The sequence below is a fragment of the Blautia faecis genome (genome assembly GCF_020554845.1).
GTDB classification, from domain to species: Bacteria; Bacillota; Clostridia; order Lachnospirales; family Lachnospiraceae; genus Blautia_A; species Blautia_A faecis.
In genome coordinates this window covers 57,525-164,931 of the sequence record NZ_JAJCIA010000004.1, presented here as the reverse complement: position 1 = coordinate 164,931, position 107,407 = coordinate 57,525, and the positions used below count along the sequence as shown (strand labels likewise).

The following is a 107,407-nucleotide window of genomic DNA, read 5'->3' as shown; positions in this document are numbered from 1 at the left end:
ACACCGCGGGTATGAACCGCGTGCTCTAGCCAACTGAGCTATCTCGCCATATTCATTTCATAAGTATGGGGCCTACAGGGCTCGAACCTGTGACCCTCTGCTTGTAAGGCAGATGCTCTCCCAGCTGAGCTAAGACCCCATATACAAACTGTGAAGTATCTTCTCTTCCGCAGCTCGCTTTGCTATTATACTATTAACTGTCGCAAATTGTCAACAACTTTTTTTAATTTTTTCAAAAAAATTTAGAATTATATTTTTTTACTATTTTATTGGAAAAAAAGAAAACTAGAGCCTTTCTTAAACATGCTCTGGAAACAGAAATTTTTATTTTGGGTCCTTATTTGCAAAAAGCGGAAAACAATTTGGCAAGTAAGGTTCTTTCCAAAATGAGAATTGATGTTATACTGAGTCTGTAAACAAGAAGAGCAAACAAAAGCATACCGGATACCTGCAAGAAGAAAAAGAACGGACGCAGTGTATTCGTATGGTCTCATAAAAAAGAGCTCACAAACATGCCCTGAGATCATAATTGCGATCAGCTGACAATTGTTTTTCCTATTAGGAAACGTCAGTTGGCGATACGAAAAATAGAAGAGGAGAAGATGGTATGAAGATTTTAGATTCCAAATTTATGAAGGGCTTTATCAAAATGGCAGACGATGGTTTCCAGCAGGGCTGGCATGAGAGAAACGGCGGAAACTTAAGCTATCGTCTGAAAGCAGAAGAAGTAGAAATGATCCGTCCACGTCTGAATGCACCAGGCGAGTGGCAGCCTATCGGCACAGAGGTGCCGGGACTTGCAGGAGAGTTTTTCCTGGTAACCGGAAGCGGCAAATATTTCAGAAACATAGCAGTTGACCCGGAAGCATGTCTTGCAATCATTGAACTGGATGATAAAGGTGTTAATTACAGAATCCGCTGGGGACTGGTAGAAGGCGGCCGCCCGACCAGCGAGCTTCCAACCCACCTTATGAATCATGAGGTAAAAAAGAAGCTTACAAACGGCAGACATCGTGTTATTTATCATGCACATACAACCAACACCATCGCATTAACCTTTGTCCTTCCATTGGATGACAAGGTATTTACAAGAGAGCTTTGGGAGTCTGCAACAGAATGCCCGGTTGTTTTTCCAGACGGTGTAGGTGTTGTAGGCTGGATGGTACCAGGCGGAAGAGAAATTGCAGTAAAAACAGCTGAGTTGATGAAGAAATATGATGTTGTTATCTGGGCACATCACGGAATGTTCTGCTCTGGTGAAGACTTCGACCTGACCTTTGGTCTTCTTCACACTGTAGAGAAATCTGCAGAAATCCTTGTAAAAGTCATGTCCATGGCTCCACGCAAGCTGCAGACCATTACACCAGATGATTTCCGCGCAGTAGCAAAGGACTTCCACGTTACCCTGCCGGAAGAATTCCTTTATGAAAAAGAACAGTGATTAATAGGAAAAAGAAAGACCTGTCAGTTAAGAAAAAGTTTCTGACAGGTCTTTCTGGCAGAAAAATACAGGATTGGAATTTTGCCAATTAAGAAATTTAGAATTCATTCTGCTGTTTTATGTTTTTGTCGGTAAGTTTTTGGATTGTCGCCCATATAGCGTTTGAAAATTTTGGTAAAATAAGAATAATTGCCATAACCTACACTGTCTGCGACGGTAACAATGGGAAAATTGGTTTCCACCAGAAGCTCTGCTGCCATAGTGACACGTTCATTTGTAATATATTCCAGAATTGTCATGCCGGTCTCTTTTTTGAACAGCCGCATCAGGTATTGCTCATTGAGGTGGACTTGGTTGGCAATTGCTTCCACATAGATCGTTTCCTGAATATGCTCCAGGATAAACTGTTTTGCATCACGGATCATCTGATCCTGCTCCGTATGTACATTCTGGGAAATTAGCTTCTGCATGATCTCATCTGGGATTTTTTCTATCTTTTCGGTATTTTCGGTTGCCTTGTCCAGACGTTTCACAAGCTCACACAAAACCTCATCCAGTTCCTCATAGTCAATAGGCTTCAGTATATAATCTGCACTTCCAAGCTTCAGTGCCTTCCGTATATATTTATATTCCGGGTGGCAGGTAACGTAAACACATTCCGTAAGGGGATAATAGATTTTTACCCACTCGAATAATTCCAGACCGCTGCCGTTTGGCATTTCGATGTCACAGAGCATGAAATCAATCTTTTGCTGCCGGAATATTTCCTGGGCTTCCTGCATGGATTGTGCGGTAAAAACCTGATCCACATGATATCTGGACCAGTCTACCCTTCGTTTTAATGCGTTCACAGCAACGATTTCATCATCTATAAGTAATGCCTGCATGTCTTATTCTCCCATTTTTGTAATATTTTTTAAATCCTTCAGTGAAAGGCTCAATCCTCGTCCTCGTCCTCAGCATGATGAATCGGAAGGATGATCGAAATTCGGGTTCCGTGTGGCTCATCCCTGCCAATTTCAAAACTGGTATTCAGCCCATAAAGAACCTTCAATCTCTCAATTGCATTCTGGATTCCGATGCCAAGCCCCGGCTGATGTTCGCCTGTTTCCTGGAAAAGTTTTATCTTTTTCAGTGTTGTTTCATTAATCCCTTCACCGGTATCCAGCATCCGGATTCGAAGGTGCTCTTCATCATATTTTTGAGCGATTACGAAAATATCAATGTGATTGCCGATCCGGATGGAATGCTTAATAGAATTTTCTGCAAAATTCTGGATCAGAAGAGGTGGTACCAGGCAATCCTCGATTTCCTCAGCATATTCTACCATGGCAAAAAAAGTTTCCGGATAGCGTACCTGCTGAATATCAAAATAATTCCGGATATGATCCATTTCTTCCTTCAACGTTACAAAATCTGAATTGGCGTTGACAATATAACGGAAATACCGGGAGAGTAGAAGAATCATTTTCTGGATCAGCGGATATTCCTCCTGCTCATAGCTGTACAGGATATTCAGGGTGTTCAGGATAAAATGAGGCTGGATCTGCTGACTGAGAAATTTCATTTTGATTTGCTGCTTTTCCAGCTGAACCTCATATACATGAATTTTTAAGTCTGAAACCTGATCCATCATGCGGTTAAAGCTTTTGTTGATCTGGGTAAACTCCATGCTTTTGCAGTTTTCCTCGATACGGTAATCAAGATCGCCTTTTTCAATGATTTCGATGGCACCAGTAAGTCGTTTAAGAGGGTGAATGAGCCATCTCCTTTCAAAAAACAAAAGAATTGGCATGGATAAAAATACCAGGATCAGGGAAATGACTTCAAGAACCCGGATAGGAACAGGAAGACTGCCAAAGGTACTTTCCCGTTTGTTTATTTCTACCATTGTAACACCAAAGTCATCTATTGGTGACAGATAAACCTGGTAATCCCGGGAATTTTTCAGCTGCTCAAGGCTAAGACCTGTATCGGAAAAAAAGTCTGTTCCTTCCTGGGAAAAAATGGTTTCTTCGGTATTGGTGAAAAAGACAATTTTACCGCCTTTATTTTCGGACTGCCCAAGCTTTGGCAAGGTACGTTCCAGATTCAGAAGAATGCCACAGTGGATTTTGTTCCAGGTTGCAGAACCGTACAATACCATTGTGTCATCAAGGGTATCAACAGACCATTGCATACCTTTTCCTTTGCCGGGATCGTAGACACTGTCAATCAGTTCCCGATAGGCATCGCTTTGGATACCAGGTGCTCCACTGGTGACAACATAACCGTTTTGGGGAAAAGAAAACCATACCAGGTCAGCTATGGAATGCTCCTGGCGGAGGTCATCCGCATCCTGCACCACTTTCCGGATAAGGTTTCCCTTTTTTACATTATTGAGGGAATCAAGTGCTGTGGATAATTCCTGAAATTCTGAATTTTCGGAATTTATGCACAAATATATTTCACGTCGGCTGACGTTCTGAAGCTGCTGGGTAAAATTAAATACGTTCATATCCAGTGCATTTTGAATTTCTTTTTCTACCTGTCTCTGTGCATTGCTGACTGTCATGCGCATCAGAACGATTGTGATGACATTAAATGGCATCAGCAATGCGATGATAAGCAGGATGATTCGGACAGCAGTGGATTGAAGAAAAAGCTGCTTTTTAAATGAAAATTTTTTCATGGCCTGGTTCCCCTTTGATAAACATTCGTAATTATAATCATAATATAATTTTTTTGACTATGCAATGCCAGATTGCTAGTAGAAAATCTGAAGTCCTTATGCTAAACTTAAATGGTTGACCGAATTAATCAATGCATATCAGGAGTTATATACTATGAAAAAAGAAATACATAAGACAATTCTGAAAATAGGGCTGCTTGCTGTACTTACCGCTGGTACAGGATTAAAGGAAGCTAATGCAGCTATCCAGACAGATAAGGCTAAAGAGCCATATGAAGTGGCGGTCCAGATGGTTGTTCTGCCTGGAACAGAGATTCAGAATGAAGCAGATATTGAGGAAGCGATTGATGCAATCACACTGCCTGCCATAAACTGTACTGTAGATCTGCAGTTCATCTGGATCAGCGAGCTTCCAAATACAACCAATCTAGCAATTGCAGGAAATGAAAAAATCGACCTGATTCATGTGGGAACAGTGCAGCCTTTATCCTCACTGGTCGGAGCAGATATTTTGTATGACATGAATACAGATGATCTGTTACAAAAGCATGGTCAGGAATTGGTATCGCTGTATGGAAAGCTGCTTGAAAGTGGGAATGTAAATGGAAGACAGCTGGCAATTCCGGCAAAGCAGTTTAATTCTGAGAAAAAAGGCTTTTATTATAATAAAACCATTGCAGATAAGCTTGGAATCACAGTCCCGGATAAAGGGACACTGGATGATTTTGAAAAGGTGCTCTATCAGGTAAAGGCGTCTGGAGAAGACATCATGTGCTATTTTGTTGGTGGAGGAGATATAAATCTCATGGCATGGATGGTGCCATATGAAGCATATGGAAATGAAGCTGCATATGGGGCGGTCATGGATTCTTCGAAAGATACGGTGGTTGAGAATCTGTATGCTACAGAAGAATACCGGGATTATGTTTTGCGAATGTATAAATGGCGTCAGGACGGAATCATAGAAAAAGATCCGGCAGATACTACCAGTGGCAATGAATATCAGTATACACAGCGCTTGTTTTGCGGCGTTGGTAACTACAGCCCCATCCAGATGAATGAAAACCAGCACATTGCGGCTGAAAACGGTTTTGAATATGGCTACATGACAATGGTGGAGGCACAGGTTACCAATTCTTCAGTGGCGGAAAGTATGTGGGGAATTGCGCGAAATAGTGAAAGACCAGACAAAGCCATGGAATTTTTGAATCTTCTGTACAGTAATGCAGAGGTTGCCAATATTATGAAATATGGTCTGGAGGGAGAAAATTATAATTTTGTAGAGGGCTCTGATGATATTATTGAACGAAATAATTCCTATTTTCCCATGTTTTATGTAGGTGGGAACCAGAGAGAAATGTATTTACAGACTCCGGCCGGGGAAGATTTTATAGAACAGTGCGAGGCACAGGAAAAGGAGGCGAAGGTATCTCCACTTTTAGGGTATACCTTTGACGATACCAATTATCAGACAGAGGCTGCTGTTATTGGCAGCGTGATCTCAGAGTATACTCCTATTTTGCAGAACGGGCTTTGTGGGAGCGAGGAAGAAACCAAGGAATATCTGGATGAATTTCTGGCTGCCCTGGATGCTGCCGGAATGAACGAAGTAATTGAGGCAAATCAGGCTCAGCTGGATGCTTGGCTGACAGACAATTCCATTCCATCTGTCCATAAGTGAGGTGCTAGAGCGAAAGCCTTTTTTAAACATGCTCCAGAAATAAGAGAATAAAACAACAGCATAAATTTAACAACAGGTCATAATAGTACAATTTTAAGGTTAGAATTGTACTATTTTTTTTATGCCCAGATAACTAAAATTGTACTTGTAATTAAACAGACCGAAAAATAAAAAAGGAGGAAAGAGCAATGAAAAAATGGTTATGTATGTTGCTTTGTATGGCAATGACAACATCAGCATCACCAGTCTGGGCAGCCGGGAATACGGAGGAGGACAAAGCAACCGAAGCAGCTGCAGGAGATGAAACGGCATTTGTAAAATCCATAACTGCAGATTGTGAATTAGCCCCTTATGGTTACCGTGTTACATCTTTTGTTCTGACTGTTGATTCAACAGCAGATCTGATGAATTTAAAGGCAGATGATTTCCAGATGAACAACTGTGTAATGGATCAGATGGCCCACGAGGTGAGAAACATTCCTGCGAAACAGGTTTCATTCACAGAAAATCAGGTTTTGATTGAGGTGGAACCTTTTTACCTGAAAATCAGTGGTGGTGGTTACGGTGATCCATTTACCATGACCTGTACCAATGAGAATCTGGACTTCGGATATGATGAGGCAATGGCCGGAATTAAATGTGATACAGTTGATGCATTTGACCTGCTGGAATCTACATCCGGCTCCACAACTGTTCCATATTGGCTGTATTCCCCGGAAACACAGGATGAAGCCCTTCCACTGGTAATTTTCAACCATGGTGGAATGAATGATGCCGGAGAAGTAGCTGCAATTGATGCGGCACCGTTTATTGTTTCATTTGCAGAAGAGGAAAGCCAGAAAAAACTTCCGTGTTATGTAATGGCTTCTGTTCGTGACAATGATGTAGATACCCAGGAAACCTGTGCAGCGATCAAAGGTGCTATAGACGGTTTGGTAGAGAGCGGAAAAGTAGATCCGAATCGTGTTTATATGACAGGAGAGTCAGCTGGTGCTATGGCTACTATGACATTTGCAAATCAGTATCCGGGTTACTTAGCAGCAATCGTACTTCTTAACGGTGGTCCTTTCGATGTATCTCTTGACAATACACTGGAAGAGGCAACTGCAATGGATCTTAACGCACCATATTCCGATGCTGAACTGGAAACATTTGCAAATTCAGGAACTTCTGTAATGTTTGTACAGAGCCTTGGCGATATTCTTTCCGTGCCGATCCGTTTCGCTACAGTTTATAACAAACTGCTGAATCTGGGAATGAAGCCTGGAGATAATCTTGTATGGCACAGCTATACAGCAGAGCAATATAATTACCTGCTTGGAGATGGAACTGTGGTTCTTCCAGATAATGAATCCTACACAGCTGTGGACAATATTACCGGAAAAACAACTTATTCAAGCTCTACCGGAAAATTACATTCTTCTTCCTGCGGAGCATCCAATGACAGCTTTATTAAGATGTGGCTTGTAGATCAGACTCTTGCAGATCCTGTTGAATATGTGCCATATGAAGTTGAGGGTGAAGATTACACACAGATTCCGGAAGGCTACACAAAATACCAGAACTATAAGGCAACAGTAGTTGGCAGTGCAGTGGATGTTCTTTGTGCAATGAACGATGACGAGACAGAGTTTTACCTGTACTTCTTTACATTTAATGATGACCAGGTATTAAAAGGAAAAATTAATGAAGACGGTACGGTACAGGTATTGTACGACCTGACCGGATTTATGGCAGGAGAAGCAGAAAATGCATTGGCTGGTATCGATGAATCAGCATGGCAGCCAGTAGAATAAAATATCAGGAGGAATATTTAAATGAAGAAAAAAATAATCAGTACAGTATTAACAGCCTGCATGATGGCAGGTATGCTGACAGGCACAGGCGCGTATTCTGTTGCAGCAGATTCATCCGTGATCAACATGGATGAGGATCCTTATCAGGTGGCAATTCAGATGGTAGTGCTTCCTGGTACAGAGGTTGCCGACGAAGCGGCTATGGAAGATGCAATCAATGCGATCACACTTCCGGCAATCAACTGCACCGTAGATCTTCAGTATGTATGGATCAGTGAATTGCAGAACACAACAAGCCTGGCAATCGCCGGAAATGAAAAGATCGATCTGGTACATGTAGGAACTGTCCAGTCATTATCCTCTCTGGTTGGCTCTGATATCCTGTATGACATGAATACAGATGATCTTCTGCAGACACATGGACCGGAACTTGTTTCCTTATTTGGTGATCTTCTGAATAGTGGAAATGTGGGCGGTAAACAGCTGGCAGTTCCGGCAAGACAGTATTGTGCAGTAAAGAAAGGCTTCTACTATAACAAAACGATCGCTGATAAGCTTGGTATTACCGTTCCGGAAAAAGGAACTCTTGATGATCTGGAAAAGGTTCTTTATGAGGTAAAAGATTCCGGAGAAGACATCATGTGCCATTTCGTAGGCGGCGGTGATATGAACCTGATGGCATGGATGGTTCCATATGAAGCATTTGGAAGTGAAGCTGCTTATGGTGCAGTTATGGATTCCTCCAAAGATCTTACCGTCGAAAACCTGTATGCAACAGATACTTATAAAGATTACATCCTGAGAATGTATAAATGGAGACAGGACGGAATTATTGCAAAGGATGCTACAGATACCTCCAGCAGCACTGATTATCAGTATTCCCAGCAGCTGTTCTGCGGACAGGGCGATTACACACCACAGCAGATGAACGATAACCAGGTTGTTGCAGCACAGAACGGATTTGAATATGGTTATATGACACTGGTTGATTCCAGCATCACAAACTCCACAGCAACGGAATACATGTGGGGAATTGCAACAAACAGTGAAAGACCTGACAAGGCAATGGATTTCCTGAACTTCCTGTACAGCAATGCAGATGTTGCCAACATCATGAAATATGGTCTGGAAGGCACCAACTATAATTTTGCAGAAGGCTCCACCGATATCATCGAAAGCAACGGTTCTTATCTGCCACTGTTTTATCAGGGTGGAAATCAGAAGGATATGTATATAAAAGCTCCTGCCGGCGAAGATTATATCGCGCAGTGCGAGGCACAGGAAGCAGAAGCAACCGTATCTCCATTGTTAGGCTACATGTTTGATGACACTGATTTCCAGACAGAAGCATCTGTAATCAGCAGTGTAATTTCAGAATACACACCTACCTTACAGAATGGACTTTGCGGAAGTGAAGAAGAAACCCTGGCATATCTGGATGAATTTGTGAATGCTCTGGATGCAGCAGGAATGAATGATGCAATTGCAGCAAACCAGGAACAGCTTGATGCGTGGCTTGCAGCGAAATAAAGATGAGTAAGAAACGGCGGGGAAAAGATAACAGATTCCCCACCGTTTTTTAGAAAGTGTGAGTGAATATGAAGAAAAAGAAAATCAACTGGAAACACTGGCTGCCCTTTTACATTATGTTTATACCTGGGCTGATCTATATGATCGTAAACAATTATATGCCACTTTACGGAATGCAGCTGGCATTTAAATCCTTCAGCTATTCGAAAGGAATTGCAGGCAGCAAATGGATTGGATTTAAGAATTTTAAATTCCTGTTCGCAACAAAGGACGCATTCATTATGGTCCGGAATACTCTTTTGTATAACATTCTGTGGATCTTTGTAGGAGCCGTTTTTGGAATTACGGTGGCAATTCTGTTCAATGAGATCCAGAACAAAATTGCAAAGAAATTTTATCAGACAGCAATCCTTCTTCCTTATCTGATTTCTATTGTTGTAGTTGCATATCTTGTATATGCATTTCTTGCAACAGATACAGGCCTTGTCAACAATGCTATTGTGAAGGGACTTCTTGGGAAAAAAGAAGGAGTTGCCTGGTATATGGAATCGAAATTCTGGCCGTTTATCCTGACCTTTGTACAGCAGTGGAAACAGATTGGATTTGGAATGCTTTTGTATCTGGCAAGTATTCTGGGAATCGACAAAACCTATTATGAAGCAGCAATGCTGGATGGTGCAACAAAATGGCAGCAGATAAAAAGTATTACCCTGCCCCTGTTAAAGCCAACGATCATTATGCTGGTAATCCTGAATCTTGGACAGATCTTCCGCTCTGATTTCGGACTTTTCTATCAGGTTCCAATGAATCAGGGTGCACTTTATTCCACCACACAGACCATTGATACATATGTGTATCGTGCCTTGATGGTGAACAACAATGTGGGAATGTCAGCAGCTGCAAGCTTTTTGCAATCTGTAGTAGGATTTATTTTTATTGTAACTGCCAATGCAATCGTAAATCATTTTGATAAAGACAGTTCATTATTTTAGGAGGCGGGAATATGGTATCAAAAGACGAAAAAAGATGGAGGGCAGCGGCACATATTGTGATGATTGTGTTGTCCGCACTGGCAATTCTGCCATTTATTCTGCTGATCATTGCATCTTTTACAGATGAAGATGTGGCATTGAAGTATGGTTACAGTTATTTTCCGCAAAAATTATCCCTAGATGCGTATCGGTATATTGCTGAAAATGGTGCTACATTTTTCAGGGCTTATGGAATGACCATTTTGGTTACGGCGATTGGAACGGCGTCCTGTATTGTGCTGACAGCCCTGACAGCCTATGTACTTTCCAAAAGCAACCTTCCAGGTGTAAAAATTATGAACCTGATCATTGTTATCACCATGCTTTTTAATGGAGGTCTGGTAGCAACTTATATCAGCTATGTAACGATTTTCCATGTGAAAAATACGATCTTTGGATTAATCGTGCCGAATCTGTTGATGAACGTATTTAATATTATGCTGGTAAGAAATTACTTTTCACACAGTATACCAGAGGAAATCTATGAGTCTGCCAGAATTGATGGTGCAAGCGAATTCGTGATTTTCTTCAAACTGGTTCTTCCATTGTCTGTGCCGATTCTGGCCACAGTTGGACTGATGAGTGGCATCGCATACTGGAATGACTGGCAGAATGCCCTGTATTATATTGACGATAAATCCTTATATACAGTTCAGGCAGTGCTGAACGCGATCAATGAAAGTGTGGCTATGCTGGCATCTTTGGGAGGCACCGCCGGTGCATCTGCAGCTGACCTGCCATCAACCACGATCCGTATGGCAGTGGCAGTGGTTGGAATTTTCCCGGTGCTGGTGGCATATCCTTTCTTCCAGAAATATTTCGCAGCAGGTCTTATGGCTGGTTCTGTAAAAGGATGATTTGTGAAACGCAGGTAACTGCTCAGATAAAAAGGATGATAACAGGAGGAAACTATGAGCTTTTTTGGAGATATCCCACATGGAAAAACTAATCTCCCGCAGCTGCTTGCAATGAAAGCACCGGAATTTAATATTGAAGATGTAGACGGCGCAGAATATATGCTGGATCACAGAATGGAAGGATGCTTCTGTTTCGTCTGCACAAAAAAGATCGGCAGTATGGAAAATGCCAGAGCCCTGTTGAGAGAGGGTGACAAAAATATAAGAATTATCAGTGAAATCTGTAATGTAGGCCCATTTAGGGAAACAATCGTAGGTCTTTGCCTGCAGCCAGTGCTGACAGAGTATGATAAAGATTATCACATCCTGATTCAGGGAATCGTAGATGAGGATGGAAATGAAATGCAGCCAATGGAGTATTGCCTCCACACCCGTCCAAAGGCTGGAGAAGAACCGCGATATGAGAAAAGAGATCAGGTGACACTTAAGGTTGCCAGAGAGGGAATCGTGCTTTTAAAAAATGAGAAGCATGTGCTCCCCTTTGCACAAGAGGCAAAAATCAATGTTTTTGGAAGTGGTTTTGCAAAATTCCGTATCGGGGCATCCGGTGCAGGAAGAATTAATCCAAGATATCAGATCCGGTTGTTTGAGGGCATTGAAAATTATACATCTTTGAAGATAAATCCGGAGCTACGTAAATTTTATGCAGAAGCAACAGACACTCTTCCAGAGGAAGACGTGCTGAAAAGAGCAGTAGATTATGCGGATACCGCAATACTTGCACTGACCCGCGGTACAAGTGAGAATTTCGATAATCTTGCATTTAAAGGTGAATTTTATCTGACGGACGAAGAAGAAAGGCTGATCGAAAAGGTCAGCAGAACTTTTTCCCATACAGTTCTGTTGTTAAATACAGGATACCCTGTGGATGGCCGTTGTGTGGAAAAATATGGAATTGATGCAGTACTCTGGACCGGGCTTTGCGGAATGAACGGCGGCAGGGCAGTGGCAGAGATTCTTGCAGGAACAGTAAATCCATCTGGAAAGCTTCCGGATACCTGGAGCCTGACATGGGAAGAAATCCCGTCTTCCCGGAATTTCTATCAGCCGGAAACCCCACAGGAGCGGATAAGTGGCGGTTGTGAAAAGTATATTGACTCGTTATATGAAGAAGGCTTGTATATAGGCTACCGTTATTTTGACACATTCAAAAAGAAAACAGCGTACAGCTTTGGACATGGACTTAGCTATACCACATTTGAACTTTCTGCCAGGGACGTGAAGTGGAGCAAGCCTGCTACGCTGGATGAGGCTGCCGTACAGATTTGCGTGTCTGTTACCAATACAGGGGACAGAGCCGGAAAAGAAGTGGTACAGCTGTATGCACAGCTTCCGGAGAAAAAACTGGAGCAGCCTTTCCGCAGACTGGCTGGTTTTGCAAAAACAAAATTGCTTCAGCCAGGTGAATGTCAGGAACTGAAGCTTACCATAAATGGACGGGAACTGGCATCCTTTGATGTGGAAAATGCGTCCTGGATCTGCGAAGAAGGGGAATACAGACTTTTTGCAGGAGATTCACTGGAAAACAGCGTGGAGGTTTCCTGCTGGCAGCTGGATGAAGAGGTGACTTTATACCAGAGCAGGAATTATATGGCACTTCCGGAAGAATATGAGCTACGTATTCTTTCCAAAAAACAGGAAGAGCAGACCTATCCGAGTGGAAAAAATACCAGAATGACAGGTCTGGAAGGATTTTCATTCCAGGGGAAGCAGGTCTGGAAGGAAAACGAAAGCGATGTAGAAGTGATTGCAAATCAAAATAAAGAGCGAACAGATAGAAAAATGATTACCTGGGACATGGTAAAAGCAGATGAAAGCTTACTTGGAGCCTTTATTGGCCAGCTTTCCACCTATGACCTGGCGCGCATGGCAGTATGTGCCAAAAACGGCTGGGGAATGGATCAGAAGGGAGAAGCCGGAAGAATTTTCGTTATGGAGAAATACGGCACACCGGAATTTGTATTTGCAGATGGAAATAACGGAGTAAACCTGAATGAGAAAAACATTGGTTTCCCTTGTTCAGTGACTGTATGTGCAACTTTTAATGAAGAACTGGCTTATGAGACCGGAGCTGCAATTGCAGATGAAGCGAAGGAAAAAGAAGTAAATGTGATTCTTGCGCCGGCGGCGAATCTTCACAGGAATCCGCTGGGAGGAAGAAATGCAGAATATTTCAGTGAGGATCCTTTCCTTGCAGGAAAAATGGCAGGAAATCACGGAAAAGGACTGGAAGATCATGGGGTAGCAAGTTGTATGAAACATATTGTGGCGAACAACTGCGAATCCTCAAGACTTAGAAATGACAGTATTATTGACGAAAGAACACTTCGGGAATTGTATTTAAAAGTATTTGAAGAAGCATTTACCGTTTACAAGCCAGCTTCTTTGATGACCGCCTATAACGGTGTAAACGGAGTTTTCTGTGCAGAAAACGGAGATATGTTACAGGGAATTTTTGAAAAAGAATTTGGATTTGATGGTTTCGTGATGACAGACTGGACCTCTTCTGATACCTGCGACATTGTAAAGGCAGTGGATGCAGGAAACGGCTGGATCACACCAGGCGGTATGGAAGATACACAGCCTATGCAGATTGTAAAAGGAGTGGAGGACGGCAAGATTGACCGGAAACGTCTTGAAAAAAGTGTATACAGAATGTTCCGGACAGTTTTGAAATTTTCCTGAAAAATGAAATTGAAGCAACATAAAGATAGCTAAAATAACGAAAAAGGTGATATTTATGTACGACGCATTTTATCCGGGGCAGGTGTGGCTGGACACGGAAGGAAAAAGAATCCAGGCACATGGAGGCTCGGTTATCTATATAGACGATACTTATTACTGGTATGGGGAAAACAAAGAAAAAACAGATGGAAAGAACGGAATCTGGCATTGGGGAGTACGCTGCTACAGCTCGAAAGACCTTTACAACTGGAAGGATGAGGGGCTGATCATTCCTCCGGAACCGGATGATCCTGATTCCAGTCTGCACCCTTCTGCGTGCATGGACAGACCTCATATTCTCTACAACCAGCAGACGCAAAAATATGTCTGCTGGCTGAAAATCATGAATAAAGATGGTACGCAGTCAGAAACAATTCTGACTGCAGACCACATACTGGGACCATATAAGAAAATCCGGGAAGGTCTTCGGCCACTTGGAATGAATGCAGGGGATTTTGATCTGGCAACAGCGCCAGATGGCAAGGCATATTATTACTTTGAAAGGGTTCATACGGAAACCATCTGTGCGGATCTCACGGAAGATTACACAGATGTGACCGGCTACTACAGCACCCATTTTCCAAGAATCAGTCCACCCTATGTAAGAGAAGGAATCGCACATTTTATGCGAAAAGGAAAACATTATCTGCTAAGTTCCGGAACTACCGGATATCTGCCTAATCCCTCTGAAATCGCAGTAGGAGATTCCTGGCATGGACCATACCAGGTTCTTGGTGATCCGCACATGGAAGATCCAAGCCACACCTCTTTTCACAGTCAGATTTCCTGTGTACTGAAGGTTCCAGGGAAAAAAGATTTGTATATTGCCTGTGCTGACCGCTGGCTTCCAAAAAGAACTTATCTGAATTATCTGGATTATGCAGATAATTTTGAGGCAATCTTTAATCCGGAATCTGGAAAAGTACCAGACTGGTCTGTAGTGGAGCGAAAGGATAAAGAACATGGAATCCAGGCAGGTGCGGAAAATACCGACATTGCTGATTATGTATGGCTTCCCATCATATTCGAGAATGACAGGCCCGTAATCCGCTGGAGAGATTCCTGGAAACTGGAAGAGTTTGAATAACAAGGGGAGAAGAAGAATGAAGAAAACAAAATTTAACGAAGGATGGAAATATTGGACCGGAAGCGATGCCTTTGCCCTTGTATGGGGAATTGCAGGGGATGCCCGGGAAGTGACACTTCCCCATGATATTATGCAGGAAAAACCTGCCTATGCAGAAAGTAAAAATGGAGGGAATACCGGATTTAGGGACGGCGATATCTATAATTATGTGAAATTCTTTTTTGCAGATCCGTCTATGGAGCAGGAGACTGTAATGCTGAAATTTGATGGTATTTATATGAATTCTATGATTTACATAAATGGAGCACTAGCTGCAAAATGCCCTTATGGTTACAGTGGATTTTATGTACCTTTGAATTCCTATCTGAAATATGGGCAGGAAAATGAAATCCGTGTGATCGTACGCAATGGTGCCATGCCAAACAGCAGATGGTACAGCGGCGGTGGTATTTACCAGGATGTGTGGCTGCTTCGGGGGCCAATGACCTATCTGGCTCCGGAAGGTGTGCAGGCAGTAACAGAGAGCTTGGATGAGATTGCTGTGGTAAAAGTTCAGACAACCATTTGGAACCGCAGCACAGGTACACACAGACTGCGCCTTATAACGGAAATTCTGGAAAAAGATGGACAACTGGCAGCCGTACAGGAGGTTCCTCTGACAGTATTTGAAGGCGAAAAACGGAAAATGACAGACCGCATTGTAGTGAAAAATCCAATGCCCTGGTCGGTGGATACTCCTTATCTCTATCAGATGAGAAGTCGTCTGTATGAAGGAGAAGAACTTCTGGACGAAAATGTGGAGACTTTTGGCATTCGTACCCTTGCACTGGACGCCGTTCACGGTCTGCGTGTAAATGGAAAAAGTGTGAAATTAAAAGGTGCTTGTATTCACCATGACAGTGGAATTCTTGGCGCTGCCACATTTTTGGATGCAGAGTACCGCCGGATTGACAGGATGAAAAAAGCAGGTTTTAATGCCATCCGTATGGCACATCATCCGGCTGCACCTGCACTTCTTAAGGCATGCGATGAGCTTGGCATGTATGTAATGGATGAAGTCAGCGATATGTGGACCCGCAGCAAAACTGATTATGATTATGGAATGTTCTTTTTGGAATGGTGGGAAAAGGATGTGGAAGCCATGGTGCGAAAAGACTTTAATCATCCCAGTGTGATCATGTATTCCGTGGGAAATGAGATTCCGGAAATTGGGACAGATCATGGGGCAAAGTTATGCCATGAGATATGTGAAAAGATCAAAGAACTGGATCCCATACGTTATACCCTGGCCTCCATTAATGGTGTATTTGCATCAGGAGATAAGATTCCGCAGATATTGGATGATCTGAAAACATCGGGAAAATTAGATGGAAATGTAAATGACTTTATGACATTTATGGCAACCCAGGAAGGAAAGCTTGATAAAATCGTTACCAACAAAATCGTGGGAGAACGAATCAATATGGCATGTGCCAATACGGATATTGCCGGATACAATTATATGACTGCCCGTTATGAAATGGATGGGAAAGAACATCCGGACAGAGTGATCGTAGGCAGTGAAACCAACCCGCCGGATATTGCAGATAACTGGGAATATGTAAAACGCCTCAGCTATGTGATCGGTGATTTTACCTGGACAGGATGGGATTATATTGGAGAAGCAGGAATAGGAATCCCGGCTTACCCACAGGAGGAAGGCGGCTTCAAAGCAGGATTTCCATGCCAGCTGGCATATTGCGGAGACATAGATATTACAGGCTTCAGACGACCGCTTTCTTATTTCCGTGAGATTGTATTTGGTGAAAGAAAAGTGCCTTATATTGCTGTTCAGAATCCAGAAAAATACGGTCAGCCATTATTCAAAACGCCATGGGTAATGAGTGATACACTTTCTTCCTGGACCTATCCGGGAATGGAGAAAAAGCCTGTGATCGTGGAGGTTTATGCACCTGGCGACCAGGTGGAGCTGTTTCTGAATGGAACAAGCCTTGGGAAAAAAGCCAGTGGAAGCAAGGCGGGATTTAGAACCCTGTTTGAAACTGTTTATGAGCCGGGAACCCTGGAAGCTGTTGCTTATGAAGGGGAAAAAGAGCTTGGGAGAATGGTATTACAGACCGCTGGAAATGAGGAGATTTTAGAGGCTGATATTCAGAATGGAAAAGCTGGGGAACTTGTATTTGTGGAAATTTCAAATCGTGATAAGAATGGAATCGCGATTGAAAATCATGAGTGCAACCTGACATGTGAGACCTCTGATGATGTGAAATTCTGGTTCGGAAGCGGAAATCCTAAGACGAAATATCCATACATTACAAACGAAACCAGCACCTGGCATGGAAGAGCCTTACTTGTTGTAAGAAAAACGAAAAAGGACGATCCTGTCAATCTGAAGGTGCGCTCAGAAAACAAAACATTGGAGATTACCGTCTGAGAGTTCTGAAATAGCTACACCAATCACTTGTCTGGGAATCCGACTGTACAGGTGAAAAATGGGAAATCCCCAAAAAAGGAAAATACAGGAAGAAAGAGGACATCAGAATATGAAAGTTTCAGGCTTAAAAATAAATGGTATTACAGATCCAGTAGGATTTTCTTTTGACCGTATCTTATGCTCCTGGAAGGTAACCGACACCAGTGCAAAGCGTCAGCAAAGGGTACGCATCCAGATCAGTGCAACGGAAGATTTTTCCGGAATCCTGTATGAGAAAGAGGGCAGTGAGCTCTGCTCAAACGAAACAAAGCTGGACTTTTTCCCAGAGCCATGCACCAGATATTACTGGCGTGTGACTGTGACAGCTGATAATGGGGAAACTGCTTCCAGTAAACCTGCATTTTTTGAAACTGGAAAAATGAATCAGCCCTGGACTGCCAGGTGGATTGGTGCTTCCAGGGAAGACACCTTTCATCCGGTTCTGACAAAGCAGTTTTCCATTGGAAAAAGAATAAAAAAAGCCCGTCTGTATATTTGCGGGCTTGGTCTGTATGAAGCCTATGTGAATGGAAAAAAGGCTGGAAATGAATATCTGGCTCCGTTTTTAAATGATTATGAAGCATGCTACCAGTATCAGACTTACGATGTCACCAGGCTTTTGAAGGATTTTGCCGCAGGGGAAAAGAAGTGTGAAAACCAGGAACTGGAAGAGGAAAATACAATTGAGATTTTACTTGGAAAAGGATGGTACATGGGAACTTTCGGACTGAAAAACCAGTCCTGCCTTTTCGGGGATGAGATGAAAGCGATTGCAGAGCTTCATGTGGATTATGAGGACGGAAGCCAGGAAGTGATCGGTACAGATGAAAGCTGGAAGTATCGTGGAAGTGACATTGAAGACAGTGGAATCTACATGGGTGAGATCTATAACCACAGTCTCTGGGAAAAACGTGAGAACCCTTGGAAAAAGGTGGAAATAAAGACCGCACCAGGCAGACTGACAGAACGTTACAGTCTTCCGGTTGTGGCGAAAGAAGAGCTTCATCCAAAGGAAATCATCCATACACCTGCAGGAGAAACTGTGGTGGATTTCGGCCAGAATCATGCCGGATTCATGGAATTTGAGGCAGATTTTCCAAAGGGAACCAGAATCGTCATTGAATGCGGTGAGGTCCTGCAAAATGGCAATTTCTATCACGACAATTACAGAGATGCCAAAGCAGAATTTGTCTACGTTTCGGATGGCAGAAAAGAAAAGGTAAGACCACATTTCACTTATTTTGGCTATCGGTATCTGAAAATAAGTGGCTGGCCATTTGAAGTTACGAGGACCTCTATCGTATCGAAGGTGATTTATTCCGATATGGAACGTACCGGTTATTTTGTAACTTCAAATCCAAAGATCAACAGGCTTTATGAAAACTGTCTGTGGGGAATGAAATCGAATTTCATTGATCTTCCCACAGACTGTCCACAGCGAAGCGAACGCCTGGGCTGGACTGGTGATGCACAGGTCTTTGCGCCTACCGCATCCTACCATATGGATACCAGGGCTTTTTACAGGAAATTTCTGAAAGACCTGCACAGTGAACAGCAAAGGGCTGATGGGGCGATTCCCAATTATATTCCGTCTAAAGGGGATTTTGGAACTGCCAGTGTGTGGGGCGATGCAGGTACCTTTATTCCGGCACTTTTGTATCGGGATTTCGGCAGTCTGGAAGAGTTGCGGGAATTTTACCCCATGATGCGTGAATGGGTGGATTATATGCACCGGGTAGACATAAGAAACGGCGAGACCGGCTTTTTCAGAAATGGTTTTCAGTTTGGCGACTGGCTTGCATTAGACGGTCCTACGGAGCAGAGCTTTAAAGGCAGTACAGATGACGATTATATTGGCACCGTCTACTATTACCAGTCAGTTTCTCTGACTGCACAGGCTGCGAGAGAACTGGGATATGAAGAAGAGGCAGAAAAGTATGAGAAACTGGCAGGGAAGATTAGAAACGCGGTTCTGGATGAGTATTTTACAGCTACAGGAAGATTTGCACTGGATACCCAGGCCTCTTACATTATTGCCCTGAAATTTGGACTGTATAGAGATAAGGAAAGGCTGATCCGTCAGTTCCAGGAACGTCTGAAAAAGGATGCCTACAAAATACGGTGTGGATTCGTTGGTGCTCCACTTTTGTGCATGACACTTGGAGAAAATAAAATGGAAAAGCTGGCTTATGATTTCATTTTCCAGGAGGAGTTCCCAAGCTGGCTCTATTGTGTAAATCTGGGGGCTACCACCATATGGGAAAGATGGAATTCTCTTTTGCCGGATGGAAGCATCAGCGGTACAGGGATGAATTCCCTGAACCATTATGCATATGGCTCTGTGGTAGAATTTTTCTATGCATATATTGCAGGAATCCGCCCGGCAGAACCAGGATACAAAAAAGCCATAATCGCACCTGTACCGGACATGCGTCTCCATTTTTGCAAATGTTGTTATCATTCTGCCTGTGGAAACTATGTTTCAGAGTGGAAAATTGATAATAATGGAATATTTCATCTTCATGTGGAAATTCCATTTGGTTGTGAAGCCCAGGTACAGCTTCCGAGAAGCGGAGGACGAAAAGAGCAGCTTTTTGCAGGAAGCTATGACTTTTCCTACCAGTCTGACCAGGATTTCCGCAAGATCTATGATGAAAATACAAGACTGAGCCAGATTGCAAAGGATTCTGAAGTGCTGGATATTCTAAAAGAAGACCTGCCAGCAGCCTATCAGATGGTAATGAGCCGAAATCCGGAGCATATGGAACGGAGCCTGAATGAACTAAAAGATTTATTTTTTATGGGAATCACACCAGAAGCAGCAGATAAGGCAATTAAAAAAATAAGTTCTTTGGAGAGATGGGAGATATAGTCTTAGAATAGGTGATTTTACATGAAAACGGGGGATTTAGCATGAAATCAGAAGTGATTTATTTATATAAAGACAGAACAGATGTTACTTTGACAACTTATGTACTGGATGATTCCAGAGAGATGCTGAATGGTGGAAAAAGACCGGCAGTTCTGATCTGTCCTGGCGGTGCTTACCTGTCCTGCTCAGACAGGGAAGGAGAGCCGGTAGCAATGGCATTTGCCGCAATGGGCTATCATGCTTTCGTACTGCGGTATTCCACCTATGGGGAAGAAGCATTTAAAACCGGATTCCGTGACATGGTCCGGAAACCGGAATGCGAGCATCCCATGCAAATGAGAGAAATCGGCCTGGCAATTTTGAAAATCAGAGAAAAAGCACAGGAATGGCTGGTGGATACAGATAAGATTGTTTTGTGCGGCTTTTCAGCAGGTGCACACAACTGTGCCATGTATATCACAAACTGGCACCGTCCGGTGATCACGGAATATTTTGGTAAACCAGCCAGCTTTTTCCGTCCGGCAGCATGCATTCTTGGATACTGTCTCAGTGATTATCTGTACATGAAAGAAAATACAACAGATAAGGCATTTTTTGATGGTTCCAACCAGGCATTTCTTGGAACTGCCAATGCATCGGATGAGATTCTGCGCGAAGTCAGCCCGGCCCTTAATGTGACAGAAAACACACCGCCAGTGTATCTGTGGGCAACGGCTGCAGATCCTATGGTTCCGGTGCAGCACAGCCTGAGAATGGCACATGCCCTGGCAGACCACAAAATTCCATTTGAGCTTCATATCTTTGAAGAAGGACCACATGGCTTAAGTCTTTCCACCCAGGCCAGTGCACAGGCACGCTCCCAGATTTATCCCGATGCTGCGAAATGGGTGCCGCTTGCTTCTGCCTGGATGCAAAAGCATTTTGCATTGGAGTTGGAAGAAATAACGCCATTTGAGGCAATGATGATGGCAGGAGGAATGCCGGTATGAAGCTGAATGAAAAGCCATTTTATCTTTCTGAAAAAGATATTGAATGGGTAAAAGAAACCTTAGCATCCATGTCCGTGGAGGAAAAAATCGGCCAGCTGTTCTGCCTTACAGACATGATTACAGATGAGGAACAATTAAAGGAAATGATCAGGAAATATAAGCCGGGCGGATTTATGTACCGCTCCGGAAATGCCCTGGAAATCCAGAATGCCCAGCGTGTTATGCAGGAAACAAGCAGGATTCCCCTTTTGTTATCCTGCAATCTGGAAAGCGGTGGAAACGGCGTGGCTGATTCCGGAACCTTCTTTGGCAGACAGCTTCAGGTGGCTGCAACAGATGAAAAAGAGCAGGCGAAAAGACTGGGCATGATCTGTGGATGGGAAGGTGGAGCCACTGGGTGTAACTGGGCTTTTGCTCCTATCGTGGATATTGATTTTAACTGGAGAAATCCCATCACAAACGTGAGAACCTACGGTTCAGATCCAGAGCGGGTGCTGACTATGGCAGATGCCTATATTGACGGTATCCGGGAAGCAGATCCCGGTATGGCTGCATGTATCAAGCATTTTCCAGGAGACGGAGTGGATGAAAGAGACCAGCATCTGCTTCCTACAGTAAATTCTTTATCTGTGGAAAAATGGGAATCCACATATGGAAGGGTATATGGAAAGCTGATTGAAAAAGGGGTAAAAACTGTAATGGTGGGACATATTCTCCAACCGGAAATGACAAGGAAAATGTGTCCGGGAATAAAGGATGAAGAAATCCTTCCGGCATCTGTGAACCGCTATCTGATGACAGACCTGTTAAGAGGTCAGCTTGGCTTTGAAGGGCTGATTACTACGGATGCAACTCCGATGGTAGGTTTCACTGGTATGATGTCCCGAAAAGAAGCACTTGCTAAGGCTTTGATGGGTGGTGCCGATGTACTTTTGTTCTGCAAAAACATAGATGAGGATTATGCCGGAATCAGGGAATATCTGGAAAAAGGAAGGATCACCATGGAGCGTATTGACGAAGCAGTTATGCGGCAGCTGGCACTAAAAGCCAGCTTAAAGCTCCATGAAAAACAGAAAAACAACACACTTGTACCCGAAAAGGAAGCTCTTTTGGTAATTGGCTGTAAGGAGCACGCTGACTGGGCAAAAGAATGTGCGGATAAAGCAATTACTTTGGTAAAAGACAACCAGAAGCTTCTTCCCATTTCCCCAGCCAGAACAAAAAGAATCCGTCTTACCATTCTGGGAGAGGAAAAAAGTGGTGCATTTGGAGATGGTGGAACGGTAGGGGAGTTATTAAAAAATGCGCTGTCCAAGGCTGGTTTTACCGTATCCATGTATGACTATGCAACTATGGAACGAGGCGAAATTTTTACCGCTGGAATCGAAGAGATGAAGGAAAAATTTGATCTTTCCATCGTAGCTGCAAACGTTGCAACCGGCTCCAACCACACCACAAGAAGGGTTGAATGGATTGATCTGATGGCGGCAAATGAGCCCTGGTATACAAAAGAAATCCCCACCATGTTTATCAGCTTCTGTAATCCCTATCATATGATAGACGTTCCGTTTATCAGTACATTTATTAACTGCTATTCTTCCAGCTCTTACTGTGTTGATGCGGTTGTAGAGAAAATAATCGGAAAGAGCAGCTTCAATGGAAAAAGCCCTGTGGATCCCTGGTGCCAGGAGGTGTGGGGAGCACGGTTTATGTGACGAGAGGTGAAAAAAATATGCACAAAGGACTGTTATTTGATCTGGATGGGGTAATCGTAGATACTGCCAGATATCATTATCTTGCTTGGAAAGAACTGGCGCAGGAGCTGGGAATCCCTTTTACCAGAGAAGACAATGAACGGTTGAAGGGAGTCAGCCGGAACCGTTCATTTGAGATCATTCTGGAAATTGGAAACAGGCAGATGGAGGAAGCCCAGAAAGAGTATTACTGTACCCGCAAAAACGGAATATATCTGGAATATCTTCAGACATTAAGTGAAAAGGATATTCTTCCAGGTGTCCAGGAATTTCTGGAAGCTGCCAGAGCAAAAGGGTATCGTACAGCACTTGGCTCAGCAAGTAAAAATGCGGTTTTCATATTGGAAAAACTGAAACTGTCTGAGAGCTTTGATGCAGTCATAGATGGAAACAAGGTATCCAAGGCAAAGCCGGATCCAGAGGTATTTCTGAATGGAGCTGCTGCTTTGGGGCTTGCAGGCTGTGACTGTATTGTATTTGAGGATGCAGCAGCAGGTATAAAGGCAGCCCATGCCGGTGGGATGAGAGCAGTTGGTATCGGGAAACCAGAGATCCTTTCAGAAGCTGACTATGTGATCAGGGGATTTGAGAAAATCACAATTGAAGAGATTGAGCAGGAAATAATATGAGAAATCGTAAAAAAAATAATTTCCTAAAAAGGAAAGTTTTACGAAAAATGCTTGACAATTTAATTCTGATATGCTATTTATATAAAAAATCAATTTAACAAACTAAACCGTTGAAGCGGAAATAAAAACAATCGTGCACCCACAGAGAGTCCGGGAGGCTGAGAACCGGATGGTAATGCAGTTTGTAAGAGCTATTTGGAAGAGGCTGTAGAGAAGAAGCAGTGGTTCCCATAGCTCGATAAATGGGCCGCTGAGGGCGCATGGAACGGCTGATAAGCCAAGTATGATGCGACGTAAGACATACGTCAGTTGTCAGGAATATGATGGTATTCCGTTAAGAGCACGATTTTTGTATCGTGAATCAAGGTGGCACCGCGGGTGGATTATCCAGACCCGTCCTTGACAGACATAGAAGTTCTGTCATGGACGGGTCTTTTTACGTAATAAGAAATTTCGTTAGAGCCTTCTATTACATAAAAGACACTTCGTGCCAAGGCATATTCTTTGGGACAAAGTTACGGCAGGACATATAAAGGAAGTTTGTATGACAATTCTTGCTTTTAACCATCATGTTTTTGCATGCATGGCAAAGTGAGTCGCTGTGAACTTGGTGAATCGTAAAAGTTCAGAAAAAACGGGAGGTGCTCTATGTATCCAGCATTTGATAAGATCAGGGAAATGGCAGCAGCGGGAGATTACAAAAGAATTCCCATCTGCAAAGAGTTATATGCAGACAGTTACACACCGGTAGAGATGATGAGAATCTTGCAAAAGGCAAGTCACCACTGCTATCTGCTGGAAAGTGCCAGTCAGAACGAGGTGTGGGGCAGATATTCTTTTCTTGGATATGACCCTTCTATGGAAATTACCTGTACAGATGGGACACTGCGAATCCGACGGACGGATGAATTGTTTGAAAAGAAAACGGATGCTTTGGAAACTGGAAAAGCGGAAACGAACAAAGCGGAAACGAACAAAGCGGATGCCCTTCATATTGGAAAAAAACAGTCAGAAGCGGTCATGCAGGTTACTCATCCAGGTGACGCTATCCGGAAAATCATCCAGCAGTATAAAAGCCCTGTGATGGACAACATGCCTACCTTCACCGGTGGTCTGGTGGGCTATTTCTCCTATGATTACATCAAATACAGCGAACCAAAGCTGGATCTGACCGATGAAGAACTGCAGGATTTCCGGGATCTGGACCTGATGCTGTTTAACGAAGTAATCGCATTTGACCATTACCGCCAGAAGGTACTTCTGATCACAGGAGTAATGACAGACAATCTGGATAAGTCCTATAAACAGGCCTGTGAAAAACTGGAAGAAATGACAAAGCTTATAAAAAAAGGTGAGAAAAAAGAGTTCCCACCAATCCGTCTCCAGTCAGAAATCAAACCACAGTTTCCAAAAGAGAAATATTGTGAAATGGTGGAAAAAGCCAAGCATTATATTCATGAGGGGGATATCTTCCAGGTTGTTTTATCAAATCCCATGCGTGCAAAAGCCACAGGCAGCCTGTTTGACACCTACAGAGTGCTTAGAGCTACGAACCCATCCCCATATATGTTTTATTTTTCCAGCGATGACATCGAAATCGCCGGAGCATCACCGGAAACCCTGGCGAAGCTGGAGCATGGTAAGCTGAGTACTTTTCCCCTTGCAGGAACAAGGCCACGTGGAAAAACTCCACAGGAGGACAAGGCTCTGGAAGCAGATCTTCTCCAGGATGAAAAAGAGCTTGCCGAGCACAACATGCTGGTGGATCTTGGAAGGAATGACATTGGAAAAATCAGCAGGCTTGGAAGCGTAAAAGTGGAAAAATACCTGACCGTGGAGCGTTATTCCTGCGTTATGCATCTTGGCTCCACCGTTACCGGAACCATTGCAGATGGCAAGGATGCCCTTGATGCTGTGGATGCAATCTTACCGGCAGGAACCCTGTCAGGAGCACCGAAATTCAGAGCCTGCCAGATCATTCAGGAACTGGAGCAGAGTAAACGAGGCATTTACGGAGGAGCCATCGGATATGTGGACTTCACTGGAAACCTGGATGTGTGCATTGCAATCCGGCTTGTGTATAAGAAAAAAGACGAAATCTGCATCCGGTCGGGAGCCGGAATCGTGGCAGACAGCGTACCGGAAAAAGAATTTGAAGAGTGCCAGAACAAGGCAAGAGCGGTGGTAAGGGCCATCAGCCAGGCAGAGGAGGGATTAGAATGATTTTACTGATTGATAATTACGACAGCTTTTCCTATAACCTGTATCAGCTGATCGGGTCCGTTAATCCGGATATTCAGGTGGTTCGAAATGACGAAATTTCCCTGGGAGAAATAGAGAAGCTGGCACCAGAAGCAATTGTTCTTTCCCCGGGTCCTGGAAGACCGGAGGAGGCAGGCATCTGTATTCCGGTGATCAAAGAGTTCGCTGGAAAAATCCCAATTCTGGGTGTGTGTCTGGGACATCAGAGCATCTGCGAAGCCTTTGGCGGAGTGGTTTCCTATGCAAAAGAACTGAAGCATGGGAAAAGAGATGAGATGATCCAGTGCGGTTCCAATGTCCTGTTTAAAGGACTTCCGGAAAAGTTCCCGGCAGCAAGATATCATTCCCTGGCAGCAATAGAAGAGACTCTTCCGGAGGAGCTGGTTGTGACAGCCAGAGCAGAAGATGGAGAAATCATGGCAGTGGAGCATAAGGAATATCCGGTTTACGGTGTGCAGTTTCATCCGGAGTCTGTTATGACTCCCGATGGAAGGAAGATGATTGAGAATTTTCTAGAGCGTGTTTGAAAAAGGCTTTCTGCAAGATGTGCGTCACAATTTGTGGGAGATTTTGTCCGGATGAGGGCGCCGTAGCGGGCTACGGCAACCGAATTCGGGCAAAATATACCGCAAAGTGGGGCGTGCAGATTGCGGGAATGATTTTTCAAACACGCTCTGGAAGCGCAAGTCAGATTTGACAATTTATAAAGGACAACATCAGAGAGGAGCAGAAAAAATGATCAGAGAAAGTATTATCAAATTATCGAAGAAACAGAACTTAACCTATCTGGAAGCAGAAGAGGTAATGGACGAGATTATGAGCGGAAAAGCTACTCCGGTACAAATGTCAGCCTATCTGACTGCTCTGGCGTTGAAAGGGGAAACTATTGATGAGATTACCGCTTCCGCGGCAGGCATGAGAGCACACTGCATCAAGCTGCTTCATGACATGGATGTACTGGAAATCGTAGGTACTGGTGGAGACGGCTCCAATTCCTTTAACATTTCCACCACTGCCTCCCTTGTGATCGCAGCAGGAGGTGTACCGGTAGCAAAGCATGGAAACAGAGCTGCTTCTTCAAAATCCGGAGCCGCAGATGTGCTGGAAGCTCTGGGCGTTAAGATCACAATTCCACCGGAAAAAAGCCAGGAACTTCTGGAAAAAATCGGAATCTGCTTCCTGTTTGCACAGAACTATCACATTGCAATGAAGTATGTGGCTCCAATCCGTAAAGAGCTGGGAATCCGTACTGTATTTAATATTCTTGGACCGTTAAGCAACCCGGCTGGCGCCAATATGGAGCTGATGGGTGTTTATGATGAAGCCCTTGTTGAGCCTCTTGCGCAGGTCATGGCAAATCTTGGAGTAACAAGAGGAATGGTTGTCTTCGGACAGGACAGTCTGGATGAAATTTCCATGAGTGCACCGACTTCTGTATGCGAGATCAAAGATGGCAAATTTACATCCTATGTACTCACTCCGGAGCAGTTTGGTTATGAGCGCTGCACAAAAGAGGAGCTTCAGGGAGGAACCCCGCAGGAGAACGCCGAAATCACAAAAGCAATTCTGGAAGGCAAAGAGACAGGTGCGAAACGTCATGCAGTTTGCTTGAATGCTGGTGCCGCACTTTATATTGCAGGCAAAGCAGCTTCCATTGAAGCAGGTGTGAAGATGGCAGAGCAGCTGATTGACAGCGGGGCTGCCCTGAAGAAACTGGAAGAATTTATACAAAAGAGTAATCAGGAGTGAAAAATAAACACAAATAATAACAAAAATAACAATAATCACATCACAAAACAAAATAGCACTGAAAAAAATAACAATATAACTCATTTGGATAAAGATGACGACAAGAGAGAATGACATCACAGAGAGTTTTACAGGAGATAGAATGAGTATTTTAAACGAGATAGCAGCGCGCACAAAAGAGCGTATTGCGGAGGAAAAATTTAAATTCCCATTAAGGGAACTTATCTCACAGCAGAATTCCGATCTGGCGAAACATGCCGAGGAAAAAATCTCTTTTCTGGAGGCATTAAAAAAGCCGGGAATGTCTTACATCTGTGAAGTAAAAAAAGCATCTCCTTCAAAAGGATTGATCGCACCAGATTTTCCTTATCTGGACATTGCAAAGGAATATGAGCAGGCCGGTGCTTCTGCAATCTCCTGCCTCACAGAGCCCTTTTATTTCCAGGGCGCAGACAGGTATTTGCAGGAAATTTCCCAGGCAGTGAATATTCCGGTGCTTCGAAAGGATTTTACAGTAGATGAGTACATGCTCTACCAGGCAAAAGCATTTGGGGCTTCCGCTGTACTTCTGATTTGTGCGATTCTTGATAACAGCCAGTTAAAAGCCTTTGGGGAACTGGCACAGGAGCTGGGACTGGATGCTCTGGTAGAAGCTCATGATCAGTGGGAAGTGGACCGTGCTTTGAATCTTGGAGCAAAAATCGTGGGAGTGAACAACCGGAATCTCCATGATTTTACCGTTGATATGGGAAACAGTATCAGACTGCGGAACATGGCACCGGCTGATACGGTGTTTGTTTCCGAAAGTGGTATTAAGACAGCGGAGGATATCCGTATATTATATGAAAACAAAGTAGATGCAGTCCTGATCGGGGAGACCTTAATGCGCAGCCCTGACAAGAAAGCGGCACTTGGGGCATTAAATGCAGGGATTGTCTGAGCTGACTCATGGTGATAAGTGATATTCCATGCACGCTCTGGCAATCTAAGATGTACAATGTGCTGATAAAATAGTTGGAAAATAAAAAATTAAAGAAAAGGAACGAAACAGTATGGCAAAATTAAAAATTTGCGGCCTGACCTGCAAAGAGGATATTGAAGCTGTAAATGGAGCAAAACCGGATTTTGCGGGATTCATAATTGAAGTTCCAGGAAGAAGACGAAGCCTTACGGCAGAACAGGTCAAAGTCCTGGTTAAGGGACTGGACAAGGAAATCCTTCCCGTAGGTGTATTCGTAAACGCTGCCCCGGAACTCCCCATTTCCTTATTAAGAGATGGCACCCTATGGGCAGCCCAGCTTCACGGGGATGAAGACGAAGACTATATCGAAAAAATCCAGAATATGACCGGAAAGCCTGTAATCAAGGCCTTTTCCATAAAAACACCCGAAGATGTACAGCGGGCCCTTCGAAGCCCTGCCGACTACATCCTCTTAGACCATGGCGCAGGAGGAACCGGCGAACCTTTCGACTGGACCCTGGTTCCCCCAGTCCGCCGCCCATTCTTCCTTGCCGGAGGAATCGGTCCCGAAAACCTCCGCAGCGCCATCGGAACCTTACACCCATGGGCTGTAGACCTGAGCAGCAGCCTGGAAACCGATGGAAGAAAAGACCGGTCGAAAATACAGCAGATTGCCCGTATGCTGAAGCAGATTAATACACTGGAAGCATATAGAAAAGAGCGAGAAGCAGATTTAGAGTGAAAAAAGTAATTCATATACAAAACAGCGAAACGAAAGGAACCAACACTATGTCAAACGGAAGATTTGGAATCCACGGCGGCCAGTATATTCCCGAAACCCTGATGAACGCGGTGATCGAACTGGAAGAAGCCTACAACCACTATAAAGACGATCCGGAATTCAACCGGGAGCTTACAGAACTTTTAAATGAATACGCAGGAAGACCATCCCGTCTCTACTACGCAGCTCACATGACCGAAGACCTTGGCGGCGCAAAGGTTTATTTAAAAAGAGAAGACTTAAACCACACCGGCGCCCACAAGATCAACAACGTCTTAGGTCAGGTGCTTCTTGCAAAAAAAATGGGCAAAACCCGTGTTATCGCGGAAACCGGAGCCGGACAGCACGGTGTAGCCACAGCCACAGCAGCAGCCCTTATGGGAATGGAATGCGAGGTATTCATGGGAAAAGAAGATACCGAGCGCCAGGCATTAAATGTATATAAGATGCGTCTCCTTGGAGCAAAAGTTCATCCTGTAACCTCCGGAACTGCCACCCTGAAAGATGCCGTATCCGAGACCATGCGTGAATGGACCAACCGTATAGCAGATACCCATTATGTACTGGGCTCCGTTATGGGTCCTCACCCTTTCCCAACCATTGTCCGCGATTTCCAGGCAGTTATCTCCAAAGAAATCAAAGAACAGATGCTGGAAAAAGAAGGCAGGCTTCCAGATGCAGTCCTTGCCTGTGTAGGCGGCGGCTCCAATGCCATCGGAACCTTTTACCACTTTATTGAAGACAAAGATGTACAGCTGATCGGCTGCGAGGCAGCAGGCCGCGGCGTAAACACTGCAGAGACCGCAGCCACCATTGCCACTGGCAGACTTGGAATCTTCCATGGAATGAAATCCTATTTCTGCCAGGACGAGTACGGACAGATCGCGCCGGTTTACTCTATTTCCGCAGGACTGGATTATCCGGGAATCGGACCGGAGCATGCCCACCTTTACGACACTGGCCGTGCCCAGTATGTACCTGTAACAGATGAAGAAGCAGTAGAAGCCTTTGAATATCTTTCCAAAACAGAAGGAATCATTCCTGCCATTGAAAGCGCCCACGCTGTTGCCTATGCAAGAAAAATCGTGCCGCAGATGGGCAAGGATCAGTGCGTAGTCATTACCATTTCCGGCAGGGGTGACAAAGACTGTGCAGCAATTGCAAGATACAGAGGGGAGGATATCCATGAGTAACCGAGTTTCAGAAGCATTTGCAAAAGGAAAAGCATTTATCCCATTTATTACCTGCGGAGATCCATCTCTGGAGATCACTGAGCAGCTTGTCTATGCAATGGAGGAAGCAGGCGCAGACCTTATCGAGCTTGGAATCCCGTTTTCCGACCCGACAGCAGAAGGTCCTGTGATCCAGGAAGCCAATGTGCGTGCACTGAGCGGCGGAGTAACCACAGACAAGATCTTTGACATGGTGGTAAAAATCCGTAAAAAAACCAGTATCCCAATGGTATTTATGACTTACGCAAACGTTGTTTTTTCCTATGGAACAGAGCGTTTCATCAGGAAAGCAGCAGAAATTGGAATGGATGGACTGATTCTTCCTGATGTACCTTTTGAGGAAAAAGAGGAGTTCGATGTGGTCTGCAAACAGTATGGTCTGGAGCTGATTTCCCTGATCGCACCCACATCCCACGACCGGATCACCCGGATTGCAAAAGAGGCAAATGGCTTCGTATACTGCGTTTCCTCCCTTGGCGTAACCGGAACCAGAACCCAGATCACCACCGATATCGGAGCGATGGTGAAGCTGGTAAAAGCTGCAAAGGACATTCCCTGTGCAGTAGGCTTCGGCATCTCCACCCCGGAGCAGGCAAAGAAAATGGCTGCCCAGTCCGACGGTGCGATTGTAGGCTCCGCCATTGTGAAAATTTGTGCCGCACATGGAGAAAACTGCGTCCCATATGTAAAGGATTATGTAAAGTCTATGAAAGACGCTGTGCGTGAGGCTTAAGCAGGAAGAATATAAAAAATGGAAAAGAAATGCTTCAGTTTTTCCAAAAATAAGCAGAACAGACCAAAAAAATTTAGCTTGTTTTAATTCTAAAAAGACTATAAAAGAGGGCAAAAGCGTTGACATTTTGCCCTCTTTTTTTTATAGTATCATATGTGAATTGATTTTATGTGTAAAATAAATGGTAATGAAAAAGAGGAATGAAGTTGGAGAAAAAACTGGTATTTATTTTTAATCCCAAAGCAGGGAAGGGCAAGATCAAGACATCTCTGATGGATATAGTAGATATCTTTAATAAAGGCGGTTATGAGGTGATCATCCGCGCAACTCAGGCCCCGAAGGATGCCTATGAACAGGTGAAGAAATATGCGGACAAGGTGGATCTGATCGTCTGCAGCGGCGGTGACGGCACGCTGGATGAAGTGGTTACAGGAATTACCGAGGTGGGAAGCAAGGTTCCGGTCGGATACATACCGGCAGGAAGCACCAATGACTTTGCCAACAGCCTTTTCATGCCGAAGAATATGCTGGATGCGGCATCTATGATCATGAAGGAAGAGATTTACAGATGCGATGTAGGCAGATTCAACAGCCAGACCTTTGCTTATGTAGCTGCTTTTGGTCTTTTTACAGATGTGTCTTATGAGACAAGTCAGGATCTGAAGAACATTCTGGGTCATCTCGCTTATGTCCTGGAAGGTGCCAAGAGACTTCTGGATATCAAGGCTTACCATATGAAAGTGACAACAGAGAATGGTGTGATTGAAGATAATTTTATCTACGGAATGATCACCAATTCCAGGTCTGTGGGCGGATTTAAGAATCTGACCAAGGATGTGGATATGAACGACGGCCTTTTTGAGGTCACTTTGATCGTACAGCCTAAGAACCCGCTGGAAATGCAGGAGATTGTCCGGAATCTTCTCAACATGGAGGACAATTCTGACCTGATCTATTCTTTCAAGGCACGAAAGCTTACAGTTGAAGCAGAGGAAGAAGTAGCATGGACGCTGGACGGAGAATACGGCGGAAGCCCAAGGCTGGTAGAGATTGAGAACCTGCAGCAGGCACTGAACCTTTGCCTGAAGAGCGACAAGTAAACAGGGTGAGACCGGCTGGTATCACCAGAGAGAATTTTTGCGCGTTTTTTGCCTTGCACCTGTGAAAGCATAGAGTGCTTACATGTGAAAAAATAAGAACCAGTAATGTGTGATGAATCGTTGTTTATGGAGAGAAGGTACCGCAGATAAATGGCAGCCTGGGGAAATAAGCAGCGAGATGAACGAGAGGAGAGGAACAATGGGAGATTATGTTAATGTGAAGGAATTATTCGGATGTGATGTATTCAATGATTCCGTCATGCAGGACCGTCTGCCGAAGAAGGTTTACAAAGAGCTGAAGAAAACCATTGAAGAGGGCAAGGAGCTTTCCATGGAGGTTGCAGATGTGGTTGCCCACGAGATGAAGGAATGGGCCATCGAGAAGGGTGCCACTCATTACAGTCACTGGTTTCAGCCCCTTACAGGCGTAACTGCAGAGAAGCACGATGCATTTATCACCGCACCTATGGAGAATGGAAAAGTCCTTCAGAGCTTTTCCGGTAAAGAGCTGATCAAGGGAGAGCCGGATGCATCTTCTTTTCCATCTGGCGGACTTCGTGCCACCTTTGAGGCAAGAGGCTATACAACATGGGATTGTACCTCACCGGCTTTTGTAAGACATGATGCAGCAGGTGGAACCTTATGCATTCCTACCGCTTTCTGTTCCTATACAGGAGAAGCGCTGGATCAGAAGACACCGCTTCTTCGTTCTATGGAAGCCATCAATACACAGGCATTAAGACTTCTCAGACTTTTCGGAAATACGACCTCCAAACGGGTGACACCATCTGTTGGTGCAGAGCAGGAGTATTTCCTTGTTGATAAAGAGAAATATATGCAGAGAAAGGATCTGGTTTACACCGGACGCACTCTTTTTGGAGCCATGCCTCCGAAAGGACAGGAGATGGATGACCATTATTTCGGAACCATCCGTCAGAGAGTTTCCGCATATATGAAAGAAGTAAATGAAGAGTGCTGGAAGCTGGGAGTTACAGCCAAGACCCAGCACAATGAGGTTGCACCGGCACAGCATGAGCTTGCGCCGATCTATGCACCTGTTAATATTGCAGCAGATCACAACCAGATCATGATGCGTATCCTGAAAAAGGTGGCAAGCCGTCACGGCATGCGCTGTCTGCTTCACGAGAAACCTTTTGCAGGCTTGAATGGTTCCGGTAAGCACAATAACTGGTCCCTGACTACTGATGACGGAATTAATCTTCTGGAGCCGGGGAAGACACCACATGAGAACATTCAGTTCCTTCTGGTTCTGACCTGTATCCTGAAAGCAGTTGACAAGCATGCAGATCTTCTTCGTGAGTCCGCTGCAGATGTTGGAAATGACCAGCGCCTTGGCGGTCATGAGGCTCCGCCAGCTGTTATTTCGGTTTTCCTTGGAGAGCAGCTTGAGGATGTGCTGGAGCAGCTGATCAGCACTGGTACTGCTACAAGAAGTAAGACCGGGGAGAAAATGGATACAGGCGTTAAGACGCTTCCGGATTTCATGAAGGATGCGACAGACCGTAACCGTACTTCACCCTTTGCCTTTACCGGCAATAAATTCGAGTTCCGTATGGTTGGTTCCAAGGATTCCATTTCCGCATGCAATGTGGTGCTGAATACCATTACTGCTGAGGCGTTTAAGGAAGCCTGCAATGTTCTGGAGAGCGCAGAAGACTTTGATCTGGCAGTCCATGATCTGATCAAGGAATATGCTACCCAGCATCAGAGAATCGTATTTAACGGCAATGGCTACGCTCCTGAATGGGAAAAAGAGGCACGCCGCCGTGGACTTCCTGTTCTGACATCTATGGTAGATGCCATTCCGGCACTTACTACAGATAAGGCTGTAGAACTGTTTGGAGAATTTGGAGTATTTACAAAGACTGAACTGGAGTCCAGAGCGGAGATCCAGTATGAGATTTATGCGAAAGCAATTAACATCGAAGCGAAAACCATGGTGGACATGGCAACCAAGCAGATCATTCCGGCAGTCATCAAGTATACAACTGTACTGGCAGAGTCCATCAATCAAGTGAAGGCAGTTGGACCAATTGACGTGAGTGTTCAGATGGATCTTCTGAAGAAAGCAAGCAAGCTTCTGAAAGAAGTGAACAGTACCATGAATAAGCTGAGCAAGCTGATAGATCAGATCGAGACGCATCCGGAAGGACGTGACAGAGCAGTGTTCTGCAGAGAGAAACTGGTTCCGGCAATGGAGAAATTAAGAGAGCCGGTTGACGAACTGGAAATGTTAGTGGATAAAGATATGTGGCCGATGCCATCTTATGGAGATCTGGTGTTTGAGCCGTAAAGTGATCAGGAGGACTGCAGCCGCAGTCCTCTTTTCTATTAAAGAGGTAAAGTGAAAGCAGGAAAAATAAAGAGGTAAAGTGAAAGCAGGAATAAGATGAGTGAATTTGATTTTTTAGAGGAACAGGGTGTCAGTGCGGCGCTTATTAAGGCGGCGGAAGAGTTTCGACAGGAATATGGCGTTTCAGAGGAAGCGAAGCATAGACGGATAAAGCCGGCGCTGCCATTTTATGGGAAGGAAACATTGGAGATGGCCATGGCAGCGGTGCTGGAGCAGGAGAATCTGCTTCTGGCAGGACCGAAGGCTACGGGAAAGAATGTGCTGGCAGAGAATCTGGCATATATTTTCGGGAGACCGGTGTATAACGTGTCCTTCCATGTGAATACAAACAGCGGTGACCTGATTGGAACAGATACTTTCGTGGATAATCAGGTGAAGCTGCGTAAGGGAAGTATTTACCAGTGCGCAGAGGAAGGCGGATTCGGTATTCTGGATGAGATCAATATGGCGAAGAATGATGCGGTTTCTGTACTTCACGCCACATTGGATTACCGCCGGTCCATTGATGTGCCAGGATATGACAAAATAGACCTTCACCCGGCGGCAAGATTTATTGGAACCATGAATTACGGGTATGCCGGAACAAAGGAGCTGAATGAGGCTCTGGTTTCCCGTTTCCTGGTGATCGACATGCCGGCGCAGAATGAGGAAACGCTTGGTTTTATTTTCAACAGGATGTTCCCGGATGCAAAGAAAGAGGCTGTGGAGCAGTTTATGGGAGTATTTCTGGATCTGCAGCAGAAATCCATGAACAGTGAGATTTCCACAAAGCCACTGGATCTTCGCGGCCTGCTTGCTGCCATGAAGATCGTGCGTACCGGGCTTTCCCCATGGCAGGCGGTACGCATGGGCATTGTTAATAAAACATTTGATGTGTTTGAGAAGGAAATCGTGGAGGATGTGGTGCGAACCAGAATTCCACAGGGCTGGACACGGGAAGATGTTTATGGAGAATAAAGAAAACGAATCTTTAAAAATTTCTGCCAAATTGGTTGATCTTGAAGATGCAGAGGAATTTTTGAAGAAATCAGCTATTGGGAAAGAAAAAATTAAAATTGCAGCTGGGGATAAGAAATCAGAAAAAGTTTCAATGGAAGTACCTGTAGCGGAGAAAAGCGAAAATTTTCAGGCAAGAGAGGATAACTGTGAAGAACTGAATCTCCAGGATTATCAATTAGAGCAGGAAAACCGTATCCGAAATCTGCTCTGGACCATCAGTGGGGACTACACCCAGCAGATGAAGCCGGATGTTTCCCTGTTCCTCAGGTCAAAGGATATTGCATTGTATGATGGAATTAAGCAGGGCGCATTGGCGAAATTCTTCGATAAAGATTTTCTGGGAATGTATCTGGTGAAAAAAATCTTCATGGGCGCGGATGAAGCTGTGCTTACCTTTGTTTCGCAGCTCTGTATTGAAGAAGCCATCGGAGAACGGATCTGTGAACAGCGCCCTGGGATCTGGGAGATGCAGAGGAAAGCCTGCGAGGACATACTGGATCAGGAATATGAGACTATGCCGTCGGCAGCAGATAAGCTGGGCTATCTGAGAGTGAATCTGCTGAGAAGGCGGATTGACAGAGGTGAAAATACTTCTTTGAAAAAGAAGAATCCGCCGGATGATTCCGGAAATGAGGAAAAATCGGCGGATAGTGTGGAAAATGCGGGCATATTAAATGGAATAATAACAGGAAATGCGGATGCATCGAATGGAAGAATAGCAGGAAATGCGTATGTATCAAATAAAACTATAACAAATATAACAGAAAACAAACAAAAAGATAGAAAACACAAAGGAATCTATCACTATATTGACTTAATTTCTGGCGCAGCAGAGACTACGGATACAATGTCTTTAATCCGCATCATAGACACAGTATACAATGAAGTCGCTGACCCCGACTTTTCCCAAAAGGCAACCCTTGAGCAGGTGCTTGCTGTCACTATGGAAGATCTGACGGAGTTTGACTGGCACGACTATCTTTCCGAAGAAATGTATGAGGATGCATTGGAAAGCTATATGGAGCAGCTTACCTCCAATGTGGCGGGTATGGAGAATGCGGATGTCACCCGGGAGATGGAAGAGGAACGGCAATCGAAACAGAAAATTACAGTTCTGCCTCCGGAGGCTTTGGAAAAAGCCCACACCTATGTGGAACTGAATTTTGGAAAAACTTATCTGAGCGAGCTGGAAGAGAAGCGGATGAACCAGCTGATGTGCCGTGACATTCACAGCGACTGCAGCCTGTATTTTACTGAGGGAATTCTGAAAAGTCCGGTAAAACGAAATTACCAGTATGAATATGCAAAAAGGTTGAAAAATAAGAATATCTGGCTTTATCATGACAAACACCGCATTGTGAAGCGGAATATCGCCCTTCTCACAGAAATGCTGAAAAAGTCACTGGTCATCAAAAGTGAAAATCAGGAGATTCTTTCAGACAGAGGAATGATTGTTCCATCAAGGCTGTGGCGGCTTGGAAGAAGCAGTGATGCACAGGTTTTTAGGCGGGAATTGAAGGGGGATTCTTCTGATTTTGTGGTGGATGTGCTGATCGATGCCAGTGGTTCCCAGATGAGCCGCCAGGGCGAGGTAGCGCTGCAGGCCTACATTATCAGCGAGGCACTTAGCAATGCAGAGCTGCCCCACAGAGTGATGAGCTACTGCACCTTCTGGGACTATACCATTCTCCACCGCTTCAGAGAATATGACGACCAAAGAAGTGCAAATGAAAATATATTTAACTATGTAACATCATCCAACAACCGTGACGGACTTGCCATCCGGGCAGCAGGATACGGCCTTCTGAACCGGGAGGAAGAGAAAAAGATTCTGATCATTCTCAGTGATGGACGTCCTTACGATGTTATTGTCAATCGTCCCAATGCGAAGAATCCGGCACCGTATCATGGGAAGTATGCAATTACCGACACTGCAGCCCAGATCCGTAAGCTGCGCAGCCAGGGAGTGAGCGTGCTGGGTGTTTTCGCCGGGGAAGAGAAAGATCTGGCGACGGAGAAGAAGATTTTTGGAAAGGATTTTGCATATATCCGGAATATTACCGGATTTTCCAAAATCGTTGGAAGATATCTTACAAAGCAATTGGAGGATGATGAATAAGAAAGCAGAATACGGAGGTAACGCCATGTTTCAAAATAACAAAAAAGCTGCCTTCCTGGATTATCTGATGATCATTGTTGGTACAGCCCTTATGGCAACTGCCATAAACAGTGTTTTCGATATGTCCGGTATGGTAACCGGAGGCTTTTCCGGTATTGCGATCCTGGTAAAAGAGTGGACAGAGGGAGTCGTGCCGGGAGGCATCCCACTGTGGATCACGAACTTAAGTCTGAATATCCCGCTGTTTCTGATTGGAATGAAGCTTAGTGGATTCCAGTTTGTGAAAAGGGCACTGGTGGGAGAAATCTGCCTGTCATTCTGGCTGGCGGTTCTTCCGGCATTTGACATTGCAGGAAATGATCTTTTGCTGGCAGCCGTTTATGGTGGTGTGATCCAGGGAATTGGAATCGGACTTGTGTTTCTTGGAAGAGGAACTACCGGGGGCACAGACATGATGGCGGCACTGCTTCAGCGGAAGCTCCGCCATTACTCCATTGCCCAGATTATGCAGTTTATTGACGGAGCCATTGTACTTGTAGGTATGTATGTGTTCGGTGTGCAGAAAGCACTTTATGCCATCATCGCCGTTTACCTTGTGACAAAGGTATCTGACAGCATGATCGAAGGTTTGAAATTTTCCAAACAGGCGTATATCATTACCAGCAAGCCTGACGAGATTTCCAGAGAAATTATGGACAAACTGGATCGCGGCGTGACCGGAATCCACGGAAAGGGAATGTACTCCGGCCAGGACAAGCTGCTTCTTTACTGCGTTGTGGGACGCAAGGAGATCGTGGCATTGAAAGAGCTGGTGGACCATATTGACCCAGATGCTTTTGTGATCGTGTCTGACGTGCGTGAAGTCCATGGTGAGGGATTTATTGAACGTAAGTAAAAAGGAAAACTTTACCAAAGCCTTTTGCGCACCGCAAAAAAAGGGGAAAATAGGGCTTGAAATTGGAGTGATATAGAAAAAGTTAAAAAAATATGCTGGAAATTTGTAAATTTTTTCTACTTTCCTCTTCCTTTTTTGGTGATTTTGTATTAAAATAGGTTCATGAATTTTTGGAATCAGTAGATTTTCCTAAGACTGTCTGAGGTTTTGTGCAATATTACAGATTTGAGACCGCGAATTTTGGCACTAATGGACAGCGATTCATGCCGGGTATACCGGCGAACATATAATGTTACTGCTCTCTTTGACAATGTTTTCACTATCCTGGAATACATTGACAGCTGTGAGACCAGTAGCCCTATAATTTACAAGAAGGGACGGAAGGGTAATGATATCAAATCAGGTACTGCAGAATACACTTGAGGGGCTCAGGGAGATATCCAGGACGGAGTTTTGCATTATTGACACAGATGGCAAGACACTGGCGTCCACCTACAGTGAATTTGAGATTCAGCCACAGGATATTCAGGCATTTGTGGAATCCCAGGCTGCCAGCCAGCTTGTGAAAGGTTATCAGTATTTCAAGGTCTGTGATGATTACCAGCTGGAATACATTCTGGTCGCCCACGGAGAAGATGAAGATACTTATATGGTAGGAAAGCTTGCCGCTTTCCAGATCCAGAGCCTGATCGTTGCATATAAGGAGCGTTTTGACAAGGACAGCTTCATTAAGAACCTGCTTCTTGATAACCTGCTTCTGGTAGATATTTATAATCGTGCGAAGAAGCTTCATATTGATGCTGATGTTCGACGGGTGGTTATGATCCTGGAGCTTGAGCAGGAGAGAGAGCACAGCTCCATGGAGAGCGTGAAGAGTCTGTTCGGCGGCAAGAGCAAGGACTTTATCACAGCTGTTGATGAGAAGAGCATTATCATTGTCAAGGAACTTGAGGAGAACGAAGGATACGAGGAGATGGACAAGCTTGCCCAGACCATCCTTGATACCTTAGGACTTGAGAAAGAGAATACTACACATATTGCATACGGAACTATCGTAAGCGAGCTGAAGGAAGTTTCCCGTTCCTACAAGGAAGCCAGAATGGCTCTTGATGTAGGCAAGATTTTCTCACCTGAGAAGGACGTTATTGCTTACAGCTCTCTTGGAATAGGCCGTCTGATCTATCAGCTTCCGATCCCGCTGTGCAAGATGTTCATTAAGGAGATCTTCGGCGGCAAGTCCCCGGATGATTTCGACGAGGAGACTCTGGTTACCATCGACAAGTTCTTTGAGAACAGCCTGAATGTATCCGAGACCTCCAGACAGCTTTACATTCACCGTAATACTCTGGTTTATCGTCTGGACAAGCTCCAGAAGAGCACCGGACTTGACCTTCGTGTATTCGAGGATGCGATCACATTCAAGATCGCGCTGATGGTTGTAAGATACATGAAGTATATGGAGACTCTGGAGTATTAAGTTTCATATTTGTAATTTCTGTGCCTGCTGCATTTGTTTGTGGCAGGCATTTTTCATCTTTGTGCTGGACTAGAGCCTGTTTGAAAAATCATTCCTGGACCTGCTTTGTGTTTCCTTTGTGAAATCTATTGCGTTCTTGGTTTTCTCTGGTATAATAAGGTACTGCAAAAAATAAGGTTGCATTTTTACCAGACATATATTACAATAATGTTACATAAAAATTAAGCAAACTGCTGAATTGAATTTTTACATGAAAAATTTAGGAGGATATCATGATTGATCTGATAGATGTGAGCAAGTCCTATGGACCGGGACTGCCGGCAGTGAATCACGCCAATCTCCATGTAGATAAAGGTGAATTCGTATTTATAGTAGGAAATAGCGGTTCCGGTAAATCCACGCTGATCAAACTGCTTTTGAAGGAACTGGATTCCACATCCGGTACGATTATCGTAAGCGGAGAGAAGCTTGAGGGAATGAAGCACCGCCGTGTGGCCAAATACCGCCGTAAGCTTGGCGTCGTATTCCAGGACTTCCGTCTTCTGAAGGACAGGGATGTGTATGAGAATGTAGCTTTTGCACAGCGTGTTGTGAACCGTCCCACCAGAGTTATCCGCAAGAGAGTTCCGGAGGTACTTCAGGAGGTTGGACTTGCAGGGAAATACAAGGCGTACCCGGACGAGCTGTCAGGTGGAGAGCAGCAGAGAGTTGCCCTTGCCAGGGCGATTGTAAACCGCCCGGACATCCTTCTTGCAGACGAGCCTACTGGTAATCTTGATCCGAAGACATCCGAGGAGATCATGAAGCTCCTTGAGGAGATCAACCAGCGTGGAACCACCGTTCTGGTAGTAACCCACAATAAAGAGATTGTCAATTCCATGAAGAAGCGTGTACTGACCATGCATAATGGAGTGATCATCAGCGACGAGAAAGAGGGAGAATATTATGAGGCCTAGTACCATCTGGTATACTCTGAAGCAGGGTATCAAGAACATCAAGAGAAATTTCATGTTTTCCATTGCTTCTATTATTACGATGGCAGCATGTATTTTTCTTTTCGGAATTTTCTTTTCCATTGTAAATAATGTGAATACGCTGGCGCATAAGGTTGAGGAAGATGTGCCGATCACAGTGCTTTTTAATGAAGGAACCACACAGGAGCAGATGGATGCAGTTGGAGAACTGATCAGGCAGCGCCCGGAGGTTTCCAAGATTGAGTTTGAGTCCGGTGATGAAGCCTGGGAGAAGATGAAGCAGGAATACTTCGGTGATGACTCTGAGGCAGCAGACGGTTTCAAGGATGATAACCCGCTGGCAAATTCATCCAACTACCGTGTGTATATGAACAACATTGAGAAACAGTCTGAATTGGTTGCCTATATCAAGACACTGGATAATGTACGAGAGGTTAATCAGTCTGAGCAGGCTGCCAAGACTCTTGGTTCCATTAACCGTATTGTTTCCTATGTATCTGTGGCAGTGATCGTGATCCTGCTGTTGATTGCCATTTTCCTGATCAGCAATACCATTTCCGTTGGTATTACAGTTCGTAAGGATGAGATCGGAATTATGAAATATATTGGTGCTACCGATAGTTTTGTACGTGCTCCGTTCCTTCTGGAGGGTATGATCCTGGGACTGATCGGTGCGGGAATTCCACTGATCATTTTGTATTTCTGTTACAATAATGTGGTAACCTATGTATATACCAAGTTCAGCGTACTTCTGGGTGTTGTAGATTTCATTCCGGTTGGACAGATCTACCAGACACTGGTTCCGGTGGCGCTGGCACTGGGAATTGGAATTGGTCTTGTGGGAAGCTTTATTACTACAAGAAAACACTTGAAGGTGTGAGAGTTCTGTTTTACAATAAGGGCGGTTATTCGCATTCCGCCAGAATATGAGAAGAGGATATGGGGGCTGCTGGAGAGATCTGGCAGTCCTTTTGTATAAAGAGATAGAGAGGGTATTCAGGGCGGACGCATTTGGGCAAATGATATTCCACGCAAGTCGGTGCAACGCTCCGGCGAGCTAGCTGGTAACTGCGACTAAGACGCTCGGGAGAGCCCTCGCGTCTAAGTCTTCGTAACCATCGGATCTCACCTGCGCTAAGGGCGCACCTGAAATGACTTGCTTAGGAATATCAGTTGCCCAAATGCTGCTGGTTGGATAGAACTTGTATAGCGAAAATAAGGAGAAATATAGATGGCAGATAAACAATTTTTAAAGGGAGCCATAACTGGTGTACTTTGCGCATCCCTGGTGCTGGGCGGGGGATATGTGGGGCTTCAGAAAGCGGGACGTGCGGGAAGTAATGTACTGTCGGATGTGGCAGTTACCCAGAAGATTAAGTATCTGGAAGATATTATAGATCAGAATTATCTGGAAGATGTGGATGAGGATTCGCTGAAGGAGGGGATTTATACCGGGCTTCTTTATGGGCTGGGGGATCCGTATTCCAGATATTATACGGAGGAAGAATACGAGGAGGAGATGAGAGACACCGAGGGCTCTTACTCTGGAATCGGCGTGAGCATTACCCAAAATACGGAGGGTGGTATTCTGGTGGTGGATTGTTATGAGGGCAGTCCGGCAGATGAGGCCGGGCTGAAGGCGAATGATGTGATCACGGCTGTGAACGGAACGGATGTAACGGAAATGACGCCTGCTGAGGTCTCAAAGATGATACGGGAAAAGGAGGACGGTACTTCTATTCTGACCGTTTATCATCAGGAGGCAGATGAACCGGAAGAAATTACAGTGACTTTGAGCGATGTGGAGCTGCCCACTGTTTCTTATGAAATGCTGGAGGATTCTATAGGGTATTTGCGAATTACAGAGTTTACCATGGTGACACCCCAGCAGTTTGAGGATGCTTACAAAGATCTTCAGGCAAAAGGCATGGAGAAGCTGATCGTGGATCTTCGTGACAATCCAGGTGGGGTGCTTTCTTCTGTGTGCGATGTGTTGCGCCAGATTCTGCCCGAAGGACTGATCGTGTATACAGAGGACAAATATGGGGAAAAACAGGAGATGAAGTGTGACGGAGACACCCCGATCGACATTCCTCTGGCAGTGCTGGTAAATGAGAACAGCGCCAGTGCATCGGAGATTTTTGCCGGAGCTGTGAAGGATTATGAGATTGGAACGATTGTGGGAACCACCACTTATGGAAAGGGAATCGTTCAGAGCATCCGCCAGCTCTCTGATGGAAGTGCGGTGAAGCTGACTACAGCGAAATATTTTACCCCCAAGGGCAATGATATCCACAAGGTGGGAATCACACCGGATGTGGAGGTAAAACTGGATGCCAGCCTTTTAAACCGGACGGATTATACCCATGACGAGGATAATCAGCTTCAGGCCGCAATAGAGGCGGTTTCTCGTTGACAAAACCACTATGTTGGATTAGAATGGTAAAAGGATTTTTGCAAAATAACGTGCCTGATCTGCGCGATAAACAGGCAGATCAGCCGACGGTTATTTTGTTGACAGGCAATAGCTGTGAAGGTATTAAACAGTTATGATAGGCAATAACTGTGAAGGCATTGAACAGTTATGACAGGCACAATAAATGTGGAGGAACCATCAATGAAACACAATTTTAAGAAAATTGAGCCGAAATGGCAGAAAAAGTGGGAAGAGCAGCAGGCATTTAAAGCTGTTGACGGAAGTGATAAACCGAAATTCTACGGCCTTGTAGAGTTCCCATACCCAAGTGGTGCGGGAATGCACGTTGGACATATTAAGGCATATTCCAGTATCGAGGTACTTTCCAGAAAGAGAAGAATGCAGGGATACAATGTACTGTTCCCCATCGGATTCGATGCATTCGGACTTCCTACTGAGAATTATGCGATTAAGACGAATACACATCCTCGTGAGATCACAGACCAGAACATTGCGAAATTCACTAATCAGCTGAAGAGTGTTGGATTCTCCTTTGACTGGAGCCGTGTGATCGATACCACACAGGAAGATTTCTATAAATGGACCCAGTGGATTTTCCTGAAAATGTTTGAGAACGGACTTGTTTTCCGTGATAAGACATTAGTTAACTATTGCCCATCCTGTAAGGTTGTTCTTTCCAATGAGGACAGTCAGGGCGGCAAATGCGATATCTGCCACAGCGACGTTATCCAGAAGTCCAAGGATGTCTGGTATTTAAGAATCACCCAGTATGCAGACAAGCTTCTTGAGGGACTGGAGGATGTGGATTATCCGGCGAACATCAAGCAGCAGCAGGTAAACTGGATCGGTAAATCCACAGGTGCTTTCGTAAACTTTGCAGTTGACGGAATTGATGAGACACTGCAGATTTACACCACCAGACCAGATACCCTGTTTGGTGTAACCTTCATGGTTATCGCACCGGAGCATCCGCTGATCGACAAATATGCTGACCGCATTACCAACATGGATGAGATCAAGGCTTACCGTGAAGAGTGTGCGAAGAAGACTGAGTTCGAGAGAACCCAGCTTGTAAAAGAGAAAACAGGTGTATGCATCCAGGGACTTGAGGGCGTAAATCCTGTAAATGGCAAGAAGATCCCAATCTACATTGCAGACTATGTAATGATGGGATATGGTACCGGCGCGATCATGGCGGTACCAGCACATGACCAGAGAGACTATGATTTCGCCAAGAAATTTGGTATTGACATTATCCAGGTTATCAAGGGCGGCGACATTGAGAAAGAAGCCTACACAGGTGACGGTGAGATGATCAACTCCGATTTCCTGAATGGCTATACAAATAAGAAGGATTCCATCAAGCGCATGCTGGAAGAGCTTGAGAAGAAGGGCATTGGTAAAGCTGGCGTTCAGTATAAGATGAAAGACTGGGCATTTAACCGTCAGAGATACTGGGGCGAGCCAATCCCGATCGTTCATTGTCCGAAATGTGGTGATGTAGCAGTTCCATATGAGGAGCTTCCGCTTCGTCTGCCGAAGATCAAAGACTTCCAGCCAGGTGAGGACGGACAGTCTCCACTTGCAAAGATCGATTCCTTCGTAAACTGCAAATGCCCGAAATGCGGCGGCGATGCCAAGAGAGAGACTGATACCATGCCACAGTGGGCTGGATCTTCCTGGTATTTCCTTCGTTATGTGGATCCACACAATACAGAAGCTCTTGCAGACCGCAAGAAGATGGAATACTGGATGCCGGTTGACTGGTACAACGGCGGTATGGAGCATGTAACCAGACATATGATCTACTCCAGATTCTGGCATCATTTCCTGTATGACATGGGAATTGTCAATACTCCGGAGCCATATGCGAAACGTTCTGCACAGGGTATGATCCTTGGTTCAGACGGCGACAAGATGAGTAAATCCAAGGGCAACGTTGTTGATCCGCTTGATATTGTAAATGAGTATGGTGCAGATGCACTTCGTACCTACGTTCTCTTCATGGGTGACTACGGCGCAGCTGCTCCGTGGAACGACAGCTCCGTAAGAGGCTGCAAGCGTTTCCTTGAGAGAGTTGCAGGACTGACCGATATCATGACAGAGGAGCCGGCAGCCAAGGATATGGAGGTTAAGATCCATAAGGCAATCAAGAAGGTATCCTCCGATATCGAGGCTATGAAGTTCAACACTGCAATTGCCTGCCTGATGACTCTTATCAACGAGATTTATGCAGTTGGCAAGATCAGCAAGGATGACCTTGTGATCTTCATCAAGCTCCTTTGCCCGTTTGCACCTCATCTTTGCGAGGAAATCTGGGAGACCATCGGCGGAGAAGGCTTACTTTCCCTTTCCCAGTGGCCGGAATATGAAGAGAGCAAGACTGTAGAGGACTCCATAGAAATCGGTGTCCAGGTCAATGGTAAGGTTCGTGGAACCATCGTAATCCCGAACGGCTGTGCGAAAGAGGAAGCTCTTGAGCTGGCGAAGAAGGACGAGAGAGTAGCTTCCTTCTTGGAAGGCAAGACTCTTGTAAAAGAGATTTATGTACCGAATAAGATCGTAAACTTTGTTGCGAAATAAAGATTACTGGAATAGAGAAACTCTCCACTGAATGATCGGTGGGGAGTTTTTTGAGATAGTCCACTGCTGGCTATAGAAGTATATAGAAAATGCATAAAACGATTATGACTGTTTTAAGAAATTAAACGCTTGCTCATAATGGAGAATGCGGTTTTTTTGATTTTCCAATAAGGTGGTTCGCTTTAATTCAATGGCAATTGTGTAATCTACAAGTTCTTTTCCAGTGCAGTCAAGAAGACGATATTTCTCGATAAGCTGCTGTTCGGAGAGGGATTGAACATCGACAGCTGTAGTCGCTCTTTCTTCCGTTAATCCTAACAGGTAATCGGTAGAGACGTGAAAAAACTGCGATATCTTTATAAGAAATGGAAAGCCAGGTTCCCGAATGTCCATTTCGTAATTGCGCAAAGTGTTGGCGGGAATGCCAAGCTCAGCCGCGAAAGTGTCGCGATTGCGATAACCATGTTCTTTACGCAGCTGCATAAGTCTTTTTCCAAAAGTCATGATAAAAATCCCTCCATTTTCTATTATTGATTGACAAAATCATATAGAATAGATATAATATACTCACCAGAACAGCTGGAAGGTAGATGCTCTCTACCCATCCCTGGTACTTATTTTGAAGATGGAATAGCCGTTCGTAACTTTCTCAGGGTCAGGACGGCTATTTCTTATGTATGGCAAATTCCAGAATAGAAACAAGTAAAATACCTGCGGTTAAAATAACCATAAATTCTTCGTATGTTGACATAATAATCACCCCCTTCCGTAAAAACTCGGACGGGTGAGAGCACGTCCCCCAGCTGCTCGGGAAAATATATTAAATTTAAAAACTTAATTGACAATATAGTATAGAATAGATATAATATACTCACCAGAACAGTTGGAAGGTAGATGCTCTCTACCTGATCCTGTTATATTGGGTGTTGACTATTGAGATAGCCGTTCCGCAACTTTTCCAGGGTTAGGACGGCTATTTCTTATGTATGGCGAATTCCAGAACCTGTTTGAAAAAACATTCCTGCAATCTGCACGCAAATTGTGACGCACATCTTGCAGAAAGCCTTTTTCAAACATGCTCTGGAATCGAAACAAGTAAAATACCTGCGGTTAAAATAACCATAAATTCCTCATAGGTTGACATAAGTATCACCTCCTCCATAAAAACTCGGATGGGTGAGAGCACGTCCCCCAACTGCTCGGGAAAATATATTAAATTTGAAATACATATATTTATTATATAGAATAATTCGAATTACGTCAATAAAAAATATCCAAAAAAGGAATAGAATATATAAATACACTCAAAATGAGTAAAGAATAAGGAGCTGAAAAACGATGAACGGTCTCAGCCGAAAAATATATCTCGAACTCCCCCTCCCAACCGAAGACGATCCCCGCTCAGACCAGCAACGGATCCTGGATAGCCTGGCGGCAGCAGGTGTGGAAGAGCGAGTTCATATACCTGTCCACATTTTGCGGAAGTTATACCCCTTGCTGGACAACGCAAAGTGGAAAATAACGGTTTCCCTTGCCTGGAATGGGGAAAACTGGGAAATGTTGGAGATTGAGGAAGGAGATACCACCGCGCAGCATTATGGTCTGGCGGTGGATTTGGGAAGCACCACTGTGGTGGCGAGACTTCTGGACTGCAACAGTGGAGAGATTTTGAAAGAGGTCAGCTGCTTCAATAAGCAGATCCAGTGGGGGACTGATATTCTGTCCAGGATTTTTTACTGTAAAGATAATAGGGAAAAGCTGGAAGAAGTGCGGCGGGCTACGGTGGAATCCATTTGTGAATGCATGGATAAGCTGGATGCAAGTCTGGAAATGCAAGGTACACCTTCTGAACAAAAGACAGAAAATAACGGTGTGAGCGAATCGTGTGACGACAGAGGGGCGAAAAATGCTGCCCAAAAAGCAAGAAGTATTTCACGCAGCGCGCTCTCCATGGTAATCGCAGGCAACACCACCATGATTCACTTCCTTCTGGGAATGGATGCATTCTGCGTTTTCTACACACCGCACGCAGTCCATGCCGACTGCCCCGGCTTCCAGCTGGCACGCGATCTGGACATTCCGCTGAAAGGCTACGTTTATTGTTATCCTGCCAAGTCAAACTACCTTGGCGGCGATATTATCAGCGGCATGATCGACACTGAATTATACAAGAAAAACGAGATCAGTGTTTTCTTCGATATCGGAACCAACGGCGAGCTGGTGATCGGAAATAAAGAATTTCTTCTCTGCGGCGCAGGCGCAGCAGGACCGGCACTGGAGGGAGGCGTGGTGCGCACTGGAATGCGGGCAGACGTAGGGGCAGTAGATGAAGTGAAGATAAGGGATGGAAACATCTTTGTGCATGTAATTGGAAAACAGGCAGAATGCTTTGAAGTTATGCATGGAGAGAGAAAAAAACAGAAAAATATCACAGATTCAGTACAATCTAACACTGAAAAAATGACAAATTTATTGTCAGAAGATGTATCAGATGAGAAATGCAAAGACAGTAATGGAAAGAGAGAAACTCCGCCTCAGGGAATCTGCGGTTCCGGCATCATTGATCTGATTGCAGAGCTTTTCCTGGAAGGCTGGATTGACATCCGTGGCAAGCTTTCCCCGGAAAAAAGCCCTCTTATCCAGGAGAGAGACAACCAGCTCTGTGTGGAATATGCCTCCGGTCTGTACTTCTACCAGAAGGACATCGACGAATTTATCCGCACCAAATCCGCCGCTCACACCATGGTAGAAATCATGCTCCGTGAATCCGGTCTTGACTTAAACCAGGCAGACCGCTTCTACGTGGCAGGAGCCTTTGGCAAATACGTATCCAAAGAATCCGCCATCACCATCGGCATGTATCCCGATATGGATCGCGACCACATTATCAACGCTGGAAACTCCTCACTGGAAGGAGCTCAGAAGCTTCTTTTAAACCGAAGTCTCCTCACTGACATCGACCAGATCCTGGAAGAAATGGTTTATATTCAGTTCGCCGAAGTGGAGGATTTCCTGGAATTAATGGTAGCAGCCCAGGCTTTGCCCCATACAGATTATAAGCGGTATCCTACAGTTATGGAGAAGCTGAAGGAACGACAAAAAGATATAAAATTATGAGATGATTGTAAAAAATATCTAAATTTATAGTAATTTAGCACAAAATATGCTATACTATCCCCAAACCAACAGACAGGAAGTGTACGAAATGACAGCACCCAAGAAACCACCAATTACGAAAAGTTTCGGATACGCATTTGAAGGAATTTTCACCTGTATCCGCAAGGAACGGAACATGAAGATCCACTGTGCCATGGCAGTCCTGGTAGTGATCGCAGGCATCATCCTGAAGCTTTCCCCAGTGGAATGGTGCATCTGTCTTGGCCTTTTCGGACTGGTGATGGCACTGGAGCTGGTGAACACCGCCGTAGAATCCGTGGTGGATCTGGTGACCAGCGAGTACAAGCCCCTGGCGAAGATCGCCAAGGACACCGCAGCAGGCGCCGTCCTGATCGCTGCCATCATGGCCGCCATCGCCGGACTGATCATTTTCGTACCTAAAGGGCTGGTATTTCTTGGACTTTTATGAGAAGTCCGATCTGCTGAAAACGAAAATCCCACAGGGAGTTGGCAGATACAGCTGTAAATAAGAAAGGAGCACACACTATGGAACTTGGAGAAGGCATCAAAAAATTATTACTTGCAGGAATCGGCACTGCAGCAGTGACCGCAGAGAAATCCAAAGAAGTTCTGGAGGAACTGGTAAAGAAAGGTGAGCTCACTGTAGAACAGGGCAAGGTTCTCAATCAGGAACTGAAGCACAATATCAAAGAGAGCGTGAAGAAGAACGTAAACGTAACCCTGAAGCCGTCCAACCCGGATGAACTGAAGGAAGTCCTTGGCAAAATGACCCCGGATCAGCTGGCCGCCCTGAAAGAGCAGATCAGCAAGATGCAGGCGAAAGACGTAGACGCAGAGGAGACTGCCGAAGAAGAGGAAGAGGCAGAAGAAGTGGAGGAAGCCAAGGAAGAATACGAGGACGATCCTCAGGAATAAGCAATAACATTTTCCGAAAAAGAAATAGTATTGCCTTGTTTAAGAAGTGCAGCAGGAAATCCTGAACGGCATTGCGGAACAAAATAAAGAAATTTATGAAGGCAGGATGAGGAGAAAAAGTACCCGAATCCTGCCTTTTCAGTAAGGGGAACAGACATGGGTGTGACAAAGAAGGACAGTACGATGAAGTCAGAAGCAGACCAGGCACAAAGAAAGAATCTGGAAGTGGAAAACCAACAGGATAAAAATGAGAAAAACAGCACAGCTGGTAAGAAGTCAAATGGCAAAGACACCGGCACGTATAAAGAAAGGCTAAAAGAAATCACAGCCGTCCTCTACAAGCATGCTATCACCCGAGGCGTCTCCCCGGAGAAGCTCCGCCTTATTCTCACAGATCTCGGTCCCACCTTCATCAAGCTGGGACAGATCATGTCCATGCGCTCTGATATTTTGCCCAAGCGCTACTGCGACGAGCTGATGAAGCTTTGCTCTGATGTAGACCCCATGCCATTTGCGGAAGTAGAAGAAGTCCTCCGGGAAGCCTTCGGCTGTCCCTGGCAGGAAGAATTTCAGGAAATCCAGGAGAAGCCCCTTGGCTCAGCCTCTATCGCCCAGGTACACCGCGCCGTCCTGAAAACCGGCGAAGAAGTTGTGATAAAGGTTCAGCGAAAGGGCATCTACGAGATCATGGCCCGCGATATCGGCCTGATGAAAAAGGCGGTGAAGCTCCTTCCCCCTGTAAGCATCAAGGAAGCGGTAGATCTGAATCTTGTGCTGGAAGAGCTGTGGCGCGTCACCCAGGAAGAGATGAATTTCCTGACAGAAGCAGCCAACATGGAAGAATTTTCCAGGAAAAATAAGAATGTGGCATTTGTAAAAACGCCTATTCTTTACAGAGAATATACCACAGCCAGCGTCCTTGTTATGGAATACATCGACGGTATTCCCATTGACCATAAGGAAGAACTTCTTGCAGGCGGCTACGACCTTGATGAGATTGGCAGCAAATTTGTGGATAATTTTATCAAGCAGGTTATGGACGACGGCTTTTTCCACGCAGACCCCCATCCGGGAAATGTAATGATCCAGGGCGGCAAGATCGTGTGGATCGACATGGGAATGATGGGACGTCTGAATGATCGTGACCGCGAGCTGATCGGGCAGGCTATCGAAGGGGTGGCACTGAATGACATTGGAAAAATCCAGGATGCAGTGCTGGCACTTGGGGAATTCAAGGGGAAACCCAATCAGAGCCGCCTTTACACAGACATCCGTGACCTTATGGCGAAATACGGTACCGCAGATTTTGGCGAAATCGATATCGTAGAAATCCTTACAGATTTGATGGATGTAATGAAGGAGAACAAGATCGTCATGCCCCATGGCCTTACCATGCTTGCAAGAGGACTGACGCATATGGAAGGGGTACTGGCAGATATCAGCCCGGAGATCAATATGGTACAGATTGCAGCAGCCCGTCTGAAGGGAAACCTTCTGGAGGAAGGAAACTGGAAGAAGCAGATGAAGGGCACTGGGAAAAAGCTGTATCGCTCCATGCTCCGCGCCGTGGATATCCCTGCGCTGGCAGCAGATTTCCTGCAGGGCTGTATGAAAGGCCAGACCAAGATCAACCTGGACCTTCACGCCTCCGATGACCTGGCGTGGCTGATGCGCCGCCTGATCCGGAACATCGTGCTTGGTCTTTGGGTCATGGCACTTCTGATCAGCTCCAGTATTATCTGCACCACAGACATGACACCGAAGATAATGGGAATTCCGGCCTTTGGAGTGCTGGGATACTTTGGGGCACTGGTCATTCTCATGTACCTGTTTATCAAACACTTTATGAAAAAGTAGTGGAAAAAACCAGTGGGAAAATCTGGTTAAGTGGATAAAATTACCAAACTTTGCCGGAAAGGCCAGAAAGAAACCTGGGGGGGGGGTTGACACTAATAGGGCAGGGTGGTATTTTATTAAGAAGACTGGAATGGTGAAATTTGTCGAAATTGGAAATAAATAATACCGCTGACGCATGAACGGTGGTTACAGATCAAGAGAGATGTGACCTAAATATGCCTGAGAAAAAGCATAACCGGGAAGCGTTGGCGGGAAAATATAAATTTAGATAAGTTATAAATATAAGACGAAAAATAGATTTTGCCATTGCATTTTAGAGAATGGAAGGATTCTGTCAGCTGTATTTACCTAAGCTGAACGGAAGAAAAGTACTTGGGAGGGGAAAAGGAAAATATGTATCGGAAGGACTCAGAGGGCTGGTTAAAACATGCGGATTTTATTGTTCTGGATATGATCTGTCTGCAGCTGGCATTTATTTTGGCATATGCATTCCGCGGGTACGGATTCAATGTGTATGGAGATATTTTGTATCGAAATATGGCAATATTCCTTGGATTTGCCGACCTGGTGGTGATCTTCACCTCCGGCACCATGAAAAGCGTTCTGAAAAGAGGTCACTATAGGGAATTTGTCACCACCTTGAAAAATGCTGTGGCAGTAGGTGCTCTTGCAATCGCTTACCTGTTCATAATCCAGGAAGGCCAGAGCTTTTCCAGAATGATCCTGATCACCACAATTGTGATCTACCTGGTTCTCACCTATGCCATAAGAGAAATCTGGAAAAATTCCCTACATAAAAAAATGGAAAACGGCGGCGACAAGAAGCTGCTGATCATCACCTCCAAAGCGGTAGCAGAGAACGTAGTGCACAGCATGCAGGAAAACAATTATGCCAGATATTCCCTTGCCGGGGTGGTTGTGATCGATGAGGACTGTACCGGTGAGAAAATCTGCGGCGTCCCTGTTGTTGCTTGCGAAAGTGACGTGCCTATGTACGTTTGCCAGGAGTGGATCGACGAGGTGCTGATCGTCATCTCCGAAGATCTGCCATACCCGGATGGGTTTATCGACAAGCTTACCGAAACCGGCGTAACCGTTCATCTGAACCTTGCAAAAATCACCAACCAGACTGGCAAAAGACAGTTTGTGGAAAAAGTTGGAAGCTATACAGTTCTGACCACAAGTCTGAACTATGCATCCTTCGGACAGCTTTTCCTGAAGCGCCTGATGGACATCTGCGGCGGACTGGTTGGCTGTATTTTTACAGGAATCATTACCATCTTCGTTGGCCCCGCCATCTATCTGGCATCCCCGGGCCCGATTTTCTTCTCCCAGGAACGTGTGGGAAAGAACGGAAAGAAATTCAAAATGTACAAATTCCGCAGCATGTACATGGATGCGGAAGCGCGGAAAGCCGAGCTTATGAAAGAGAACAAACTGGGCGATGGAAAAATGTTCAAGATGGACTTTGACCCCAGAGTAATCGGAAATAAGGTGCTGCCGGATGGGACACATAAGACTGGGGTGGGCGACTTTATTAGAAGGACGAGTCTGGATGAGTTCCCGCAGTTCTTTAATGTGCTGAAAGGGGATATGTCTATTGTGGGGACGAGACCGCCGTTGATTTCCGAGACAAATTTGTATGAACCACATCACAAAGTACGGCTTGCAATTAAACCTGGGATAACGGGGATGTGGCAGGTTAGTGGTAGGAGCGATATTACGGATTTTGAGGAAGTTGTGAGGTTGGATAAGGAATATATTGAGAATTGGGATATTGGGTTGGATATTAAGATTCTTTTGAAGACCGTGATGGTGGTTGCGAAGAAAGATGGATCGATGTGATTGTTTTTTTGACCACAAATAGATAAGTTATATTATAAAGCAACGATAAAAGAAAAAGGTAACAGAAAAAGTATTTGTGAAAAAATTGTTGCGATAAAAACGCAAAAAATGAGGATGGAATAGAGTAATGGATTCAAAAAAGAAGTACAGAATGTGTATCTGGTTGGCACTGCAGTAATAATAGGCACAAAACTTCTTAATAACCAATTGTAGTATTGCAACACCAATAAATGTCTACTCAACAAACCGTATTGACGTAGCATTGCCAAAAAGAACCTGTTTTGTACACTAATTGAGTTGCTGAAATTGGCTATATTTTACAACTATATGAGCTGTAAATGCTAGATGCTTATACAAAACGCTGAACTTTTGGCCCATGCGGCACAAAATTGGCACATCTTTTTCAGAAGAATCATAGAAATGGCGGAAAACAGGAGAAAACAACAAAAATCCATGAGTTTATCATTAACGTCTGAAACTGCTGTTGAGTACACTATCTGACCCGCTAATGACACCTACATCATAACGGTTTGTTGAGTCATGAAAAATAGAGAAAAACAGATGATTCCTACTTCATAAAACAGCTGTTGAGTAGAGCATGTATGGTGATGATAATTACATGTTTTGAGTGGTTGAAGTGAATGATTTGTTCATAACGAACAATGAATGGTGAGAATTGGACTGGATGATATATACAGTTTTAACAAAACTCATGCGCCGACAGGGTTCGATTCAACAATCCAACACTTAGAAAAACGTCATTGCAGGGTATACGGGGTTCGACCGTACAAATCAACACTTCGGCTATAGAGAAATAGAAACGAGTGTACTCAACGGATGTTTTATGGAGTAGAAAACAAGGGAAATATGATTGCTGGGGTAATTGGATACGACAGTATAAGAAAACACTTAGCCGAGTGTGGTTATCACACAGTGGAAATTAGAGAGAAATACTATCTGTGAAGAGCAGATGTGTACATAGATTAGGAAGTTAACAAAAATGGAGGAATACATATGAGCACAGTTACTTTAGATAATAAAACAATTTTAGTCACAGGTGCGGCCGGTTTCATAGGCTCCAACCTTGTGAAACGAATTTATCAGGAGGCTCCTTCTGCTACGGTCATCGGCATCGACAACATGAATGCTTACTACGACGTGGCACTCAAAGAGTTCCGCCTGAACGAGCTGGCTAAGTATCCCACATTTACTTTTGTCAAAGGCAACATCGCCGACAAGGAGCTGATCACGGAGCTGTTCGAGAAGTACAAGCCGTCTGTGGTCGTCAACCTTGCAGCACAGGCTGGTGTGCGCTACTCCATCACCAACCCGGATGCTTATGTGGAATCTAACTTGGTCGGCTTCTTTAATATCCTCGAAGCCTGCCGTCATTGCGAGAGTCTAGAGCACCTGGTGTATGCTTCTTCTTCCTCCGTCTACGGTTCCAACAAGAAGGTTCCGTACAGCACGGATGACAAGGTAGATAATCCTGTTTCACTGTACGCAGCAACCAAGAAGTCTAATGAGTTGATGGCACACGCCTACTCTAAGCTCTATAACATCCCGTCCACTGGTCTGCGCTTCTTCACCGTGTATGGTCCTGCAGGTCGTCCGGACATGGCCTACTTCGGATTCACCAACAAGCTGGTGAAGGGCGAAACTATCAAAATCTTCAACTATGGCAACTGCAAGCGTGATTTTACTTATGTGGATGACATCGTTGAGGGTGTTGTCCGTGTGATGAAGAAAGCACCTGACAAGAAGAATGGCGAGGATGGTTTGCCGATTCCGCCGTATGCAGTTTACAACATTGGCAATCAGAACCCGGAGAATCTGCTGGACTTCGTGCAGATTCTGAGTGAGGAGCTGGTTCGTGCAAAGGTGCTGCCGGAAGATTATGACTTTGAAGCACACAAGGAACTTGTTCCGATGCAGCCGGGTGATGTGCCTGTGACCTATGCAGATACCAGTGCGTTGGAGCGGGACTTTGGATATAAGCCGAGCACAAGTTTGAGAACTGGTCTGCGTAACTTCGCTGAGTGGTACGCTGAGTTTTATAAATAAGGAAAAATAGAGGGTTAGAATTTATGGAAAATATCTTGGAACTTGATAAGCAGAGATATTCTGGGGGGGGGGTACCACGTTTTTTGCAGTTTTATCGTAAAGCACAAATGAGTAAAAATCCCTTTCTTCATAAAATATACAAGAAATTGTTTGAGATTTCTACCAAGAAAAAGGGAATTGAGTTTTCTGTTGATAATGAAATTGGCTATGGGTTTTATGTTGGACATCCATATGGGATCACAATTAATGCGAAAGCAATAATTGGTAACAATGTTAATATTCACAAGGGAGTTACGATTGGTCAGGAAAATCGTGGAAAAAGAAAAGGAACACCTTGTATTGGAAATAATGTTTGGATTGGAGTAAATGCAACAATTGTTGGTAATGTTGTAATTGGCAATGATGTACTTATAGCTCCAAATACCTATATTAACTGCGATATTCCGGACCATTCTATTGTTTTTGGGAATCCATGCATTGTAAAACATGCGGATGATGCAACGAAGGATTATATAAATCATGCAGTGTAAATTCTATGATAAAGAAAATTAGAGGGTTAAAAAATGAGAGAGTTTAAGGATTTAAAGATTGCTGTGGCTGGCACTGGGGCTGGAGATATAATAGGGTCAACCAAGAAAAACTACGATAACTAAATGGTTTTGACGGCTCGACTCGTTCAACAAAAGTATTTATTTGCTGACAGGCTGCGGAGAAGCTGAAATCCAGAGGTTATAAGTGGGAGGCTTTGGTGCAGCTCTGTTTTGACCCACAAAATGAGCAGCAAGTAAAAAATTAAGGAGAACGAATCGAGCCTACGGTGGATTGCCATTGAGTGATCCGCCGTGGGCTTGTTTGCTGTTTTATCAAATGAAAAATTAGTGAGGGAGAACAGAACTATGAAAAATTATAAAATCGCTGTGGCCGGCACGGGATACGTCGGACTTTCGCTGGGAGTGCTTCTGAGCCAGCATCATCAGGTAGTTGCAGTCGATATTGTGCAGGCTAAGGTCGATATGATCAACAACAAGAAATCTCCGATTCAGGACGAATATATTGAAAAGTATCTGGCAGAAAAAGAGTTGGATTTGACCGCAACTCTGGATGCAAAGGAAGCATACAGTGATGCAGATTTTGTCGTAATTGCTGCACCTACCAACTACGATAGCAAGAAGAACTTTTTTGACACCAGTGCAGTCGAAGCTGTAATCAAGCTGGTTATCGAGTACAATCCGGAAGCTATCATGGTTATCAAGAGCACCATTCCAGTTGGATATACTGCAAATGTTCGTGAAAAGTTCCACTGTGACAATATCATCTTTAGCCCGGAATTCTTAAGAGAAAGCAAAGCTCTGTATGACAACCTTTATCCTTCTCGTATCATCGTCGGTACTGATGTTGACAATGCCCGTCTGGTGAAGGCTGCACACACTTTTGCAGAACTCCTGCAGGAAGGTGCAATTAAGGAGAACATTGACACTCTGTTCATGGGCTTTACTGAGGCAGAGGCAGTTAAGCTGTTCGCCAACACCTACCTGGCACTGCGTGTCAGCTACTTCAACGAACTGGATACCTATGCTGAGATGAAAGGGCTGAACACTCAGCAGATCATCAACGGTGTTTGCCTGGATCCTCGTATTGGTACTCATTATAACAACCCGTCCTTTGGCTACGGTGGATACTGTCTGCCGAAAGACACCAAGCAGCTGCTAGCGAACTACGCCGATGTACCGGAAAACCTGATCGAGGCTATTGTTGAGAGCAACAGAACTCGTAAAGACTTCATTGCCGACCGTGTTTTGGAGATTGCTGGTGCTTATGAAGCAAATGACAGCTGGGATGAGAGCAAGGAGAAAGAAGTTGTTGTAGGCGTTTATCGTCTGACTATGAAGAGTAACAGCGACAACTTCCGTCAGAGTTCCATTCAAGGTGTCATGAAGCGTATCAAGGCAAAAGGCGCAACTGTCATCATCTATGAGCCGACCCTGAAAGACGGGGATACTTTCTTTGGTAGTAAAGTAGTTAATGACCTGGATGAGTTCAAGAAGCAGAGTCAGGCCATCATTGCGAACCGCTATGACAAGTGCTTGGATGATGTGAAAGAGAAAGTCTATACCAGAGATATTTTCCAGAGAGATTAAGCAAGATCAAGGAAAATTAGAGGAGAGAGTCAGATGAAAAATAAAGAAAATATAAAGGTATGCTTGGTGGGTTCATCTGGCGGTCATTTAACCCACCTTTATATGTTAAAGCCATTTTGGAAAAACAAGGATCATTTTTGGGTTACGTTTGATAAGGAGGATGCAAGAAGCCTGCTCGAAGGTGAAAAAATGTATCCTTGTTATTATCCGACAAACCGGAGTCTAAAGGCTCTTATTAAGAATACCAAGATTGCATGGAATGTGTTACATAAGGAAAAGCCAGACTTGATTATTTCCTGCGGTGCAGCAGTTGCGGTCCCGTTTTTTTATATTGGTAAAATGATGGGCGCAAAGTTGGTCTACATCGAGGTTTTTGATCGAATTGATAAACCGACAATGACAGGAAAGATGGTTTACCCCATTGTGGACAAGTTTGTTGTGCAGTGGGAAGAGCAGAAAAAGGTTTATCCAAAGGCGGTTAACCTTGGAAGCATATTCTAAGTAGGGGACGAGAAAATGATTTTTGTGACGGTAGGAACACATGAGCAGCCATTTAATCGGCTGATTCAGAAAATAGATGAATTAAAGAAAGACGGCATTATAAACGAAGATGTAATTATCCAGACTGGTTTTAGTACATACGAGCCGAAATACTGTCAGTGGAGTAAGCTGATTCCATATCAGCAGATGGTGAAAAATGTGGCCGACGCCCGTATTGTAATCACTCACGGTGGCCCGGCAAGTTTTATCATGCCACTACAGATAGGTAAGACTCCTATTGTTGTGCCGCGTCAGCATCAGTTCAATGAGCATGTGAACGACCATCAAGTTGAGTTCGCAAGGAATGTGGCGCAGAGAATGGGAACGATTATTCCGGTGGAGGACATTAATACACTGGGAGATATCATAACGAACTATGATCAGATTGTTGCCGGCATGGGACATGGTATGAGTAGTAATAATGCCAAGTTTAATGAAGGACTTGAGAAACTGGTAAACGAATTGTATTGAGGATGAATGGATGAGAAAAGTTGGAATCATGTCGATGCAGCGTATTGCAAACTACGGATCGTTTTTGCAGGCATATGCATTAAAGCAGCTGATTGAAGAATTGAGCTGCAAAGTAGAGTTTGTAGACTACCATGTAGGCGCACCCGTAATTACGGAAAATGCTGACAGCAAAAACAAGTTTGTCCGTAAGGTCGAAAAAGGTCTGGAAACTTTTCAATATCAGGCTCCATTTGCGCATAAGTTGTCGTTCATTCGTTATAAGCAGACTTTTTCAAAAAAGTATATGCCACTTTTAGGAATTACGGATGAAATGAACTATAACCCGACATTGGATTGCCTTGTGATTGGCAGCGATGAGGTTTTCAACTGCATTCAGAAAAATTCCAATGTGGGTTATTCGCTGGAATTGTTTGGAAAAGATAATCATGCGAAGAGACTTCTCACTTATGCGGCATCTTTTGGTAATACAACATTAGAAAAGCTGGAAAAGTATAAAAAGGCTGATGAAGTTGGAGTATTGTTGAAGAAATTTGATGCGATTTCTGTACGAGATGCGAATTCTGGAGCCATTGTGGAGCAGCTTACAGAAAAAAAGCCGGTTTATAACTTGGACCCGGTTCTGACCTATGATTACATGAACTGCTGCGATAAAATTCCACAGCTGCGGGTTGACGAGAAGTATCTGATTCTGTATGCGTATGCAGGCCGTATTTCCAATGAAGAAGCAGACTGGATTGCTGCTTATGCAAAGAAGAAGAATTTGAAGGTATATGCAATTGGTGGTATCCAAAAATGTGCAGACCGATTCGTAGACTGCTCACCCTTTGAGGTTCTGGCCTATTTCAGAAATGCAGAAGAAGTTATTACCGATACCTTCCACGGCAGCATCTTCTCGGTGATCACACATCGGCCGTTTACAACATTAATTCGCAAGAGTGTAGGTAACAGCTATGGTAATGAAGAAAAGTTGAGTGATTTGCTGGAACGGTTGGATTTGGCAGACAGAATGACAGCGAAAGTTGAAGATGCAGAAAATATCAATGAAGAAACGATTGATTACGCAAAAGTTGATGAGCTGTTGAAAGCACATCGAGAAGTGGCGAAGGAGTATCTGCGAAGTAATTTAGAGGGATAAGATGGAGAACGTAGCAAGGATAAAAGAGAAATGTGTGGGATGCAAAAGCTGTGCGCAAAGCTGCCCGAAACACTGCATCTCTATGGTGGAAAGTAACGAGGGCTTTTGGTATCCGTCCGTTGATGAAAAAAGCTGTATCGAGTGCAAATTGTGCCTAAAAAAATGTCCGGTGGAGAATACAGAATTTCATCGGAACAACCCCCAAAAAGTCTGGGCGTGGCGCAACAAAAATGATACGGACATTATGCGTTCCGCATCCGGTGGCGCGGCAGACAGCGCGGCAAAGACTGTTTTGCAAACGGGTGGTGTGGTCTATGGTGCTGCTTATGATGAACAGCTGGCAGTAAGTCACATTGAAGTAACGACCGATGCTGAAAGAGAAAAACTCCAATCTTCTAAGTATGTTCAGTCCGATCCGAAAGACAGCTATGCAAAGGCCAAACAGCGACTCGTTGAGGGAAAAACGGTGCTTTTTACAGGAACACCCTGCCAAATTGCTGGCTTGTATGCTTTCTTGGGTGGCAATCCTGAAAATTTATATACGGTTGACCTGATTTGTCACGGCGTTCCGTCTCCGAAGTTTTTTAAAAAGTATTTGGAATACCAGAACAAGCAAACGGCAGGTAAAGTGATTTACTTCAATTTCCGCTCCAAAGATAAACGGGGCTGGGGAACACAATATCTGCTAAAGACAAAGACAAAGACAAAGACAAAGACAAAGACAAAGACACTCTCTCTTGATCGCTATGGAAAACATTTTATGGATGGCGACTGTTACAGAGAGAGCTGTTATCAGTGTGCCTATGCAAATGCGAGCCGAGTGGGAGATTTGACCGTAGGTGATTTCTGGGGAATTGCCAAGAGCCACCCTGATTTTAATTCTCCAAAAGGCGTATCCAGTGTATTTGTCAATACCGAGAAAGGCCAAAAACTCTTTGAAATGATGCGCCCTCTTGCAGAAGTGGAAGAAGCGACACTGGAAGAGGGAATGGTGAAGCAGCATAATTTGGTACAGCCGAGCAACAGGCCTGTGACTAGAGATACTTTCTATAAGAGCATCGATGAACCAGGCTTTATAGGGAATATAAAGGTTGGCTTTCAGCCAAAAGCACGGTTGAAATCTGTGCTGCCGAATAAACTGATTCAAAAAATTAAATCTCTTTGAGATTTTGTGGAGGAAGAATACATGGGAGAGCCTATAAGAGTTTTGCATATCTTGCAGCGAATGGAAGCTGGCGGTACGCAGGCTTTGTTGATGAATATATACCGGAAAATTGACAGAACGAAAGTACAGTTTGATTTTTTGGTCGTTTATAAGGAAAAACAGTTTTACGATGATGAAATTGAAAAAATGGGTGGACATGTTTACAAACTGTCTTTCCGGGAGGATTTGAACCTTCCTAAATTTCAAAAAGATTTGGCAGTTTTCTTTGCTCAGCATCACGAATATAAAATTGTTCATTGTCACGCCTACACGATTGGATATTTCTGCCTGAAAGCTGCAAAGAAAGCAGGTATCCCCGTCAGAATTGCTCATTCACATAATAATGAGACAGTACACGATATAAAATATTTACCGAAGCTGTTCATGCAACGAATGTTTACCAAAAACGCAACAGATCTTTTCGCCTGCTCTGAGGAAGCTGGAAAATATCTGTTCAAAGACAAGCCGTTTCAAGTGCTGAAAAATGCGATTGATTCGCAGAACTTTATTGCGGATGTGGATACCAGAAATGCAATCAGGAAAGAACTGGGGTTAAAGGATAAATTTGTTGTCGGCCATGTTGGTCGCCTGCATCCTCAGAAAAACCATGATTTCCTGATTGATGTTTTTGCAGAAATCAAGAAGAAAAAGCCTAACGCTGAATTGATTCTTGTTGGCACCGGGCCATTAGAAGAGAAAGTAAAAAGCAAAGTGGCAGAAAAAGGACTTTCGGATTGTGTGCATTTTCTTGGAAATAGAAAGGATATGAACAGAATTTATCAAGCGATGGATGTGTTTGTTTTTCCATCTTTGTTTGAAGGTCTGGGTATTGTTGCAATCGAAGCGCAGGCGGCGGGTGTTCCTATTGTCTGCTCTGAAGGATTGCCGCCGGAAACGGATATTACACCAATCTACCGGAAACTGCTGTTGAGTGATGGGGAAGAAAAGTGGGCGAATACAGCACTTGAAATGGCACAGAATCTGAAAGCACATACCAATATGCAGCAGTATGTGATTGATGCAGGATTTGATATGGACGCAACTGCAAAATATATGGAAAGTTATTATTTGAACCGATGGAGAACTGCCTGAGATGAATAAAAAAGTAGGTTTCTTAATAATGAATTTTGAAAGCGGCGGAGGTACTGAGAGAGTTACATCTGTCATTGCAAATGAGTTAGTAAAAAAAAATTTTGATGTGAGGATTATCAGTTGTCAGCATGGAAACTCTTGCAAATTTGAAATAGATAAAAACATTAAACTTTACTCACTAAATGGAGAAAAATGCGAGAATTCAGCTTTGAGAAAAATCTATGTCGAAAAGCAATTGATTAAATATGTAAAGGAAGAACAGATTGACGTCATGATAGCAGTCGATGTAGCGTTATATCTTTATTTGATTCCTTTGCAGATAAAGAAAATATGTAAATGTATCGCATGGGAACATTTTAACTATTATATAAGCCCTAATAAACTGGTCAAATATGCCAGAAAACTGGCGGCAGAACATGCTGATTGCGTTGTGGTATTAGGCAAGAATGATTTAAATAACTACTTGACACAATACAAACATTGCAAAAATGTGACATATATTTATAACCCAATTGCAGTTGATACAAGCGAAAGTACGCCGTTGACACAAAAACGTGCGATTGCAGTTGGACGTTTAAGTAGACAAAAGGGCTTTGATATGCTGGTTGAGGCTTGGGCCTTGATAGAAAAGGAAGTCCCGGACTGGAAATTAGATATTTATGGACAAGGACCGCTTCAAAAAGAACTTCAGGGGCAGATTGACGGACTGGGGCTCAGGAATATAGAACTAAAAGGATTTTCTGATGATATTCATAAAGAATATATGGAATCGTCCTTGTTTTTTTTATCTTCGCGTTATGAGGGGTTTGTGCTAGTTCTGATGGAAGCAATGGCAACAGGACTCCCGGCTGTTAGCTTTCGCTGTAAGGAAGGACCTGAAGAAACGATTGATAATGGTATCAATGGATACCTAGTAGAAGAAGGAAATGTTCAGCAGTTCGCAGATTGTGCGATAAAACTGATGAAAAATGAAACGTTGCTAAAGCAATTTGCGTCAAAAACAAAAAAGGATTTGGATCGTTTCAATACAGCCGCAATTATAAACCAGTGGGTTGAACTCTTAAGAAATATGTAAAGCGAATCAAAAAAGCGGAACAGGAGATAGAATGAAAATATTATTTACAATTAGGAGCCTTACAGGAGGTGGAGCCGAAAGAGTTGTTTCGGTTTTATCTGGCTTATTGGCTGATGTTGGCGAAGACGTTCATATTATTACATATAAAACGTCAGAGAGAGACTATTCTATTTCAGAAAAGGTACAGATACATGAAATGCCACAACGAAAGGATAGTACAATAACAAAAGGAATGAGAATCTTTGATATGAGAAAAATTATCAAAGAAATTCATCCTGATGTAATTATTCCGTTTGTTGGAACCGTTCTGTATGTGTCTTGGCTTGCAATCACAGGAATGAAAATTCCGTTTGTTTTGACCATCAGAAATAATCCGTGGACAATGCCAGAAAAAAGATTGTTAAGAAATTTTCGCGATTACCTGGCTAAGAAATCTTGTGCCATTCTGATTCAAAATGAAGAGCAATCGGAATATTTCTCAGCCGATTTAAGAAAAAAGTGCTTTGTTGTTCCCAATCCTCTTTCATCAAAGTTTATTGATAATCATAAAGAAATTTATAGTAGGAAAATTTCTAAAATAATTGCAGTAGGCAGACTTCACGAACAAAAAAATTATCCACTTCTTCTGAAAGCTATGGTTGATATTACAAAGATAAAATCTGAAATTACACTGGATATTTTCGGTGAGGGAAATCAAAAGAAATACCTTGAAGGTTTAGTCGATGAATATGGACTTGCTAATCATGTTTTTCTACGGGGGAGAAGCCAGAGCATCGAGAAACAGCTACAAGTAGCGGATATGTTTGTGATGACATCTGATTACGAGGGAATGCCAAATGCACTAATGGAAGCAATGGCTTTCGGTGTTCCATGTATATCCAGCGATTGTAAAACAGGTCCTAGAAGCTTGATCAAATCGTTTGAAACTGGTCTTCTGTTTCAGACGAACAATGTTGAAGATTTAAAGGATAAAATGGAATGGGCCATTGCAAATCCTGGACAGATGGCAGAATGCGGAAAACAAGCAAGGCGATGTTTATTGGAGGAATATTCGTCTGAAAAAGCCTTGAAAAAAATGCAGATACTTTTGGATTATGTGAAGGAGTGTGAGTAAGATGGGTGAAAAAAAACATGGTTTGCGGCGTGTGGCTGGCTATTTTGTGAACCACAGACTGCTTAATTGGATGCCGGACAAGCCATATCTGCAAATTTTTTATTATGCAGAGTTTGGAAAGTTTATTGATTTTAAGAATCCGAAGACATTCAACGAAAAATTGAACTGGCTCAAACTGTATTATAGAAGGCCGGATCTTATTACATTGGTTGACAAATACGAAGTGAAAAAATATATTGCAGATAAAATTGGTGAACAGTATGTTATCCCGACGCTTGGTGTATGGGATAAATTTGAGGATATCAACTTCAATGAGCTTCCAAATCAGTTTGTGCTGAAATGCACACATGATTCAGGTGGATTGGTTGTCTGCAAGGATAAATCCAAACTTGATTTGAAAAAGGCTAAGGAAAAAATCGAAAAGTCTCTGGCAAACAATTATTATCTTTGGACGAGGGAATGGTCATATAAAGGAGTCAAGCCGAGAATTATTGCTGAAAAATATATGGAAGATCAGGAAACCGGAGAACTCCGTGATTATAAATTCTTCTGTTTCAATGGAGAGCCGAAACTGATGTTTGTGGCAACGGAAAGAGGCGTCAAAAACACAAAGTTTGACTTTTATGATATGCAGTTTAACCACATGAACATTGCACAGCACTATCCGAACTCTGTATCCGCCATCAAAAAACCAGAACATTTTGAAAAAATGATTGAGCTTGCCAAAAAACTCAGTGAAGGATTCCCACATGTTCGAGTGGATTTTTATGAAGCAAATGGTCGAGTTTACTTTGGAGAAATGACATTTTATCATTTCGGCGCGATTGTGCCGTTTGAAACAAAAGAGTGGGATAAAAAAATTGGAGATTGGCTGGTACTTCCAGAAAAAATTAGCTAATATGAAAATAATTCAAAGAAAGGATTTTGTGGGGTGCAGGGTCAATCAGCACTTGACGATGGATTGGATGAATGATTACTACAAAAGGCGCAAAGATTAAAGTTAAAGATATTACAAATATTTGTTATGGAATCTGTATTTTCCTGTTTGTCATTGGGCAGTCATATCTTCTTTCGTCATCTGCAATTCTTGCAACGCTGTGTCAAGGATTAAAGATTGTTGCGGCAACTGTTCCGGTATTGGTACTTTTACGCCACTCAAAGTTCAGCATTCGTAATTTGCTTTTATGGGGACTAATCGCTCTCCTGATAATAGGAAATATATTCTTCAATCAGGCAGACAGTGACTTGATCTATATTGTTATATTCATATTGTATTGTTCAAAGGCAGAGCCGGAATCTGTTCTGAAGACTTATTGTATTAGTGCTGGCATTGCAATTGCGATAGTGATTTTTGCATGGCTTATAGGAATTCTCCCGTCTCAAACTAGTGCAGGACGAGAGTACTTGGGATTTTATTTTGCCACATTTGGTCCGAATCTCTTCTTGCACACAGTTTTGGCGTATATTGCCAGTAGAAAAAACAAAATAAAGTTTAGAAGTTGGATTTTGATTGAAGTCATAAATGTTTGGTTTTATAAGATGACGGATACATTAGCTGTATTTGTTGTTATTAATGCAAGCATTATCCTATATTACTTGTTGAATATTGAAAAGATAAAACAGTTTCTGTTTGACAGAGATTTTCCAAGGAGAATATTAGAAATATTTCCATTCTTTTCAGCAATTGCAACGATAGTAGCACAGTACTTTTATATTGCTCACTATAATGAGCCTGCATTCGTGGCTATAAATGCAGCTTTTTCAAATAGGCCGTATTTTGGAAAAATTGCTTTAGAAACGTATGGTGTTTCATTGTTTGGTCAACCCATTACATGGCTGACAGGAACCGATGGCACAAAAGTATCCGGTATGGATTATTTTTATGTTGATTCTTCATATTTGCAGGTGTTAGTAAGATACGGTGTGATAATGCTTGTGGTTTTATGTTTGGCAATGATGGCGGTACAATGCTATAGTGTTGTGACAAAGAATATTTATCTATGCATGGGATGTTCTTTGTTCCTTATTCATTGCATAACAGACCCGCAATTATTATCTTTTAGATATAATCCTTTTATTATAATTTCTGTTGCCTGCGTTGGAATGATAAAGAGCAAAAAAGAATTTTTTGAAAGGAACCGAAATGAGAAAGAATATGAATAAGTATGCAGAAGTAATAGTAACGTATAATCGAAAGAAATTATTAAAAGAAAACATAGAAGCACTCTTGAATCAGACATTTAAGGACCATGATATCCTGATTGTTGACAACAACAGCAATGATGGCACAAAGGAAATGGTTGCAGAGATTCAGGACAAGAGAATCAAATATTATAATACCGGAAAGAACCTTGGTGGTGCAGGTGGATTTGCTTTTGGCTTGAGAAAAGCCATAGAGCTCGGCTATTTATATGCGTGGATCATGGATGATGACTCTATCCCGGAAAAAGAGGCATTGCAAAGCCTTGTGGATAAGGGACAGGCATTAGATGGTGAGTTTTCCTATCTGGCCTCATTAGTGTATTGGACGGATGGGAAACTGTTTGATATGAATGTTCCGGATTTCCAGTACAACTCCAGATTAGGGCTGGATTTGGACAGAATTAGAAAAAACAAGCTGTTGTTGATTGATACTTGTTCTTTTGTTGGCTGCTTTATCAATTTAAAATATGCTGAGACAGCAGGATTGCCGATTTCTGAGTTCTTTATTTATGGAGATGATCAGGAGTATACGGCAAGATTGAGAAAATTGGCTCCAGCTTATTTGGATTTCGATAGTGTTATTGTACATAAAGCACCATCCAATAAAGGCGCAGATGTGGTTTCGGCAGATGAGACAAGAATAGAACGCTTCTTTTATCAAGCAAGAAACGGAATGTACATCGCGCGAAAAAATGGAAAAGTAGGCCGTCGGCTGCGTGTGATTGGTGGGCGAATCAAGAATATTCTCAGAAAAGCACCGGATCACAAAGCAAAAAGAGTTTGGGTGACGTGCAAAGGAACGATCTCTGGATTTTTCTTTAATCCGAAGATTGAATATGCACATAGAAAAGGAGAATAACAGAAAGGAAATGGGAAAACAAAAGTCTCTTAAATTAAATTTTGTAATGAACGCGATTCTTACGATGTCGCAGTTCGTTTTTCCACTGATTACATTTCCGTATGTTTCACGCATTCTATTGCCCATTGGTACCGGAAAAGTATCATTTGCAACTTCGATCGTATCTTACTTTACACTCTTTGCACAGTTGGGAATTCCAACATACGGCATTCGGGCATGTGCAAAGGTGCGTGATAATCGGGAAGAACTCTCGAAAATGGTTCAAGAGCTGTTCATTATCAACCTTATGATGAGCGCACTGGCATATGTGGTTTATTTTGCAGCAATATACTATGTCCCAAGATTTCGGCAGGATAAAGACCTGTTCTTGATTGTTGGCCTGACAATCTTTTTTAATGCCATAGGAATGGAATGGCTGTATAAAGCACTTGAACAATATACTTATATTACGGTTCGCTCGATTATTTTTAAGTTTATTGCAATTGTTGCGATGTTTCTCATGGTGCATGAACAAAGCGATTATGTCATTTATGGTGGAATTTCCATTTTGGCATCATCTGCCTCAAATATTTTTAACTTCTTTCATATACACCGTTATATCAACATTAAGCCTGTTGGTCACTATAATTTTAAGAAACACTTAAAAGCGATTGTGATTTTCTTTGCAATGTCCTGTGCCACAACAATATATACGCATCTGGATACTGTAATGCTTGGATTTATTCGTACAGACGCAGATGTTGGATATTATAATGCGGCAGTAAAGATAAAAACGATTCTCGTGAGTATCGTTACATCTTTAGGTGTGGTTTTGCTGCCGAGAGCATCATACTATGTCGAACATAGTATGATGGATGAATTTTACCGTATTACAAAAAAGGCAATCAATTTCGTGTTTTTGATTGCAACACCGATGATGATTTATTTTATGCTTTTTGCAAAGGAGGGCGTTTTCTTCTTATCGGGCGATGCTTATGCCGGTGCAATTATTCCGATGCAAGTTATAATGCCAACTTTACTTTTTATTGGTCTGACAAACATAATGGGAATACAAATGTTAGTGCCGCTTGGAAAAGAAAAAGTAGTTCTTTATTCGGAAATTGCTGGAATGATTGTGGATATTATCTTAAATGCGCTTCTGATTCCTAAAATGGCATCTACAGGTGCAGCGATTGGAACCTTGGCAGCAGAAATCGCTGTTTTTATTGTTCAGTACGTTGCGCTTAGAGGAATTATTAAGGAAGCATATAGACAGGTTCATTATGTTGCAATTGGCAGTTCTGTTTTAGCTGGAGGGGTTCTCGCGGTTTTAATAAAGAGAATGCAGTGGGGAAGTTTTATGACTTTATGTGCTTCTGCAATTGTATTTTTTGGAGTATATTTTTTGATTTTAACAATTGCAAAGGAATCTCTTGTCATAGAAATAGAAAATCAGTTGCTTGGACGAATTATCAAGAAAAAATAATAACTGACTGAATGGGAGGAAAGAGTATGAAATATGATTATTTAGTAGTAGGTTCTGGTCTGTATGGGGCGATTTTTGCACATGAAGCTAAAGCACATGGCAAGTCTGTTTTGGTAGTAGACAAGCGCCCGAATATTGCAGGAAATATTTATACCAAGAATATTGAGGGTATCAATGTTCATAAATATGGTGCTCACATTTTCCATACTAATAACAAAAAGGTTTGGAATTACATCACGCAGTTTGCAGAGTTTAATCGTTTCACCAACTCACCGGTGGCTAATTATAAAGGAGAATTATTCTCCCTTCCGTTCAACATGTACACCTTTAACAAGATGTGGGGAGTTGTAACGCCGGAGGAGGCTGCCGCAAAGATTGAAGAACAGCGCAAAGAGATTACTAGTGAGCCACAGAATCTTGAAGAGCAGGCCATCTCTCTTGTCGGTCGCGATATCTACGAGAAACTCATCAAGGGCTATACAGAGAAGCAGTGGGGACGTGACTGCAAGGAGTTGCCGTCCTTTATTATCAAGCGTCTTCCGGTTCGGCTGACTTTTGATAACAACTACTTCAATGCACTTTATCAGGGCATTCCTGTTGGCGGCTATACCAAGATGATTGCCAATCTGCTGGATGAAATTGAAGTTCGTTTGAGCACAGACTATCTGGAAAACAAAGCGGAGCTGGATGCATTGGCTGATAAGGTTGTATACACTGGACCGATTGATGCATACTTTGATTATAAGCTGGGTACGCTGGAATACCGTTCTGTTAGATTTGAGACGGAAACTTTGGATAAGCCAAATTTCCAGGGCAATGCCGCAGTGAACTATACCGACCGAGAAACTCCGTGGACCCGTATCATTGAGCACAAATGGTTTGAGTTCGGTAAGGATGAGAACGGCAATGATCTGCCGAAGACTATCATTAGCCGTGAGTACAGCAGTGAGTGGAAGCCGGGAGATGAGCCATATTATCCGGTTAATGATGCTAAGAATGGTTTACTTTATTCTGAATACAAGAAGTTGGCAGATGCAGAAAATAATGTGATTTTCGGCGGTCGCCTAGGAGAGTATAAGTATTATGACATGGATCAGGTAATTGCAGCTGTATTGGATAGATGCGAAAAAGAATTTTAACAGAGAGAAAAGAGAATATGAACACAACATTACTTATCATGGCAGCCGGTATCGGCAGCCGTTTCGGAACAGGAATTAAGCAGTTGGAGCCAGTGGATGATGCTGGACATATCATTATGGACTACTCAATCCATGATGCGATTGAGGCAGGTTTCAACCATGTAGTATTTATCATCCGCAAAGATATTGAGAAAGAATTCAAAGAGGTCATCGGTGATCGTATTGCCTTCATTTGTTCCTCTCACAATGTAACTGTAGACTATGCTTTCCAGGATATCAACGATATTCCGGGAACTTTACCGGAAGGTCGCACGAAACCCTGGGGAACCGGTCAGGCCGTGCTTGCAGCGAAGGACGTAATTAAAACTCCGTTCATCGTCATTAACGCAGACGATTACTATGGCAAGGAAGGCTTTAAAGCTGTTCATGAGTATCTGGTGAATGGCGGCAAGTCCTGTATGGCAGGCTTTGTGCTGAAGAACACCCTGTCTGATAATGGTGGTGTGACTCGTGGTATCTGCAAGATGGATGAGAATGGAAACTTGACTGAGGTTGTGGAAACCAAGAACATCGTAAAGACTGCAGATGGAGCAGAGGCAGACGGTGTGGTTGTTGATGTGAATTCTCTGGTATCCATGAATATGTGGGGCTTGACTCCTGATTTTTTGGATGTGCTGGAAAATGGTTTCAAGGAGTTTTTCGAGAAAGAAGTACCGAGCAATCCTCAGAAAGCCGAGTATCTGATCCCAATCTTCATCGGTGAGCTGCTGGAGCAGGGAAAGATGTCTGTAAAGGTTTTGAAAACCAATGATACCTGGTACGGCATGACCTATCATGAGGATGTCGCAGCAGTAAAGGATAGCTTCAAGAAAATGTTAGAAAAAGGCGTGTACAAGGCTGATCTGTTCAGTGATCTGTAATGGAAGCAATAAAGGTATTAGCCAAAATCCTCACAAACATCCTGACTGCTCTGTATGAGCCGTTTGGATTTTCACTTCTGCTTTCCTTCCTCGCCATGTTCTTCTATCTATATGCGTATGAATCTGAAGAGGCTGGCAAAGGATGGAAGAGTGCCATAGTGACTTGGTATCAAAAATTCAAGGGGAGTGTGTTCTTTCGGAAGTTGTTCTTACTGGCCTTTGTGACATCAATGATTTTGTTTAGGACGTTACTAAACCGTAATCTATGGCTAAATCCTTTGTCCGATGTCATGGGTGGTTGGGGCATCTGGGAGACTGTGAATGGCGAACAGAAGCTGACCACCGAGTGCATCGAGAACGTAATTATGATGGTGCCGTTTTCAGCAGTAGTGATGTGGACGTTCGGAGAGAAGATAGGAAACAGTTGGAAGAAGATACTGTGGTATAGCGGGAAGATAGCATTTATCTTTTCGATAAGCATTGAGATGTTGCAGTTATTGATGCGGCTAGGAACGTTCCAACTATCAGACATCTTCTATAACACAGTCGGCGGAGTGCTAGGCGGATTGATGTACTGTGCGGTGATGAAGGTAAGAAAGCGTCTGTAAAACTGGCTGAAATTGTGATATACTGGGAGCGGATGCTCCCTACGCTGCTCTAATAATATCACATACCTCTCCGTGGTGAGCAGCAGGCAACGATCTTATGATTGGCGAAGATGTGAGAAAAAATTAAAAATGTAAGGCTGTGTGATGTATGACTCGAAAAGAATTCTTACAACATTATTGGCGTTACTATCTTGTGTTAGAAGAAAAGTTTAAAAACACATTGAATTACATTGAGTTGGATTGGCAAAACGCAGGAACCTTTTCTAATGAGTATGCTCTTTTGTTGCAATCAATTGGAGCAGAATTAGATAATTTTTTTAAGGTGTATTGTGGGTTTGCAGCTGAAGATCGAAAAAACATGAATGATTATTGTACCTTTGTGTTAAGTGATTATTCTGATATTGTGAATCAGAAAATTCTGATTCCAGAGCGAGATATGGAATTTCTGCCATATCAGGGTTGGAGTGCGGCAAATCCAGCACAGTCACTTACATTTTGGAATGGATTTTGTAAGATTAAACATAGTCGTTATGCGAATATACAGATGGCTAATCAAAAGAATGTTCTTTATGCATTAGGCGCTTTATATTTGCTTGAGATGAAATACTTAAGCAAGATTGCAACCTCTAATGAGCCAGATGTGCCGAACAAAAAATCGGAATTGTTTGAGCTTGACAACTGGACATATCACTATACTCCAATGGGAGAAATGTTTGCTTGCATAGAAGGAGAAGTATGTCAACTTGATGACGAAAACTAAATTGACTATCCCACACAGTGCTATACTTGAACAACTATAAAAGGAAAGAGGTTATCACGATGCCCAGAACCAAAGGTAGCAAGAATAAACCGAAAGTTATCAAAGACTACGCAACTCAGATTGCGGAGAAGCAGGAAACTATTGCATCTCTGAATACTGAGATCGCATCCATCACCGCCAACATTGACACTTTGAAGGCTGACCTGAAAGAGAAGAAGACTGCTCTGAAGAAAGCCGAAAAAGAAGTGGCATCCTTGGAAGCGAAGAAGGCAAAGGCAGATGCTAAGGCCGCTGAAGAAGCTAAAAAGACCGAAGCAGAGGCTGTGCTGAAGAAGTTGCTGGCAAGCGGGATAAGTGCGGATGAGATTCTGGAAAAGCTGAAATAACAAGAACCCAAGAAAAATAAGTGCCGTGTGGACAAACTGAACTCCAGGAGTTCACACGGTATTGTTTGAAGGCTGCCGTATAGTTTATAATGAAAATAAAAGAAAAACATAATTAAAAGAAATGGAGCGTGAGAAAAAATGAATTTATCAAAAATACATCATATTGCAATCATCGTATCCGACTACGAAGCCGCAAAAGATTTCTATGTGAACAAGTTAGGATTCTCTGTCATCAGAGAAAACTACCGTCCGGAGCGAAAGGACTGGAAGCTGGATCTTCGTGTGAATGAATACACAGAGCTGGAGATTTTCGCTGAGGAAAACCCACCGAAGCGTGTGAACCGCCCGGAAGCCTGTGGTTTGCGTCACCTTGCTTTCTATGTAGACAGCGTAGAGCAGACGGTGAGGGAGCTGGCGGAGGTAGGAATTGAATGCGAGCCAATCCGCGTGGATGATTACACCGGCAAGAAGATGACTTTCTTCCACGACCCGGATGGACTGCCGCTGGAGCTGCATGAGTAAAATGAAGAAAACCAGAAAGCCCGGTGGTGGTCGGAAGAAGCTGAAGCCGGAGTACGATGCCGGGAAGAATCTGAAAGAGCAGATGGATGCTGCTGTGGCACTTTATAATTCTGAGATGTCCTTGCAGGCCATCGGCGAAGAACTGGGATTAAATCCCATCAAGGTACGGAAGCTGCTCATCACGGCTGGTGTGTATGAATCGGAAGTGGCGGAAAAAGTAAAAAATACTTTTGAAGAATACCGTGAAACACAGAACTATAAAGAAGCAATCCTATCAACCGCAAATATCTTGAATCTTTCCAAAGCCTCAGTCACCTCGTACCTGCCTTATAAAAAAGGTGTGTACTTTCCAAGTACAGAGAAAGAAAAGATCAGTGTTGGAGCAGAGCGGCAGCGTAGATACAGAGTGATGAAGCGGTGGAGGGTTGATCCGACAGAAGAAAACTTCTGGGGCGTGGTTCTGGCCTATGCCGGGATAAAATTCAAAACCTACTCCGGGTTGCCATTCTCTTATGAAATAAAAAAAGGCAAGAACGGTGAGTACACGAAAGAACTGTGGATTGACAGGCGGGAGAAGAGCAAGAGTTTGGCATGGAGTTCTATAGTTTTGGCACTGGGGAATATAAAAGAAGAAGTGGTTGATCGTCCCAAAGCGCTGGGGGATATCCGAGGTGTGACTTATATTTATGGGATGTTCTATCAGTTCGGGCTAATCGACGTGCCTGACAAGGTAAAGGAGAAGATGGGCCGTCCGATAAACCGCAAAAAATAGGTTGCTATGTACAGAAGTGTGCGGTAATATGTGCCGTAACTGAGGATACGAATCTCAGTTGGGAAGGATGGTAGCATTATAGAAAAATTGAAGGAAATGCTGGAGGAGTATTTGAAGAAAACAGAGCCGGAGTATTACCCGCCAGTGGAGAACCTGCTGGATCTGATCTACGAGCATTATACAGAGAACAACCCAGTAGAGAAAAACACAGTTGCTGGGAAAGCAGCAAAGGCCAAGGAAAAGGAACTGGAAGAGTGGCTGCGAGGGTTAGATGGTATGGATAGGCTCGTAGAGGACTATGTCGGAGATAAGATTCCGCTCTGGGAGAAGATCATGGACCGGCAGGGAACGGTGTGCTGTGCATGGGAAAAGATCGCTTTTGAGGAAGGTCTGAAAGTCGGAATTCGGCTCATGATGGAAGCGTATAGTTTATGACGGAAATAAAATGAACTCCTGAAGTTCAAAAAAGCCCTCGCTTGTTACGGCGAGGGCGTGTGTTCTTACTTTTCAGGCTTTTCAGCTTTTTTCTTCTTCGGTGCGATCATTTTGTGACCGGAGTAGATTGCCATACCCATGCAGCCTAATGCTCCGTAGGCAAAATACTTGTGAGCCTGCATCAGTTTCTTGCAGCCTGTGTAGAAGCATCCTGCCATGCAGGCAAGTGCGCCGAGTGAGCAATATTTATGTGCTTTCATTTTGTGTGTCCTCCTTATCTTCTTTCTGCATTTTGAGCAATTCCTCGATTTCCGTTTTACTCGCCGGCCGTACTGCCTTTTTATTATCGTGTGCTACCGCTCCACAGTCAGGACAACGGTCAGGTAGCTTCTCTGCAGAGAAGCAGTAGCGGCAGGCATCGCAAAAGTAGTAATTCAAGTCATATTCACCCCAATCTCTAATATATCTTCAAATGCAATAATGGTCGGCAGCTCTTTGCCGGTATCATTTATAAAGCCTGTGTAAATTCGCAGTTCTTTGTTTATCGTATCCACAGCATCCAGTATTCCGACTATATCTTCATAGTAGCCGTCCATGAAATATTTTATTGTGATCTCTTGTCCTTTCCGAAGCTGGCTGATCTTTTGGTTCAGAGCTTGCTTGCCTTCTTCAGACAGCTCGATTCTATTTCCTTTGAGATGATCTCTGCCTTCAGAAGCAATCTCATCCTCATAGCCTCGCAAGGCGGCAAACGGAGAGAAGATTTTAGCACGATTGGACATCGGCATACGGGGATGATTATGTGGCGGTTCCGGGCGGGAAGCATGGAGTATTTTGCCATACTTACTTTGGACGGTCCTGACTTCCGGTGTGTTCTTATAGTCCATGTTCTCCCTCCTTACTTGGCCTTATGGCCGCCTATCTGTTGATTTCTCTCCCTCATCGTTGCACCATTCAGATAGTTGGTTCCTTTTAGTACGGCGTTCTTGCCGAACTTCTTCTTGAGACCCAGCATCGCATTTTGCAGCTTTTTCTCTTTTTCCAACTTGGTTGTGTCCGTGAATAGGTCAACTTGGAAGAATCCCTCGTCTTTGACCACACGGTTAGCGGCTATTGTGATCCGTCTTACCGTCAGTGTTTTATCAGCTATTTTCTCGAATAGCTCAGTTGTGGCAGAGATCAGGATACTGCCGAGATTGGTCGGGTTATCCAGTTTTGTGCTGCCATGAGCGCCCTTCGGAACGGTGCGGCCGTAGTGGTCGATGTGTACCGGACCTCTGTACTTTCCGCTGTCACAGTTTTCCCGGTCATAGCCCACATCCAGTGTCAAACTATCCGTTACCAGTCCTTTATCTGTCAGCTGGAGTACCAGGCTGTCTGCCATCTCCATGACAATGATTCTGGCTTTGTCATATGGGTAAGGGCAGGAGAGCACCTGTCCCTCGGAGATGCTGTTGCTGCTGGGTTTGTATGCCTTGATTTCTTTCATGCCGCAGGGTTCCAGCCCCCAAGCATGGTCGATTAGCAGTTCTGCATCAACACCGAATTCCTTATATAAGATATCCTGATTGACGGTGCTGAAATAGGCCAGCTCGCCCATCGTATGGATGCCGTGCTTTTCTAGCCGCTTGACGGTGCCGGGACCAGTCATCCAAAAGTCTGTGAGCGGCTTGTGGTCCCAGAGGAGATAACGGAAGTTCTCTTCATCTAGCTCAGCGATGCGGACTCCATCCTTGTCTGGTGCAGCGTGCTTAGCAGTGATATCCATTGCCAGCTTCGCCAGATACAGATTCGTACCAATCCCGGCGGTGGCAGTGATGCCGGTCGTATAAAGCACTTCCCGGATCATTGTCATGGCAAGGTCGTGTGCGGTCATATTATAGTGGGATAGGTACGAGGTGGCATCGATGAACACTTCGTCAATGGAATATACCACGATGTCCTCTGGCGCGATGTATTTCAGATAGATGCCATAAATCTGCCGCGACACCTTTTCATAATATGCCATCCGAGGTGGCGCGACGAGGTAAGAGAGTTCGAGTGATGGGTCGGCGGCAAGCGATAAGGAATCATAGGAAGCAGAGGAGAAGGATGGCTTACCGTCCTTATACATAGCTTTTCTTAATCGTACCGCTTCCCTTAACCGATTCGCATTGACCTCTTTGACCTTCTGCACGACCTCGAACAGTCTGGCGCGACCCGGAATACCATAGGCTTTTAGGGAAGGAGACACAGCGAGACAGATAGTTTTCTCGGTGCGGGAGGAATCTGCCACGACCAGATTTGTGGTAAGCGGGTCGAGGTGTCGAGAGGCGCATTCCGCACTCGCGTAATAGCTTTTGAGATCTATCGCAAGATATGTGCGTTGCATTGTACAATTCCCTCCTCTCTATGTGCTCGTGTTATTTTCCAGTCCTTTCCACAAACCACCGGCCTAACCGACCGTTGAAGCGTGGATCGAGATGCTCAAAGAACAGGTGCTTTTCCTGCCCCTGGATGAGCACGGTAAAGCAGTCACCGGAATAACCGTTGTCAGCAGTCCCGGCGGGGCGGAAGTCGCGCACTGTTTCGATTGGGAAGGTACGTCCATCCGACCAGGTGATCGATGTCGGCTGCATAAAACCGGTTGGGTCGAAGGTGGAATTGACTTTTACATAGACTTTTTCTTTATTCATGTTGGTCACCTCCAGCATCGAAACCGGCCGCTTTCAGAATCTGTTTGACGCTCTGAGCATCCAGATCACAAATCCGGCATTTTTCCAAGATAGATTCCTTGGTCAGCGTGGCGCGGTATGACTTGTTGCTGTATCGGATCTGGGCGGTAATTGCGGCATCACAGTGCATGTGGGCTATTTCATGGAAGAACGTTTTATTTTCTTCCAGGGTCATCCGCTCGTCCAAACCGTTTTCCTTAAGACGCAACATGTCTTTCTTTATGTAAGTGGCGGCATGAGGCGATACCGCATTCTTTAATAATGGATAGATTTCGGCAATCACAGCATCGGCATGGCACCTGTAGTTTTTGATATCAGATTCTGTAAATGGCATAAGTGGTCACCTCTCATAAGCGAAATGATTGACTTGAACAACAGGTTCCGGTTGTTGTGGATGTTCCGAAGAAACATATTATCCCCGACATTGTGTGCCTCAGTTTCACAATGTGAGGTTCTCTCAGGTGATAAAAATTATTCATCCATCTCTTTCACACCAAAATAGATGATCGTGTTGACCGGTTTGCTCTTGTCCACAACGATCCCCTGCATTTCATAATCAAAAGATTCATTGGTAAGAACTTCCAGACCGTACATCTCGTCGGAAGGCACATAGGTCATTACCTGACATTTGGGGTACGCTTCGGAAAGTTCATCATTCACATCGTGGATGAGTTCGTCTGTCACTTCGCCAATACTGGAGCCAAACTCAACACCAACGACTTGACCTTTGACAGGAAATTTGAAAATACCGTAGAGTTCGGGATTGGAATTTTCGGGGTGACGGACAGCATTGGGAAAGCGATAAAGCACGTATTTCATTTGTGAGTCCTTTCTGCTGGCATCGCCAGTTTTTTATATTTACTGCTTTTCAATGGGAGAAGCAATGGCTTCATTAATTATTATAAATGTCCTGCATCATCAGAAATCGTACCCAGAAAGTTCCGACTGGGCATATCAGGAAGGTGCAGGTGATTATCGTTGTTCATCTGCTGAAGTTTAAGGAGCAGCAGGTTGACATTGGTTCCAAGACTACGGGCAATCTGAACGACATCAAAACCATCCTGAATAAGAGAATCTATGGATTGGTCATCCAGAAGCAAATTGGCGGCGAACAGATTTGCCTCGTATTCTGTGGAGTTTGTGATATTAAAGAGTTCAAATTCCATAAGGCATTCCTGCGTTTTACCGAGAGAGCGGTGGAGCAGGGCATGGCCTAACTCATGAGCGCATACGATGCGCTTCATTTCATTAGACATCGTTGCATTGATAAAAATGAAACTGTTGTGCAGGACGACTTTAAATGCGCCTTTCTGCCTTTGGAAATCGCTGCGTTCCATAACAGTAATGTCGAGAGCAGCAGCGATTTCAAATGGATCATTGGTGTGATAGCGCCGAATCAGGCGGCGTGGTAGGATAGAGGCTTGTTTACTGATCATTGTTAAAATCACTCCCTTTTCTATAAGAACGCTTAAGAATTGGAGCTGTCACCGGAGATGCCTCTGTATTTTTTCGGTACATATTTCCGGTTCTTTTCTTTTGCTATCCAGTAAGCCTCTTGAATGGCTTTCATCATCGCATCCATATCCTCTTCCGCAAGTTCACCACCAGCATAAAGACCAGACACCTCTTTAACCAGACGTTCTGCCTGGGCATTGCCGCGCGCACCGTATTTCTCGGTCGCCTTGATTACAAAGTCTGCATCATCATCTTTGAGTGCGTCGACATCTACATTAAGTGCTGTAGCGAGGAGCTGGTAGTTTTCCTTCTGCTTGGGAAGACGTTCTCCGCTTTCGTAATTTTGAATCGTGCGCAGCGCAATACCAGTCATGTCGGCGAGTTGACGCTGTGAATACTTGGCAGCGAGGCGGGCTGCCCTGACTTTTTCTCCGAATTTCATAATATAACCTCCGTTGGTTGTGCATGTCACTTCACTATGTTGCGCTTGACATGACGCAAGTTGGACTGTATAATGTGCTTGTAAACGCAACTTGCATGATTATAATAACGTAAGAAACGCAACTTGTCAAGACGGAAATAATATGAACACACAAAAGAAAGTTGTAGATGGGAGGATGGTTATGGATTATGGGATTTACACGACCCAGGGGAAAAAGACTCTCTTGGGAAACCGGGCAACAGTGAATGGCCGTGATGCGATCGCGTATGTAAAGAATGGACAGTTACAGTCCTATGCTTATATGGATGACTTTGCATCACAGTTTTATTCCGGTCCTCGTCTGGCATTTGAAGACCCGGAAGAAGATAAGCGTACTTGATTTTGGAACGGGCTTGACTCACCGCAGGACGTGTGAGTTAGCAAAAACTTTTGACACTACTTGCAGGTGCTGCTCGAATAACGTAGTAAGCCGAGGTAGACATTCAGATAACCCTAATTATGGGTATCTGGAGTCTGCCTCGGCTTTTTTTTACTCAGTAGCGGCTGCTTGTGCTTTCAGTTGACGGACTTCATTGATCCTGTCGGTAAATTCATGGAACGCAAACGAATCTTCGGTGTATCCGTTTTCCTTCATCAGCCACAGGACGTGGGAGTAGTTGGTAATGGATTCATCATACTCATTCAGAGCGAGAAGAAGGTTCGCCAGAGTGGAATATGGCTGCAACAGTTGTCTTGCGTTTTCGGGAAGCATCTTATCGTAGATGGAAAATGCTTCATTCAAATGTTCCATGACTTTGTCGGCATCTCCTTCCCTAAGGTACGCATCGGCTAAATCGGAATGTGTTTGAGCAAGGTCAAGGTTCATGTGATTTGGATAAGCTGCCTCATAGATTCGCAGAGCACGTTCGTGCTCAGGGATTGCCAGTTCAGGATGATCGGATTCTGAGTAGACACCGCCGATGTTGTTTAAGATGTACGCGGTTGACTCGTGATTCTCACCGTAGGTCAAGGAATCGATCTGAAGGGCCTTCTTGTAGTTTTCGATGGCTTCATCGGGGCGCTGCATGTAGTAATAGCACAGTCCGATGTTGTTATAAATCGTGCCGGTATTTGGGTCATTTGGACCGTAGGCTTTGATGAACAATTCGAGAAGCTTCTGGAGTCCAGCCAGAATATCATCGTAATCGTCCTCCAGTGTGAGACGAAGGGAGCAAACGGAGTTGAGCACATCCAAAGTATCCGGATGAGTAGGCGACAGCAGCTTCCAAAAAATATCTCGTGCTTCTTCTAAATAAGGCATTGCCTGTGACGGATCGATATCAGAGTAAATATTTCCAATATGGTGTGCCACGCCTGCACGAAGCAGAAGCATCTCACGATCCTTGCTCTTCGCATCGGTCTGATTGTAAATGTCTACAAAAATCTTCTCGGCTTCTTCAAGCTGGCCGGAATGTGCTAAGAGCATTGCCTTATGTGCAAGAGCGTTCAATTTCAGATGCTGTTCTGCTTCTGCTTCCCCGGAAAGAGTCTGGTAGGCCCGATCAAAATACGTCCCGGCTTTCGTGTAGTCAATTTTCAGATAGGTCTTTCCAATGTTCAAATCGAGTTTTACAAGGTCGATTCTCTCAGAAGGGGAATAAGAACCAGCCGGATGGTTTTTCTCATAAATATCCCGGCTTGTCTGGTATGCATCCAATGCAGCCGGAAAATGGGATAACTCATACTGAATCATGCCGCGGCTGTTCCAGACGGAAGCCAGCTTGATGTTTCCCTCACCATAAAGCTGGCAATAGAGGGTGTCCAGGGAATCTAGCAAAGGCAATGCACGTTCATAGTAGCCGATATCGCGGTATATTTCGGCAAGCGCCCACAAAAAGTCGCTGTCTTCCTCTGACTGGAATTGACCGTGGAAGATATCATTCAAGGACCAGCTGAACTGGATGAGCTCTTTTTTAGTGGCATCATTTTGCGACAGGCAGGAGGTCATTTCAATTGTGATCTCATGGATGAAACCCTGACACAGGTCATAAAGATCATCGATAAACTGAGCACGAATAGCAGCCGCGATGACCGAGTGCATGTAATAGCGATAGCGATTCCGGCCGTTGTCATAGAGAGCTTCTTTCTTGATCCAGCCTAGATGCTCAAGGTGATTCAGGGGTGTCCTGTTCCTCAGCAGGAACCACCTCTTTGCCTGAGAAAAAAGAAAGCGGATATTCGGGATCGTGGATATCTGTACAAGCAAGGTCTGTTCTTCAGGACAACGGCCGTATACCCGGAAAACCTTGGACAGCTGTTGAACTGCAGTCCCCTCCGAATGTAGCTTTTCATGAGCTGCTGTGATTTCTTCTGAACTCATATCAAAGCCACAACGCAGAAGGGTTTCGTAAAATTCGTAAAGTAGAAGTTCTTCAGCATCTGCGATCTTTGCAAGCAGCTCAACGGCCAAAGGAAGGCAGTCGCAGAGTTCTACAATCTTACGCAGTGTGATGTCATCCCTGTCACCGTGATAATACGCATAAAAAAGTTTTATACAGTCATTCAGGGAAAGAGGAGGAACAGGAACTTCCGTAAGCGACCCAAATCCTGCACATCGGCTGGTGATCAATACGCGGCAGTGCAGATATTCGCTGATTGAGGATTCCCTTGTATGTTCCAGGCTGTCAACATTATCGATTACGATCAGGAGGCGATTTTTATAGTTGTTGATTATTTTAATGGCCGCCTGAAATGCCTGCTCGATGTTATGAAACTTCTGATCCAGATGCAAGGCCTGAACCAGAGAAAGGGTGAAATTGTCTTCAATGCAGTCGACCCAGAGAACATGAGTGATGCCGGAATCGGAAGTAGGAGTGTCAAGAATTTCCTTCAAGACAGATTTGGCAATCTCTGTTTTACCAATACCGCCGATGCCGTGCAGATAGCAGGACTCTCCGTCTATCAGTCTATTGGAAACCGCAGCAGTTAGTTCTTCACGGCCAATATAATGCTCGGTCTGAGGATAAGGAACTGCAGATAAAAGCTCAGGATATGAGGGCCTTGGAACTTCTGGATTTAAATCGACTTGTTCCAGATAGGCGGTCAATGCTTTAGATATTTCAGAAACTGGGAGAGTTTCCTTTCCTTCTGACAAAGCAAAAATCAGCTCAAGGCAGTAGAGGAGGTGAGAACGATGAGCCAGATTATTTACAGTATATCTGTTTATCCAGATGGATAAATCAACATGAAAATAGTTTTGAATCAGATCGATCAGTGCATTAGCTGCTTCTACGGCCTGGGGTTCCTGAAAACGTCCCTCTCTGTTTTCAGGATTAAATACGCACTCGAAAAGTCGGATGAGCCGTTTATGTGTAAGTTCGTTGATCGGCATGGCTTGCTTCAGTCGGCTGTTAAAGTATCCACGGTCAAAACTGGGAGACGGAAAGTTCCATTGTTCCCATTCGATCATGACCGTTCCGATACAGTTTTCAAGCAATGTACGGAGAAAGTCCGTACAGGTATACGAAAATGGCATGGCGCAGGTACTCCTTTCGTTAAAATTTAAATTCCAACCGGAGTCCAACTGGAAACCAACTGAAATGTAATGTTACAGTTTTTTAGGGAGCTGATAAGAAAACTTCTGAAGATAGAACCATTATACCACCTGTGTTCACAGAAGAACATGGGGAGTTAGCACTTATTTGAAGTGCGTACAGCTGATATGGCTGTGAACATATAAAAAATAGAATACAGAGCCCAGTGCGCAATAGGCAAAGGATTCTCATACAGTCGATGAATTTTACGGTTTACCTAACCGCAGAATTCGCTGTGACTGTAACGAGTGCCCTCTGACTTGTTGCGCATTTTTCTTTTTGCAGCCGATCTCCGGGTTCTTATGAGACCAGACACGACTTTCTTCCAGAAGGCCCTCCTTGTCAGAGTTTCCTTTGCCTGTCCGCACGAGCGGAAAGGACACAAAAATGAAGGAAACAAAGAAAAACGGAGCAGCTCAGAGCAAGGCAGGAAAGCGTGATTACAGCGCATTTAAAAACATGTACCGTAAAATTCCACAGGATCTTCGGGATGTCATCGTCTATTACATCGGTGACAGGCCTCTTGTCATCCATGAGGGCGTGAATGAGGTTACGGGAGAAGTCGTGACGGCAGAGTTTATCCGTCAGTGGCATATGGACCGTGATAGGGAAGTCTACAACAACAATAAACATTTGAAACCGCCTGCGGATGAAAACAAGAAGAAGCAGATCCGGGAGTGGGAGGAAGCCCATCCCGGCGAAAAGTGCCCGGATTCCTACAACCTGTCCTTGGATGCTTCTTTTGCAGATGATGAAGGCAGTGAAGATAAGTCCAGCCTTTTATATGAATGTGCTATCACGATGGGCGCAGAGGATGAAGAACCGGATTATATTGTCCGACTGCATGAGCTTAGGGATGAACTTCCAGAATCCCAGCTCCATACATATCGGCAGGTCGTAGAGCAGGAAAAATCCAATGTTGAAGCGGCTGCAGAGGATGAGGTATCGGAAGCGGCTGTACGGAAACGCCGTAAGAAGATCGAAGAAAAAATCGCATCAGATAAAATTTTGAAAAAACTTTGGAGAGGGGGTTCGATTTAAGGCTTCCTCCATCGCCTGTGACTTAGAAGGGCAGAAGGCCACCGGGAAAACAGAACGGTGTGACCAAAAAGCCGGGATCGGCTTTCCGCACTTCAATATCTATTTAAGGAGGCGAGGAGCATGAAGCACCGCATTGAAGTTCGTGTCAAAAACAAAGAAAAAGTGCTGGACGGACGGGTAATGAAGCTGCCTGCAAGACTGGTCCATTGGCTTTTGGGTGACGGAATGAAAGTTCTGGTCATCACACCGGGGGACACTGTGGGTCATGTTGACATTTACCCGGAAGCAGCAGGAAAGGCGGCCGCAAAGTGAAGAAGATTTTTGTTTGTTCGCCATACCGACCGACAGCAAACGACCCGCCGTGCAGGAAGGCACAGCTGGAGGCAAACATCCAGAGGGCAAAGACAGCCTGCAGGATTCTTGCCACGATGGGAGTCCTGCCGCTGGCTCCGCATCTGTATTTTACCCAGTTCTTAAAGGATGAGGATGCACAGGAGCGAGCAACAGGAATCCGATTTGGAATGGAGTGGCTGGAAGCCGCGGATGAAGTGTGGGTGTTCGGCGAATCCATATCCGAGGGGATGGCAGCGGAGATCAAGAGAGCATATGAGCTGAAGAAACCTGTTCGTAATCTCCCGGAGCCGGGACGCATGGTCGAGCTGCTTCTGAAGAGGCTTTCCGAGCAGTATCACATACCAATGGAGGGTAAAACCGAAGAGCAGCAGGAAGCTGCAGAAAGTGAGAAAGACAATGGAGAATAAGAATGAGAAGAGCATGACTCTGGAGGAAATGATTGGCGAGATGCTGAAGGATGCCAAGGTGGTAAAGGTTCCGCTTCCTGTCAGGGCAGAGGAAAAAACGGAAGTGCAGAAGCAGGACAAGCCGATGCCGGCACGCCCGTCCAGTGTTCCGGTCCTTTCACTCAACATCGAGAACCTGCATGTCCACATGGATGAACGCATGACCTCTTACAACTACGGTTTCGGTCAGGAGCCGGATGCTGAGGCAGACGACCCGGTAGAGGATATCGACTTCGATGAGATGCTGGAGCGTATCCACAAGGAAACTGGTCTGTGCGAGAAGGTCATTCTGGCAGTTCTGAAGGCACAGGCCGATTATCTGGATGACCTGTGGGGTGATGAGGAAGAAACCGGAGAGGAGGCAAACGCATGATGGACGAACTGAATGCTTTGAATGCTCCGAAGAAGGTCGTGGATGGGCTGACCGAGGTTTTTGAAGGACTCGCCCAGATGTTTGAGGGCGTGTCTGACCAGCTTGAACTTCTGGGCGCAGATGCTGTCCCGGAGGGAAAGCGTATCTTTCCGGTCGTGGATCAGAAAGCTCCTGCTGTGTCTGAGAAGAAAGGTTCAGCAGCACCGCATCCCCGTAGGAAGCCGATCAAGAAGACCCGAAAGGTAGAGGAAGCTGTGGACAAGCCGGAAGATCCTGTCAATGACAGCGACAGTGATGCCGGTGCAGACACACAGCTGGAGGCCGAGAACAGTGTCGGGGAAGCAGAGGATACCACAGAAGAAAACTTCCCGGCGGATGATGCAGACGCCTTGCCGTGGAGCGAGGATACTGGTCAGGAGAAGAAGAATGTTCAGAAGGACGAGCCGACTGATAAGACCGAGCAGGAATCATCTGCTGCCGCTAAGACACCATCTGCGGTGACAATCACCAAGGATGATATCACGGCGGTCATTGTGGCGAAGATCAAAAAGAAGCGCGACAACAACGAGAAGATCGGTCGGCTTCTGAAGACTTATGGTGTAGCCCAGCTGTCTGATCTGCCTGCGGAGAAGTACGAAGCGTTTCTGGCCGATGTTTCCCAGATTTAAGGGAGGTCGCTATGCCAGAAGTACACGCAATCCTGTCTGCTTCCAGCTCGAAACGTTGGCTGAACTGTACGCCTTCGGCAAGGCTGGAGCAGAACTTTCCAAATGAATCCTCGGTGTATGCCGAGGAAGGAACAGCTGCCCATGCTCTGGGTGAGTATAAGCTCCGCAAGTACCTGCATGAGAGGGTGCAGCGTCCGACCTCCGAGTACGAGAACGAGGAGATGGAAGCGAACACTGACATTTACGCAGAGTTCATCATTTCCACGGTGGAGCGCATCAAGGAGACCTGCCCGCATCCACTGGTCATGGTGGAGGAGCGGCTCGATTACAGCTATCTGGTTCCATCTGGCTTCGGTACCGGCGACTGCGTGATCATCGCAGACGGGACACTGTATGTCATGGATTACAAGAACGGCAAAGGCGTATTCGTCAGCTGTGACCACAATCCGCAGATGATGCTGTACGCCTTGGGCGCTTATCACGCCTACGGATACCTGTACAACATCAAGCAGGTGTCCATGACCATTATCCAGCCGCGACTGGAAAATATCTCAACGTATGAATGCAGTGTGGAGGAACTGCTGGACTGGGCAGAGACCTATGTTAGGCCGAGGGCAAAGCTGGCCTTTGAAGGAAAAGGCGAGCAGGTTCCCGGAGACTGGTGCCGGTTCTGCCGTGCCAGAACTTCCTGCAAAGCCTGTGCTGAGGAAGCTCTGGCACTGGTGAAGGAAGAATTTCTGGATTTGGATGAAGGTGTTCTTACCGATGAGGAAGAGGAAACCGATGCCACAGCAACTTTCAATCTGGATACCTCCGCACCGACCTTCAAGTCCCCGGCGCTCCTTTCCAAGACGGACATCGAAAAGATGCTCCCGACCCTGAACCGCATTGAGTCCTGGATCGAGGCCATCTTTGCCTATGTCAGTTCCGAAGCCATCAACCACGGAGTTGCGTGGGATGGCTATAAGGTGGTCGAGGGCAGGAGCAAGCGGCAGTTCCTTGACACAAAGTCGGTGGTAGCTGCAGCAGAAAAAGCCGGATACACCGATATTTACAAGACTGAGCTGATCTCCCTTACTGAGTTTGAAAAGCTCATGGGAAAGAAAAAGTTCAAGGAGATTCTGGGAGAGTATGTGGTCAAGCCACCCGGTAAGCTGGCTCTTGTACCAAACTCTGATCCCAGAGAGGCAGTCAATCTGGAGACTGCCGAGGATGAGTTCACGCCCCTTGACTGAGGCTGGACATAGAAAAAACGCATTACACAACAGGATGCCGCAGTCAGATGAGAGGCGCGGCATCACAAAAGAATTTGGAGGATTTTTATTATGGCTAAGAAAATTACCAGTGCAACGAAGCTCGTTATCCCGTGCCGCATCTCTTTTGCCAACATCTTCGAGCCGAAGAGCATCAATGGCAGCGAGGCGAAGTATTCCGTTTCCTGTCTGATCCCGAAGGACGATAAGAAGACCCTGCTGGCGATCCATAAGGCGGTCGAAGCCGCGAAGGAAGATGGCAAGGTCCGCAAGTGGGGCGGCAAGATTCCGCCGAACCTGAAACTTCCACTGCGTGATGGTGACATCGACCGTCCGGATGATGAAACCTATCAGAACCACTTCTTCCTGAATGCCACCAGTAAGGATGCACCGCAGGTTGTTGACCGTCATGTTCAGCCGATCATGGACCCGATGATGGTCTACTCTGGCTGCTTCTGCAATGTCAGCGTCAACCTCTATCCGTTCAATGCCAACGGCAACCGTGGCGTTGCGGCAGGTCTGGGCAATATCCAGTTCGTTAAGGACGGCGACCGTCTGTCCGGCCGTGCATCTGCGGACTCCGACTTTGATGCTCTGGAAGATGATGAGGATGTTCTGGGCGGCGATGCCGGTGAGGAACTGCCGGATTATCTGAAGTAAGACCCGGTGTTTCAAGGACACAAGTAAATGAGCACGCCGGGAGATGCAGAGGTGTCTCCCGGTTTTTTCTTAGATATGGGGTGATTTTTTGAAAGAGATATTGGTCGATATTGAGACCTACAGCGAGGTGGATATCGGAAAATGCGGTCTGTACCGCTATGCCGCAGATACCAGCTTTGAAATCCTGCTGGTAGCCTGGGCAACCGATGAAGGGGATGGCTTTGGCGAGACAAGATGTGCAGACCTTGCATCGGGAGAAGTCATACCGGATGAACTGCTGGAGGCATTCCAAACCGGCAATGTGCGGCTGATCGCACACAATGCCGCCTTTGAGCGTGTCTGCTTCTCCGTGCATCTGAACCGGCACTATCCCGGACAGTATCTGAAACCGGGAGAGTTCCTTTCGCCGGATAGCTGGATCTGCACGATGGTCATGGCAGCATCGCTGACTTTGCCGCTGGCACTGAAAGGTGTCGGTACGGTGTTGAAGACCAGCCAGCAGAAAGACAAAGAAGGTGAGCGGCTCATCAAGCTGTTTTCTGTGCCATGCAAGCCGACCAAGTCAAATGGGATGCGGACCCGGAATCTTCCGGAGCATTACCCGGCGGACTGGGCAAAGTTCAAGTATTACTGCATTCAGGATGTCAATACCGAGGTGGACATCTACAAGAGACTGAAGAAGTTCCCAATGACGGAACTGGAATGGCAGCATTATCGCACGAATGAGCGCATCAATGACCGCGGCGTGAGAATCGATACGGAGTTGGTGCAGGAAGCAATCACCTGCGACCTGATGCTCTCCGATGCCATGAGCAGGAAAGCCTACGAGCTGACGGGACTTGAAAACCCGAATTCCGTATCTCAGTTGAAGACATGGCTGGAGGAGCGCGGCATCCCGATGGACACGCTCGGAAAAAAGGATGTAGCCCAGATGATCGAAGAGCTGGACAAGAACGGAGTAGATGCTGAGGCAATGGATATGCTGAAGCTCCGGTTCCAGATGGCAAAAAGCTCTGTGAAGAAATATCAGGCGGCGGAACGCTGTGTGTGTCCTGACGGCAGAGCCAGAGGACTGTTCCAGTTCTATGGAGCCAGCCGTACCGGTCGATATTCCGGCCGGAATATCCAGCTGCAAAACCTCCCACAGAACCACATCTCAACGCTGGATGAAGCGAGAACACTCGTGAAGTTGGGGTGCTTCGATATGGTCGAGAGTATCTACGGCAATACACCGGATGTCCTGTCCCAGCTGATCCGCACCATGCTGATCCCGAAAGATGGATGCGAGTTCATCGTGGCAGACTTTTCTGCTATTGAAGCCCGTGTGCTTGCGTGGGAGGCGGAGGAACAGTGGGTGCTGGATGCGTTCCAGAACGGCGAGGATCTCTACTGTGCTACCGCTTCCCAGATGTTTCATGTGCCTGTTGTCAAGCACGGCATCAACGGTGACCTGCGTCAGAAAGGGAAAATTGCGACTCTGGCTTGTGGCTATGGCGGCTCCTCCGGCGCACTCATCAGTATGGGCGCATTGCAAATGGGACTGCACGAAGAAGAACTGCCGGAGATCATTGATTCCTGGCGGGAAGCCAACCCGAAGATCGTGCAGTATTGGTGGGATACCGAAAAGGCTGCGATGACCGCCTATAAGACCGGGGAGCGGCAGGAGGTCGGAAAGATCGCCTTTGAGTTCTATTCCGGCACCCTCTGGATGGTGCTTCCGTCAGGCAGACGGCTTGCGTATCTGAAACCGAAACAGCAACCGAACCGCTTCGGCCGTATGAGCCTGACCTATGAAGGTGTGGGGCAGAATCACAAGTGGAGCAGACAGGAAACCTACTCCGGTCGGCTGGTCGAGAATGCAACGCAGGCCATTGCCCGTGACATTCTGGCTGAAGCGATGGACCGCATCTCAGCAGAGGGGTTGAACATTGTGGCTCATGTTCACGATGAAGTCATCATCGAGGCACCCAAGGGTCAGTACACAGTGGATGAGGTCTGTAAGCTGATGTCGGTCAACCCGGCATGGTGTAAGGGCTTGCCGTTGGCGGCAGCTGGTTACAAGGGTGACTACTATTTCAAAGACTAAGGGGTGAACAAGATGCCGCATGTATTGAAAATGAAGGACGGAAAACTCCTGACACCCTTTGGTATTCGAGACTTGCTGGATGCAGTCGAGGACTATGCCGGTGAGGAACTCCGCCGGGAGATCGAGGAGTATATCGAAACCAATGTGGAGGATATCGATGATTACGAAAAAGAGTATGACCGCATGGAACGGGATGGTGAACGCCTTGCTGACCATCAGCGGTCGGTTCTCTGTAACATCCGGGACGAGGTGGACGCACTGGACGCACTCCTGCAGGATACGCGGCTGAACCGCAGGCGGATGCAGGGAGCAGTACGGATCATCCAGCAGATGATCAACCGAGAACTGTAAACACGGTGCCCTTGCCGCAAGGACACGGACGAATAAAAGGGCGTATAAATATGCGCCGTATAGATAGGGAGGAAAATCGCTATGAAAACAGGAAGAAATTTGCAGGAAGTCCTGGTCGAACTGAACCGTCAGAATCAGGCAAAGCAGGACTTTATCAGTCCGGCACAGGGGATGCACCTCCGGGAAGATGGACACACCTTTGAGATCAACCATCTGACCACGAATCAGCAGGAGGTGTTCGGGACAACTTCGCTGTTCCACCGCCAGGTGGCATCGGCACTGGGCATCCCGGCAAAATATTATGATCTCATGCAGAAAGAAAAGCCGGAACTGCTGGCAGAGAATGTGAACAGCTGGTTTGCGGACAAGCCCAGCTCTTATATGGTTCGCTCTATGGATTACGGTGCCGGACAGGTAGCCCGTGCGCTGCTGTCGGAACGCTATCGCCGTATCGACAATATGGAGATTGCCACAGCTGTCCTGCCGCTGTTCGCAGGTAATGATCAGTACGAGGTGATGTCCTGCGAGGTAACGGAAAACCGTCTGTACCTCAAGGTGGTCAATCACCGTCTGGAGATGGAAGTCCGCAAGGGTGATATCGTCCAGGCTGGCGTGATGATCTCCAACTCCGAGGTCGGTCTGGGAGCTGTGTCGATTCAGCCGCTGGTATACCGTCTGGTCTGCACCAACGGTATGGTGGTCAATGACATGGGCGAACGCCGTCATCATGTGGGCCGTCAGGCAAAGGCGGTGGAGGACAGCTTCACGCTGTATTCGGACGAGACGATGGAAGCGGAGGACAAGGCATTTCTTTTGAAGCTGCGTGATACCACGATGGCTGCCATTGATGAGGCTCGCTTTTCCCAGGTGGTCGGCCGCCTGCAGGAATCTATGGCAGTGCCGATCACCGGCAGGGTACAGGATGTGGTGCAGCTGACTGCCCAGAGCTATGGCATCAATGCCGAGGAGCAGGAAGGTATCCTCAAGTACCTCATTGAAGGCGGCGACCTGTCTCTGTACGGCCTGTCCAACGCAGTCACCCGCACATCGCAGGATGTCGTTTCCTACGACCGTGCCACTACACTGGAGGGCATCGGCTGGCAGGTCGCCACGATGGAGCCGCAGCAGTGGAAGCAGATCAATCAGTAATGGGGAGGGAATCATCATGCAGAAAGAAACACAGGTTATCCGTTGGGTCGATCATAAAGAAGAAAAGGTGCCGGAATGTCGCAATAACCGAAGTCATTCTGATCCGACTGCAAATGAGGCTATCGGGAATGTGATGAGAGAAGAACGGCGAAAAGAGAAAGAGAAGATGTTGAAAGAACTGCTTCCACCAAAGCAGCTAGAATTTGACCGTCTCTTTAAAGCCGGAAACCGTCCGGAACTGAAAGATATTCTCAGCTGGTTTGGTAATGATACGGTCCTTCATATCGGGTCGAAATCGGCTTTCTATTTTATCGGCACGGCTAAGGAACTCAAGAAGGATATGGCTTTTGTCGAGAGCAATATGCAGCCGAAGAAGAACGCAGACGAACCTCCTAAGCGAAAAGCTGTTCCTGTACTTAAGCGTAAAGTCATTGAGGTATACTCCAAGCTTGACCCTTCTGAGGGTGTGATTATCAAAACGGAAGGTTCTGAGAGTGGTAACTTCTGGTTTGGAGCGGAGTATTACGCGGCAAAGAAAAAATACCTCCGGGATTGTAGAAAGAGAAAGGCATCCGTATGAGAGAAAGTGAAGTAGAAAAACAGTTCGTGGCTGCGGTAAAGGCTGCTGGAGGACAGGCACTTAAATTTACCAGTCAGACCATGAATGGCGTGCCAGATCGTCTGGTTCTACTGATTGGCGGCAAGTGTGCATTCGTGGAGCTGAAAGCGCCCGGCAAACAGATGCGTATCCTCCAGCGAAAGCGCAGACAGCAGCTCGAAGCCCTGGGCTTCCCGGTGTTCTGCGTTGACCGCTTGGAGCAGATCCAGCCTGCTGTGGATGCGCTCCTGTGCTGGACACCCGGTGAGCCTATCCCACAGGGGATCGGGGCAAAGATACCGGAGATGCCGGAAGTGAATCTTCCGGAGAAAGGAGGCGGTGTATGAGATTTGTCCCATATGAGTACCAAAGATACTGCACAGAGTATATCAAGACGCACCCAATTGCAGCTCTTTTTCTGGATATGGGCTTAGGCAAAACTGTAATCACCCTTTCCGCAATCAAAGACCTTATGCTTGAGACCTTCGAGGTCAGCAAGGTTCTCATCATTGCTCCACTGCGTGTTGCTCGTGACACATGGCCGGCAGAAATCGAAAAGTGGGACCACCTGAAAGGGCTGGATATTTCCGTCATCGTTGGAGATGTTAAGACCCGGATCGCAGCAGTCCACCACCCGGCAATGATTTACATCGTCAACCGGGAGAATATCAGGTGGCTGGTGGAGTATTACGAGAAAAATGGAATGCGATGGGATTTTAGCATGATCGTGATTGATGAGCTGTCATCATTCAAGAACTATCAGTCCCAGCGTTTCAAGTTCTTACGAAAAGTCCGCCCGTTCGTGAAGCGGTGGGTCGGATTGACCGGCACACCTTCTTCCAACGGTCTCATGGACCTGTGGGCAGAGATTGGAATTTTGGATGGCGGGGAACGGCTCGGCAAGTTTATCGGCCGGTACCGGGAAGCCTACTTCAAGGCGGGTGCGTTGAATCCGGCAACCGGCATCGTGTTCCAGTATGTTCCTAGACAGGGGGCAGAGGAGATGATCTATCAGCGGATCTCGGACATTACGATTTCCATGAAGGCTCTGGATTATCTCAATATGCCGGATTGTGTACCTACAAGGTGCGAAGTCGAGATGAACACGCAGGAAAGGGAACTCTACGATATGCTCCGGCAGGATCTTCTGATTCCGCTGAAAGACGGTGACATAGACGCTGCCAATGCTGCATCACTGACAGGGAAGCTGTTGCAGATGAGCAATGGCGCGGTCTATGACGAGAACGGCAAAGCACGAGTCATCCATGACCACAAGCTGGAAGCTCTCGAAGACCTGATCGAAGCGGCCAACGGACAGCCGGTGCTGGTGGCCTACTGGTTCAAGCATGACCGGGAGCGTATTATCAACCATCTGTCGAAACTGAAAATCAAAGTCCGGGACATCAAAAGCAGTACCGACATTAAGGACTGGAATGCCGGGAACATCCCAGTTGCACTAATCCACCCTGCATCGGCCGGACATGGTCTGAACATCCAGCAGGGCGGACACATCCTGATCTGGTTCGGGCTGACCTGGTCTTTGGAACTGTATCAGCAGACTAATGCTCGTCTTTGGCGGCAGGGCCAGACGCAGGTGGTCACCATCCACCACATCATCACCAAGGACACTGTGGATGAGGATGTCATGGCGGCTTTGGAGCAGAAGGACATGACACAGGAGAAGCTGATCTCAGCGGTCAAAGCGCAGTTGGGAGTTTGATTTCCATGCGGTGTAGGGCGGTAATGTCCTGCACCGCTTTTCTTTAAAAAATTCTCCATTTATTTTTTGGAAGAGGTTCGATTTCTCCACTTTTTCATCGCCTGTGATTTAGAAGCAGACGAAGGGAGAAAGTGGAAGATGAATACACAGGATATCCGAAAAGAACAGGAACAGGTGCTTGCTCACGCTGCCGAAAGGCCGTCTGAGCTGTTTGGGTTGCTGGATTACATATTTGATCATGCAAATGGAGACGTTGACGAAGCAGAAACCAGGATTCTGGACGAAATAAAACGCTGGGTTCGAGATATGTGTAAGATGATTGCAGGGAAAAAAGTGCAACTTAAGAAGCTGAAAGAGCAGCTGCTGTCTGCACCGACACTGACACCTGTAGAAGCCTACTACGCCATGAATTCTGGGTGCTCTGGGGAAGGAGAACGAGTCCAGAGCAGTCATATCTCAGACCCGACTGCAAAAGCAGCAATCGGCGCACTGGATTACATTATCCGAACCTGGCGGGATGATTACAAGAAATCATTGAAAAAATATGGGACACTGGCAGGTGATATTTATCTTCTGGAAATGGCTGCAGATTATGTGGGCGGAGAACAGGGGACGGTTGTTCGGCAGATTTATGTGGATGGAGTTTTCTGGAAAGATGCAGTGGGGTTAGAGGGAAAGTCGCTGTCGTGGCAAGTCATCCGAAAGATGGAACGACAGGCGCAGGAAGAAATGGCTGAATTTATTTTGAAGTACTGGAAAACACAGCGGGAAGAAAATGAGGAGGACATGAAGGATGGCACGGAGAAAGTTGTTTGATAGACCGGTAGATAAGGAAATGGTAGAACGAGCAAAACAGGTCTGTAAGGAATACACAGTGGCGAAGCGGGAACTGCCGGTACTGGAACAGGATCTTGCGCGGTTGGCAACTAAGCGGACTGAGGAAAAAAACAAAGTAATGCGGCAGTTGTATCTGGAAAAAGAGCAGGAACTTCAGAAAATGGTTGACCAGGATAAAGAAATCATCACACTTTTCACAGCTGGAGAGGAGTTTTTAGAAGGAACACCCAGAGAAGTTATTATCCAGAAATTTCTCAACGGAAAAGGATGGAACGAAATTGAAACCCCAGAAAGTAGTGTGGTAAAAATGTCGAATGGCTGTGTAGACCACTATCTCAAAATCGGATATCAGATGATGGGGTATGGAATCCAGCGGTATCTTTCAATACGGGATAAGATGTTGGGGAAGTGAACTTCAGGAGTTCACTTCCCTTTTTTGAATTTTTACCAGTCACGATAAAACATCGAGAGCTATAACTTTTCAGAGCTTTTCATCATAAATGGAGAGAATTGCTTTTAATTGGAGAAAAATGGCTTATATTGGAGAAAAAACGCATTGCATCGTATGTAGACCCGTGCTATAATATAAACTGTCAAAAGCTAAAGAGAAGCAAACAAACAGCCGATAGGTCAAAATCCTGTCGGCTTTTTTCATGCCCTCTTTGGCTTTTTTTATTATGCGTCAAGGAGGTGGAACCCGTATGGGGCGCAAGAAGAAAAATGCAAGACATAGTGTGCATGGTCGCAAGATTCATGTCAACAAGTACATCAATCAATGCGGAAAAACCAAGAAGTGCCGCAAGTCAGCAGTATCCTGGCGGCCGGCATCGAAAGAAACACCGTTTAATGATATGCCGACCTACCAGTGGCCGACTGTGAGAACTCCAAAACAGTATGAAGTCTGGTTCGCAGAGCTAGGCGATCACTCTGGCACTTCGGTGCAGAGCGGTACACGTCCAGTTCTGGTCATCAGCAATGACGTGGCGAATCGTAATTCCCCGGTCATTACAGTGATTCCGCTGAGTTCCAAGTTGAAGAAGCTGGAACTTCCGGTACACATCGTACTTACAGAAAAAGAGTGTGAGATGCTCAGGGATGAGCATTTGGAGGATTCCATCCTGCTGGTGGAGCAGATCACAACCATCGACAAGTTGGTTCTGTTTAATCGGTTTTGCTGTGTGGTCTCCGTTCAGAAGAAGTACGAGATCGAAGCCGCTGTTACAAAGCAGTTTGCGATGCGGGCTTCAACACATGGCACGAATTCTACGAGAAAGGAGGTCTGACCGCTATGGTGGATATCAAAAACATCCCGGCGGAGCTGAAGTCCTCCTGCCGGTTTTGTGTCTGGAAATTTGAAAAGCGGAACGGTCAGAAGACTAAGATGCCGTATAACCCGGAGAACGGTGACAGAGCCAGGATCAATGACCTTCGCACCTTTGCGGATTTCAAGACTACGCTTGTCACTTACGCGATGGGCGGCTATGACGGAATCGGCATTGCGGTTGGCAGTGGCATCGGAGCTTTCGATATCGACCACTGTATCCGTGAAGACGGCACACTGAACGATACGGCGGACACCGTACTTTCAATCTTCCCTACAGCGTATGTGGAAAAGTCACCGTCCGGCAAAGGACTGCGTGGATTCTTCCATGTGCCAGAGGACTATGTTTACGACAAGACAGTCTACTACATCAACAATCGCAGCAAGGGTCTGGAAGTGTATATGCCCAGTGCGACAAACCGCTTCGTCACCGTAACGGGAGATGTTTACCGCACAGGTGAGATCCCGAACGATGAAACGGCGATGACCACTCTGCTGGATACGCTGATGAAGCGAAACAAGCAGGTGCAGCAGACACATTTCCAGCACCATTCGTATCTGGATGATGAGGCTGTCATCGCACACGCCAACGAGGCCAGCAACTCCGAAAAGTTCAAAAAGCTCTTTGCCGGTGAGTGGGAAGACCTCTACGGCAGCCAGTCGGATGCAGATATGGCGTTCCTGTCTATTCTGGCATTCTGGTGCGGCTGTGATGAGGAGCAGATGGACCGCATCTTCCGCACATCTGGTCTGATGCGCCCGAAGTGGGATCGCAAACAGGCTGGTTCAACCTACGGTGCCATCTCTATCCGCAACACAGTCAATACCTGCGCTTCCGTTTACATTCCTGTCAACGCGCAGGACATTGTGGATGAGGAGTTTGCAAATCTTGACTCTGATGATAAAGAGGCGGAGCGGCCACCGGACATCAGCAAGCTCACGCTGTCGCTGGAAGAAATGGCTCCGCACACGAATCCGCGCTACGGCAGGGATGAGATCGGTTTGGGCAACATGTTCGCCGATTTTTTCAAGCCTATCGCACGGTACAACAGTGAACGCGGCATCTGGTTTGTCTATGATGGAGTTGTCTGGCAGCCGGATATGGAGAACCTTAAGGTGGCAGAGCTTGCGAAATATCTGGCAGATAAGCTGTATCTGTTTGCATTGAAGATTACAGAAGAGGATGTCAGAAAGCGGTTCATCGACCGCGTCCGGAAACTCCAGCAACGCAAGCACCGTGACACGATGCTGAAAGACGCGAAGTCCGTATTCCCACTGTCCATGAAGCAGTACGATCAGGATATCTATCTGTTCAACTGCAAAAATGGAACACTGGATCTGCGGACGATGGAATTCCGGGAACACCGCCCGGAGGATTTTCTCACAAAAGTGTCCCCTGTGATATATGCCCCGGATGCCGACTGCCCTCGCTGGCGGACGTTCATCACGGAGATCATGCAGGGGGATAAGGCCAGAGCAGACTATCTTCAGAAGGCTATCGGATACTCGTTGACTGGTGACACCCGCATGGAGTGCTTGTTTATTCTGTACGGTCCGACATCCAGAAACGGTAAGGGTACCACAATGGAGAGTATTCTGCGTATTATGGGCGAGTACGGTAAAAATGCAGATCCGACCATGCTGCAGGCGAAGTTTAACAGCCAGAGCGGAGGACCGTCTGAGGAAATCGCCCGGCTTGCCGGCTCTCGTTTTGTAAACATCTCCGAGCCGGAGAAAAAGATCACTCTGGATGCAGCTCTTACCAAACGACTGACCGGTAACGATACGATCACAGCCCGGTATCTGCATGAGAACAGTTTTGAGTTCCGACCGAACTTCAAAATTTTCATCAACACGAACCATCGTCCGAATATCACAGACCTTACGCTGTTTGAGTCTGGCCGAATCAAAATCATTCCGTTTGACCGGCATTTTGAAGAAAATGAACAGGATAAGGATCTAAAGTCCACTTTTGCTAAACCGGAAAATATGTCCGGCATTCTGAACTGGATGCTCGAAGGCTATAAGCTGTTCCGCAGTCAGGGACTTGCCATGCCGGATTCTGTCGTTCAGGCAACAACGGACTATCAGATATTCTCAGATAAGATGGGTCAGTTTTTTGATGAATGCATTGAAGAAAAGGAAGGGTGTGAGCTTCGGCGCGGTGCAGTTTACACACGCTACAAAGAGTGGTGTGGAGAGAATGGCTACCGGGCAGAGGCAGCCAAGAATCTAAACCAGGAGATTGAAAAGCGGTACAAGACTGCAAGAAAGCGTCCGAATGACGGTGCCTCCAGCAGTACGACTCCGATGGTCCTGGATGTGGCGTTCACGGCAAGTGAAGAGTCAAAAGAGGACTTTGCACCATTGACATCATGAGCTTGAAATTCAAGGTACGGACGGATTTGTTGCGGCTGTTGCTGGAAGAACACAGTGAAATCTATTGTTTTTGATTTTCATAAGTTCCCATCAAAATACCAGCAACACACGACTTCGGAGTCACGTTACCAGCAACAGCAGCAACGCCCCAGCAACAGAAAAACGTAGGAAAATCAAAGGTTTTCGGTGCTGTTGCGAGTGTTGCGAGTGAAAACCCTATTTTATTTATATTATTTTCTTTTATATACTATTTACTTTTTACTAGCAACAATAGCAACAAAAGAAAAAATATAGATCTTAACACCCCTGAAAAGTGCGTAAAATCAATATTTTTGGGGACTGGACACCTCGCTTTGTGAGGAAAGCGCCAGCAACACACCAGCAACAGATTCAGAGGACACATTGGAACTACACAATGGAACATCGCAGGCCGCTTTTGTGGGAGCCTATTTGTGGGCATGGGCAAAGGCGGCCTGCTTTGTGATACATGAAAGAGAGGACAGAACATGAGTAAGATTATTACCTGTGAACAGGTCAGCAATGGTCATCCCGATAAGATCTGTGACCAGATCGCAGATGCCATCGTGACCGACATTCTCCAGCATGACAGGAACGCCCGTGTGGCAATCGAGTGTCTGCTGAAAAAGAGCCAGCTTTTTATTGCCGGCGAAGTCACTACCGATTATCGGCCAAACTACAACCAGATCGTTCACGATGTGTTCAACCGCATCGGTGCTGAAAAGCTGGGCTGGAACCTGACCGAGCTTCTCCGCATCGGCATTCTGGTGGACAAGCAGTCGCCGGATATTGCAATGGGTGTGGACAAGGGCGGTGCCGGTGATCAGGGCATCATGTACGGCTACGCCACCAACGAGACGGCAGAGCAGATGCCGATTCCGTACATGGTCGCCACCAAGTTCCTGCAGTTGCTGAAGAACCATCCGTCCAAGATGTTTCGAGCAGATGCCAAGGCGCAGGTCAGCTACGATTACGACACCGGCCGAATCACCACCTTCCTCTGCTCCGTGCAGCACAGCCCGGATGTGGAGGTCAGCGACTTCCGGCATATCATCGAATCCATGATGGTGCTGGCCGCCTGCGAGTACGGTCTGGATGGTGACTTCACGAAGCTGGTTAATCCGACCGGTCGTTTCGTGCTGGGCGGCAGCTATGCTGACTGTGGTGTGACTGGCCGGAAGCTGGCGTGCGATACCTACGGTGGCATCGGTCGCATGGGTGGCGGTGCTCTGAGCGGTAAAGACCCCACCAAGGTGGATCGCTCCGCAGCATACATGGCTCGGAAGATCGCCAAAGACATCGTGCAGGCGGGCTACGCTGACAAGTGCGAAGTCCAGCTGGCCTACGCTATCGGTGTGATACAGCCGGTGGGTGTGGCTGTGGAGTGCTTCGGTACGGAGCACCAGTCCCTTGACTTCATCGAAGCCTACGTCCATGACAGCTACGACCTGACCCCGCAGGGTATCATCAAGCGGCTGGGACTGCTGGATGTAGATTACAACAAGGTCAGTGCTTACGGTCACTTCGGTAAGGCTGGGCTTCCGTGGGAGGACTGACCTATGCCGTACAGACCAAAGACACCGTGCCATCACCCCGGCTGTCCGGAGCTGGTCGAACCCGGCCGGCTTTACTGTGAGAAGCACCTGCCTCTCCACCCAGAAGCCACCCGCCCGGCAGCGAAGCGTGGATACAACAGACGGTGGCAGAAAGCCAGAAAGTCGTATCTGGAAGCCCATCCGCTGTGTGTGCAGTGTGCCAAGAAGGGCAAGTACGTCCGGGCAACGGTGGTGGATCACATCATTCCGCACCGTGGTGACCAGAAACTTTTCTGGGACCAGAACAACTGGCAGTCGCTGTGCAAGAGCTGCCACGATAAGAAGACGCTGACCGAAGACATCAACCCGACCTACACCTACTGACACCCCCGCTGGGGCCGGGGTCACTTCTCTACGGTGAAGTCACACGGAGACCGGTGCGCCCTTTTCTGTGAAAAACCGCAAAATTGATAGGCCGGGGGTCAGAGGATTAACGGCGCAAAATGAAACAGGAAAATGTACAGGCATCGGAGCTTCGGTTCCGGTGCCATTCTTTTTCCCCGAAATGAACCAAAGTGTGTGAAACCTCTTGTAAACAGGGAGCTTTCGCACATTTTAGCTTGTTCCGGGAGGAACAGGGGCGAGCGGGAATCGGCCGCCGCAACAACGATCCAACCTGGCGGTGCAGTGCCGATTTCCACTTCGCTGCTTTTCGTATGTATTTTGAAATTTTTCTAAGAAACCGCCGAAGAAACGGCGAAAAATGAGAGTGAGGTGAGGGCGGATGGAAGATTACACGGCTGAGATGATCAGGGACATGGCGTTTTCCTTCTGCCCTCAGTGCGGTACGGCAATCGTACCAAACCATAAAGGCAGACCACGGAAGTTCTGCTCACCGGAATGCCGGTCACGGTGGAACAACACCCATCCAAAGCCGGAGAACTGGAAGACCGTGCGGTCGAAGATCTGCCCGGTGTGCGGCAGGGAGTTTTCCTACCGGCACCAGTATGGTCTGGAACGGAAATATTGCAGCCGTGCCTGTGCAAACAAAGGACGCTGGAAGGAGGGCGATGCAAATGGAAGAACCGCTGAACATAGAACGTGATGTGGTAAAGAACGGTGTCCGGCTGGACTGTGTGTTTGAGGGCTATGAGTACCGCCCGGAGAGAGAAGAAGTCCGAAGCCAGCGGCTTGCCGGGTTTGAATGTGTGGAGATCGCAGAAAACACAGGGCTTTCTTTGGAACAGGTCACAGATTACTGCCGGGAACTGGGTCTGCCGGAAACGGGGAGCTGCCAGTTACAGCCACCGGATGGGTCGGGGGAACGGCGCTGTCCGGTTTGCGGACGCATTCTCGTACAGAGAGGAAACAGTGGTCGGAGACGGTTCTGTTCTCCGGCTTGCCGGGAGGAATATTACAGGCAGCATAAGCCTTTTCGGATCGCGGTCTGTAAAAACTGTGGAAGGGAGTTCCATGCCGTAGATGAAGGAAAACGGCAGCGGAAGTTTTGCAGCCTGAATTGTTATTGGGATTATCGATACGGGATGAAGGGAGTGGATGAGGGTGAGTAAGATTATCGGTGTGTTTCCGATGTTCAACACCGGGGGTATCTGTGTACATGCGATTGACGATGCGGAAGATAAGGTCCTGGCATCCGTGAACGGGGAAAACCCGGAATGGTGCGAGATGGCTGAACAGCCGCAGGAAGATGGAGATGAGATGGAGTCGGGCTTTTTGTTCGGCTCCTTTTTCGTGCCGTTCTCCGGGGTCATGCGCATGTGAATCTGAATTAGGAGGGCTTACATGAAAGCGACTGCTGAACTGAAGATGCTGCCGGTGTCCGTACTCAAGCCGGCCGCATACAATCCCCGGAAAAAGCTGAAGCCGGGGGATAAAGAGTACGAGAAGATCAAGAACTCCATCACGGAGTTCGGGTTCGCAGATCCTTTGGTGGTCAATGCCGATAGGACAATCATCGGTGGCCACCAGAGATTGACCGTAGCGATGGAGCTGGGCTATACCGAAGTGCCTTGTGCGGTGGTGGACATCGACAAGACCAGGGAAAAAGCCCTGAACATTGCGCTCAACAAGATCACGGGTGCATGGGATGATGCCCTGCTGGCCGACCTTCTGAAAGACATCGAAGATTCCAACTTCGATCTTGGCAAGACCGGCTTTGAGCCGCCGGAGATTGAGACGCTGTTCAACAAAGTCCACAGCAAAGAGGTCAAGGAAGATGACTTCGATGTGGAATCCGAGCTGAAGCAGCCATGCTTCTCCAAAGAGGGTGACCTTTGGCATCTGGGAAAGCACATCGTTCTGTGCGGTGATTCCACCAAAGCAGAATGCTACGACACCCTGATGGACGGAACCAAGGCAAATATGGTCCTTTCCGATCCCCCTTATAACGTGGATGTGGAAGAGACGGCCGGTAAGATCATGAATGACAACATGAGTGATTCGGAATTTTACCAGTTCCTTCTGGCAGCGTTCCAGCAGATGCACGGTCATCTGGCAGATGATGGTTCCATCTATATCTTCCATGCCGATACCGAGGGTTTGAATTTCCGTAAGGCATTCAAGGATGCCGGGTTCTACCTGTCCGGGTGCTGTATCTGGAAGAAGAATGCGCTGGTGCTGGGACGCAGTCCTTACCAGTGGCAGCACGAGCCGTGTCTTTACGGCTGGAAGCAGAAGGGAAAACACCAGTGGTATTCCGACCGGAAGCAGACGACCATCTGGGAGTATGACCGGCCGAAGTCCAACAAGGACCATCCGACCATGAAGCCCATCGGCCTGATGAGCTATCCGATCCGCAACTCCACCATGACCAACGGTATCGTTCTCGATCCGTTCCTGGGCAGCGGCTCGACCCTGATCGCCTGTGAGGAGACCGACCGTGTGTGCCGGGGCATCGAGCTGGACCCGAAGTTCGTGGATGTGATCGTGAAGCGGTACATCGAACACAGCGATGGTCACTACGATGATGTGTTTGTTGTCCGTGACGGTCAGAAGCTGAAGTTCGAGGAAGTGGCGACCTTCGAGCCGGAAAGCGAGGATGCTGATGCCTGATGTAAAATGCGTCCTCATCCATGACAACTTCCAGAATTTCAAGTCTTATAACATCCCCAAGGCGCAGCTGGTGATCGCAGACATTCCGTACAACATCGGTACAGATTTCTATGCCAGCCGGCCGGACTGGTATGTGGATGGCGACAACAAAAACGGGGAGAGTAGCAAGGCGCGGAAGGCGGCATTCAATACCGATTTCACCTTCAACATTGCAGAGTATTTCCACTTCTGCAACCGCCTGCTGAAGAAAGAACCCGGCACAGGAGAGAAGGATGCGCCGTGCATGATCGTGTTCTGTGCGTTTCAACAGATCCCGAAGGTGATCACCGAAGCAGAGAAATACGGTTTCAAGAATTATATCCCGCTGGTGTTTTGCAAGAACTACAGTCCGCAGGTTTTAAAGGCCAACATGAAGATCGTGGGTGCAACGGAGTATGCTCTGGTTCTGTACCGGGGAAAGCTCCCGAAGTTCCGTAATCTCGGTGAGGACGGAAAGCCCCATATGATCTTCAACTGGTTTGACTGGAAGCGGGATGGCAGGGAATATCCGAAAATCCATCCTTCCCAGAAACCGATCTCCGTGCTGAAACGACTGATCGAGACCTTTACAGATGAGGGCGATGTGGTCATTGACCCCTGCGCCGGCAGCGGCTCCACGCTGAGAGCAGCAAGAGAACTGGGGCGCAACAGCTACGGATTTGAAGTATCCAGAGACTTTTACCAGAAAGCAAATGAGCAGATGCTCGGAGAGGAGGTCGCCGGATGAGCACAGAACAGAATAAGACTTTGACCCTCGGCAGCCTCTTTGATGGCTCCGGGGGTTTTCCATTGGGCGGTCTGTTGACCGGGCAGATCACTCCGGTGTGGAGCAGCGAGATCGAGCCGTTTGCCATCCGGGTCACGACCAAACGTCTGCCGCAGGTGAAGCACTACGGAGATGTGTCTGCCATCAGCGGAGCAGACCTGCCTCCAGTGGACATCATCACTTTTGGGAGTCCCTGTCAGGATATGTCCATCGCCGGTAAGCGGGACGGTCTGGATGGTTCACGGTCCAGTCTGTTTTACGAAGCAATCCGAATCGTGAAGGAAATGAGGTGTAAGACCAATGGAGAAAAACCAAGATTTATCGTGTGGGAGAATGTGCCAGGGGCCTTCTCCTCAAACAAAGGGCAGGACTTCAAAGCAGTCCTCGAAGCCGTCATCGGTGTTAAAGAACCGGCCGCCTCGGTGCCTGCGCCTGAGAAGAAAGGATGGCCCGATGCCGACTACTATGTGGGAGACGGATGGAGCGTCGCGTATCGAGTTCTTGATGCACAGTGGTGGGGCGTTCCCCAAAGAAGAAAACGTATCTACCTTGTCGCAGATTTTGCAGACCAGAGTGCCCCAAAGGTACTATTTGAGTCCGAAGGCGTGTCTCGGTATTCTGCGGAGGGCTTCCGTGCGTGGCAAAGAGCTGCCGCCGGTGCTGAAAGCGGCACTGGAGAGGCAGGCTGTAACGGAGCAGGAGGACGGATCTGTCTGAACGACCAGGGCGGCAGGCAGATGGATGTTTCCAAAGATGTGACCGGAACCCTACGGGCAGAGGAGCATGGGCATCAGCCGTGTGTTCTGGAAGCCGCCGGTTTTTGTACCGAGCATTCCGCAGATGCCAGAAGCATCGGATACGAGGAAGAGCGGTCACCGACCCTCCGAGCTGGTGTTGTGCCTGCCGCCATCGCACTGGAGAATCATCCTGCTGACAGCCGGGTGAAGATTTCCGAGGACGGTAAGGTGCAGACACTGACAAGCCGGTGTGGTACGGGTGGCGGCAATGTCCCGATGGTCATGGATGCTGTTGAAAATTCAGTGGAAAGCTCGGTGAAAGATGTTGAAAACTCCCCGGCAGTCACACTGAAAATTCGCTCCGGTTGCGAGGGCGGCGGGAAGGGAGCCATCTGGCAGGAAGAAAAGTCGGCCACCCTCGGCTGCAACAACGACCAGACACTGTTCGTTCCGAAATGCTATGGCGTCTGTTCCAAAGCCAGCCATTCCATGATGTCCGATAATCCGCACAGCGGTTTTTATGAGGCCGAAACTTCCCGGACACTGGACCGCAGCGGCGGTGACCCGACCTGCAATCAGGGCGGTATCTGTGTGGTAGAGCCGGTCGCCTTTACCCAGAACCAGAGGGATGAAGTCCGGGATCTTGGAGAAAAGTCAGCGGCACTGGCAGCAGATCCGGGGATGAAGCAGCAGACCTTTGTGGCACAGCCGGAAGATGTGACAGTCTTCCATGTGAACCAGCGCAATGAGCTGATCGATCTGCATGGTAAGTCCGGCGCTTTGATGGCGACCCGGAGTGACCAGATGCAGACCTTCGTCCTGCAGGGCAACATGATCGGCCGCAAGGATGAGAACGGTCCGCAGGGGGATGGTGTCAATGAGGATGTCTGCTTTACACTGGATGCCACTGACCGCCATGCAGTCTGCGCACCGGAGGATGTGTATGCCATGACCACCGGCTCCTATATGCAGGTGGCAAAAGAAGTCGCACCGACCCTGATGGCACGGGATTACAAAGACCCGACCACCATCGCACCGGTACCGCATTTGAACGAGGGTGTCATGGGAACGGTGGCAACCGGGGCACATCCCAGCGGCTTCAACGGGCAGGATGCTTTCAATGACCGTCTGGTCATCGACAATCCGGAAGCACAGCCCGCACCTGTGACCTATACAGTTCGCCGTTTGACACCGACCGAGTGTGCCAGACTGCAGGGCTTCCCAGACTGGTGGTGCAGAGACCTCGGAACGGAAGACCCGACCGAAGAAGAGCTGGCATTCTGGGCAGATGTGTTTGAAACGCACCGTAAGATCGTGACCCATGCCAAGAAGCCGAAAACGGAGAAGCAGATCCGGAAATGGCTGGCTGACCCATATACGGATTCGGCCGAGTACCGTATCTGGGGCAACGGCATTTGCTTAGCCAACGCATTCTTTGTTCTGGCCGGCATCGCATGGTGTGCAGGTCTGGAAGAATAAACTGGCCCGCTATATTACTAGGTAGAAAGCGACCTGGTGATATGGTGGGCTTACATATTGGTCCTATTTACACAACAGATTTTGCGGTCCCTTGTGTAAATGGTCGAACATGAAGAATATCGGGAAATGGCCTTGCTATTCATCCGGTTTAGAGTGATATATGTGCTACCGAAAAGAACATCGGGATGCACAAAAACAAATGAACGAGAAGGAGCGATGAATCATGTTGAAATTTAAACTGAACGTAGCCGAGCGCAAGACCCTCGCAAAACGCATGGAGGAGCTGACCGGCATCCACCCTTACTATACCAAAGCACCTCTGTATTCTTACGACATCGGGAGCTACACCATCGACCGGAATGGCAACCTTCTGGTCGAGCCGGAGAATGCAGATGCCGAGCTGCTGACGACCCTGCTGAATGAGGGACTGATCCGCGGTGGCGAGAGCATTGAGAGCACGGATGACCAGATGGAAAACACGGAGCCGACCGACCATTTGGAAGAGGATCCTGTGACCGAGGATACCGAAGCAGAGACGGAGGTTTTGGACGAGCAGGAATCTGAAGATGAAAGTACCACAGAAGGGAACGAACCTGCGGAAGCCGAATCCGAGGAAGCATCGGAGCCGGATAATGCGGCAGAGGATGAGCCGGATGCAGAGGAGCCGGAAAGCGAGGAGCAATCAGAAGCAGAAGACCAGCCGGAAGAAGTGCCACTGGACTTGGAGCTTGCATTCCCGGTCAGCCAGCACAATGGTGTCACTCTCCGCAACCTGGTCAACCTTCTTTACAGCCGCGGCAAGCTCATCGGCAAGGCGACTGGCGGACACTTTCATGTGGAAGAGGGGCTGGTCGAGAAGCTGAAGGACGATAGCTGCACCTTTGCCATCATGAACTTCATAAACGCGGTCAGCGACTATGAGGCTGAGCATGGTGCTGCACTGGAAGGCCTGAAGATCACCACCGAGAAGGTCATCTTCACCGGCTTCCCGACTGCATCGGACCACGAACACCTGACGGCTTTTGCACAGCTGGCGGTGCTGATGAACCAGCAGGCGATCAGCCAGAAGCGCATCCAGGCAAAGGATGTCAACGATGAGAATGAGAAATACGCACTCCGCACATGGCTCCTGCGGCTGGGGATGAACGGTCCGGATTTCAAAGAGACACGCAAGATCCTCATGGAGAACCTTTCCGGCCATGCGGCTTTCCGCACGGATGAGGAAGCACAGAAGTTCCTTGCAAGGGAAAAGGCAAAACGGGATGCCCTGAAAGCCGCGAAACTGGCGGCACAGAACGGCGATCCTGCCACAGGGGAAACGGTCGCACCGGATACGACCCGGCCGACACAGCCCGACTGTGGGGCAGACACGGCGCAGATGCTGGAGGCGGGAGCGTAAGCTCCCAATCCCCCAA

At 45.9% G+C, this 107,407-nt stretch carries 98 protein-coding genes, 1 tRNA gene and 1 pseudogene; 86 read left to right on the top strand and 14 right to left on the bottom strand.

Going from position 1 to position 107,407, the window contains the following annotated elements:
- Positions 1-66: 66 nt before the first annotated feature.
- Positions 67-139 (bottom strand) — tRNA-Val (locus tag LIZ66_RS03695).
- 468 nt (positions 140-607) lie between these two features.
- Between LIZ66_RS03695 and rhaD the strand changes: the two genes are divergently transcribed.
- The gene (gene rhaD, locus LIZ66_RS03690; RefSeq protein WP_118578371.1) at positions 608-1,441 is read left to right on the top strand and encodes a rhamnulose-1-phosphate aldolase; all 834 of its coding nucleotides are present in this window, start codon (positions 608-610) and stop codon (positions 1,439-1,441) included.
- Between the two features lie 104 nt (positions 1,442-1,545).
- On the opposite strand, the gene LIZ66_RS03685 is transcribed toward rhaD, so the two are convergent.
- A complete protein-coding gene (locus LIZ66_RS03685) occupies positions 1,546-2,328 on the bottom strand; it encodes a response regulator transcription factor (RefSeq protein ID WP_195409483.1) in 783 nt (260 codons plus the stop codon).
- Positions 2,329-2,378: 50 nt separating this feature from the next.
- Positions 2,379-4,112: a sensor histidine kinase gene (locus tag LIZ66_RS03680; protein ID WP_195982672.1), complete on the bottom strand. Its 1,734-nt coding sequence runs from the start codon at positions 4,110-4,112 to the stop codon at positions 2,379-2,381.
- 154 nt (positions 4,113-4,266) lie between these two features.
- On the opposite strand from LIZ66_RS03680, the gene LIZ66_RS03675 reads away from it, so the two are divergent.
- The 14 genes from LIZ66_RS03675 to LIZ66_RS03610 all read left to right on the top strand — a co-directional run bounded on the left by LIZ66_RS03675 (position 4,267) and on the right by LIZ66_RS03610 (position 26,384).
- Entirely contained in the window at positions 4,267-5,793 is a 1,527-nt protein-coding gene (locus LIZ66_RS03675) for an ABC transporter substrate-binding protein (RefSeq protein WP_227200267.1), read from the top strand.
- A gap of 188 nt (positions 5,794-5,981) precedes the next feature.
- Entirely contained in the window at positions 5,982-7,589 is a 1,608-nt protein-coding gene (locus tag LIZ66_RS03670) for a PHB depolymerase family esterase (protein ID WP_227200269.1), read from the top strand.
- A gap of 21 nt (positions 7,590-7,610) precedes the next feature.
- Positions 7,611-9,119 carry an ABC transporter substrate-binding protein gene (locus LIZ66_RS03665; protein WP_195982669.1) on the top strand — a complete coding sequence of 503 codons (1,509 nt, stop codon included), beginning with the start codon at positions 7,611-7,613 and terminating at the stop codon, positions 9,117-9,119.
- A 68-nt stretch (positions 9,120-9,187) separates the two neighbouring features.
- Positions 9,188-10,111 (top strand): ABC transporter permease, encoded by a 924-nt coding sequence (locus LIZ66_RS03660; RefSeq protein WP_195409488.1) that lies wholly within the window; start codon positions 9,188-9,190, stop codon positions 10,109-10,111.
- A gap of 11 nt (positions 10,112-10,122) precedes the next feature.
- Positions 10,123-11,007, top strand: coding sequence for a carbohydrate ABC transporter permease (locus tag LIZ66_RS03655; RefSeq protein ID WP_227200271.1), 885 nt, complete (start codon positions 10,123-10,125; stop codon positions 11,005-11,007).
- Positions 11,008-11,061: 54 nt separating this feature from the next.
- Entirely contained in the window at positions 11,062-13,752 is a 2,691-nt protein-coding gene (locus tag LIZ66_RS03650) for a glycoside hydrolase family 3 protein (RefSeq protein WP_227200273.1), read from the top strand.
- A gap of 55 nt (positions 13,753-13,807) precedes the next feature.
- Positions 13,808-14,878, top strand: a complete 1,071-nt coding sequence (locus LIZ66_RS03645; protein WP_227200275.1) for a family 43 glycosylhydrolase — start codon at positions 13,808-13,810, stop codon at positions 14,876-14,878.
- Positions 14,879-14,894: 16 nt separating this feature from the next.
- Entirely contained in the window at positions 14,895-17,312 is a 2,418-nt protein-coding gene (locus LIZ66_RS03640; RefSeq protein WP_227200277.1) for a glycoside hydrolase family 2 TIM barrel-domain containing protein, read from the top strand.
- Positions 17,313-17,421: 109 nt separating this feature from the next.
- Entirely contained in the window at positions 17,422-20,223 is a 2,802-nt protein-coding gene (locus LIZ66_RS03635) for an alpha-L-rhamnosidase (RefSeq protein ID WP_227200278.1), read from the top strand.
- A 41-nt stretch (positions 20,224-20,264) separates the two neighbouring features.
- Positions 20,265-21,212, top strand: coding sequence for an alpha/beta hydrolase (locus tag LIZ66_RS03630; protein ID WP_227200280.1), 948 nt, complete (start codon positions 20,265-20,267; stop codon positions 21,210-21,212).
- Positions 21,209-22,927 (top strand): glycoside hydrolase family 3 protein, encoded by a 1,719-nt coding sequence (locus LIZ66_RS03625; RefSeq protein ID WP_227200282.1) that lies wholly within the window; start codon positions 21,209-21,211, stop codon positions 22,925-22,927. The genes LIZ66_RS03630 and LIZ66_RS03625 overlap by 4 nt, the downstream gene beginning before the upstream one ends.
- A gap of 17 nt (positions 22,928-22,944) precedes the next feature.
- On the top strand, positions 22,945-23,595 hold the full coding sequence (gene pgmB / locus LIZ66_RS03620) for a beta-phosphoglucomutase (RefSeq protein WP_195477633.1): 651 nt from the start codon (positions 22,945-22,947) through the stop codon (positions 23,593-23,595).
- Positions 23,596-24,243: 648 nt separating this feature from the next.
- Positions 24,244-25,818 carry an anthranilate synthase component I family protein gene (locus tag LIZ66_RS03615; protein ID WP_227200284.1) on the top strand — a complete coding sequence of 525 codons (1,575 nt, stop codon included), beginning with the start codon at positions 24,244-24,246 and terminating at the stop codon, positions 25,816-25,818.
- The gene (locus LIZ66_RS03610) at positions 25,815-26,384 is read left to right on the top strand and encodes an anthranilate synthase component II (protein ID WP_227200286.1); all 570 of its coding nucleotides are present in this window, start codon (positions 25,815-25,817) and stop codon (positions 26,382-26,384) included. Before LIZ66_RS03615 ends, LIZ66_RS03610 begins: the two co-directional genes overlap by 4 nt.
- Here LIZ66_RS03610 and LIZ66_RS18965 read toward each other — a convergent pair.
- Positions 26,318-26,464, bottom strand: a pseudogene (locus LIZ66_RS18965) (DUF6783 domain-containing protein); the annotation flags it as partial. The gene LIZ66_RS03610 and the pseudogene LIZ66_RS18965 sit on opposite strands and share 67 nt — an antisense overlap.
- Between LIZ66_RS18965 and LIZ66_RS18960 the strand changes: the two are divergent.
- The 16 genes from LIZ66_RS18960 (at position 26,402) to leuS (ending at position 46,271) form a co-directional block, all read left to right on the top strand.
- Positions 26,402-26,554 carry a DUF6783 domain-containing protein gene (locus tag LIZ66_RS18960; protein WP_306467785.1) on the top strand — a complete coding sequence of 51 codons (153 nt, stop codon included), beginning with the start codon at positions 26,402-26,404 and terminating at the stop codon, positions 26,552-26,554. The pseudogene LIZ66_RS18965 and the gene LIZ66_RS18960 sit on opposite strands and share 63 nt — an antisense overlap.
- 38 nt (positions 26,555-26,592) lie before the next feature.
- Positions 26,593-27,606 carry an anthranilate phosphoribosyltransferase gene (gene trpD, locus LIZ66_RS03605; RefSeq protein ID WP_148463250.1) on the top strand — a complete coding sequence of 338 codons (1,014 nt, stop codon included), beginning with the start codon at positions 26,593-26,595 and terminating at the stop codon, positions 27,604-27,606.
- Positions 27,607-27,748: 142 nt separating this feature from the next.
- Positions 27,749-28,546: an indole-3-glycerol phosphate synthase TrpC gene (trpC, locus tag LIZ66_RS03600; RefSeq protein ID WP_195699035.1), complete on the top strand. Its 798-nt coding sequence runs from the start codon at positions 27,749-27,751 to the stop codon at positions 28,544-28,546.
- 112 nt (positions 28,547-28,658) lie between these two features.
- The gene (locus tag LIZ66_RS03595; RefSeq protein WP_227200288.1) at positions 28,659-29,309 is read left to right on the top strand and encodes a phosphoribosylanthranilate isomerase; all 651 of its coding nucleotides are present in this window, start codon (positions 28,659-28,661) and stop codon (positions 29,307-29,309) included.
- 47 nt (positions 29,310-29,356) lie between these two features.
- Complete coding sequence (gene trpB / locus LIZ66_RS03590) at positions 29,357-30,541, top strand: tryptophan synthase subunit beta (RefSeq protein WP_118578365.1); 1,185 nt, start codon at positions 29,357-29,359, stop codon at positions 30,539-30,541.
- A complete protein-coding gene (gene trpA, locus LIZ66_RS03585) occupies positions 30,534-31,313 on the top strand; it encodes a tryptophan synthase subunit alpha (protein ID WP_227200290.1) in 780 nt (259 codons plus the stop codon). Before trpB ends, trpA begins: the two co-directional genes overlap by 8 nt.
- Before the next feature lie 200 nt (positions 31,314-31,513).
- Entirely contained in the window at positions 31,514-32,413 is a 900-nt protein-coding gene (locus LIZ66_RS03580) for a diacylglycerol/lipid kinase family protein (RefSeq protein WP_334284873.1), read from the top strand.
- Between the two features lie 199 nt (positions 32,414-32,612).
- Positions 32,613-34,727 (top strand): glutamine synthetase III family protein, encoded by a 2,115-nt coding sequence (locus LIZ66_RS03575; RefSeq protein ID WP_148463246.1) that lies wholly within the window; start codon positions 32,613-32,615, stop codon positions 34,725-34,727.
- 96 nt (positions 34,728-34,823) lie between these two features.
- Positions 34,824-35,744, top strand: coding sequence for an AAA family ATPase (locus LIZ66_RS03570; protein WP_118578362.1), 921 nt, complete (start codon positions 34,824-34,826; stop codon positions 35,742-35,744).
- On the top strand, positions 35,734-37,905 hold the full coding sequence (locus LIZ66_RS03565; protein ID WP_227200291.1) for a vWA domain-containing protein: 2,172 nt from the start codon (positions 35,734-35,736) through the stop codon (positions 37,903-37,905). The genes LIZ66_RS03570 and LIZ66_RS03565 overlap by 11 nt, the downstream gene beginning before the upstream one ends.
- Before the next feature lie 25 nt (positions 37,906-37,930).
- On the top strand, positions 37,931-38,800 hold the full coding sequence (locus LIZ66_RS03560; RefSeq protein WP_148463244.1) for a YitT family protein: 870 nt from the start codon (positions 37,931-37,933) through the stop codon (positions 38,798-38,800).
- Positions 38,801-39,188: 388 nt separating this feature from the next.
- The gene (locus tag LIZ66_RS03555; RefSeq protein ID WP_173716296.1) at positions 39,189-40,277 is read left to right on the top strand and encodes a PucR family transcriptional regulator; all 1,089 of its coding nucleotides are present in this window, start codon (positions 39,189-39,191) and stop codon (positions 40,275-40,277) included.
- A 272-nt stretch (positions 40,278-40,549) separates the two neighbouring features.
- Positions 40,550-41,233: a cell division ATP-binding protein FtsE gene (gene ftsE, locus LIZ66_RS03550; protein WP_118578359.1), complete on the top strand. Its 684-nt coding sequence runs from the start codon at positions 40,550-40,552 to the stop codon at positions 41,231-41,233.
- A complete protein-coding gene (gene ftsX, locus LIZ66_RS03545) occupies positions 41,223-42,131 on the top strand; it encodes a permease-like cell division protein FtsX (protein WP_148463242.1) in 909 nt (302 codons plus the stop codon). The genes ftsE and ftsX overlap by 11 nt, the downstream gene beginning before the upstream one ends.
- A 351-nt stretch (positions 42,132-42,482) precedes the next feature.
- Positions 42,483-43,667: a S41 family peptidase gene (locus LIZ66_RS03540; protein WP_227200292.1), complete on the top strand. Its 1,185-nt coding sequence runs from the start codon at positions 42,483-42,485 to the stop codon at positions 43,665-43,667.
- Positions 43,668-43,868: 201 nt separating this feature from the next.
- The gene (leuS, locus tag LIZ66_RS03535) at positions 43,869-46,271 is read left to right on the top strand and encodes a leucine--tRNA ligase (RefSeq protein WP_173717049.1); all 2,403 of its coding nucleotides are present in this window, start codon (positions 43,869-43,871) and stop codon (positions 46,269-46,271) included.
- Between the two features lie 102 nt (positions 46,272-46,373).
- On the opposite strand, the gene LIZ66_RS03530 is transcribed toward leuS, so the two are convergent.
- Complete coding sequence (locus LIZ66_RS03530) at positions 46,374-46,775, bottom strand: helix-turn-helix domain-containing protein (RefSeq protein ID WP_227200293.1); 402 nt, start codon at positions 46,773-46,775, stop codon at positions 46,374-46,376.
- A gap of 482 nt (positions 46,776-47,257) precedes the next feature.
- Here LIZ66_RS03530 and LIZ66_RS19770 point away from each other — a divergent pair, with 482 nt between their 5' ends.
- The 28 genes from LIZ66_RS19770 to LIZ66_RS03395 all read left to right on the top strand — a co-directional run bounded on the left by LIZ66_RS19770 (position 47,258) and on the right by LIZ66_RS03395 (position 74,927).
- Positions 47,258-47,407: a DUF6783 domain-containing protein gene (locus tag LIZ66_RS19770; protein WP_408611489.1), complete on the top strand. Its 150-nt coding sequence runs from the start codon at positions 47,258-47,260 to the stop codon at positions 47,405-47,407.
- A 202-nt stretch (positions 47,408-47,609) separates the two neighbouring features.
- The gene (locus LIZ66_RS03525; RefSeq protein WP_227200294.1) at positions 47,610-49,388 is read left to right on the top strand and encodes an ASKHA domain-containing protein; all 1,779 of its coding nucleotides are present in this window, start codon (positions 47,610-47,612) and stop codon (positions 49,386-49,388) included.
- Positions 49,389-49,476: 88 nt separating this feature from the next.
- Positions 49,477-49,857 carry a diacylglycerol kinase family protein gene (locus LIZ66_RS03520; RefSeq protein ID WP_227200295.1) on the top strand — a complete coding sequence of 127 codons (381 nt, stop codon included), beginning with the start codon at positions 49,477-49,479 and terminating at the stop codon, positions 49,855-49,857.
- A gap of 77 nt (positions 49,858-49,934) precedes the next feature.
- Complete coding sequence (locus LIZ66_RS03515; protein WP_227200296.1) at positions 49,935-50,324, top strand: phasin family protein; 390 nt, start codon at positions 49,935-49,937, stop codon at positions 50,322-50,324.
- Between the two features lie 156 nt (positions 50,325-50,480).
- Positions 50,481-52,181 (top strand): ABC1 kinase family protein, encoded by a 1,701-nt coding sequence (locus tag LIZ66_RS03510; protein WP_227200298.1) that lies wholly within the window; start codon positions 50,481-50,483, stop codon positions 52,179-52,181.
- 393 nt (positions 52,182-52,574) lie between these two features.
- Positions 52,575-54,026, top strand: coding sequence for a sugar transferase (locus tag LIZ66_RS03505; RefSeq protein ID WP_227200299.1), 1,452 nt, complete (start codon positions 52,575-52,577; stop codon positions 54,024-54,026).
- Between the two features lie 1,014 nt (positions 54,027-55,040).
- Positions 55,041-56,090 carry an NAD-dependent epimerase/dehydratase family protein gene (locus LIZ66_RS03500; protein WP_024344867.1) on the top strand — a complete coding sequence of 350 codons (1,050 nt, stop codon included), beginning with the start codon at positions 55,041-55,043 and terminating at the stop codon, positions 56,088-56,090.
- Between the two features lie 23 nt (positions 56,091-56,113).
- On the top strand, positions 56,114-56,620 hold the full coding sequence (locus tag LIZ66_RS03495) for a serine acetyltransferase (protein WP_177296692.1): 507 nt from the start codon (positions 56,114-56,116) through the stop codon (positions 56,618-56,620).
- 366 nt (positions 56,621-56,986) lie between these two features.
- Complete coding sequence (locus tag LIZ66_RS03490) at positions 56,987-58,228, top strand: nucleotide sugar dehydrogenase (protein WP_227200301.1); 1,242 nt, start codon at positions 56,987-56,989, stop codon at positions 58,226-58,228.
- A 33-nt stretch (positions 58,229-58,261) separates the two neighbouring features.
- Positions 58,262-58,729, top strand: coding sequence for a PssD/Cps14F family polysaccharide biosynthesis glycosyltransferase (pssD, locus tag LIZ66_RS03485; protein WP_264466022.1), 468 nt, complete (start codon positions 58,262-58,264; stop codon positions 58,727-58,729).
- A gap of 15 nt (positions 58,730-58,744) precedes the next feature.
- Positions 58,745-59,239, top strand: a complete 495-nt coding sequence (locus tag LIZ66_RS03480; RefSeq protein ID WP_227200303.1) for a glycosyltransferase — start codon at positions 58,745-58,747, stop codon at positions 59,237-59,239.
- Positions 59,240-59,249: 10 nt separating this feature from the next.
- Positions 59,250-60,374: a polysaccharide pyruvyl transferase family protein gene (locus LIZ66_RS03475; protein WP_227200305.1), complete on the top strand. Its 1,125-nt coding sequence runs from the start codon at positions 59,250-59,252 to the stop codon at positions 60,372-60,374.
- A gap of 1 nt (position 60,375) precedes the next feature.
- Positions 60,376-61,539 (top strand): Coenzyme F420 hydrogenase/dehydrogenase, beta subunit C-terminal domain, encoded by a 1,164-nt coding sequence (locus LIZ66_RS03470; protein ID WP_227200307.1) that lies wholly within the window; start codon positions 60,376-60,378, stop codon positions 61,537-61,539.
- Between the two features lie 21 nt (positions 61,540-61,560).
- Entirely contained in the window at positions 61,561-62,670 is a 1,110-nt protein-coding gene (locus tag LIZ66_RS03465) for a glycosyltransferase family 1 protein (protein ID WP_227200314.1), read from the top strand.
- 1 nt (position 62,671) lies between these two features.
- Positions 62,672-63,745, top strand: a complete 1,074-nt coding sequence (locus tag LIZ66_RS03460) for a glycosyltransferase family 4 protein (RefSeq protein ID WP_118496561.1) — start codon at positions 62,672-62,674, stop codon at positions 63,743-63,745.
- Positions 63,746-63,776: 31 nt separating this feature from the next.
- Complete coding sequence (locus tag LIZ66_RS03455; RefSeq protein WP_227200316.1) at positions 63,777-64,859, top strand: glycosyltransferase; 1,083 nt, start codon at positions 63,777-63,779, stop codon at positions 64,857-64,859.
- A gap of 1 nt (position 64,860) precedes the next feature.
- The gene (locus tag LIZ66_RS03450; RefSeq protein ID WP_227200318.1) at positions 64,861-65,757 is read left to right on the top strand and encodes an ATP-grasp fold amidoligase family protein; all 897 of its coding nucleotides are present in this window, start codon (positions 64,861-64,863) and stop codon (positions 65,755-65,757) included.
- A 71-nt stretch (positions 65,758-65,828) separates the two neighbouring features.
- Positions 65,829-67,022 (top strand): hypothetical protein, encoded by a 1,194-nt coding sequence (locus LIZ66_RS03445; RefSeq protein WP_227200320.1) that lies wholly within the window; start codon positions 65,829-65,831, stop codon positions 67,020-67,022.
- A complete protein-coding gene (locus tag LIZ66_RS03440; RefSeq protein ID WP_177296683.1) occupies positions 67,015-67,920 on the top strand; it encodes a glycosyltransferase in 906 nt (301 codons plus the stop codon). The genes LIZ66_RS03445 and LIZ66_RS03440 overlap by 8 nt, the downstream gene beginning before the upstream one ends.
- A gap of 10 nt (positions 67,921-67,930) precedes the next feature.
- The gene (locus tag LIZ66_RS03435) at positions 67,931-69,385 is read left to right on the top strand and encodes a flippase (RefSeq protein ID WP_227200322.1); all 1,455 of its coding nucleotides are present in this window, start codon (positions 67,931-67,933) and stop codon (positions 69,383-69,385) included.
- 26 nt (positions 69,386-69,411) lie between these two features.
- The gene (glf, locus tag LIZ66_RS03430) at positions 69,412-70,524 is read left to right on the top strand and encodes a UDP-galactopyranose mutase (protein ID WP_177296681.1); all 1,113 of its coding nucleotides are present in this window, start codon (positions 69,412-69,414) and stop codon (positions 70,522-70,524) included.
- 17 nt (positions 70,525-70,541) lie between these two features.
- Positions 70,542-71,444, top strand: coding sequence for a sugar phosphate nucleotidyltransferase (locus tag LIZ66_RS03425; RefSeq protein WP_227200324.1), 903 nt, complete (start codon positions 70,542-70,544; stop codon positions 71,442-71,444).
- Complete coding sequence (locus tag LIZ66_RS03420; RefSeq protein ID WP_227200326.1) at positions 71,444-72,052, top strand: VanZ family protein; 609 nt, start codon at positions 71,444-71,446, stop codon at positions 72,050-72,052. Before LIZ66_RS03425 ends, LIZ66_RS03420 begins: the two co-directional genes overlap by 1 nt.
- A gap of 148 nt (positions 72,053-72,200) precedes the next feature.
- The gene (locus tag LIZ66_RS03415) at positions 72,201-72,812 is read left to right on the top strand and encodes a hypothetical protein (RefSeq protein WP_227200329.1); all 612 of its coding nucleotides are present in this window, start codon (positions 72,201-72,203) and stop codon (positions 72,810-72,812) included.
- 59 nt (positions 72,813-72,871) lie between these two features.
- Complete coding sequence (locus tag LIZ66_RS03410) at positions 72,872-73,198, top strand: hypothetical protein (protein WP_227200331.1); 327 nt, start codon at positions 72,872-72,874, stop codon at positions 73,196-73,198.
- A 138-nt stretch (positions 73,199-73,336) separates the two neighbouring features.
- Entirely contained in the window at positions 73,337-73,720 is a 384-nt protein-coding gene (gloA2, locus tag LIZ66_RS03405) for an SMU1112c/YaeR family gloxylase I-like metalloprotein (RefSeq protein ID WP_227200333.1), read from the top strand.
- 1 nt (position 73,721) lies between these two features.
- Positions 73,722-74,492, top strand: coding sequence for a hypothetical protein (locus LIZ66_RS03400; RefSeq protein ID WP_227200336.1), 771 nt, complete (start codon positions 73,722-73,724; stop codon positions 74,490-74,492).
- Positions 74,493-74,603: 111 nt separating this feature from the next.
- On the top strand, positions 74,604-74,927 hold the full coding sequence (locus LIZ66_RS03395; RefSeq protein ID WP_227200338.1) for a hypothetical protein: 324 nt from the start codon (positions 74,604-74,606) through the stop codon (positions 74,925-74,927).
- A 65-nt stretch (positions 74,928-74,992) separates the two neighbouring features.
- On the opposite strand, the gene LIZ66_RS03390 is transcribed toward LIZ66_RS03395, so the two are convergent.
- The 8 genes from LIZ66_RS03390 to LIZ66_RS03355 all read right to left on the bottom strand — a co-directional run bounded on the left by LIZ66_RS03390 (position 74,993) and on the right by LIZ66_RS03355 (position 79,538).
- On the bottom strand, positions 74,993-75,187 hold the full coding sequence (locus tag LIZ66_RS03390; RefSeq protein ID WP_227200340.1) for a DUF6219 family protein: 195 nt from the start codon (positions 75,185-75,187) through the stop codon (positions 74,993-74,995).
- A 174-nt stretch (positions 75,188-75,361) separates the two neighbouring features.
- Positions 75,362-75,814 carry a YolD-like family protein gene (locus LIZ66_RS03385; protein ID WP_227200341.1) on the bottom strand — a complete coding sequence of 151 codons (453 nt, stop codon included), beginning with the start codon at positions 75,812-75,814 and terminating at the stop codon, positions 75,362-75,364.
- A gap of 11 nt (positions 75,815-75,825) precedes the next feature.
- Positions 75,826-77,298 (bottom strand): Y-family DNA polymerase, encoded by a 1,473-nt coding sequence (locus LIZ66_RS03380; protein ID WP_227200342.1) that lies wholly within the window; start codon positions 77,296-77,298, stop codon positions 75,826-75,828.
- A gap of 31 nt (positions 77,299-77,329) precedes the next feature.
- Positions 77,330-77,602: a hypothetical protein gene (locus LIZ66_RS03375; protein WP_227200343.1), complete on the bottom strand. Its 273-nt coding sequence runs from the start codon at positions 77,600-77,602 to the stop codon at positions 77,330-77,332.
- Positions 77,595-77,975 carry a hypothetical protein gene (locus LIZ66_RS03370; protein ID WP_227200345.1) on the bottom strand — a complete coding sequence of 127 codons (381 nt, stop codon included), beginning with the start codon at positions 77,973-77,975 and terminating at the stop codon, positions 77,595-77,597. The genes LIZ66_RS03375 and LIZ66_RS03370 overlap by 8 nt, the downstream gene beginning before the upstream one ends.
- A gap of 137 nt (positions 77,976-78,112) precedes the next feature.
- The gene (locus tag LIZ66_RS03365) at positions 78,113-78,460 is read right to left on the bottom strand and encodes a hypothetical protein (RefSeq protein ID WP_227200348.1); all 348 of its coding nucleotides are present in this window, start codon (positions 78,458-78,460) and stop codon (positions 78,113-78,115) included.
- Positions 78,461-78,540: 80 nt separating this feature from the next.
- Positions 78,541-79,077: an ImmA/IrrE family metallo-endopeptidase gene (locus LIZ66_RS03360; protein ID WP_227200350.1), complete on the bottom strand. Its 537-nt coding sequence runs from the start codon at positions 79,075-79,077 to the stop codon at positions 78,541-78,543.
- 32 nt (positions 79,078-79,109) lie between these two features.
- Entirely contained in the window at positions 79,110-79,538 is a 429-nt protein-coding gene (locus LIZ66_RS03355; RefSeq protein WP_227200353.1) for a helix-turn-helix domain-containing protein, read from the bottom strand.
- A gap of 142 nt (positions 79,539-79,680) precedes the next feature.
- Here LIZ66_RS03355 and LIZ66_RS03350 point away from each other — a divergent pair, with 142 nt between their 5' ends.
- Positions 79,681-79,917 (top strand): hypothetical protein, encoded by a 237-nt coding sequence (locus tag LIZ66_RS03350; protein ID WP_227200355.1) that lies wholly within the window; start codon positions 79,681-79,683, stop codon positions 79,915-79,917.
- Between the two features lie 150 nt (positions 79,918-80,067).
- Here the strand turns inward: LIZ66_RS03350 and LIZ66_RS03345 are convergent, their stop codons facing one another.
- Complete coding sequence (locus LIZ66_RS03345) at positions 80,068-83,052, bottom strand: tetratricopeptide repeat protein (protein ID WP_227200357.1); 2,985 nt, start codon at positions 83,050-83,052, stop codon at positions 80,068-80,070.
- A 445-nt stretch (positions 83,053-83,497) separates the two neighbouring features.
- Here LIZ66_RS03345 and LIZ66_RS03340 point away from each other — a divergent pair, with 445 nt between their 5' ends.
- From LIZ66_RS03340 to LIZ66_RS03215, 26 genes are all read left to right on the top strand, one after another.
- On the top strand, positions 83,498-84,151 hold the full coding sequence (locus tag LIZ66_RS03340) for a hypothetical protein (RefSeq protein ID WP_227200359.1): 654 nt from the start codon (positions 83,498-83,500) through the stop codon (positions 84,149-84,151).
- A gap of 120 nt (positions 84,152-84,271) precedes the next feature.
- Positions 84,272-84,463, top strand: a complete 192-nt coding sequence (locus LIZ66_RS03335; protein WP_227200361.1) for a hypothetical protein — start codon at positions 84,272-84,274, stop codon at positions 84,461-84,463.
- Positions 84,460-84,912: a nucleoside 2-deoxyribosyltransferase gene (locus tag LIZ66_RS03330; RefSeq protein WP_227200363.1), complete on the top strand. Its 453-nt coding sequence runs from the start codon at positions 84,460-84,462 to the stop codon at positions 84,910-84,912. The genes LIZ66_RS03335 and LIZ66_RS03330 overlap by 4 nt, the downstream gene beginning before the upstream one ends.
- Entirely contained in the window at positions 84,890-85,324 is a 435-nt protein-coding gene (locus LIZ66_RS03325; protein ID WP_227200365.1) for a hypothetical protein, read from the top strand. Before LIZ66_RS03330 ends, LIZ66_RS03325 begins: the two co-directional genes overlap by 23 nt.
- Positions 85,321-85,992 carry a hypothetical protein gene (locus tag LIZ66_RS03320; RefSeq protein WP_227200366.1) on the top strand — a complete coding sequence of 224 codons (672 nt, stop codon included), beginning with the start codon at positions 85,321-85,323 and terminating at the stop codon, positions 85,990-85,992. Before LIZ66_RS03325 ends, LIZ66_RS03320 begins: the two co-directional genes overlap by 4 nt.
- An 11-nt stretch (positions 85,993-86,003) precedes the next feature.
- The gene (locus LIZ66_RS03315) at positions 86,004-87,227 is read left to right on the top strand and encodes a DUF2800 domain-containing protein (protein WP_227200368.1); all 1,224 of its coding nucleotides are present in this window, start codon (positions 86,004-86,006) and stop codon (positions 87,225-87,227) included.
- A gap of 90 nt (positions 87,228-87,317) precedes the next feature.
- Entirely contained in the window at positions 87,318-87,905 is a 588-nt protein-coding gene (locus LIZ66_RS03310; protein WP_227200370.1) for a DUF2815 family protein, read from the top strand.
- An 88-nt stretch (positions 87,906-87,993) separates the two neighbouring features.
- A complete protein-coding gene (locus tag LIZ66_RS03305; RefSeq protein WP_227200372.1) occupies positions 87,994-89,991 on the top strand; it encodes a DNA polymerase in 1,998 nt (665 codons plus the stop codon).
- Between the two features lie 12 nt (positions 89,992-90,003).
- Complete coding sequence (locus LIZ66_RS03300) at positions 90,004-90,342, top strand: hypothetical protein (RefSeq protein WP_227200374.1); 339 nt, start codon at positions 90,004-90,006, stop codon at positions 90,340-90,342.
- A gap of 81 nt (positions 90,343-90,423) precedes the next feature.
- Positions 90,424-91,491 (top strand): DUF932 domain-containing protein, encoded by a 1,068-nt coding sequence (locus LIZ66_RS03295; RefSeq protein WP_227200376.1) that lies wholly within the window; start codon positions 90,424-90,426, stop codon positions 91,489-91,491.
- Between the two features lie 16 nt (positions 91,492-91,507).
- Positions 91,508-92,071 (top strand): hypothetical protein, encoded by a 564-nt coding sequence (locus LIZ66_RS03290; protein ID WP_227200378.1) that lies wholly within the window; start codon positions 91,508-91,510, stop codon positions 92,069-92,071.
- A complete protein-coding gene (locus LIZ66_RS03285; RefSeq protein ID WP_306797060.1) occupies positions 92,068-92,436 on the top strand; it encodes a VRR-NUC domain-containing protein in 369 nt (122 codons plus the stop codon). The genes LIZ66_RS03290 and LIZ66_RS03285 overlap by 4 nt, the downstream gene beginning before the upstream one ends.
- On the top strand, positions 92,433-93,809 hold the full coding sequence (locus tag LIZ66_RS03280; protein WP_227200380.1) for a DEAD/DEAH box helicase: 1,377 nt from the start codon (positions 92,433-92,435) through the stop codon (positions 93,807-93,809). The genes LIZ66_RS03285 and LIZ66_RS03280 overlap by 4 nt, the downstream gene beginning before the upstream one ends.
- A 138-nt stretch (positions 93,810-93,947) precedes the next feature.
- Positions 93,948-94,625, top strand: coding sequence for a hypothetical protein (locus LIZ66_RS03275; protein ID WP_227200381.1), 678 nt, complete (start codon positions 93,948-93,950; stop codon positions 94,623-94,625).
- The gene (locus tag LIZ66_RS03270; RefSeq protein ID WP_227200383.1) at positions 94,603-95,058 is read left to right on the top strand and encodes a hypothetical protein; all 456 of its coding nucleotides are present in this window, start codon (positions 94,603-94,605) and stop codon (positions 95,056-95,058) included. The genes LIZ66_RS03275 and LIZ66_RS03270 overlap by 23 nt, the downstream gene beginning before the upstream one ends.
- Before the next feature lie 289 nt (positions 95,059-95,347).
- Positions 95,348-95,929, top strand: a complete 582-nt coding sequence (locus tag LIZ66_RS03265) for a type II toxin-antitoxin system PemK/MazF family toxin (RefSeq protein ID WP_227200385.1) — start codon at positions 95,348-95,350, stop codon at positions 95,927-95,929.
- Between the two features lie 5 nt (positions 95,930-95,934).
- A complete protein-coding gene (locus tag LIZ66_RS03260; RefSeq protein WP_227200387.1) occupies positions 95,935-98,346 on the top strand; it encodes a phage/plasmid primase, P4 family in 2,412 nt (803 codons plus the stop codon).
- A 506-nt stretch (positions 98,347-98,852) separates the two neighbouring features.
- A complete protein-coding gene (gene metK / locus LIZ66_RS03255) occupies positions 98,853-99,920 on the top strand; it encodes a methionine adenosyltransferase (RefSeq protein WP_227200389.1) in 1,068 nt (355 codons plus the stop codon).
- Between the two features lie 3 nt (positions 99,921-99,923).
- Entirely contained in the window at positions 99,924-100,283 is a 360-nt protein-coding gene (locus LIZ66_RS03250) for an HNH endonuclease (RefSeq protein WP_227200391.1), read from the top strand.
- Between the two features lie 400 nt (positions 100,284-100,683).
- On the top strand, positions 100,684-101,004 hold the full coding sequence (locus LIZ66_RS03245; RefSeq protein ID WP_173702778.1) for a DUF2256 domain-containing protein: 321 nt from the start codon (positions 100,684-100,686) through the stop codon (positions 101,002-101,004).
- Positions 100,976-101,470 carry a hypothetical protein gene (locus tag LIZ66_RS03240; RefSeq protein ID WP_227200392.1) on the top strand — a complete coding sequence of 165 codons (495 nt, stop codon included), beginning with the start codon at positions 100,976-100,978 and terminating at the stop codon, positions 101,468-101,470. Before LIZ66_RS03245 ends, LIZ66_RS03240 begins: the two co-directional genes overlap by 29 nt.
- Positions 101,463-101,681, top strand: a complete 219-nt coding sequence (locus tag LIZ66_RS03235) for a hypothetical protein (protein WP_173858027.1) — start codon at positions 101,463-101,465, stop codon at positions 101,679-101,681. The genes LIZ66_RS03240 and LIZ66_RS03235 overlap by 8 nt, the downstream gene beginning before the upstream one ends.
- A 21-nt stretch (positions 101,682-101,702) precedes the next feature.
- Entirely contained in the window at positions 101,703-102,971 is a 1,269-nt protein-coding gene (locus LIZ66_RS03230; RefSeq protein WP_227200393.1) for a site-specific DNA-methyltransferase, read from the top strand.
- Entirely contained in the window at positions 102,964-103,737 is a 774-nt protein-coding gene (locus tag LIZ66_RS03225) for a DNA-methyltransferase (RefSeq protein WP_173702782.1), read from the top strand. Before LIZ66_RS03230 ends, LIZ66_RS03225 begins: the two co-directional genes overlap by 8 nt.
- Complete coding sequence (locus LIZ66_RS03220; RefSeq protein WP_227200394.1) at positions 103,734-105,992, top strand: DNA cytosine methyltransferase; 2,259 nt, start codon at positions 103,734-103,736, stop codon at positions 105,990-105,992. The genes LIZ66_RS03225 and LIZ66_RS03220 overlap by 4 nt, the downstream gene beginning before the upstream one ends.
- Before the next feature lie 223 nt (positions 105,993-106,215).
- Positions 106,216-107,391, top strand: coding sequence for a hypothetical protein (locus tag LIZ66_RS03215; protein WP_227200395.1), 1,176 nt, complete (start codon positions 106,216-106,218; stop codon positions 107,389-107,391).
- Positions 107,392-107,407: the final 16 nt, after the last annotated feature.

What these genes read in the sequence shown, in the direction of transcription:
- rhaD (WP_118578371.1), top strand. Translation starts at nt 608, where the DNA reads ATGAAGATTTTAGATTCCAAATTTATGAAGGGCTTTATCAAAATGGCA.
- LIZ66_RS03685 (WP_195409483.1), bottom strand. Translation starts at nt 2,328, where the DNA reads ATGCAGGCATTACTTATAGATGATGAAATCGTTGCTGTGAACGCATTA.
- LIZ66_RS03680 (WP_195982672.1), bottom strand. Translation starts at nt 4,112, where the DNA reads ATGAAAAAATTTTCATTTAAAAAGCAGCTTTTTCTTCAATCCACTGCT.
- LIZ66_RS03675 (WP_227200267.1), top strand. Translation starts at nt 4,267, where the DNA reads ATGAAAAAAGAAATACATAAGACAATTCTGAAAATAGGGCTGCTTGCT.
- LIZ66_RS03670 (WP_227200269.1), top strand. Translation starts at nt 5,982, where the DNA reads ATGAAAAAATGGTTATGTATGTTGCTTTGTATGGCAATGACAACATCA.
- LIZ66_RS03665 (WP_195982669.1), top strand. Translation starts at nt 7,611, where the DNA reads ATGAAGAAAAAAATAATCAGTACAGTATTAACAGCCTGCATGATGGCA.
- LIZ66_RS03660 (WP_195409488.1), top strand. Translation starts at nt 9,188, where the DNA reads ATGAAGAAAAAGAAAATCAACTGGAAACACTGGCTGCCCTTTTACATT.
- LIZ66_RS03655 (WP_227200271.1), top strand. Translation starts at nt 10,123, where the DNA reads ATGGTATCAAAAGACGAAAAAAGATGGAGGGCAGCGGCACATATTGTG.
- LIZ66_RS03650 (WP_227200273.1), top strand. Translation starts at nt 11,062, where the DNA reads ATGAGCTTTTTTGGAGATATCCCACATGGAAAAACTAATCTCCCGCAG.
- LIZ66_RS03645 (WP_227200275.1), top strand. Translation starts at nt 13,808, where the DNA reads ATGTACGACGCATTTTATCCGGGGCAGGTGTGGCTGGACACGGAAGGA.
- LIZ66_RS03640 (WP_227200277.1), top strand. Translation starts at nt 14,895, where the DNA reads ATGAAGAAAACAAAATTTAACGAAGGATGGAAATATTGGACCGGAAGC.
- LIZ66_RS03635 (WP_227200278.1), top strand. Translation starts at nt 17,422, where the DNA reads ATGAAAGTTTCAGGCTTAAAAATAAATGGTATTACAGATCCAGTAGGA.
- LIZ66_RS03630 (WP_227200280.1), top strand. Translation starts at nt 20,265, where the DNA reads ATGAAATCAGAAGTGATTTATTTATATAAAGACAGAACAGATGTTACT.
- LIZ66_RS03625 (WP_227200282.1), top strand. Translation starts at nt 21,209, where the DNA reads ATGAAGCTGAATGAAAAGCCATTTTATCTTTCTGAAAAAGATATTGAA.
- pgmB (WP_195477633.1), top strand. Translation starts at nt 22,945, where the DNA reads ATGCACAAAGGACTGTTATTTGATCTGGATGGGGTAATCGTAGATACT.
- LIZ66_RS03615 (WP_227200284.1), top strand. Translation starts at nt 24,244, where the DNA reads ATGTATCCAGCATTTGATAAGATCAGGGAAATGGCAGCAGCGGGAGAT.
- LIZ66_RS03610 (WP_227200286.1), top strand. Translation starts at nt 25,815, where the DNA reads ATGATTTTACTGATTGATAATTACGACAGCTTTTCCTATAACCTGTAT.
- LIZ66_RS18960 (WP_306467785.1), top strand. Translation starts at nt 26,402, where the DNA reads ATGTGCGTCACAATTTGTGGGAGATTTTGTCCGGATGAGGGCGCCGTA.
- trpD (WP_148463250.1), top strand. Translation starts at nt 26,593, where the DNA reads ATGATCAGAGAAAGTATTATCAAATTATCGAAGAAACAGAACTTAACC.
- trpC (WP_195699035.1), top strand. Translation starts at nt 27,749, where the DNA reads ATGAGTATTTTAAACGAGATAGCAGCGCGCACAAAAGAGCGTATTGCG.
- LIZ66_RS03595 (WP_227200288.1), top strand. Translation starts at nt 28,659, where the DNA reads ATGGCAAAATTAAAAATTTGCGGCCTGACCTGCAAAGAGGATATTGAA.
- trpB (WP_118578365.1), top strand. Translation starts at nt 29,357, where the DNA reads ATGTCAAACGGAAGATTTGGAATCCACGGCGGCCAGTATATTCCCGAA.
- trpA (WP_227200290.1), top strand. Translation starts at nt 30,534, where the DNA reads ATGAGTAACCGAGTTTCAGAAGCATTTGCAAAAGGAAAAGCATTTATC.
- LIZ66_RS03580 (WP_334284873.1), top strand. Translation starts at nt 31,514, where the DNA reads ATGAAGTTGGAGAAAAAACTGGTATTTATTTTTAATCCCAAAGCAGGG.
- LIZ66_RS03575 (WP_148463246.1), top strand. Translation starts at nt 32,613, where the DNA reads ATGGGAGATTATGTTAATGTGAAGGAATTATTCGGATGTGATGTATTC.
- LIZ66_RS03570 (WP_118578362.1), top strand. Translation starts at nt 34,824, where the DNA reads ATGAGTGAATTTGATTTTTTAGAGGAACAGGGTGTCAGTGCGGCGCTT.
- LIZ66_RS03565 (WP_227200291.1), top strand. Translation starts at nt 35,734, where the DNA reads ATGGAGAATAAAGAAAACGAATCTTTAAAAATTTCTGCCAAATTGGTT.
- LIZ66_RS03560 (WP_148463244.1), top strand. Translation starts at nt 37,931, where the DNA reads ATGTTTCAAAATAACAAAAAAGCTGCCTTCCTGGATTATCTGATGATC.
- LIZ66_RS03555 (WP_173716296.1), top strand. Translation starts at nt 39,189, where the DNA reads ATGATATCAAATCAGGTACTGCAGAATACACTTGAGGGGCTCAGGGAG.
- ftsE (WP_118578359.1), top strand. Translation starts at nt 40,550, where the DNA reads ATGATTGATCTGATAGATGTGAGCAAGTCCTATGGACCGGGACTGCCG.
- ftsX (WP_148463242.1), top strand. Translation starts at nt 41,223, where the DNA reads ATGAGGCCTAGTACCATCTGGTATACTCTGAAGCAGGGTATCAAGAAC.
- LIZ66_RS03540 (WP_227200292.1), top strand. Translation starts at nt 42,483, where the DNA reads ATGGCAGATAAACAATTTTTAAAGGGAGCCATAACTGGTGTACTTTGC.
- leuS (WP_173717049.1), top strand. Translation starts at nt 43,869, where the DNA reads ATGAAACACAATTTTAAGAAAATTGAGCCGAAATGGCAGAAAAAGTGG.
- LIZ66_RS03530 (WP_227200293.1), bottom strand. Translation starts at nt 46,775, where the DNA reads ATGACTTTTGGAAAAAGACTTATGCAGCTGCGTAAAGAACATGGTTAT.
- LIZ66_RS19770 (WP_408611489.1), top strand. Translation starts at nt 47,258, where the DNA reads ATGGCGAATTCCAGAACCTGTTTGAAAAAACATTCCTGCAATCTGCAC.
- LIZ66_RS03525 (WP_227200294.1), top strand. Translation starts at nt 47,610, where the DNA reads ATGAACGGTCTCAGCCGAAAAATATATCTCGAACTCCCCCTCCCAACC.
- LIZ66_RS03520 (WP_227200295.1), top strand. Translation starts at nt 49,477, where the DNA reads ATGACAGCACCCAAGAAACCACCAATTACGAAAAGTTTCGGATACGCA.
- LIZ66_RS03515 (WP_227200296.1), top strand. Translation starts at nt 49,935, where the DNA reads ATGGAACTTGGAGAAGGCATCAAAAAATTATTACTTGCAGGAATCGGC.
- LIZ66_RS03510 (WP_227200298.1), top strand. Translation starts at nt 50,481, where the DNA reads ATGGGTGTGACAAAGAAGGACAGTACGATGAAGTCAGAAGCAGACCAG.
- LIZ66_RS03505 (WP_227200299.1), top strand. Translation starts at nt 52,575, where the DNA reads ATGTATCGGAAGGACTCAGAGGGCTGGTTAAAACATGCGGATTTTATT.
- LIZ66_RS03500 (WP_024344867.1), top strand. Translation starts at nt 55,041, where the DNA reads ATGAGCACAGTTACTTTAGATAATAAAACAATTTTAGTCACAGGTGCG.
- LIZ66_RS03495 (WP_177296692.1), top strand. Translation starts at nt 56,114, where the DNA reads ATGGAAAATATCTTGGAACTTGATAAGCAGAGATATTCTGGGGGGGGG.
- LIZ66_RS03490 (WP_227200301.1), top strand. Translation starts at nt 56,987, where the DNA reads ATGAAAAATTATAAAATCGCTGTGGCCGGCACGGGATACGTCGGACTT.
- pssD (WP_264466022.1), top strand. Translation starts at nt 58,262, where the DNA reads ATGAAAAATAAAGAAAATATAAAGGTATGCTTGGTGGGTTCATCTGGC.
- LIZ66_RS03480 (WP_227200303.1), top strand. Translation starts at nt 58,745, where the DNA reads ATGATTTTTGTGACGGTAGGAACACATGAGCAGCCATTTAATCGGCTG.
- LIZ66_RS03475 (WP_227200305.1), top strand. Translation starts at nt 59,250, where the DNA reads ATGAGAAAAGTTGGAATCATGTCGATGCAGCGTATTGCAAACTACGGA.
- LIZ66_RS03470 (WP_227200307.1), top strand. Translation starts at nt 60,376, where the DNA reads ATGGAGAACGTAGCAAGGATAAAAGAGAAATGTGTGGGATGCAAAAGC.
- LIZ66_RS03465 (WP_227200314.1), top strand. Translation starts at nt 61,561, where the DNA reads ATGGGAGAGCCTATAAGAGTTTTGCATATCTTGCAGCGAATGGAAGCT.
- LIZ66_RS03460 (WP_118496561.1), top strand. Translation starts at nt 62,672, where the DNA reads ATGAATAAAAAAGTAGGTTTCTTAATAATGAATTTTGAAAGCGGCGGA.
- LIZ66_RS03455 (WP_227200316.1), top strand. Translation starts at nt 63,777, where the DNA reads ATGAAAATATTATTTACAATTAGGAGCCTTACAGGAGGTGGAGCCGAA.
- LIZ66_RS03450 (WP_227200318.1), top strand. Translation starts at nt 64,861, where the DNA reads ATGGGTGAAAAAAAACATGGTTTGCGGCGTGTGGCTGGCTATTTTGTG.
- LIZ66_RS03445 (WP_227200320.1), top strand. Translation starts at nt 65,829, where the DNA reads ATGATTACTACAAAAGGCGCAAAGATTAAAGTTAAAGATATTACAAAT.
- LIZ66_RS03440 (WP_177296683.1), top strand. Translation starts at nt 67,015, where the DNA reads ATGAATAAGTATGCAGAAGTAATAGTAACGTATAATCGAAAGAAATTA.
- LIZ66_RS03435 (WP_227200322.1), top strand. Translation starts at nt 67,931, where the DNA reads ATGGGAAAACAAAAGTCTCTTAAATTAAATTTTGTAATGAACGCGATT.
- glf (WP_177296681.1), top strand. Translation starts at nt 69,412, where the DNA reads ATGAAATATGATTATTTAGTAGTAGGTTCTGGTCTGTATGGGGCGATT.
- LIZ66_RS03425 (WP_227200324.1), top strand. Translation starts at nt 70,542, where the DNA reads ATGAACACAACATTACTTATCATGGCAGCCGGTATCGGCAGCCGTTTC.
- LIZ66_RS03420 (WP_227200326.1), top strand. Translation starts at nt 71,444, where the DNA reads ATGGAAGCAATAAAGGTATTAGCCAAAATCCTCACAAACATCCTGACT.
- LIZ66_RS03415 (WP_227200329.1), top strand. Translation starts at nt 72,201, where the DNA reads ATGACTCGAAAAGAATTCTTACAACATTATTGGCGTTACTATCTTGTG.
- LIZ66_RS03410 (WP_227200331.1), top strand. Translation starts at nt 72,872, where the DNA reads ATGCCCAGAACCAAAGGTAGCAAGAATAAACCGAAAGTTATCAAAGAC.
- gloA2 (WP_227200333.1), top strand. Translation starts at nt 73,337, where the DNA reads ATGAATTTATCAAAAATACATCATATTGCAATCATCGTATCCGACTAC.
- LIZ66_RS03400 (WP_227200336.1), top strand. Translation starts at nt 73,722, where the DNA reads ATGAAGAAAACCAGAAAGCCCGGTGGTGGTCGGAAGAAGCTGAAGCCG.
- LIZ66_RS03390 (WP_227200340.1), bottom strand. Translation starts at nt 75,187, where the DNA reads ATGAAAGCACATAAATATTGCTCACTCGGCGCACTTGCCTGCATGGCA.
- LIZ66_RS03385 (WP_227200341.1), bottom strand. Translation starts at nt 75,814, where the DNA reads ATGGACTATAAGAACACACCGGAAGTCAGGACCGTCCAAAGTAAGTAT.
- LIZ66_RS03380 (WP_227200342.1), bottom strand. Translation starts at nt 77,298, where the DNA reads ATGCAACGCACATATCTTGCGATAGATCTCAAAAGCTATTACGCGAGT.
- LIZ66_RS03375 (WP_227200343.1), bottom strand. Translation starts at nt 77,602, where the DNA reads ATGAATAAAGAAAAAGTCTATGTAAAAGTCAATTCCACCTTCGACCCA.
- LIZ66_RS03370 (WP_227200345.1), bottom strand. Translation starts at nt 77,975, where the DNA reads ATGCCATTTACAGAATCTGATATCAAAAACTACAGGTGCCATGCCGAT.
- LIZ66_RS03365 (WP_227200348.1), bottom strand. Translation starts at nt 78,460, where the DNA reads ATGAAATACGTGCTTTATCGCTTTCCCAATGCTGTCCGTCACCCCGAA.
- LIZ66_RS03360 (WP_227200350.1), bottom strand. Translation starts at nt 79,077, where the DNA reads ATGATCAGTAAACAAGCCTCTATCCTACCACGCCGCCTGATTCGGCGC.
- LIZ66_RS03355 (WP_227200353.1), bottom strand. Translation starts at nt 79,538, where the DNA reads ATGAAATTCGGAGAAAAAGTCAGGGCAGCCCGCCTCGCTGCCAAGTAT.
- LIZ66_RS03350 (WP_227200355.1), top strand. Translation starts at nt 79,681, where the DNA reads ATGAACACACAAAAGAAAGTTGTAGATGGGAGGATGGTTATGGATTAT.
- LIZ66_RS03345 (WP_227200357.1), bottom strand. Translation starts at nt 83,052, where the DNA reads ATGCCATTTTCGTATACCTGTACGGACTTTCTCCGTACATTGCTTGAA.
- LIZ66_RS03340 (WP_227200359.1), top strand. Translation starts at nt 83,498, where the DNA reads ATGAAGGAAACAAAGAAAAACGGAGCAGCTCAGAGCAAGGCAGGAAAG.
- LIZ66_RS03335 (WP_227200361.1), top strand. Translation starts at nt 84,272, where the DNA reads ATGAAGCACCGCATTGAAGTTCGTGTCAAAAACAAAGAAAAAGTGCTG.
- LIZ66_RS03320 (WP_227200366.1), top strand. Translation starts at nt 85,321, where the DNA reads ATGATGGACGAACTGAATGCTTTGAATGCTCCGAAGAAGGTCGTGGAT.
- LIZ66_RS03315 (WP_227200368.1), top strand. Translation starts at nt 86,004, where the DNA reads ATGCCAGAAGTACACGCAATCCTGTCTGCTTCCAGCTCGAAACGTTGG.
- LIZ66_RS03310 (WP_227200370.1), top strand. Translation starts at nt 87,318, where the DNA reads ATGGCTAAGAAAATTACCAGTGCAACGAAGCTCGTTATCCCGTGCCGC.
- LIZ66_RS03300 (WP_227200374.1), top strand. Translation starts at nt 90,004, where the DNA reads ATGCCGCATGTATTGAAAATGAAGGACGGAAAACTCCTGACACCCTTT.
- LIZ66_RS03295 (WP_227200376.1), top strand. Translation starts at nt 90,424, where the DNA reads ATGAAAACAGGAAGAAATTTGCAGGAAGTCCTGGTCGAACTGAACCGT.
- LIZ66_RS03290 (WP_227200378.1), top strand. Translation starts at nt 91,508, where the DNA reads ATGCAGAAAGAAACACAGGTTATCCGTTGGGTCGATCATAAAGAAGAA.
- LIZ66_RS03285 (WP_306797060.1), top strand. Translation starts at nt 92,068, where the DNA reads ATGAGAGAAAGTGAAGTAGAAAAACAGTTCGTGGCTGCGGTAAAGGCT.
- LIZ66_RS03280 (WP_227200380.1), top strand. Translation starts at nt 92,433, where the DNA reads ATGAGATTTGTCCCATATGAGTACCAAAGATACTGCACAGAGTATATC.
- LIZ66_RS03275 (WP_227200381.1), top strand. Translation starts at nt 93,948, where the DNA reads ATGAATACACAGGATATCCGAAAAGAACAGGAACAGGTGCTTGCTCAC.
- LIZ66_RS03270 (WP_227200383.1), top strand. Translation starts at nt 94,603, where the DNA reads ATGGCACGGAGAAAGTTGTTTGATAGACCGGTAGATAAGGAAATGGTA.
- LIZ66_RS03265 (WP_227200385.1), top strand. Translation starts at nt 95,348, where the DNA reads ATGGGGCGCAAGAAGAAAAATGCAAGACATAGTGTGCATGGTCGCAAG.
- LIZ66_RS03260 (WP_227200387.1), top strand. Translation starts at nt 95,935, where the DNA reads ATGGTGGATATCAAAAACATCCCGGCGGAGCTGAAGTCCTCCTGCCGG.
- metK (WP_227200389.1), top strand. Translation starts at nt 98,853, where the DNA reads ATGAGTAAGATTATTACCTGTGAACAGGTCAGCAATGGTCATCCCGAT.
- LIZ66_RS03250 (WP_227200391.1), top strand. Translation starts at nt 99,924, where the DNA reads ATGCCGTACAGACCAAAGACACCGTGCCATCACCCCGGCTGTCCGGAG.
- LIZ66_RS03245 (WP_173702778.1), top strand. Translation starts at nt 100,684, where the DNA reads ATGGAAGATTACACGGCTGAGATGATCAGGGACATGGCGTTTTCCTTC.
- LIZ66_RS03240 (WP_227200392.1), top strand. Translation starts at nt 100,976, where the DNA reads ATGGAAGAACCGCTGAACATAGAACGTGATGTGGTAAAGAACGGTGTC.
- LIZ66_RS03230 (WP_227200393.1), top strand. Translation starts at nt 101,703, where the DNA reads ATGAAAGCGACTGCTGAACTGAAGATGCTGCCGGTGTCCGTACTCAAG.
- LIZ66_RS03225 (WP_173702782.1), top strand. Translation starts at nt 102,964, where the DNA reads ATGCCTGATGTAAAATGCGTCCTCATCCATGACAACTTCCAGAATTTC.
- LIZ66_RS03220 (WP_227200394.1), top strand. Translation starts at nt 103,734, where the DNA reads ATGAGCACAGAACAGAATAAGACTTTGACCCTCGGCAGCCTCTTTGAT.
- LIZ66_RS03215 (WP_227200395.1), top strand. Translation starts at nt 106,216, where the DNA reads ATGTTGAAATTTAAACTGAACGTAGCCGAGCGCAAGACCCTCGCAAAA.